General features: G+C 60.9%; 100 protein-coding genes and 8 pseudogenes (1 of these 108 running past the window's edge). 35 read left to right on the top strand and 73 right to left on the bottom strand.

The annotated features are described in order from the left end of the window. On the top strand, window positions 1-1,349 hold the 3' portion of the coding sequence (locus NKI47_RS19865; RefSeq protein WP_352592931.1) for a caspase family protein. 1,201 nt of this gene lie to the left of the window's left edge; only the last 1,349 of its 2,550 coding nucleotides appear in the window; the start codon falls outside the window, past its left edge; it ends in the stop codon at window positions 1,347-1,349. Window positions 1,350-2,377: 1,028 nt separating this feature from the next. Here the strand turns inward: NKI47_RS19865 and NKI47_RS19860 are convergent. From NKI47_RS19860 to NKI47_RS19830, 7 genes are all read right to left on the bottom strand, one after another. After that, window positions 2,378-3,082 carry a GntR family transcriptional regulator gene (locus tag NKI47_RS19860; protein ID WP_352592978.1) on the bottom strand — a complete coding sequence of 235 codons (705 nt, stop codon included), beginning with the start codon at window positions 3,080-3,082 and terminating at the stop codon, window positions 2,378-2,380. Between the two features lie 102 nt (window positions 3,083-3,184). Continuing rightward, on the bottom strand, window positions 3,185-3,925 hold the full coding sequence (locus NKI47_RS19855) for an aspartate/glutamate racemase family protein (protein ID WP_352592928.1): 741 nt from the start codon (window positions 3,923-3,925) through the stop codon (window positions 3,185-3,187). Window positions 3,926-3,933: 8 nt separating this feature from the next. Next, complete coding sequence (locus tag NKI47_RS19850) at window positions 3,934-4,656, bottom strand: ABC transporter ATP-binding protein (protein WP_352592925.1); 723 nt, start codon at window positions 4,654-4,656, stop codon at window positions 3,934-3,936. Between the two features lie 2 nt (window positions 4,657-4,658). After that, window positions 4,659-5,438, bottom strand: a complete 780-nt coding sequence (locus NKI47_RS19845) for an ABC transporter ATP-binding protein (RefSeq protein WP_352592923.1) — start codon at window positions 5,436-5,438, stop codon at window positions 4,659-4,661. 4 nt (window positions 5,439-5,442) lie between these two features. Then, window positions 5,443-6,417 (bottom strand): branched-chain amino acid ABC transporter permease, encoded by a 975-nt coding sequence (locus NKI47_RS19840; RefSeq protein ID WP_352592920.1) that lies wholly within the window; start codon window positions 6,415-6,417, stop codon window positions 5,443-5,445. Between the two features lie 5 nt (window positions 6,418-6,422). Further along, a complete protein-coding gene (locus NKI47_RS19835; RefSeq protein WP_352592917.1) occupies window positions 6,423-7,289 on the bottom strand; it encodes a branched-chain amino acid ABC transporter permease in 867 nt (288 codons plus the stop codon). Between the two features lie 75 nt (window positions 7,290-7,364). Beyond that, window positions 7,365-8,567, bottom strand: a complete 1,203-nt coding sequence (locus NKI47_RS19830; RefSeq protein ID WP_352592914.1) for an ABC transporter substrate-binding protein — start codon at window positions 8,565-8,567, stop codon at window positions 7,365-7,367. A 186-nt stretch (window positions 8,568-8,753) separates the two neighbouring features. On the opposite strand from NKI47_RS19830, the gene NKI47_RS19825 reads away from it, so the two are divergent. Continuing rightward, entirely contained in the window at window positions 8,754-9,128 is a 375-nt protein-coding gene (locus NKI47_RS19825) for an MAPEG family protein (protein ID WP_352592912.1), read from the top strand. Window positions 9,129-9,808: 680 nt separating this feature from the next. On the opposite strand, the gene NKI47_RS19820 is transcribed toward NKI47_RS19825, so the two are convergent. After that, the gene (locus NKI47_RS19820) at window positions 9,809-10,483 is read right to left on the bottom strand and encodes a protein-L-isoaspartate(D-aspartate) O-methyltransferase (protein WP_352592975.1); all 675 of its coding nucleotides are present in this window, start codon (window positions 10,481-10,483) and stop codon (window positions 9,809-9,811) included. A 564-nt stretch (window positions 10,484-11,047) separates the two neighbouring features. On the opposite strand from NKI47_RS19820, the gene NKI47_RS19815 reads away from it, so the two are divergent. Together NKI47_RS19815 and NKI47_RS19810 are read left to right on the top strand one after the other, a co-directional pair. Further along, a complete protein-coding gene (locus NKI47_RS19815) occupies window positions 11,048-11,437 on the top strand; it encodes an MbcA/ParS/Xre antitoxin family protein (RefSeq protein ID WP_352592910.1) in 390 nt (129 codons plus the stop codon). Beyond that, window positions 11,434-11,952 (top strand): RES family NAD+ phosphorylase, encoded by a 519-nt coding sequence (locus NKI47_RS19810; RefSeq protein WP_352592907.1) that lies wholly within the window; start codon window positions 11,434-11,436, stop codon window positions 11,950-11,952. The genes NKI47_RS19815 and NKI47_RS19810 overlap by 4 nt, the downstream gene beginning before the upstream one ends. A gap of 36 nt (window positions 11,953-11,988) precedes the next feature. On the opposite strand, the pseudogene NKI47_RS19805 reads toward NKI47_RS19810, so the two are convergent. The 3 genes and pseudogenes from NKI47_RS19805 to NKI47_RS19795 form a co-directional block, all read right to left on the bottom strand. After that, window positions 11,989-13,081: pseudogene (locus NKI47_RS19805) on the bottom strand (tyrosine-type recombinase/integrase). After that, the gene (locus NKI47_RS19800) at window positions 13,071-13,490 is read right to left on the bottom strand and encodes a type II toxin-antitoxin system VapC family toxin (RefSeq protein WP_502896993.1); all 420 of its coding nucleotides are present in this window, start codon (window positions 13,488-13,490) and stop codon (window positions 13,071-13,073) included. The pseudogene NKI47_RS19805 and the gene NKI47_RS19800 overlap by 11 nt, the downstream one beginning before the upstream one ends. Beyond that, window positions 13,487-13,729 carry a type II toxin-antitoxin system Phd/YefM family antitoxin gene (locus NKI47_RS19795; protein WP_352592901.1) on the bottom strand — a complete coding sequence of 81 codons (243 nt, stop codon included), beginning with the start codon at window positions 13,727-13,729 and terminating at the stop codon, window positions 13,487-13,489. Before NKI47_RS19795 ends, NKI47_RS19800 begins: the two co-directional genes overlap by 4 nt. Before the next feature lie 478 nt (window positions 13,730-14,207). Between NKI47_RS19795 and NKI47_RS19790 the strand changes: the two genes are divergently transcribed. The 3 genes from NKI47_RS19790 (at window position 14,208) to NKI47_RS19780 (ending at window position 15,843) form a co-directional block, all read left to right on the top strand. Then, window positions 14,208-14,441: an AbrB/MazE/SpoVT family DNA-binding domain-containing protein gene (locus NKI47_RS19790; RefSeq protein WP_352592898.1), complete on the top strand. Its 234-nt coding sequence runs from the start codon at window positions 14,208-14,210 to the stop codon at window positions 14,439-14,441. Then, complete coding sequence (locus tag NKI47_RS19785) at window positions 14,438-14,842, top strand: type II toxin-antitoxin system VapC family toxin (RefSeq protein ID WP_352592895.1); 405 nt, start codon at window positions 14,438-14,440, stop codon at window positions 14,840-14,842. Before NKI47_RS19790 ends, NKI47_RS19785 begins: the two co-directional genes overlap by 4 nt. A gap of 731 nt (window positions 14,843-15,573) precedes the next feature. Further along, on the top strand, window positions 15,574-15,843 hold the full coding sequence (locus NKI47_RS19780; RefSeq protein ID WP_352592972.1) for a nucleotidyl transferase AbiEii/AbiGii toxin family protein: 270 nt from the start codon (window positions 15,574-15,576) through the stop codon (window positions 15,841-15,843). Between the two features lie 3 nt (window positions 15,844-15,846). Here NKI47_RS19780 and NKI47_RS19775 read toward each other — a convergent pair whose 3' ends face one another. The 8 genes from NKI47_RS19775 to NKI47_RS19740 form a co-directional block, all read right to left on the bottom strand. Continuing rightward, entirely contained in the window at window positions 15,847-15,999 is a 153-nt protein-coding gene (locus tag NKI47_RS19775) for an XRE family transcriptional regulator (RefSeq protein WP_352592893.1), read from the bottom strand. An 837-nt stretch (window positions 16,000-16,836) separates the two neighbouring features. Next, a complete protein-coding gene (locus NKI47_RS19770) occupies window positions 16,837-17,265 on the bottom strand; it encodes a type II toxin-antitoxin system VapC family toxin (protein WP_352592890.1) in 429 nt (142 codons plus the stop codon). Next, window positions 17,265-17,510, bottom strand: a complete 246-nt coding sequence (locus NKI47_RS19765) for a type II toxin-antitoxin system VapB family antitoxin (RefSeq protein WP_352592888.1) — start codon at window positions 17,508-17,510, stop codon at window positions 17,265-17,267. The genes NKI47_RS19770 and NKI47_RS19765 overlap by 1 nt, the downstream gene beginning before the upstream one ends. 468 nt (window positions 17,511-17,978) lie before the next feature. Further along, complete coding sequence (locus NKI47_RS19760) at window positions 17,979-18,242, bottom strand: ATP-binding protein (protein ID WP_352592885.1); 264 nt, start codon at window positions 18,240-18,242, stop codon at window positions 17,979-17,981. A 32-nt stretch (window positions 18,243-18,274) separates the two neighbouring features. Further along, on the bottom strand, window positions 18,275-18,568 hold the full coding sequence (locus tag NKI47_RS19755) for an SDR family oxidoreductase (protein WP_352592969.1): 294 nt from the start codon (window positions 18,566-18,568) through the stop codon (window positions 18,275-18,277). An 88-nt stretch (window positions 18,569-18,656) separates the two neighbouring features. After that, entirely contained in the window at window positions 18,657-18,827 is a 171-nt protein-coding gene (locus tag NKI47_RS19750) for a porin family protein (protein ID WP_352592882.1), read from the bottom strand. A 364-nt stretch (window positions 18,828-19,191) separates the two neighbouring features. After that, window positions 19,192-19,590: a type II toxin-antitoxin system VapC family toxin gene (locus NKI47_RS19745; RefSeq protein ID WP_352592880.1), complete on the bottom strand. Its 399-nt coding sequence runs from the start codon at window positions 19,588-19,590 to the stop codon at window positions 19,192-19,194. After that, window positions 19,587-19,853, bottom strand: a complete 267-nt coding sequence (locus NKI47_RS19740) for an AbrB/MazE/SpoVT family DNA-binding domain-containing protein (RefSeq protein ID WP_059186960.1) — start codon at window positions 19,851-19,853, stop codon at window positions 19,587-19,589. Before NKI47_RS19740 ends, NKI47_RS19745 begins: the two co-directional genes overlap by 4 nt. Before the next feature lie 125 nt (window positions 19,854-19,978). On the opposite strand from NKI47_RS19740, the gene NKI47_RS19735 reads away from it, so the two are divergent. The 4 genes from NKI47_RS19735 (at window position 19,979) to NKI47_RS19720 (ending at window position 23,490) form a co-directional block, all read left to right on the top strand. Beyond that, window positions 19,979-21,385: a pilus assembly protein TadG-related protein gene (locus NKI47_RS19735; RefSeq protein ID WP_352592877.1), complete on the top strand. Its 1,407-nt coding sequence runs from the start codon at window positions 19,979-19,981 to the stop codon at window positions 21,383-21,385. A 26-nt stretch (window positions 21,386-21,411) separates the two neighbouring features. Further along, the gene (locus tag NKI47_RS19730) at window positions 21,412-21,831 is read left to right on the top strand and encodes a TadE/TadG family type IV pilus assembly protein (protein ID WP_352592874.1); all 420 of its coding nucleotides are present in this window, start codon (window positions 21,412-21,414) and stop codon (window positions 21,829-21,831) included. Beyond that, window positions 21,821-22,225, top strand: coding sequence for a TadE/TadG family type IV pilus assembly protein (locus NKI47_RS19725; protein WP_352592871.1), 405 nt, complete (start codon window positions 21,821-21,823; stop codon window positions 22,223-22,225). Before NKI47_RS19730 ends, NKI47_RS19725 begins: the two co-directional genes overlap by 11 nt. Window positions 22,226-23,202: 977 nt before the next feature. Then, a complete protein-coding gene (locus NKI47_RS19720) occupies window positions 23,203-23,490 on the top strand; it encodes a PilZ domain-containing protein (protein WP_352592868.1) in 288 nt (95 codons plus the stop codon). A gap of 147 nt (window positions 23,491-23,637) precedes the next feature. Here the strand turns inward: NKI47_RS19720 and NKI47_RS19715 are convergent, their stop codons facing one another. The 3 genes and pseudogenes from NKI47_RS19715 to NKI47_RS19705 form a co-directional block, all read right to left on the bottom strand. After that, window positions 23,638-23,883, bottom strand: a complete 246-nt coding sequence (locus NKI47_RS19715) for a hypothetical protein (RefSeq protein WP_352592985.1) — start codon at window positions 23,881-23,883, stop codon at window positions 23,638-23,640. Between the two features lie 143 nt (window positions 23,884-24,026). Beyond that, window positions 24,027-24,322 (bottom strand): annotated as a pseudogene (locus tag NKI47_RS19710) (ISNCY family transposase); the annotation flags it as partial. A gap of 72 nt (window positions 24,323-24,394) precedes the next feature. Then, window positions 24,395-24,499 carry a DUF982 domain-containing protein gene (locus NKI47_RS19705; RefSeq protein WP_352592865.1) on the bottom strand — a complete coding sequence of 35 codons (105 nt, stop codon included), beginning with the start codon at window positions 24,497-24,499 and terminating at the stop codon, window positions 24,395-24,397. A 296-nt stretch (window positions 24,500-24,795) separates the two neighbouring features. On the opposite strand from NKI47_RS19705, the gene ligD reads away from it, so the two are divergent. Further along, window positions 24,796-26,571 (top strand): DNA ligase D, encoded by a 1,776-nt coding sequence (ligD, locus tag NKI47_RS19700; protein ID WP_352592862.1) that lies wholly within the window; start codon window positions 24,796-24,798, stop codon window positions 26,569-26,571. 78 nt (window positions 26,572-26,649) lie between these two features. Here the strand turns inward: ligD and xth are convergent, their stop codons facing one another. Then, a complete protein-coding gene (xth, locus tag NKI47_RS19695; RefSeq protein WP_352592859.1) occupies window positions 26,650-27,441 on the bottom strand; it encodes an exodeoxyribonuclease III in 792 nt (263 codons plus the stop codon). Window positions 27,442-27,900: 459 nt separating this feature from the next. On the opposite strand from xth, the pseudogene NKI47_RS35175 reads away from it, so the two are divergent. Next, window positions 27,901-28,760 (top strand): annotated as a pseudogene (locus tag NKI47_RS35175) (hypothetical protein). Window positions 28,761-29,022: 262 nt separating this feature from the next. Next, window positions 29,023-29,522 (top strand): annotated as a pseudogene (locus NKI47_RS19690) (exodeoxyribonuclease III); the annotation flags it as partial. An 8-nt stretch (window positions 29,523-29,530) separates the two neighbouring features. Here NKI47_RS19690 and NKI47_RS19685 read toward each other — a convergent pair. Together NKI47_RS19685 and NKI47_RS19680 are read right to left on the bottom strand one after the other, a co-directional pair. Further along, on the bottom strand, window positions 29,531-29,857 hold the full coding sequence (locus NKI47_RS19685; RefSeq protein WP_352592856.1) for a hypothetical protein: 327 nt from the start codon (window positions 29,855-29,857) through the stop codon (window positions 29,531-29,533). Window positions 29,858-30,230: 373 nt separating this feature from the next. After that, a pseudogene (locus NKI47_RS19680) lies at window positions 30,231-30,533 on the bottom strand (PilZ domain-containing protein). A gap of 855 nt (window positions 30,534-31,388) precedes the next feature. Here NKI47_RS19680 and NKI47_RS19675 point away from each other — a divergent pair. The 3 genes and pseudogenes from NKI47_RS19675 (at window position 31,389) to NKI47_RS19665 (ending at window position 33,912) form a co-directional block, all read left to right on the top strand. Further along, complete coding sequence (locus NKI47_RS19675) at window positions 31,389-31,958, top strand: hypothetical protein (protein ID WP_352592853.1); 570 nt, start codon at window positions 31,389-31,391, stop codon at window positions 31,956-31,958. Between the two features lie 135 nt (window positions 31,959-32,093). After that, window positions 32,094-32,275, top strand: a pseudogene (locus tag NKI47_RS19670) (IS256 family transposase); the annotation flags it as partial. A 1,211-nt stretch (window positions 32,276-33,486) separates the two neighbouring features. Then, window positions 33,487-33,912, top strand: a complete 426-nt coding sequence (locus tag NKI47_RS19665) for a YidB family protein (RefSeq protein ID WP_352592850.1) — start codon at window positions 33,487-33,489, stop codon at window positions 33,910-33,912. A 749-nt stretch (window positions 33,913-34,661) separates the two neighbouring features. On the opposite strand, the gene NKI47_RS19655 is transcribed toward NKI47_RS19665, so the two are convergent. From NKI47_RS19655 to eglC, 3 genes are all read right to left on the bottom strand, one after another. After that, on the bottom strand, window positions 34,662-35,972 hold the full coding sequence (locus tag NKI47_RS19655) for an HlyD family type I secretion periplasmic adaptor subunit (protein WP_352592847.1): 1,311 nt from the start codon (window positions 35,970-35,972) through the stop codon (window positions 34,662-34,664). Continuing rightward, a complete protein-coding gene (locus NKI47_RS19650; protein ID WP_352592844.1) occupies window positions 35,972-37,717 on the bottom strand; it encodes a type I secretion system permease/ATPase in 1,746 nt (581 codons plus the stop codon). Before NKI47_RS19650 ends, NKI47_RS19655 begins: the two co-directional genes overlap by 1 nt. A gap of 103 nt (window positions 37,718-37,820) precedes the next feature. Next, window positions 37,821-39,212, bottom strand: a complete 1,392-nt coding sequence (gene eglC, locus NKI47_RS19645; protein ID WP_352592841.1) for an endo-1,3-1,4-beta-glycanase EglC — start codon at window positions 39,210-39,212, stop codon at window positions 37,821-37,823. A gap of 337 nt (window positions 39,213-39,549) precedes the next feature. Here eglC and NKI47_RS19640 point away from each other — a divergent pair, with 337 nt between their 5' ends. From NKI47_RS19640 to NKI47_RS19630, 3 genes are all read left to right on the top strand, one after another. Further along, on the top strand, window positions 39,550-40,632 hold the full coding sequence (locus NKI47_RS19640; RefSeq protein WP_352592838.1) for a histidine kinase dimerization/phosphoacceptor domain -containing protein: 1,083 nt from the start codon (window positions 39,550-39,552) through the stop codon (window positions 40,630-40,632). 448 nt (window positions 40,633-41,080) lie between these two features. Next, window positions 41,081-42,190 carry an OmpA family protein gene (locus NKI47_RS19635; protein ID WP_352592835.1) on the top strand — a complete coding sequence of 370 codons (1,110 nt, stop codon included), beginning with the start codon at window positions 41,081-41,083 and terminating at the stop codon, window positions 42,188-42,190. Between the two features lie 10 nt (window positions 42,191-42,200). Beyond that, window positions 42,201-43,454, top strand: coding sequence for a caspase family protein (locus tag NKI47_RS19630; RefSeq protein ID WP_352592832.1), 1,254 nt, complete (start codon window positions 42,201-42,203; stop codon window positions 43,452-43,454). A 73-nt stretch (window positions 43,455-43,527) separates the two neighbouring features. On the opposite strand, the gene NKI47_RS19625 is transcribed toward NKI47_RS19630, so the two are convergent. Next, window positions 43,528-44,121, bottom strand: a complete 594-nt coding sequence (locus tag NKI47_RS19625; RefSeq protein ID WP_352592830.1) for a DUF6931 family protein — start codon at window positions 44,119-44,121, stop codon at window positions 43,528-43,530. A gap of 186 nt (window positions 44,122-44,307) precedes the next feature. On the opposite strand from NKI47_RS19625, the gene NKI47_RS19620 reads away from it, so the two are divergent. Further along, window positions 44,308-44,844 carry an OmpA family protein gene (locus NKI47_RS19620; RefSeq protein WP_352592829.1) on the top strand — a complete coding sequence of 179 codons (537 nt, stop codon included), beginning with the start codon at window positions 44,308-44,310 and terminating at the stop codon, window positions 44,842-44,844. 94 nt (window positions 44,845-44,938) lie between these two features. Here the strand turns inward: NKI47_RS19620 and NKI47_RS35170 are convergent, their stop codons facing one another. After that, window positions 44,939-45,346: a hypothetical protein gene (locus NKI47_RS35170; RefSeq protein ID WP_352904511.1), complete on the bottom strand. Its 408-nt coding sequence runs from the start codon at window positions 45,344-45,346 to the stop codon at window positions 44,939-44,941. On the opposite strand from NKI47_RS35170, the gene NKI47_RS35165 reads away from it, so the two are divergent. Genes NKI47_RS35165 through NKI47_RS19595 form a run of 3 tightly spaced genes read left to right on the top strand, consistent with a single transcriptional unit; the run spans window position 45,230 to window position 46,548 of the window. Further along, on the top strand, window positions 45,230-45,826 hold the full coding sequence (locus NKI47_RS35165) for a cytochrome c biogenesis CcdA family protein (RefSeq protein WP_502898058.1): 597 nt from the start codon (window positions 45,230-45,232) through the stop codon (window positions 45,824-45,826). The two genes, NKI47_RS35170 and NKI47_RS35165, sit on opposite strands and share 117 nt — an antisense overlap. Before the next feature lie 60 nt (window positions 45,827-45,886). Continuing rightward, window positions 45,887-46,114 (top strand): CopG family transcriptional regulator, encoded by a 228-nt coding sequence (locus NKI47_RS19600; RefSeq protein WP_352458399.1) that lies wholly within the window; start codon window positions 45,887-45,889, stop codon window positions 46,112-46,114. Then, complete coding sequence (locus tag NKI47_RS19595; protein WP_352592825.1) at window positions 46,111-46,548, top strand: TA system VapC family ribonuclease toxin; 438 nt, start codon at window positions 46,111-46,113, stop codon at window positions 46,546-46,548. Before NKI47_RS19600 ends, NKI47_RS19595 begins: the two co-directional genes overlap by 4 nt. 41 nt (window positions 46,549-46,589) lie before the next feature. Here the strand turns inward: NKI47_RS19595 and NKI47_RS19590 are convergent. The 8 genes and pseudogenes from NKI47_RS19590 to tagH (NKI47_RS19555) all read right to left on the bottom strand — a co-directional run. After that, a pseudogene (locus NKI47_RS19590) lies at window positions 46,590-46,760 on the bottom strand (HU family DNA-binding protein); the annotation flags it as partial. Window positions 46,761-46,981: 221 nt separating this feature from the next. After that, the gene (locus NKI47_RS19585) at window positions 46,982-49,315 is read right to left on the bottom strand and encodes a M23 family metallopeptidase (protein WP_352592822.1); all 2,334 of its coding nucleotides are present in this window, start codon (window positions 49,313-49,315) and stop codon (window positions 46,982-46,984) included. Beyond that, window positions 49,312-49,722: a DUF1036 domain-containing protein gene (locus tag NKI47_RS19580; RefSeq protein ID WP_352592819.1), complete on the bottom strand. Its 411-nt coding sequence runs from the start codon at window positions 49,720-49,722 to the stop codon at window positions 49,312-49,314. Before NKI47_RS19580 ends, NKI47_RS19585 begins: the two co-directional genes overlap by 4 nt. Window positions 49,723-49,830: 108 nt before the next feature. After that, a complete protein-coding gene (locus NKI47_RS19575) occupies window positions 49,831-52,518 on the bottom strand; it encodes a serine/threonine-protein kinase (RefSeq protein ID WP_352592816.1) in 2,688 nt (895 codons plus the stop codon). Between the two features lie 5 nt (window positions 52,519-52,523). Next, a complete protein-coding gene (locus NKI47_RS19570; RefSeq protein WP_352452799.1) occupies window positions 52,524-53,297 on the bottom strand; it encodes a PP2C family protein-serine/threonine phosphatase in 774 nt (257 codons plus the stop codon). Between the two features lie 172 nt (window positions 53,298-53,469). Beyond that, on the bottom strand, window positions 53,470-57,033 hold the full coding sequence (tssM, locus tag NKI47_RS19565; protein WP_352592812.1) for a type VI secretion system membrane subunit TssM: 3,564 nt from the start codon (window positions 57,031-57,033) through the stop codon (window positions 53,470-53,472). A gap of 22 nt (window positions 57,034-57,055) precedes the next feature. Beyond that, window positions 57,056-58,561 (bottom strand): type VI secretion system protein TssL, long form, encoded by a 1,506-nt coding sequence (tssL, locus tag NKI47_RS19560; RefSeq protein ID WP_352592809.1) that lies wholly within the window; start codon window positions 58,559-58,561, stop codon window positions 57,056-57,058. Window positions 58,562-58,848: 287 nt separating this feature from the next. Further along, complete coding sequence (gene tagH, locus NKI47_RS19555) at window positions 58,849-59,892, bottom strand: type VI secretion system-associated FHA domain protein TagH (RefSeq protein ID WP_352592806.1); 1,044 nt, start codon at window positions 59,890-59,892, stop codon at window positions 58,849-58,851. Window positions 59,893-60,164: 272 nt separating this feature from the next. Between tagH (NKI47_RS19555) and NKI47_RS19550 the strand changes: the two genes are divergently transcribed. The 3 genes from NKI47_RS19550 to NKI47_RS19540 are packed head-to-tail and all read left to right on the top strand — an operon-like array spanning window position 60,165 to window position 64,026. After that, complete coding sequence (locus tag NKI47_RS19550) at window positions 60,165-62,495, top strand: type VI secretion system Vgr family protein (RefSeq protein ID WP_352592803.1); 2,331 nt, start codon at window positions 60,165-60,167, stop codon at window positions 62,493-62,495. A gap of 8 nt (window positions 62,496-62,503) precedes the next feature. Beyond that, window positions 62,504-62,932: a DUF6484 domain-containing protein gene (locus NKI47_RS19545; protein ID WP_352592800.1), complete on the top strand. Its 429-nt coding sequence runs from the start codon at window positions 62,504-62,506 to the stop codon at window positions 62,930-62,932. Next, window positions 62,932-64,026, top strand: a complete 1,095-nt coding sequence (locus NKI47_RS19540; RefSeq protein ID WP_352592797.1) for a HEAT repeat domain-containing protein — start codon at window positions 62,932-62,934, stop codon at window positions 64,024-64,026. Before NKI47_RS19545 ends, NKI47_RS19540 begins: the two co-directional genes overlap by 1 nt. Before the next feature lie 8 nt (window positions 64,027-64,034). Here NKI47_RS19540 and NKI47_RS19535 read toward each other — a convergent pair whose 3' ends face one another. From NKI47_RS19535 to tssA, 18 genes are all read right to left on the bottom strand, one after another. Next, window positions 64,035-64,775 carry a hypothetical protein gene (locus tag NKI47_RS19535; RefSeq protein WP_352592794.1) on the bottom strand — a complete coding sequence of 247 codons (741 nt, stop codon included), beginning with the start codon at window positions 64,773-64,775 and terminating at the stop codon, window positions 64,035-64,037. 11 nt (window positions 64,776-64,786) lie between these two features. Further along, window positions 64,787-65,707 (bottom strand): type VI immunity family protein, encoded by a 921-nt coding sequence (locus NKI47_RS19530; protein WP_352592791.1) that lies wholly within the window; start codon window positions 65,705-65,707, stop codon window positions 64,787-64,789. A gap of 9 nt (window positions 65,708-65,716) precedes the next feature. Continuing rightward, window positions 65,717-66,706: a DUF4150 domain-containing protein gene (locus NKI47_RS19525; protein WP_352592789.1), complete on the bottom strand. Its 990-nt coding sequence runs from the start codon at window positions 66,704-66,706 to the stop codon at window positions 65,717-65,719. After that, window positions 66,706-67,764 (bottom strand): beta-ketoacyl synthase N-terminal-like domain-containing protein, encoded by a 1,059-nt coding sequence (locus NKI47_RS19520; protein ID WP_352592786.1) that lies wholly within the window; start codon window positions 67,762-67,764, stop codon window positions 66,706-66,708. Before NKI47_RS19520 ends, NKI47_RS19525 begins: the two co-directional genes overlap by 1 nt. After that, window positions 67,761-68,819 (bottom strand): DUF2169 family type VI secretion system accessory protein, encoded by a 1,059-nt coding sequence (locus NKI47_RS19515; RefSeq protein WP_352592783.1) that lies wholly within the window; start codon window positions 68,817-68,819, stop codon window positions 67,761-67,763. Before NKI47_RS19515 ends, NKI47_RS19520 begins: the two co-directional genes overlap by 4 nt. Before the next feature lie 120 nt (window positions 68,820-68,939). Beyond that, window positions 68,940-69,482: a type VI secretion system-associated protein TagF gene (gene tagF, locus NKI47_RS19510; RefSeq protein ID WP_352592780.1), complete on the bottom strand. Its 543-nt coding sequence runs from the start codon at window positions 69,480-69,482 to the stop codon at window positions 68,940-68,942. After that, on the bottom strand, window positions 69,464-73,000 hold the full coding sequence (gene tssM, locus NKI47_RS19505) for a type VI secretion system membrane subunit TssM (protein WP_352592777.1): 3,537 nt from the start codon (window positions 72,998-73,000) through the stop codon (window positions 69,464-69,466). Before tssM (NKI47_RS19505) ends, tagF begins: the two co-directional genes overlap by 19 nt. A gap of 1 nt (window position 73,001) precedes the next feature. Next, complete coding sequence (gene icmH, locus NKI47_RS19500; protein ID WP_352592774.1) at window positions 73,002-74,324, bottom strand: type IVB secretion system protein IcmH/DotU; 1,323 nt, start codon at window positions 74,322-74,324, stop codon at window positions 73,002-73,004. A 4-nt stretch (window positions 74,325-74,328) separates the two neighbouring features. Beyond that, entirely contained in the window at window positions 74,329-75,663 is a 1,335-nt protein-coding gene (gene tssK / locus NKI47_RS19495; RefSeq protein ID WP_352592772.1) for a type VI secretion system baseplate subunit TssK, read from the bottom strand. A 39-nt stretch (window positions 75,664-75,702) separates the two neighbouring features. Beyond that, complete coding sequence (gene tssJ, locus NKI47_RS19490) at window positions 75,703-76,158, bottom strand: type VI secretion system lipoprotein TssJ (protein ID WP_352592769.1); 456 nt, start codon at window positions 76,156-76,158, stop codon at window positions 75,703-75,705. Between the two features lie 3 nt (window positions 76,159-76,161). After that, window positions 76,162-77,640, bottom strand: a complete 1,479-nt coding sequence (gene tagH, locus NKI47_RS19485) for a type VI secretion system-associated FHA domain protein TagH (RefSeq protein WP_352592767.1) — start codon at window positions 77,638-77,640, stop codon at window positions 76,162-76,164. Then, on the bottom strand, window positions 77,637-78,698 hold the full coding sequence (gene tssG / locus NKI47_RS19480; protein ID WP_352592765.1) for a type VI secretion system baseplate subunit TssG: 1,062 nt from the start codon (window positions 78,696-78,698) through the stop codon (window positions 77,637-77,639). The genes tagH (NKI47_RS19485) and tssG overlap by 4 nt, the downstream gene beginning before the upstream one ends. Next, a complete protein-coding gene (gene tssF, locus NKI47_RS19475) occupies window positions 78,662-80,536 on the bottom strand; it encodes a type VI secretion system baseplate subunit TssF (RefSeq protein ID WP_352592763.1) in 1,875 nt (624 codons plus the stop codon). Before tssF ends, tssG begins: the two co-directional genes overlap by 37 nt. 1 nt (window position 80,537) lies before the next feature. Continuing rightward, window positions 80,538-81,293 (bottom strand): type VI secretion system baseplate subunit TssE, encoded by a 756-nt coding sequence (tssE, locus tag NKI47_RS19470; protein WP_352592966.1) that lies wholly within the window; start codon window positions 81,291-81,293, stop codon window positions 80,538-80,540. Further along, the gene (locus NKI47_RS19465; RefSeq protein WP_352592760.1) at window positions 81,280-81,741 is read right to left on the bottom strand and encodes an Hcp family type VI secretion system effector; all 462 of its coding nucleotides are present in this window, start codon (window positions 81,739-81,741) and stop codon (window positions 81,280-81,282) included. Before NKI47_RS19465 ends, tssE begins: the two co-directional genes overlap by 14 nt. A 46-nt stretch (window positions 81,742-81,787) precedes the next feature. Continuing rightward, window positions 81,788-83,293, bottom strand: coding sequence for a type VI secretion system contractile sheath large subunit (tssC, locus tag NKI47_RS19460; protein ID WP_352592757.1), 1,506 nt, complete (start codon window positions 83,291-83,293; stop codon window positions 81,788-81,790). A 2-nt stretch (window positions 83,294-83,295) separates the two neighbouring features. Continuing rightward, entirely contained in the window at window positions 83,296-83,835 is a 540-nt protein-coding gene (gene tssB / locus NKI47_RS19455; protein WP_352592754.1) for a type VI secretion system contractile sheath small subunit, read from the bottom strand. A 6-nt stretch (window positions 83,836-83,841) separates the two neighbouring features. Next, complete coding sequence (gene tssA, locus NKI47_RS19450; RefSeq protein WP_352592751.1) at window positions 83,842-85,020, bottom strand: type VI secretion system protein TssA; 1,179 nt, start codon at window positions 85,018-85,020, stop codon at window positions 83,842-83,844. A gap of 338 nt (window positions 85,021-85,358) precedes the next feature. On the opposite strand from tssA, the gene tssH reads away from it, so the two are divergent. From tssH to NKI47_RS19430, 4 genes are all read left to right on the top strand, one after another. Further along, window positions 85,359-88,109: a type VI secretion system ATPase TssH gene (tssH, locus tag NKI47_RS19445; RefSeq protein ID WP_352592748.1), complete on the top strand. Its 2,751-nt coding sequence runs from the start codon at window positions 85,359-85,361 to the stop codon at window positions 88,107-88,109. A gap of 142 nt (window positions 88,110-88,251) precedes the next feature. Further along, window positions 88,252-88,485 carry a type II toxin-antitoxin system VapB family antitoxin gene (locus NKI47_RS19440; protein ID WP_352592963.1) on the top strand — a complete coding sequence of 78 codons (234 nt, stop codon included), beginning with the start codon at window positions 88,252-88,254 and terminating at the stop codon, window positions 88,483-88,485. Then, window positions 88,463-88,876 (top strand): hypothetical protein, encoded by a 414-nt coding sequence (locus NKI47_RS19435; protein ID WP_352592745.1) that lies wholly within the window; start codon window positions 88,463-88,465, stop codon window positions 88,874-88,876. The genes NKI47_RS19440 and NKI47_RS19435 overlap by 23 nt, the downstream gene beginning before the upstream one ends. A 29-nt stretch (window positions 88,877-88,905) precedes the next feature. Beyond that, window positions 88,906-90,003 carry an AI-2E family transporter gene (locus NKI47_RS19430; protein ID WP_352592742.1) on the top strand — a complete coding sequence of 366 codons (1,098 nt, stop codon included), beginning with the start codon at window positions 88,906-88,908 and terminating at the stop codon, window positions 90,001-90,003. A gap of 102 nt (window positions 90,004-90,105) precedes the next feature. Here NKI47_RS19430 and NKI47_RS19425 read toward each other — a convergent pair whose 3' ends face one another. From NKI47_RS19425 to NKI47_RS19350, 16 genes are all read right to left on the bottom strand, one after another. After that, complete coding sequence (locus NKI47_RS19425; protein ID WP_352592960.1) at window positions 90,106-91,095, bottom strand: TIM44-like domain-containing protein; 990 nt, start codon at window positions 91,093-91,095, stop codon at window positions 90,106-90,108. Window positions 91,096-91,479: 384 nt separating this feature from the next. Beyond that, window positions 91,480-92,394 (bottom strand): sugar-binding transcriptional regulator, encoded by a 915-nt coding sequence (locus tag NKI47_RS19420; protein WP_352592739.1) that lies wholly within the window; start codon window positions 92,392-92,394, stop codon window positions 91,480-91,482. Between the two features lie 182 nt (window positions 92,395-92,576). Further along, complete coding sequence (locus tag NKI47_RS19415; RefSeq protein ID WP_352592736.1) at window positions 92,577-93,632, bottom strand: hypothetical protein; 1,056 nt, start codon at window positions 93,630-93,632, stop codon at window positions 92,577-92,579. Then, entirely contained in the window at window positions 93,633-94,715 is a 1,083-nt protein-coding gene (locus tag NKI47_RS19410; RefSeq protein WP_352592733.1) for an ABC transporter ATP-binding protein, read from the bottom strand. A 77-nt stretch (window positions 94,716-94,792) separates the two neighbouring features. Continuing rightward, complete coding sequence (locus NKI47_RS19405; protein ID WP_352592730.1) at window positions 94,793-96,118, bottom strand: iron-containing alcohol dehydrogenase; 1,326 nt, start codon at window positions 96,116-96,118, stop codon at window positions 94,793-94,795. Beyond that, window positions 96,111-97,640: a xylulokinase gene (locus NKI47_RS19400; RefSeq protein ID WP_352592727.1), complete on the bottom strand. Its 1,530-nt coding sequence runs from the start codon at window positions 97,638-97,640 to the stop codon at window positions 96,111-96,113. Before NKI47_RS19400 ends, NKI47_RS19405 begins: the two co-directional genes overlap by 8 nt. Window positions 97,641-97,705: 65 nt before the next feature. Then, on the bottom strand, window positions 97,706-99,235 hold the full coding sequence (locus NKI47_RS19395) for an ABC transporter substrate-binding protein (protein ID WP_352592724.1): 1,530 nt from the start codon (window positions 99,233-99,235) through the stop codon (window positions 97,706-97,708). Between the two features lie 47 nt (window positions 99,236-99,282). Continuing rightward, window positions 99,283-100,182 carry a carbohydrate ABC transporter permease gene (locus NKI47_RS19390; RefSeq protein WP_352592721.1) on the bottom strand — a complete coding sequence of 300 codons (900 nt, stop codon included), beginning with the start codon at window positions 100,180-100,182 and terminating at the stop codon, window positions 99,283-99,285. Next, complete coding sequence (locus NKI47_RS19385) at window positions 100,182-101,093, bottom strand: carbohydrate ABC transporter permease (RefSeq protein WP_292655834.1); 912 nt, start codon at window positions 101,091-101,093, stop codon at window positions 100,182-100,184. The genes NKI47_RS19390 and NKI47_RS19385 overlap by 1 nt, the downstream gene beginning before the upstream one ends. 341 nt (window positions 101,094-101,434) lie before the next feature. Then, a complete protein-coding gene (locus NKI47_RS19380) occupies window positions 101,435-102,481 on the bottom strand; it encodes an NAD(P)-dependent alcohol dehydrogenase (RefSeq protein ID WP_352592718.1) in 1,047 nt (348 codons plus the stop codon). Window positions 102,482-103,027: 546 nt separating this feature from the next. Then, on the bottom strand, window positions 103,028-103,528 hold the full coding sequence (locus NKI47_RS19375) for a GNAT family N-acetyltransferase (protein ID WP_352592715.1): 501 nt from the start codon (window positions 103,526-103,528) through the stop codon (window positions 103,028-103,030). 23 nt (window positions 103,529-103,551) lie between these two features. Continuing rightward, a complete protein-coding gene (locus NKI47_RS19370) occupies window positions 103,552-103,857 on the bottom strand; it encodes a type II toxin-antitoxin system TacA family antitoxin (RefSeq protein WP_352592712.1) in 306 nt (101 codons plus the stop codon). A 197-nt stretch (window positions 103,858-104,054) separates the two neighbouring features. Then, window positions 104,055-105,170: a Fic family protein gene (locus NKI47_RS19365; protein ID WP_352592709.1), complete on the bottom strand. Its 1,116-nt coding sequence runs from the start codon at window positions 105,168-105,170 to the stop codon at window positions 104,055-104,057. A gap of 1,139 nt (window positions 105,171-106,309) precedes the next feature. Next, entirely contained in the window at window positions 106,310-109,735 is a 3,426-nt protein-coding gene (locus NKI47_RS19360) for an acyl-[ACP]--phospholipid O-acyltransferase (protein WP_352592706.1), read from the bottom strand. A gap of 103 nt (window positions 109,736-109,838) precedes the next feature. Continuing rightward, window positions 109,839-110,405, bottom strand: a complete 567-nt coding sequence (locus NKI47_RS19355) for a hypothetical protein (protein WP_352592703.1) — start codon at window positions 110,403-110,405, stop codon at window positions 109,839-109,841. A gap of 470 nt (window positions 110,406-110,875) precedes the next feature. Beyond that, window positions 110,876-111,523, bottom strand: coding sequence for a helix-turn-helix domain-containing protein (locus NKI47_RS19350; RefSeq protein WP_352592700.1), 648 nt, complete (start codon window positions 111,521-111,523; stop codon window positions 110,876-110,878). A 158-nt stretch (window positions 111,524-111,681) separates the two neighbouring features. Here NKI47_RS19350 and NKI47_RS19345 point away from each other — a divergent pair, with 158 nt between their 5' ends. Both NKI47_RS19345 and NKI47_RS19340 read left to right on the top strand, forming a co-directional pair. Then, window positions 111,682-111,975 carry a hypothetical protein gene (locus NKI47_RS19345; RefSeq protein WP_352592697.1) on the top strand — a complete coding sequence of 98 codons (294 nt, stop codon included), beginning with the start codon at window positions 111,682-111,684 and terminating at the stop codon, window positions 111,973-111,975. 397 nt (window positions 111,976-112,372) lie between these two features. Then, window positions 112,373-112,759: a hypothetical protein gene (locus NKI47_RS19340; RefSeq protein WP_352592694.1), complete on the top strand. Its 387-nt coding sequence runs from the start codon at window positions 112,373-112,375 to the stop codon at window positions 112,757-112,759. Between the two features lie 73 nt (window positions 112,760-112,832). Here the strand turns inward: NKI47_RS19340 and NKI47_RS19335 are convergent, their stop codons facing one another. Next, complete coding sequence (locus NKI47_RS19335) at window positions 112,833-113,729, bottom strand: LysR family transcriptional regulator (RefSeq protein WP_352592692.1); 897 nt, start codon at window positions 113,727-113,729, stop codon at window positions 112,833-112,835. Window positions 113,730-113,808: 79 nt separating this feature from the next. On the opposite strand from NKI47_RS19335, the gene NKI47_RS19330 reads away from it, so the two are divergent. Continuing rightward, on the top strand, window positions 113,809-115,023 hold the full coding sequence (locus tag NKI47_RS19330; protein ID WP_352455524.1) for a trans-sulfuration enzyme family protein: 1,215 nt from the start codon (window positions 113,809-113,811) through the stop codon (window positions 115,021-115,023). Between the two features lie 28 nt (window positions 115,024-115,051). Beyond that, window positions 115,052-115,343, top strand: a pseudogene (locus NKI47_RS19325) (transporter substrate-binding domain-containing protein); the annotation flags it as partial.

The raw sequence follows: 115,343 nt of genomic DNA, 5'->3' as shown, positions 1-115,343 counted from the left end.
ACCGAAATTTCAATGTTCCCGTGGGTGTCGGTCCGGTTGCGCTGAACCTTGACTTCCCGACCGATGATCCCGCCGTCAGCCTGAAAGTTTCGGGTTATCCGGCAACGGGAACGCTCTCGCTGCCGGATCGAACCCTGGCGCCCGACTCGAGCCTGAGGTCCGGTGAAGTCGACCGGCTGCGCTACGAACCCCAGATCGGCGCCGAAGCCACGGTCGAGGTTGGCTTCGAAATCCGGGCGGACAGCAGATCATCCAAGCCCGCCACAATGAAACTGTCGCCGACAGTCGATCCGTGCGATACGGCTGCCGGCGAACCTCTCGACCTGCAAGGCGTCGTCCCCGGCTTGCTGCCGAACGAAATAGGCACCAGCGCGGCAGAGCTTTGCGAGGCCGCCGTGAAGGCTTATCCCGCCGTTCCGCGCTTCCGCTATGAACTGGGGCGCGCGCTCCTTGCGGCAGGCAAGGTCGACGAGGGCAGGACAGCCATCGAGGAAGCCGCAAAGAAGGGACACGTCCGTGCCGTGTTCGAGCTCGGCTACATGTATGCGACGGGAACCGGAATGGCCGTCGACCGCGCACAGGCCAACGCGCTTTATGCGGCGGCGTCGGACAAGGGGGATCCCTATGGCATGACGTCGTGGGGTCGCGCCTTGTTCAATGGGTATGGCGTCAAACCTGATACCAGCAAGGGTTTGGACCTGCTGCTCAAGGCAGCGGCGATGGGGCACACCTATGCAATGAACGATCTTGCCGCAATCTTCACCGAGGGCCGCAACGGCGTGACCGCCGATCCGGCCCGCGCCGTTGCGTTTCTGCAGGCCGGCGTCCAGCGGCAGGATATGTATTCGATGAACCTGCTCGGCCGCAATTACTTGTCTGGGCAGGGCGTGGAGAAGGATCCGAAAGAGGCGCTGGCGCTTTTTCAGAAGGCAATCGATCTCGGCCAGCCCTACGCTCCGGGCAGCCTCGCACGCATGTATCGGGACGGTGTCGACGTGGAACGGAACCTAGCGGAAGCGCAAAGATTGTTCGAAATTGGGATCGCGCGGGGCGATCAGTTCGCAGCTTTCGATCGCGCGGCCCTCGAATTGCAAAAGGGCGACAAGGCGGATCAGGCCGTTGCAGTGCGTTTCCTCGCGTTTGCGGCTGCGCTCGACCTGCGCAAGGAACTGCCGGACGTCCAAAGGACGCTGGCAAAATTCGGATCGAAGCCGAAAACGGTGGCGTTGAAGCAGCTGCACCAGGAACTGAAATCGAAGATCCCCGGGTCCGGTTCACTCGACACTCAACTGGTTCGCGCGGCCAGACGAGTCTGGGAAGAAGCCAATCCGCGTCGGGACTTGTTTTGATCAAGGAGGAGGCAATGGTGGAAAGGGCATTGAAGCGAGCAATCATCGGAACAACGCTATCCGGCGTCCTGGCGGGCCTCATGGGCTGCAATTCTCTGACACCCAAATTTGAACCGACGGCGCTGGTCGGCACGCCCCCGCCGAAGGTCGTTCGCAGGGTTCCTCCGCCAAAGGTCGTCAAGCCCGCTCCCAAACCCAGGGCCGCCAAGAAAGTGATTATACCGGTTGAAGAGGAGCCTGTTCCTGCGCCTGTCATCATTCCTCCTTCGGGCGGGAGCGGCGGGAGCGGAGGCGGGGGAGGCGGCTGGGGGGGGTGATCAGGTCAGGTGTGAGGGCCAAAGAAGGATCGCACGACCGTAGCGTTCCGTGGCCTTTGATCGATTCAGGAGGACCAGTAAGGCACCGCCGGACGAAACGGGCGGCAAACAGATATGTTCAACCTACCGCCACCGCGCCACACCTCGACTGTACCAGATGTTCCGGTTCCTGAACCAGGAGGTTGCGCCATTTCCTGACGCCTAAGAAAGAGAGACAAAGTCCGGATCGGCACATATTGTCCTTCGCAATGTCGTCCGCTGGATGCTTGCCCAGCTGACCTCGACTCGCACGTTGCCAAAGCGCTTCTTTCACCTCACATGTCTATTTCCGCGCTGTCGCCGTTATCATGCCCACCTGAAGCGACATGGAGCCGTCCACCACGAACTGCTGCCATTGCGCAGATGTCCCGCTCGAGCGCATCGCGTTTCACCGGGTCGGCTTGAGCGACCAACACGCGCTTTATGATTGCTTCAAGCTCTGATCGGGCGCGTTGCCCGACCGGCTCGTTGTGCGGGAGGGACTGATTTGACTCTATGGCCCAGCAGGAGCAGTGGCAGCCGGAGGGCAGCGCCGCGGGACTCTACGAGCGCTACCATTATGACGGCAGGAACGAAGAAGCAGTAGTAGTCATGGACCGAAGCTATGCCTTCAATCACGCCCAGCATGGCGCGGACATAGGCGAACTCCCGCGAAAGGTTTGACAGCGCAGATCAGCGCAAGATGTCCGACAGGCTCTCGGGCTTCTTCTCGCCAAGCGTCAGATCAAGGCCCGACAGCAGGTCGACGAGATGGCTTCGCATCAGGTCGGACGCGTCTTTTGCGTCGTGTTTTTCGATGGCATCGACAAGGGCGTGATGGGCCTGGCTTTCGCAGGTGGTGTCGCGGCGGCGCCAGTAGAGCGCGATGATCAGCGACGACCGCGACAGCAGGTCTTTGACGAAGCCGGTTAGGATCGAATGGCCGGCGATTTCGGCGATGCCGACATGGAATTTTGCCGACAGCATGATGGCGTCGCTGTCGCGGCCGGCATGCAGGGCCTCGTGCTCTTTTTCGAGATGAAGCCGCAGTTGCGCGATCTCGGCCGGCTTTGCCAGTTCGGCGGCAAGCGCCGCGACCTTGGGCTCGATCAGCGCCCGCGCTTCGAACACCTCGCGCGCTTCCTGCTTGGTCGGCTGGGCGACGAACGCGCCGCGGTTCGGCTCGAGCCGAGCCAAGCGGTCATGCGACAGCGCCTGCAGCGCCGCGCGTATCACCGCGCGGCTCACCGAATAGATCGAGGCGAGTTCGTCCTCGGGTAGTTTTGTGCCCGGTGCGAGGCGGTGGCTGACGATGGCGTCGCGCAGGCCGGCATAGACCGGAAACCAGCGCATCGTCGGCTTGTCGCCATCCCGTGGCTTTGGCCCAAGCAGGTCCATCGTCTCATTGTCCCGGCGGCCGGATCGCATAGCGGCGCGAACACCGCGTTTCCGGCCGGACATCGAACATCCTGTGTGGGAATGTCAACAATTTTGCACGCATCAGGACACACGGCCGGAGGGCGAAAAGGGCGCAAAGATTCCGGCGAAGGATTTTTCGAGTGGAACCTGGTAGCCGCCGCGCTTTGAGGTCGACAGGCCAAGGCCGACGAGGCTCTCGCAGAGTTTTACTGCGCAGGCGACGCCGTCGAGCACGGGAAGGCTATGTTCGCGGCTGAGCGCGGCGGCGAGGTCGGCCATGCCGGCGCATCCCAGCACAATCGCTTCGGCCCGGTCGTCGCGGATGGCGCGCTCGATCTCCTCCGAAATTCGATGGCGGGCGTTGGAGCCGGGCACTTCGAGCTCCAGAACGGGAACGTCGCTTGCCCGCACCCTGGCGCAGCGGCTGGCGAGGCCGTAGCGCACCAAATTGTGCTCGATCGCCGGCACCGAACGCGACAGCGTCGTCACCACGCTAAATTTGCCGGCAATCAGGCTCGCCATGTGAAACGCCGCTTCGCCGATGCCGACCACCGGCATCTCGCCGACGCAGCGTACTGCGTCGAGGCCGGTGTCGTCGAAGCAGGCGATGACGCAGGCGCTCGCCGCCGGATGTCTCTGGATCTCGCCGATCATTCCCGGGATGGCGAAGACCTCGTCGAAATAGCCTTCGACGCTCGGCGGCCCGTCCTTCGGATTGACGGCGATGATCCTGGTGCCGGCCGAAGCCGCGCGGCGCGCCGCCTCGCCGATCTTTTCGGTCATGGACGCGGTGGTGTTGGGATTGACGACGAGTACGTCCATTTGCGCTTTCATATTTCGCCGCCGAGATAGAGTTTCTTGACCCGGTCGTCGCCAAGCAGCTCAGCCGAATGTCCGGCCAGCGCGATCTTTCCGGTCGTCAGTGCGTAGGCGCGCTGCGAGATGCGCAGCGCCATGCGCGAATTCTGCTCGACCAGCAGCACGCTGACCTTTTCGTCGCGGTTGATTGCGACGATCGAGCGGGCGATGTCCTGCACGAGCTTCGGCGCGACGCCGAGCGAGGGTTCGTCGAGCAAGAGCAGCTTCGGCTTGGCCATCAGCGCCCGCCCGATCACCAGCATCTGCTGTTCGCCGCCGCTCATCGTGCCCGCCATCTGCGAATAGCGTTCCTTCAGGCGCGGAAAACGCCCGAGCACCATGTCCAGCGTCCTTGCGATGTCGGCCTTGTCGGTGCGGGTGAATGCGCCCATCATTAGATTGTCGCGCACCGTCATGTAGGAAAAGACGCGCCGCCCCTCCGGCACCATGGCGATGCCCATCCTGACCAGCTCATCCGGCCGCGTTTTGTCGATGCGACGGCCCTGGAAATGGATCTCGCCGCTGCGGACCTTTTTCAGGCCGGTGATGGCGCGCAGGACTGACGATTTGCCCGCACCGTTCGCGCCGATGAGCGCTACCGTCTCGCCCTCGTTGACGTTGAGCGACACACCCTTCAGTGCATAGACATGGTCGTAGTAGAGTTCGACGTCGGAGACTTTCAGCAGTTCGCTCATGGCTAAAATCCGATCGTCTCATCTTCGGCGCCGAGGTAGGCCTCGATGACCTTTTCGTTCTCCTGGATTTCCTTCGGCGTTCCCTCGGCGATTTTCACACCGAAGTTCAGGACGACGATACGGTCGGAAATGTTCATCACGGCAGGCATGTCGTGCTCGACGAGCAGCACGGTTACGCCGCGTTTGCGGACGCCGCGCACCATCTCCACCGTACGCGCGGTTTCGTCGTGGTTCATGCCGGCAAAGGGTTCGTCGAGCAGGAGCACGGTCGGGTTGGTGGCGAGGCCGATGGCAATCCCCAGAGCGCGCAGATGGCCGTGCGGCAGCGTGCTGGCGATCTCATGCCGTTGCGCGCCGAGATCGAGGAAGTCGATGATCTCGTCGGCGGATCGCCCGAATTCAGCCTCGTCGCGCCGCGCTGTAGTCGTGCCGAGATAGAAGCCGGCAAGGGTGGCATTGGAACGCAGGTGATGTGCGATGATGACGTTGTCGCGCACGGTCATGCCCTTGAAGATCGTCGTCTCCTGGAATGTGCGGACGACGCCCTTCCGGGCGACGATATGCGGCGCCAGACCTGAAATCCGCTGTCCGCGAAACAGCACCTCGCCCGAGGTCGGACTGATGAAAGAGGAAATCAGCTTGAACAGCGTCGATTTGCCGGCGCCGTTGGGACCGATCACGGAGAGGATTTCGCGTTCCCGGACGGCGAAGGAAACATTGTTAACCGCGACCAGCCCGCCGAAGCGTTTGGTCACTGCCTTGATCTGGAGAAGCTCGGTCATGGTCCTAGCCCTGCTTCTTGCCGAACAGCCGCAGGCTGAGCAGGCCGTTGGGAAGGAACAGCATCAGCGCGATCAGCACCGACGAGAAGATCAGCAACTGGAACTCGCCGGTCTCGAACAGGAAATCCCAGCCGAAATAGAGCACGAAGGTGCCGATCATCGGCCCGAAGACGTAGCTGAGCCCGCCGAGGAAGCAGTTCAGCATGAAGTTCACCGAGTCGGTGACGGTGAAGCTGGACGGATAGATCGACTGCGAGATGGCGACGAACATCGCCCCGCCGAGACCGCCGAGGAACGAGGAGATGGCGTAGGCGATGACGCGCAGATAGGCGATGTTGACGCCGATCGAGGAGGCCAGTTCCTCGTTCTGCTGCAGCGACCGGCAGAGCTTGCCGATGCGCGAATGGACAAGGCGGTAAAGCCCGGCAAAGCACAGCACCATCAGCACCACCGAGACGAGATAGAACGCCGGGCGTGGATTGGCGAGCGTCGCGAAATCGGGAAGGATGGTCAGGCCGACGATCGAAATGCCGCCGGGGAGCGGAATGCTCACCATGCCCTTGGCGCCGTTGGTGATCGGCAGCGCCAGCGCCAGCAGCCGCGCTACTTCGGTCAAAACCAGCGTGACCATGGCGAAATAGACGCCGCGGAGCCTGAGGATGGGCAGTCCGATCAGCACGCTTGCAGCGGCGCAGAACAGCCCGGCCAGCGGCAGTGTCAGCCAGAACGACACACCATACTGGACGACAAGGATGGCCGAAACATAGCCGCCCATAAGCGCGAAGGCGCCCTGGCCGATATTGATGCGGCCGATGTAGAAGGTCACCCATACGCCGGCGCTGGCGATACTGAGCAGCGCGACCGAGGTCAGCGTATAGTAGAGGTCGAGCCGACCGGTCGCCTCGATCAGCCAGGGCACGCCGATGAGTACGACCAGCAGGAAGACAGCGACGGCGAGGATGTTGCGTGTACGCTTCATGTCCATCACCCCCACGGCTTGCCCATGAGCCCGTTCGGGCGGATGCTGAGGAAGACCATCAGCGCGGCGAAGATGACGAGATAGGTAACGTCGCCATACTGGCGTAGCACTGTCAGGCCGACCGATTCCATCATGCCGAGGATGAAGCCGCCGGCGATTGCTCCGCTGACGACGCCGGCCCCACCGATCATCACCATCAAGAACGCCTTGATCGAGATCGGTCCGCCGATGCCCGAATTGACGCCGGTGATGGCGACCAGCAGCCCGCCGACTGTGCCGGCAAGCATGGCGCCAAGCGCAAAGCCGATCATCGAATAGCGGTCGACCTCGACGCCCATGAGCTGCGCCGCGACCCGGTCCTGCGCCAGCGCCCGCATGGCGCGTCCCGGCTTGCTGTACTGCATGAAAAGCACGAAGGAGGCGATGAACAGTATGGCGAGAGCGCCGACCAGCAGCCGGTCGTAAGGCATTATGAGGCTGTCAGAGACGAAGACGCCGTTGACGATCTTCGGCACGCCGCGCTGCTTTTCACCGAACAGGAGGAGGATCACGGCGTCGAGGAAGAATGCGACCGCCGCCGCAAGAAGCATCGTACTTTCCTCCCGCACGCTTCGTCTAATCACCGTTCTGAAAAGGAATTTCTCGACCAGCGCTCCAATGACCAGCAGCGTGATCCCGGACGCAACGAGCGCGACGACGAAAGGCATGCCGAGCTGGCCATATACGGTGTAGGTGATGAAGCCGCCGAGAACGTACATCTGCCCATGGGCAAAGTTAAGCACGTTCATCAGCGCGAAGATCAGGGTCAGACCGAGCGCGATCAAGGCGTATTGCGCGCCAAGATAGAGCCCGTTGGCGATGACTTGTTCCATCAGGATGGTTCCCCGGCCATTCAGAGGCTCAAGAAATGCAGAGCCTCTGCGGCAATCCGCTTCAGTGCGGTTGCGTCAATCGACTTGAGCGACGAAGAGCGTCTCGAACTTGCCGTCGCGGTATTCCGTGACCACCATCGGGACCGAAAGCTGGCGCTTCTGGCCGAATGACGTCATTCCGACATAGGTCAGCTTGGCATCGTCCTTCAGATAGGGATTGGGCGCCGAGAAAGTGTCGATCGTCTTCTTGAACTCCTCGACTTTGTCGATCGCGGCCGGGTTCGCCTTCAGCGTCTCGATGATGTATTCGAGGGCGTAGACCTTGGTGTTGGACTCGTCATTGTATTCGCCAAACATTTTCGTATAGCGGTCGACGAATTCCTTCATCGTGTCGGACGCGATTTCCGGCGTCGAGGCGCCGCCGACTGAGATGAAGCCGTTGGCCAACTCGCCCGCGCCCTCTTCCAGCACCTTGGCATCCTGCGCCGTTTCGGTGGAGATCAGACCTTCGTAGCCGAGCTCGCGCGCGGCGCGGATCAGCAGCGGCGCATTGCCGGGCGCGACACCCGAAAGCACCAGCAGGTCCGGTTTTTGCAAAACGATCGGCGTCAGTACCGGCGTGAAATCGCGGGTATCGTTTTGGTAGACATCCGTTGCAGCCACAACCTCGAGCCCGAGCGCCTTTGCCGCGGCAACACCGCCATCCCGCTGGCTCAGCGGATCGGATTCGTTGGCGGCGACAAAGGCAACTTTCTTCACGCCCCTGTTTTCCATGAGATATTTGTAGATCGCCGGAGCCGACTGGTAGTTGGCGATCATGCCGAGCACGGCGTTGGACGCCGGCGGGCTGTAGAGTTCCTTCGGGAACGCGTAGGGAAAATAGATGATGCCCTTGGATTCCGCTACGGGACGCACCGCCGCCGCGCCGTCGTCGACATTCGGACCGACGACATAGTGGATGCCCTCCTGGGCCATCTTCTCCATGCCGGCGATTGCCCGCTTCGGGTCCTTCTGGTCGTCGAAGGTGACGATTTTGATGTCGTAGGTCTCGTCACCAATCTTCACACCGCCGGTTTCGTTGATCCAGGCAGCGCGCGTCTGCATCGAGCGGACGTTGGATGTGCCCCACGCAGCGGCCGCGCCACTCGTCACGCCGACAAAGCCGATCTTGAGTTCCTTGTTGGCGGCGTGCACCGTGAGTGTGCCGCCGGCCATGATTGCCAGCGCGGAGACGGCGCCGCGCGCCGCGGATGTGATTATTGAACGCCTGTTGATCATTGTTCTTTCCCCTTTGGAGGCCGCGCATTGTTGCGACAGAACTCGACCGATACGCGGACTTTTGTGAGTGAAGGCTCAAATCAACCACCTGTCAACAAAACTTTTTCCGATTGTTGACAATCTTGTGAGCGGTCGTAGATGAAGAGCGCAAAAATTCGAATCGGCGTCGAATTCGGGTAGCGCTGGTTGGGGCGTATTCATTCATTCGGCTGCCATTTCCCCCTACGGCTGACTACGGCTGGGAAGCACAATGAACATGCCGATGCCGGGAACGTCGGCGGGAGGATAGGGGCGGGAGCGGGCTCCAGCTCTGCGGTTGGCTGCCAATCCGCTTCCGCCCTGGAGACGTTCCCCGTGTTCGTGGCTGGAGTCCTCCTTGTCCATGCGCTCGGTCGTGAGAGCGGCCTCAGCGAATGGGGAGCTAGTCTCTATTTCTCAGTCAGGCTGGTTTATCTCCCGCCCTACGCAGCGGGGGTTCCCCTGTTTCGTTCCCTCGTCTGGAATGTCGCATTCGTTGGAATTGTGCTGCTTTTGCCTGCGTCACTCTGGCCCGAGCTATAGTGCCCGCACCCAGAGCGCCATCACACGGCGAGATTCCCTTCCACCTATTCTCTGAAAGATCGACCGGAAAGGATCGTCAGCGGCCCGCTTGGCGCAACGGCCATCGAAGAAGAGCATCAGACGCGCTGTGGAGAACATCCACTCGCTGACTGACCGAAAAGGGTACATGGGAAGAGACCACATTGTTGGTAGCGAAGGTAAACCGGATGCTGCGCGGATGGGCGAACTAGTTCTCGGTAGGAACCACCAGCAAGGCATACCGGGCCCTCGACAGTTACACTGCAGTGCGGTTGCCCCGGTGGCTGCGTTCCAAACACAAGACCAGACGATGCAAGGGCGGGGCCCATCCAGACTCGCATCTTACGAGCACATCGGGCTCGTACGTCTGACCCGACTTGGACGTGGCGTGTCGTGGGTGAAGGCGTGAGTTTTTGTCCGAGAGCCGGATGCGGGAGATCTGCAGGTCCGGTTCGATGAGCGAGGTGTGGAAACGGAGCCAAGGTTGAATCAATAAGGCAGGGCCAGACGAAGGGGCGGCAAACAGATATGTTCAACCTACCGCCACTGCGCCACACCTCGACTCTACCGTTTCTTCGCGTTCACCAAGGGCGAAGAAACGCGGAAGGCTGGCATCTGATTGACGGTCGGAAAAGCGCGGTCGCGCCAGTTGTCGCACCTCATTAGACCGTTTCGAGCCGGCTGAACCGAACCGGGATGAGTTTGCGAGTCTTCAGTTGCCCTGCCGAATCCTTGTCGATGACCGTCAGCAACTGCACATCTTGAGGTCCCACAGGCAGAACCAGGCGTCCCCCCGGCTTGAGCTGCTCAAGCAAGGCCGGCGGCGCCCGCCCAGCCGCGACGGAGACCAGGATCTTGTCGTATGGGGCGTGCTCGGGCCAGCCGCGCGACCCGTCTCCGACACGAATGCCGACATTGGATAAGCCGAGGCCCTGCAGCAGAGCCTCGGCATGGCTTGCGAATTCCTCGATGATTTCTACGCTCCAAACCTGCCCGGCGAGTTCCGCGAGGATTGCGGTTTGATAGCCCAGGCCAGTGCCGATCTCGAGCACCGCCTCGTGCGGTTGGGGAGCAAGGAGATCGGTCATGAGAGCGACGATGAATGGCTGCGAGACGGTTTTATCGAAGCCGATCGGCAGCGGCATGTCCTGGTAGGCATAAGGTGCAACCGAGGCTGGCACGAAGAGATGCCGCGGCACTCGCCGCATCGCTGCCATCACCCGCTCATCGAGCGCCGCCTTGCCGAGTTCTTCGCTTGCAAGGTCGGTATGGATTGCAATCATCTCGACCATGTGCCTGCGTAGGACCGCGAGGTGCTCTTCGTTCATTGGCTTCATGACGGTGGGGCTTTCCTCAACCAGATTGCTGCCGGTGAGCATTATATCCTGTTCGTCACGGTAGCGCCCGCCATCGTTTCCATTACGGGTGCCCAGGGCAAGCGTGGGTGACCGTCTTGGCAGGCTATCGCCGGCGGCGACCCTGGAGATTCTGGGCGCTATATCGCCATAGCGGTGTGTCCCGTATGCGGCTATCTCGCGCATCAGCTTCGCCAGCACCGGCCGGGAGGGCGAGGCGCCGGAGCCGTGCTCCTGGTGGACGAGGCGGCAGCCAGCCACCTTGACCTCGTCGACTTGGGCGTCGGTCGCCCGATCCTCGGTCGACGCGGGCATCGCCAATGGGCGACCGATCGGGAGAACTGGACGTTGTGCGTGCATTTGGCCGGTTTCGGGGCTTTTGTGGGTTTTTGTGCACACAAGGAATGTGCCAGAACACGAACGTGTGAATGCGTCTGGTGAGGCCTCAACGACGTCTCATCCGCCAACCGAGACTTGTAGTCCGTCGCGCAATGCCATATCTTATGCACAAGAAATGTGTTTCTGAATATGGCAAGGGAGACAGGAATGACCCAAGCGTTGAAAGCTCCAGTTCAGAACGAACCGTTGGTGCTGTCCTATATGGATCGGGCTGGGAAGATCACTGTCGCCCAGGTTGCTGATGGATTCGGTATGTCCAAAGGTCAGCTTGCCGAAACGGCGGGTCTTGCGCGGGAAACCCTCTATAGGGTTGAGCGTAGCCGTGCTGCAAAGACGCAAGGTCGCCTTCGTGAAATGCTTGAGATCATCAGCAGGGTGACCGACTGGGCTGGAGGCAAGGAGCAGGCGATGGCTTGGTATCGGGCGCAGCCGATACCGGCCTTCGGCGGACGGACGGCGGAAGCTCTGGTTAAGGAAGGCAAGGCCAGCGCGGTTCGCGACTACCTGGATCACGTCGCCGTTGGTGGCTTTGCTTGAGGTTTGCCGGAATTTGCTACCGCGCCCATGATCCGCGTTGGTCGTTCCAGCCGATCTCAGGCGACGGAGCGGCTATTCGGGGTGCCAGATTCAACCCGAAAGGTGTGCGTACGCTTTATCTGGCGCTCGACGTCATGACGGCCGTGAAGGAGGCCAATCAGGGTTTTGCACATCGCATTGATCCCTGCGTGCTCTGCTCATACGAGATCGATTGCGATGACATTGTCGATCTGAGGACGGCGCAAGGCCAGGCCGACGCCGGGATCCGGTTCGAAGATATGGCTTGTGCATGGATGGATTTTCTCGCCGATGGCAAACGGCCGCCGTCATGGAGCATCCATGACCGCTTCGTTGCTGAAGGCAAGTTCGGCATTCTCGTGCCCAGCTTCGCGCCAGGTGCCGGTACATCCGATCAGAACCTCGTGCTATGGAGCTGGGGCGAGGTGCTCCCGCACCAGGTCAGGGTGATCGATCCGGGAGGCCGGCTGCCTCGGAACCAATTGTCCTGGAGCTAACGCCGCAAGGGTCGGATCGAATTGCGACTCAGGCGATTATCCGCCCGCCCGCCCGAGTGTGCGTTCCGCGTCATTGTAGTAGTTCGAGGCGCTGCATGGAGCGATGCTGCGACTGCTGGATGGCTTCGGGCAGCGGAATGGCGCGGCGTGCGGTTTCGGTGAGATAGCCGGAGCGCAAGCCATGGGCGGAGAAGGCTTGCGGATCGAGCCCGGCCTCGGCGGTGCGCCGCTTCAGGATCAGATTGACGGCCTGCGGCGTCAGGGCGCGCTTCGAGATTGCCCAGCGGTCGAGGCCGCCAAACACGGCGCCGTCGCTGATCCCGGCGCGCGCCAGCCAGTCCTTCAAAACCAGCACAGGCCGGCCGACGAGCAGCACGAAAGCGTCGCTGTCGGCTTGCGTCGTCTCTTTGCGGCCGAGCCGTATCGACAGGCATGGCAATTTATCGCCGTCGGAAGCGTTGGGATCGGCCGGAACCGGGTCTTCGTCGACCAGCTGTTCGACGCGAAGAGCAGAAATTTCGCTGCGACGCCGGCCGCCGGAGGCGAAGGCGCTGATGAGAATCGCGCGATCCCTGACGTCGACGAGACGGTTGCCGGCGCATGTTTTCAGGGGGGCGGCCAGAATATCGGCGGTCTTGATCGCGCTCTGCAGCCCGGCGCATTGAATTTTCCGACAAGTTCCGCCCCATTTGGTCAAGATTGACCAGCTCGACAGCCGCCGGCGCACGGTGGACGACGCGTGCGGTTTTTTGTCATCCGTAACAGGCCCTGGGCTACCCACCGACGCCGCTACGTCAGCCGGCATGCCCTGCGCCGGGTCGGCCTCGCGTTTCGAAAAATCCCAAACGTAGTGAGCGACGAATTTGAGGAGCAGGGATTCCGGCGCCGGCCAAGGCAGAGGCTGTCCGGTGGCGGCCAGCGACTAGGCGTCGAGATAGCCGAGGTCGGGCGAGCGCGCGGAGGGAGTTTTTGCCGATGCCTTCCTGGGCCAGATGGCGCAGCATCGCGACGTCGTCGTCGGTCAAAAGTTCGCGGCGGTCGAAGGGCAACACCGAATCCAATGCGAGTCGAGCGCCTCGGCGCGTCGAACACCATTGCCCGATGGCCGACCGACGCGGTCAGTTGCCATTCGCGAGCGGTCCGAGAATTCGGATTCCCTGGCCGCGCGCGGCAACTGCGAGCTTGCGATCGAGGGTGGCCAGCGGCAACGCGGTTTCGATTGCCAGCGCAAGGTAGGCGGCGTCATAGGCGCTAAGACCGTGCGCGATGGCAAGCTCGATGATGGCGCCGTCACGCCCTGCGCCCGCATCCTCAAGCGGCAGCCGGCGAAGTCGCGCCATTGCGGAGATCGATTCGCCGGGAACGATCCGCCCGCGCCGTTCGGCCGTCAGGACAATGCTGCGCGCCTCGTGCCAGAACAAGGAAGGGACTGGAGATTGGCCTCTCAGTCCCGCGATTGTTGTTTCGGCCGCCTCACTGTGCTGCTCCGGCAAGAGCCAGGCAGCGGCAAAGGAGGCGTCGAGGACCAAGATCATCAGTAGCGATGCCCTTCGTGACGCCAGGCCAGGATCTCTTCAGTGGTCACGGGCTTCGCCTTGGCGCGCGCGGCGCGAACCTCGTCGATCAAGGCGTCCAGCCGGTTATCCTTGTGGATTCGGGAGAGTTTTGCGATCGGATCGTTGCCACGCGAAATAATCACTTCCTCGCCGGCCTCGACTTTCGCCAGCAGTTCGGAGAGATGGGTCTTGGCCTCGCCGACCTTCACTGTGATGGTCATTTTTCCGTCCTCGTGTGGCGTTGTACGCTGTGGCCTCCTTGTTCCGCCACGGCCACTCTCGTCGCGCTGAGCGCAGCCTTGCACGACAAAGTTTGCGCGACCATAGCGTCGATTCCGTCGGTTGGTCAAGGCTTGGTCAAGTCACCGATAAGAGGTCATTATCGATAGTGTTCTTTGGCCTCACATCATCCTCGGTGACTGTGGCTTTCACTTCCCGATTTCAATTAAAGCCCTAAGCTGAAAAGTCAGACGATGGTTTTTGCCTTCTCGCTTCAATCGAAGGCGAGCGACGGGCCTTTTCCGAGGCTGTTGGCCCCAGTCCAGATGAACTCAAGAGGGTCGCGGCGGTGCCGAGTTCCGAAGGTCAGCGGCAAAGGATCTGCGGACATCGCGGCTAACGGCTCAGGGCAACTCCCGATACTTGAATCCATCGCGCGGAGGTAATACCATATTTCGAGGTGTCCTTACCGAGGCTGCAATGACAACGACCGTAACCGCAAAAGGTCAAGTGACCATTCCCAAGCCCGTGCGCGATCTCTTGGGCATCGCACCGGGCAGCCAAGTGGATTTTCGCCGCGCCGCCGACGGCAGCGTGGTGTTGGTTCGTGCGGACGAAAAACGGCCGGCGAGCCGCTTTGCCAAGCTGCGCGGCCATGCCGGCAAGGGGCTGAGCACCGAGGCGATCATGACCTTGACGCGCGACGAAGCGTGACGCTGGTCGACACCAACGTTCTGCTCGACCTCGTCACCGACGATCAGGACTGGGCGGAGTGGTCGATCGAACAGTTGGAGGCCGCCTCGCTGCGCGGACCGTTGCTGATCAACGACGTCGTCTATACAGAGCTCTCGGTCCGCTACAGCCGGATCGAGGATCTCGACGCCTTTCTTGACGCGGCCGGCCTCGAGATCGTGACGATGCCGCGGCCGGTGCTATTCCTGGCCGGAAAGGTGTTCACCCAGTATCGCAAATCGGGCGGATCGCGCACCGGGGTGCTGCCGGATTTCTTCATCGGCGCCCACGCGGCGGTCGGTAAGCTGCCGCTGCTCACCCGCGACGTCGGCCGTTATCGCACCTATTTTCCATCGCTGATGTTGATCACCCCAGCCTGCTGAGCGCGCCTGGCGAGGCCTCGAACCGCGCCGGCAGGGGAGGGTGCTTTTTAGAGCCCGGACGCTTTGGTCAGGTTGACTCGGTAACGATCGCGGCCGCGTTGGTATTTGCGGGTGTCGGTTTTATTTCCCGATTTCAATTGAAGTCGTAAGCTGAAATGCGGAACCGCCGTTTACACCTTGCGGCTAGCGCGAGGAGGGGACCGTCAGAGCCTTTGGTGAGGTCGACGCGGAACCGTCGCGCGCGGCAGCTCGTAAGGGCGGGACGTGCCGGAGTCATGCTCCGAAGTCAGTTCGCAGCCGGCCGAATGCTGCTCGACCCGCGCGCTTCTGTAGCTCGTCCGTCTACGCGCGCATGACCGCTCAGGCGTCACTGTGGTCGACGGAAGGACGATTGTGAGCCTCGCGAGCCATTTGCAGTGCCCGAGTCTCGCAGCTTGTGCCCATCCACGAATTGACTATTTTGCATGACTATGAGCGAGCATCTGGCCTTGGTTCTGACGACAGTTAACGCGCCCTACAGCGAACAGCTCGACGGGTGGCGCTGGCTCATTGTCTTTCGGATCTAGATCTGGCGAAGCAGTATCCTGGGCAGGTCAGTGCCTTCCTTGCAGAAGTGCCGGTCGAGCAGCAGATGGAGTTCGCCGCCGCGCACCAGATGCGGTCGATAATCCGAAGGCTTTCGCGGCCCATTTCTCTGCCTGGTCCGGCGAGACCTATTAACTCGCTGCTTGATGATCGAGGTCCATAGCCGTCGTCCGTCCAAATGGCGGCGGCTTTTCGCCATTGCTGCCGATCTGATCGACCAGCTCCGGAAGAAGGCCGGAGGTTTTGAATTCGAATGGTCGTTTGGCGGCGGCACGGCGATGATGATCCAGATCAACCATCGCGAAAGCCACGACGTCGATATCTTCCTCGACGACCCTCAGCTACTCGGCTTCATTGACCAAGAGCCAACAGGGAGGGCATTGCCGGTCGCCGGCAGAGCAACTTGGCCATATTAGGCGTTAGGCGGCGACAGTTCCATGTCTCGCCTTCTCGACCGTAACGGTCACCTTTCGGTCAAGCCGGTTCAGCACCCGCACAAGCCGATCGATGGTAAACTTGCCAAGATGGGCGTTGCGGATGTTCGAAATATCCGACGGCCTAACGCCGGTCACCTCCGCCGCAGCTCTGACCGTGAGGTGCCGCCGATTCAGCGCAGCGATGATCTCGGAAGGCCTTCATCTGCTTGGTATCGGCGTCGGGATCCCCCATGTCCGCGTAGACATTGCCGCTGCCTCTGACGATCTCGATTTTTTCTCTGTCATGACTCGATCTTCCGTATTTGCTTCAGCCGCGCCTTGATGAGGTCGATCGCCTCCTTAGGCGTGGCGATGCCCGTGGTCGACTTCTTCTGGAATGCACGCACGACCCAGATCAATCGCCGAGCTGGACGGCATAGATGACCCTGTAGGCGTCGGAGGGGTAGCGCAAGGCGATTTCCATCACGCCTGACCCCGGTGCTTCATCGGCTTTGCCAGATCGGCCTTCTGCCCGAAGCTTGCGACCGCCAGCGCGTCCAACATTCTATCCTGCACGGCTTTTGGCTTGCCGGCCGCAAGGCGGTGAAGCGGCGCTGAGGGCGGCGATGGTGCGGCTGCTCGACAGCCGCCTGAGTGCACCGACGGGGCGCTGACCGTCGCCAACCTGGCGCGCGAGGCCGGCGTCAGCCGGGCTACAGCGAACGCGCCGTCGCACTTCTCGCGGAGTTCCGTGCGGCCGAGGCCCGCCAGCGGTGGTCGTCTCCAAGGCCCTCAAGGAACGCGTCCCTGCACGCCCGGCAGCTCCAGCCCGCCGAGGGCCCCGTCGTGACGGGGTTGATCCGGCCGAAGAAAACCAGTGCTGCAGCGAACGTTCCTCGTAATATTGCGTTTAGCCATGAAAGACGACGATTCGCCCAAAGCATGCAAAAGGGCCCATCGGCTCTCGCGCCGCGATGCAAGGCCTGGAAAGCCTTACGCCAGATCAGTTTGTGAAAAGTCATTGCCCTTGTAAAGCAGGGCAAGCCGGTGAGCCTTCGCGCAAGCATAGGCAAAACAATCGCCGAAATTGAGATCGGCTTTGTGCCCGACTGCTTTGCCGTATTTCATGCTGGCTTCGATCGCCCGGTCGCCGATGTCGCCGGATATCATGATTTCTTTGCCGGCGATCTCGATCAAAAAGGCGTCGACGGTATCACGGGCTTGCGCCAGCATGTCGGCCGTGGGCTTGGCGTTCTTTTTGATGGCTTCGGCCGATGCTCGCGCGAGACCCTGGGCTGCCTCGAACCGGACGAGCGGGGAGATATACAGCGGCTTGGTCGCGGCCGCGAGCCGCTTTTCCAGTTCTTCCGCGCCAGGTTCCTCGTTCAGGATGGCAACGATCACCGAGGCATCGACGAACATCAGTCGTCGCCCCACATTTCGTCGGTGAATTTCTTCATATCGAAATCAGGGTTGGCCGGCCCGATCCGCCGCGCCATTTCCTTGACTTTGGCAAGTCTCTCGCGCAGCGGGACGCTGCCGCGGTTGCGCTCGATCTCATGGCGCAAGGCGGTTCTGACGGCCTCGGTCTTGCTGCGCGCGTTGGTAATCTGCTGCAGCTCGACGGCCATGGCATCGACGTCGGGATCGCGAATGAAGAGCGGCATTTGTATATCTTCCGAGTGATATATGTATATCACATCCGAGATATACTCGCCAGCGAATTCGCGAGCGGCGGTTTTGGTAAGGAGGGGAGGGAGGAATGCAGCTCGCGAAAATCCGTCGGGAGGGTCGGTTCTGGTGCTCAGTCGGGCGGATTGCCAGGACGCCTGACGCAGCCGAACCTTCTTTCGATCTCGTCCGGCCGGTCAGCATGAGCTTTTTGCTGCAGCCTGATATGCAGCTTCGATACACGATCGTGTGCCGAAACATCCCAGACAGCGTGCTGCGGGGAAGGGGCCATTTATGAAAACCTGGATGGTTGATTTTGGGGTCGTACCAAAGGAGTTAGCATTCGCACAAATGCCAAGCCCGCTGCCCCGGGAAGGTGCAGCGGGCCCTTCAAAATAATGGTCCTGCGATGGCTTCAGCCGATCGTCACGGCCACGTCGATCGAGCTCCTCGCTAGACTGAGACTAGGCGTTCTGAGCGCGGAGATGGCGACCATTCCGGATCTCGGCGGGCACACCGGGGCCATTGTCGGCGATCACGATCTGGAGGTCATTGCCTTCAAGCGCCGTTTCGATCTCGATCCGCCGCGGTCCCGGTATCTCCTGCAGGGCGTGTTGCGCGTTGACGATCAGGTTGTAGAACACCTGATGCATCTGGTCAGGGTCAAGTTCCAGAGGCGGCAGGCCCTCGGCGAGCCGGCATTGCACCTCGATGCCTGCCGTGCGCAAACCGTAGCCGGCGATATCGAGAACCGCGCGGATCAGATCGTTGACGTCGATACTGCGGCGCTCCGGCTGGCGTTGTCGCGGGACGCCAGAAACACCACCGCATTGGCAATTTCCTCGGCCGTCCCAAAGCGGCCTGCCGGGACCATCCCGACGACAGCTTTCGCCCGAGCCTTCGTTTCCACCGGACCCAGACCAAGCTTGTCGTTGAGCGGCGTGTCTATCGGGCCCGGGCTGATCACATTGGCGCGGTTGCCGCGCCCTATCAGCTCACCGGAGAGCGTTCGCGCGATAGCAGAATGACGGCGAAGACGCCGAACCGCCGACACGTGAAGCAATCAGCACTTCCGTGGCAGAAGGATCAATCCACGACCAGGAAAAGCACACCGTCAGTATGGAACCTCAGACATGGGCGGCTCAGAAGCGGTATGTTATGCCGAGAACCGGACCGGACAGGGTTGCATCAAACACATAGCCTTCGTCATCGTAGTCGATCGGCAAGTGCTTATAGCCGGCGGAAACCGAGAAGTGGTCGGTAAGCAGGTAATTCACGGTTCCCAGCACCTGCCAGGTGAAATCGGCGCCCACCCCGGGGCCCGCCTATATCCGCCTGCGCCATCACGGAAAGCCTGTCGGTGATGTTGTAGAAGGCGCGCGCCCCGATCACCGGATCGACCCAGCCGAAATCCTCCTCGCGCGACAGGAGAACCCAGCATATTGCACTGTCACATCATTCGAGATGTACCAGACGCGGGCGCCGGCAAGCGCGTCGAACGTGAACTGCGGAGTGTCCAGGACACGATCTGTAAGGAGAACGCAAAGTTCACCGAACCTGCTCATTCTACAGATCAGCAGTTGCTCTCGTTGTGGCTAGCTGTTTAGTCCCGGCATTTAATGGGTTGGATTCCGCCAGGCGCGTCAGGCAATACAATGTCGACACGCCTGAGGACAGCTAGGAAAGAAGCTGAACAGGATGTCCTTGCGCTGACAGCAGTTTAACCGCCTTGCGGTCGAAGGAGAGGAATGTCTCCCCGCCCAGCCAGTCGCCGTCGAAGGCAATCACGCCGTCCGCAAAATCACCGCCGGCCTCAAGCACTGCAAGCCCTGCCACGACAGCTGGCCGGTTGACGACGACATTTGCGGTATTCGCCAAGGCTCGGATTGCCGCCACGATATCTGCGCGTGCGGTTTGATACTGTCGGCCCAAAACCCATGCGAACTCGCACAAGGCCTGAAGGCTAACGGCCACGATGTCTGCCTTCGCCAAGAGATCGACGGCCGCTTCCGCCTGTCGTTCATCGTCGGCGACATAGGCACGCAGCAGAACGTTGGTATCGGCCGTGACTTTCATTCCTTGCTCGATCCCGCTGCAGTACCCGCTTCCGCGATTGCCTCGTTGATCTCTTCAATGCTCAACACCCGGCCATTCGTCTTGCCCTTGAGAAAACCGTAGAGCTCCCGGAATGATCCCTTTGCCCGCGCCGCCTTCAATTCCGCCCGGCCGTCGGGGAGCAGATCAAGTTCGATCTTCTCGCCCGGCCTGATGCCCAGATGCTGCAGAACGTCCTTGCGGAAGGTCACCTGTCCCCGTGCCGTCACCGTCAATGTAGTCATTTTCGCAGCTCCAACTCATCCACACGATTAGATAATGCAAATCTGCATTATCATCAATAGCAAAGGCGCGTTGTCGAGCAGTTGCGCTCTGGCGGGTCCACAATCACAACGGCCGGAGGCATCCTGTGCGCGTAACGAATCGCGACATCGGCATCGCCGGCGCGCAGGTACAGCTATTAGCAGCGTGCTCGCCGAGTGCGGCCGCCGGAGCTCGTGCCGGCCGCCCAAGGAGCGCACCTGTCAAATGGAGTGAAATCCTTAGTCGTTCCTTCATTCATCCTGGCTTAAATATTTCCATGGAATGGGGTGCCCGTATCTTGAGGCGGTTTGTTAGCCGTCTGCGACAAACAGACGAGAGCGGCAACGTTGCTACTATTTTTGCCCTGTCTTTGCCGATTGTCGTCGGCGCAGCGGGTCTCGGTATCGAGACCTCCTACTGGTATTTTAGCAGCCTGAAATTACAGGCGGTGGCGGATGCGGCGGCCTATGCTGGCGCTTTGGAAAAGATTTCGGGATCTGACAAGCCAACGATTGTCTCCGCCGCGACACTGTCAGCGACGACGAACGGCTGGGACCCGTCAACAGGCACAATCGAAATCTTCACGCCTCCGTCTTCCGGCCCGAATGTCGCCCAAAAGGCCGTCGAGGTCATCGTTCATCAGACCCTCGATCGGTTTTTCACATCGATATTCACGCAAAACCCGGTCGGCGCACGGGCAAGAGCGGTGGCTCTTATCACGGATTCTTCAAAGGCCTGCCTTATGGCGCGCAATCCTTCCGCTCCGAAAGCGGCGCTGTTTTCCGGCAGTTCGAACCTCAAACTGACCGGCTGCGTCGTGATGTCGAATTCGATAGCCGCGGACGCCATCAAGCTTCAGGGATCGGCAAACCTTCAGGTCGATTGCCTAATATCGGCAGGCGGTGTTTCGTTGAGCAACCCCGTGACGACCGTCTGCGCCAGTCCGATAACCCAGGCGTTGCCCGCTGCCGATCCTTTTGCCGACTTGCCGGCGCCACCGGCCACGAACCCCTGTCAAAACAGCAATCAGTCGACGTTGCAACCTGGAACATACTGCAGGGGGCTCAGCTTGAGCGGCAATGTGACGCTCTCGCCCGGGGTATACGTCATTCAGGGAGGAGATTTCAAAGCGAACTCGAATGCAAATATTTCAGGCGATGGAGTCATTATCTATCTGGCCGGCAGCTCGGGCGTCAGCATGAACGGCACGGCCATTGTCAAGCTCAGCGCACCGACGTTAGGCACCTATTCGGGGGTGCTGTTTTACGGAGACAAAGCTAACCAGACGGGATCGAACACGTTTAATGGCACGGCAGATTCGCTTTTGACCGGCGCTTTGTATTTTCCAACACAGGATGTCAATTACCTCGGCAATTTCTCGGGCAAAGGTGGTTGCACTCAGGTCGTCGCCAGTACCGTGCAGTGGTCCGGCAATGCGAACGTCAATCAGGATTGCACGAGCCTTGGGATGCGAGACATTCCGGCCACGCAATCGATAAAGCTTGTCGAGTAATCTTCGTGGCACGGTTACCAGCCCGGATGTTCGGGAGCGATTCGGGTATTGCCGCGGTGGAGTTTGCGCTGGTTGTGCCGATCCTTTGCCTGGTACTTCTTGGCATCATTGACGGCTGGTCTTTTGTATCAAGCGCGTTGTCGATGCGTGCGGGCGTGAAAACGGCGGCCAATCTCGTGATGCAAGGCGCAGCCGACGACGCGGCTACCCAGACCGTCGCCCTTTCGAGCTGGGAAAATCATCCCGATGACGCGCAGGTGACGCTGAGCCGGAAACATATGTGCGGGATCATCGTGGTCGATCCATCTGTGCTGTGCGACAGTTTGAAAGCTTCCGCGGTTTTCGTTGAAATACAGGCGACGGCCACCTGGTCCCCGCCCTTCAGTTTCGGCGAGTTTTCCCTCTCGCGCGAGCTCAGCCACAAACAGGTGATACGTGTTCGCTAGAGGGAGAGCCTTCATACGTGAGGCATCAGGCGGAGCCGCACTGGAGTTCGCGCTGATCGCGCCTATTCTGATAATGCTTTTGATCGGCATCTTCGCATTCGGCTGGGCTCTGAATGCCATGTCAAGTGTTCGCTATACTCTGGAAACGTCCTCACGAGCGCTGCAAATGAAGAATTCGCTGACCGAAGCCGAGATAAAAGCGATGGCCACGGCAAAATTGCTGAGTTTGGGATTAACCGATGTCGACATAACAATAGCAATCGACGCCCCCAGCGGCGGCTTTCGAATGGCCCATCTGACCGCCAAATATGCGTTCGCGATCGAGTTTCCGTACTTCGACCGATACTCGATAAATTATGCGACAACTGTCACAGTTCCGTTGGTTGCGTCATGAGCGCACCCAATAGTCTCTTTACGCAACATGCGCAGTGATCGGCTTGTTCTTCTTTGCTTGCGTTCAGGTCTGCTTCACCGCCACCGGCGCAGAACGTAGACTTCGGGCGCGGGCCTTCATCCTGGCTATAGATCGGGGACGGCATGTATGATCACGGCCTTTGCCCCGGCAATGCGCGGCTTGCCGTCCCTCACCTCGGCCGCTATTCCCTGCCTAACGCCATCGCCCGCGCGCTGCACAGCGCGGACCGACGGCAGAGACTCCCTGACGGACATAATGCCGGCCGCCGGCTCCGCGCTCGCTCACGATCTCGCCAGTGCGGAAGTCCATGCACAGCGGGCGCTATCGCTTAACGGCGATCGGCGCCGGCCTGGCGACGAAGAGCACATATTCCGGCAGTTATTCCCTCGCACAGCGCACCTGCGGGTGCCGCGGACAAATTCGCCGATATCATTCAGGCGCCTGTCGAACATCGGGAGGAGCCGCTTGGTCCGGGCACAAGCCTGGACGATCATCTCTCCGAAAAAAACTGGCGACGCCACGCGAGGACAATTTCGAGCATGCCGTTGGCGAGACGCTTCTGGTCGCGATTGCGCGGCGTCTTGAGAAAGCAATCAGACGTGGTGGCTTGGTTGCGAGATTGGTGGAGATGAATTCGCACTGCTGATGTCCGGCCCTGCGATGGGACCGGCGACCTTAGCCTCCCGACGCGGCTCATGAAGAACTTGGCGCAACGGCTGAAGGCGGACGTTGGCACCCCCTCCGGGCGGACCCATCGGCTACCCGGAAGGGTAGTTCAAGAATCCTGACAGGGCGCTGTATCAGGCCGAGGCAAGGGGCCGAGGCATATGGAAACACCCTTTTGACCCGACTGGACAGCGATCGCAGCTCGACGCGGGTAACAACGCTCCGCGATTCAATCCGGCTCGCGCGTGGGCGGTTCTGATATACAAGTGGGGCGCCTAACGGAGGTCACAATGGTTGAAGAAGGCGACAACCGCCGCGAACGGAGACAGCGCGTCCTGAAGGGTGCCGCGATCATTAACGGCATCAACAACTCCGAAATCAGCTGCACCATTCGAAACCAGAACGTCGGCGGAGCCGAACTCAAGGTGCCGGTCGAAGCCCTGGTGCCGGAGCATTTCCTTCTCTACGTGCCGACCGATGGCGTTGCCTATCGGTCTGTGTTGCGCTGGCGCAGGAACGACCGTGTCGGTGTGCAGTTCACCGAAACAGTGCCCAAACCGCGCCTTCACTATGGCTGAAGTTCTCGTCGCACCAGCCGAGCACCACCGGTAGCAACAGTTGGCACTGACCTTCAACACAGCAAGAGAAGCCGCCGCACGGCCATGGGCAAAGGCTCAACTCACACAAGCCGTCGATTGTCTCGTCGACCTTCAGGTTCTGACCGCTCAGCGCGGCATCGCGCCAAAATGTCGCCGCATCACGTTGATCAGGAAGCGGACGATGATTGGAACCGAACTCGCCAGCGCGGCCTCGCGGCGGTAGACGACCGAGAGGCTCTGCCGCCCCAGGATTTCCCCGGTCAACCGCCGCAACCCCGGCTCGCTATCTCCGATGATGCGGGGCAGCACCGCGAGGCCGAGCCCCGCCACGGCCGCCGCGGCCATGTCGGCCATCTCGCGATTGACCAGCACAATGCTGGCCTGCTAGAGGCCGCTTCTCCAGGTGGTTGCGGTTTCCGGTTGATTGGGAAACTCGTCCAACATTGCGAGCATATCTCCGCGGGTATCGCTCTCGGCGTCCGCCATATCAACTTTGACATTTGGGCTCTCGCCCTGGCGGCAGCCATTCCGGCAAGGACCTGTTCACGGCGCGCGATGATCGTAGGGTCTTTCGTGAAATCCGTCTTCTTGCCGGGCTTGCGGCCACGCTTCACATGGCCGTTGCTCTGACTTCCATCGGGAATGCCGAACATGTGGTTCGTCTGACCAGTGTGCGTCGCGGCCCACGCCGGCTCCGCTGAAGGTCGCGGCCAATCTGCAATCTGGGGACCAGTTCCAGGGCGGCATCGAGCCGCTTGTTCTCGATAACCTCCGATCTGTGGACTGAACGCAGCTTGTCGAATGTTCTGTAGGCAGGGTGATGCCGACGATGCTTTTTGTCAGGTTCGTGCCCAACCAAGAGCAGGGCTTTCGGTCGCAAATGCTACGGAGGCAGTAGGTTTCCCTCTTCCTTGGCCGCTTCGAGAAACGCCCTGCGGACCACTTCGGGTTTCACCTGATCGATCATGGCATCCATGCAGAGCTGCACTGCGCTATGCCACTTGGGGCCACGCTTGGTCCACTGCAACAGCTGCTCGGCGGCCCCTTCTCGACGTTGTTGCACTGATAGGCAATGCCAGCGCGGCTGGTCCTTACGGACACTGGCGGGGAGAACCAATGGAGCGACATTCGTACATAAGTGACGGCTTAACTAAGAGTTCCCTCAACCAAGCCCGGTTCGAGCAAGGATCGGGTAAACCGGCTCGGGACCCTACTCCTCCGGCCAGCTCTGTTGCGGAACCTATTCAGCGGCACCAAAGTTGGGGTGGAGGTCAGGAGTGTGCGATGAGTTCCAAAACCGGGGATGGTCGGCTCTCTTTCATTGAGTTTCAGTCGCCCACGCTGGTCGAGAACGCGCCTGAGGGCAGCGACTGGCTTCATGAGATCAAGTACGATGGCTACCGCACCGAACTGATCATTGAGGGCGGCAAAGCGCGAGCCTTCACGCGCCGTGGCTACGACTGGTCGCACCGATACCGACGAATGGTTCAAGCGGCGGCGGGCTTGCCGGTGAAGGCGATCATCGACGGGGAGGCTGTCGTTCTCGGCGACAGCGGCCTGCCGGATTACCAAGCCCTGGAACGGGAGTTGGGCAATCCAAACTCGGCAAGGCTCATCTTCTACGCGTTCGACCTGCTGCACCTCAACGGGCGCGATCTACGACAGCAGCCGCTGGTAAAGCGCAAGGCAGCCCTGGAGAAACTGTTGAAGAACACGGCGCCGACACTGACCTATGCCGAGCATCTGGAGGTGAGCGGCACGGACGTGTTTGAACATGCCTGCCGAATGGGCTTGGAGGGGATTGTGTCTAAGCGCACCGATGCCACGTACCGCTCGGGTATCCAGACGAGTTGGCTCAAGGTGAAGTGCATTAAGAGCGACACTTTCCCCATCGTGGCATTTGTCGAGAAGCTCGGCGCTTACCCGCGCCGCATCGCATCGCTTTACATCGGCCGACGCGAGGGCGACCGACTGCTCTATGCCGGGAAGGCTCGCAGCGGCTATACATTGAGCGCTGCGCAACGGGTTCGAGAGCGGCTTGACCCGCTGATCATCAGCAAGTCACCTTTGTCAGAGCCCATCGTGAAACCGAAGGCGACGTGGGTCAGACCAGAGGTGCTGGCCGAGGTACAGTTCAGCGGCGTCACTGATCGCGGCGTGTTGCGCGAGGCAGTATTCAAGGGTCTGCGAGAAGACCTCGTGGCGATCCCGGCCAAGCCTCCGGCGCCATCAAAGCGACGTGGGCCAGCCCAGGAACATGGCGTTCCCAGCGAGAACATCCTGCAACTGCTGCCCGACGCGGTCTCGCCCTCCAAGGAAGAGCTTGCGCGTTATTGGCAGAGGGTTGCCGATCACGCACTCGTCCATCTCGGCCACCGACCGCTGAAGCTGGTCCGCCATGCTCTCGGGGCAACCTTCTACCACAAAGGCGCGCTGCCGAAGATCCCAGCAGCAGTGCATCAGTTGCGCGTTCAGAAGCGCGGGGGTGGCGAAGGTGTGCGCGTGTGGGTGGACGACCTTGCCGGCTTGCTGGGGCTGGTCGAGATGGATGCGGTAGAGCTGCATCCTTGGAATGCCACCGTTGACGACATCGAGCATGCCGACCGCATCGTTCTGGACCTTGATCCGGGCGAGGGGATCGAGTGGGATAAAGTGATCGAGACCGCGCTAACGCTCCGCGACATCATGGAAGCGGAAGGTCTGGAGAGCTGGCCGAAGGTGACGGGCGGCAAGGGAATTCACCTGATGGCCCCACTTGAGACGAAGATCACGCACGACAATGCCCGGCTCCTTGCCCGATCGTTCGCCAAGCGCCTCGCTGAAGCTCATCCTGATCGCTATCTGCTCTCCGCCGCGCCGGCAGCCCGAAAGGGCCGCATCTTCATCGACTACCTTCGCAATGGGCGCGGTAACACGGCGGTCGGCGCCTTCTCCCCACGGGCGCGACCTGGCTTCCCAATCGCCCGTCCCGTGACCTGGAGCCAGGTTGAGGCAGCCATCCGTCCAGATGCCTTTACCATTGACCGTCCGTTCAGGGCGGCCGCCAGAAAGGCAGCGTGAGCATCAAGGACAGGGGACGAACTTCCCATAAGGCATCTGTTAGCAGTGGGCGAAGACGCCCGCCGAACAATGGATGACTCAACTCGTTGCCGAGAGGTCGAGCTCTATCCAGGCAGGCACATGATCGCTCGGCTTTTCCCAACTTCGCAGGTCAGCGTCCACGCCCGCGTCACGTAACCTGTTCGAAAGTGATGGGCTGACGAGGAGATGATCCATCCGCAGGCCGGAGCTCCGATCATAGCCGCCCCGGTAGGAGAAGTTCCAATACGTGTAGATGCCTTTTTCCGGATGGATGGTACGGACGGCATCCATCCAGCCATTGTCTAGCATTTCGGCGTAGGCCTGCCTGCTCTCCGGAAAGTAGACTGCGTCGCCCGTCCAACGTCTCGGCACCACGGCGTCGAGCGGCGTTGGCACGACGTTGTAGTCGCCGCACAGAACGCTTGTGATCCCCTCCTTGAGCAGTAGCTGGCCGTAGCTGATCAGACGGTCGAACCAGCGGAGCTTATAGTCGAATTTCGGGCCGGGCGCTGGATTGCCGTTGGGCAGGTAGATGCACCCCACCACGATCCCATCCACCTCTGCCTCGATATACCGGCTGTGAGTATCGTCAGGGTCACCCGGCAGGCCGCGTCGACGCTCCAGGGGATCCTTTCCCCGTGCGAGTATAGCTACACCGTTGTAGGACTTTTGCCCGTGCCAGATCGCGCCATAACCGGCGTTCCTGACGGCTTCCGCGGGAAATTTCTCATCCGAAGTCTTCAATTCTTGAAGGCACACGATGTCATAGTCGGTCTGACCCAGCCACTTGATGAGCAAGGGCAGGCGACCGTTCACGCCGTTCAAGTTGAAGGTCGCGATGCGGGTCACTCGGAGTTCTCAACAAACATTTGCCCATTGGCAATGGAAGGCTCAGGTGCTGATCCTCGCATCATGCCGGCAATGGGGGAGTTGTCAGTCGTCTTTGTAGGACTTGGCTGCCTCGCCAATCTTTCGCCAGTCGTTTCCGTACCGACGCACCAATTCCCGCGCCTGAGTTGGCGATAGATCCTGTGTCTCGAGGGCATGTTTCACCTCTGCGTCCGCCCCTTTTATGGAACGCGAACGAGCCTTTTTCGGCCGCACGGCCGCAGCCGCTCTCATCTGATTTAGACATCATTCGTCCTCTCGGCACTCCTTAACCGACGAGTGTGGGGAAAGTTTCACTGCGCGCGTCCTGAGCATTGGGCATCAGGGTTCAGGCGCAATATTCCCGCGGGGCTTGTCCGGCTGGTGAACCTTTAGGGCCGGCGCTGCGTTCAGTGCAGCGAACTCGACTGATGCACTACGATGGAATCCGACGCTCGTCCCCCGCCGCAGAAACGCGAGGCACCTGGTGCCGAAGCCCGCTTTTCGTTCGATCGAATGGCGGTGGAGCGGTTTCAGCAAGCTTTTCCGCGTGCCAGATGGAGCGACGAGCGCAGGAGCTGGTTTGTCCCCGGCAACACAGCAGCCCATCGACCGCTGGCTGGCGAAAGAGGCAGCGTTACGGGCGCCCCATGACGATAGCAAGGGACGCGATGCCTTCGCCTTCGACCCAATTTCGAGCCGGTATCTGGAAATTGCGGACGACCTCCGTATTCGCACGCCGTATTCGAGGACGGTGCTTGAAGAATTGCGTGCGGTTCCGTGGGCGAGTTGGGACGATGAGTTGCGGGCCTGGAGAGTTCCATGCCGCTCATATGAAGAGCTCCGGCGCCGATGGCCAAACATCGAAAGGCTGCGCAGCTTGCCGAACCGGAGGAAAGGAAACTGCGACGTGCGGCTGCCAGGAACACCGAAGCATATAGGCCGCACAAAAGCGGGCTGCTGAACGCCGGCGCCATCGCTACCCGTTACCAGTTCAAGATCTACCTACCCTGGGCCGCGCAGTCGCAACGGAACAGTACGGGATTGTCGTCTTCGATGAAATTTCCGGTTGAGCTATCCGACGCAGCCATCTTCTATCCCCACGCAATGCCTCCGAACGGCGACTTCATTTGGGCAGGTGGCGTTGGGCTACGCTGGCGGAGCTTGTGAGCACATGGCCCGCTCGGGACGGGCCAACCGAACGCTTCAGGGGCTGGTGGAGGCCAACGCTTGCCGAACTTAGAGCTGCCCGTCGAAAAGCCCGCAGTCGGGAGCGTAGTAGGCGAGGTCGCGAGCGATAGATGCGGCGCTAGCCTGTGTGGCAACGCGTTGCTTGGTAAAGTGATTCCCGATCAGCGAGGGGAGTCGGGTGTCGCTTAGAAAACGACTGCATTCTTGCGGTGAACTGCCAAGGTCGAACACAAGCTGGGCAAAAAGTGAGCCTCGGCCGCACAGGATGCCGGCGAAGTTGACGATAGCAAGAGCTGAGGGTTCAGCGCAGGGGGAAACGCCACCCCGCGCTGCGCGCCGACTGCCGCGAATATCTCACGAGGGGGCATGCACATGACTCGCATCGCTACCTTCAATGTGAACGGCGTCAACGGCCGACTGCCTGTGCTCCTGAAGTGGTTAGGCGAAAGCGACTACGACATCGTTTGCCTGCAGGAATTGAAGACGTCGGACGTCAAGTTTCCTATCGATGCGATCAGAGAGGCGGGTTACGGCGCAATCTGGTACGGCCAGAAATCCTACAACGGTGTGGCGATCCTGGCCCGAGGAATGGAACCTGTGGAAGGCCGACGCGGCCCTGCCTGGCGATCCTGACGACACTCAGCCGCTATATCGAGGCCGAGGTGGATGGGGTCGTTGTGGGCTGTCTCTATCTGCCCACCGGCAATCCAGCGCCTGGCCCAAAGTTCGACTACAAGCTGCGCTGGTTCGATCGTCTCATCAACTACGGCCAGCACTTGCTCGAAATTGGGGCACCCAGTGTTCTCTGCGGCGACTATAACGTCGTTCCAACCCAAATCGACGCCGTGGTGCCAAGGCGATGGCTGGGCGATACTAATGATTAAACCGGATTCTCTCGAAATGACAGGCTTGGCGCGCCGTTCCAGACCGGGAAGCTGTTGTCCAGGCGGGCGATGTCGCCTGCACGAGCGAACTCGAAGCGGCGTTTGACGAGTATATTGTACCGAGTCGCGTCGGCGCGCAGCCAGCCTGCCTTCTTAAGCTCCGCCACCTGAACGCCCAGCCGGAACGCCTGACCATCTGCAAACGAGCGCGCGTAGCTCTCGGATGCAAAAGGGACGGTGGTGGTGGTGCCATTGACCGTCACGCGGACCGACCAGTCTTTGTCTCTGACGATTTCAATGGCATGTCGCTCATGCGGAGCCATGCATTCCTCCCAGAATTTGAGGAGGGAGGATAGCGTCGCAACACTCGTTTGCATGCAAATAATCCGACACCGCGATGTCAAAATGTCAAAACAGCGCACAGCTAGGCGAACTTAAGTCGATGTCGTCGCCTTGAGCTATTCAGGTGGTCTCTTGGCGAAGTTAAAAAGTGCGGTGGCAGTCTCTTCAGCCGTCCAGCCTTGCTCGATGCAAGAGGACACCAGAGCCGTGAAAGCGGTTTCAAGGACGGCTGCGCAGTTCACGTCCTGTCCAGGCTGTCCTCGGCAAGAGTGGGCGGTGCAACTTGTGCTGTTTGGGACATGAAAAATAACTGGCAGTGCCAGAAAAAAATTCTGACTTTCATCTTGCCGTCGGTCAGCCGTAGTGAAGTTTCGGTTTTGGCTCGGTGCCGGTGAATTTGACGCCGATGCGGTCGTTGCGACGCCAGCGAACCTCCCATCGATAGGCAACTCCATCGACCGACACGTAGAGCAAGAAGCGATCGGGAACCCTTGGCATCGGGCGCGACCTTCAGCTCAGCGCGCCCCTCATGCTGATTGCGCAAGGTGCAGCTGATCTGGATCCGGTGATGATCGTCCCGCCCTTTAGCACACGTTGGCGGCGCTCGCGCCGATGCTCGTCGGAATTCTCATCAACTGGGTTCGCGGTGTTTGCCATCGATAAAATGTCAGATCAGCTGAATTCGCCCGCTAGGTATACCGAACACAGGCGCGCAGCAATGGATCGGTCATGTTGCCCTATTACGTGACATTACAGGGCATGCTCAGGTGAATCTGTCGGGTCGCGCAGAAAAAAGGCAATCATCTAGCAAAGGTCCCGCGTTTGCCGACATGCCGATCAACACGGTTTCCAAGCTTCTGGTCGACGCCGACCTAAATGCTGACCTTCCGGCAGACAGGCCCAGTAGCCGTCGAACTCCACCTCGTGTATCCAGGCGTCGCCCTCGGGCGGCTTCTCGACCAAGGTCGGCATCAAGGCTCAATGAACTCCAGCCGGCTGGAGCCTGCGCCTGCCCACCTACGCAAGGAACCGAGCCTGGATCGTGAGATCCGGCGGCTAGGGCAACGGAACATAATCAGATTACCAAAATTAGCAATGATGCATGAGATGGCCTATAACTTGCGCAACCGGCGAACGACCCAATTGCCGCCAGTTAGCGCCAGCGGCCGCTGGTCACCCCCCGATTGGCTGCCGTGCCGTTCCTATCAAACCGCTACGCTCGATTGATCGGCTACTCGCGACTATCGAAAGCCACCAACAGGTCAAGGGCCGCAGCGACTTCGAGGATAGCCTCGGTTATATGGTCGTCGCATACTGTCAAATCAGGCGCAGACTGCCGAACCTGGTATAATGCGGCTTTGACCGAGACGGTGTCCCCCCGGTCCGCCCTGTTGAGGATTGCGGCAATCGCCTGTTCTAGAACTGGACCGACCCTTTGGACGATGCTCATCCACCTTCCCCCCCGGGAACGCTAGCGTCAAAACTAACGTGTTCGAGGCCGGAATGCAACCGATGGGCGAAATCGCGACTATTTTTCGGTCTAATCGTTGCGCATCCGCAAAGGAGACCGAAGGCAAACATGCCGCAGCGGAGCCAAGGGCGATGAATCGTCTCAGAAGGCTCATCGTTGTCAGAGTTACAAAAGTTGAACTGCATCGGGGAACACTCTTTCTGTCTGCCTGTTCAATTTGCCAGGCGCATCCCGCGCATTCAGACAGGAGAAAGAAGATGAAACGCATCCTTTTGGCTTCGGCCGTGCTGGCGGTGTCGGCCGGGCCTTCCTTTGCCCAGACGACCAGCGGAACTTCGAGCGGAACCTCAACGAGCGGAACCTCCACCACGACAACCATGCCCAGCACGACGGATCAGGGCACCGGCACGACGAGCAGCGGGACCAACATGTCCGGCGATCAAGGCACCGACACGACCACCACCAGCGGCACCACAAATCCGAACTCGGCCAGAGACTGCGCGCCCGGCCAGCAGACTGGCAGCGCTCAGCAGGCGGCGCCAGGTCAGCAGGACACGGCAGCCAACACCGCCGCGCCAGGCCAGGTGAAAAAGACCGACGAAGGTTGCTGATTGGCACATCGGCACAGGTTGGGATCACCAGTGTGTGGCTGGCCAGCTTCCCCTGACCACCGCCTGAACTCACTCGGCTGGCGAGCAAGTTGCCGCCAGCCGAGCATCAGTCCAGGAACTCTGCGCGTGATTGGGCTCAATGGCGAGATCAAGCGGCGCACCGAGGTCGTCGGCATCTTGCCCGACGCTATCGTCCCTCGTAGGCGCGCTCCTGCTCGAGCAGAACGACGAATGGGCCGTCCAGCGCGCCAGACATGACATTGGAAACCATCAGCCAAATGAGCGATGATCCGCTCATCAGCCTGCCAGCGGTGGCACGCTACTCGTCCCGGCCCCCATGCCGGAGAGCGCGGCGACCAAGCCGTCAGCTACACCACCACATCCTGGGACACGATCTGAGAATGGGTTTAGCCAAAGACTTGTCTCATGTTGCGCTCACATTCAATTGTCCGGATTGCTCCTATCCGGCAGTAAGGAAAGGTTCTACACTAAGAACGATCGCGCACTTCAGATGCCACGGGTGCAACGCCAAGGTGCGGATCACTTATCAGCAGAAGCTAGCAATTTTCGAAAAACACAGGCTATCGGCCGCCCAGGGGGCGTTGCGACAACTCAACTCTGCTTTGCGCTAAGCCTAGGCGGCTTCGCCTAAGGGTCAAGCGCGGCATTAAGCGGTGGCGGATGCGGCGGCCTATGCTGGCGCTTTGGAAAAGGTTTCGGGATCCGACACGCCAAAGATTGTCTCCGCAGCGACAGCGTCAGCGACCACGAACGGCTGGGGACCGTCGGGCGCTGGCAGCTCAAGGAACAAGTCGCTTTGCCAATCATTGGGTTCCAACGGGCCGAACGTAAACAGGTTTTCAACATGGGAGAAGACAAGTTGCGAGCGACTGAAGGAGGGCAGGTCCAAGTTTTAGCCGATGAACCGGCATTGCGCAGGCACAGGCGCGCGAGCTGACCGAAATGATCGCACCGACTATGCATCAAGATCGAGAGCACATACACGACCAGAGCAACGGAACCACGGCTGGTTGGCTGTCGAGGGCGGTGTCAGCTTCTTCCTGTTCCTCCCACATTGTGATGCCCACCCGGCTTTCGTGACCGCTATCGTCTAACCCATTTGCCGTCGGTCTCTCTCTCGAAATCCTTGTCGCCCTGTCTGCTCGGATCACCGGACCCCCGAGCAGGCGGCTCGGAAGCCAGCCAGGACGATTGTGTCGCCATCCTTCTTGTCCATGGCGCCAGCAGTGTTTTCCGCTGCACTCATCTTCCAAGTTTCTAATGCAAGATTTTGAATGAGCGTGTCGCTCACAATCGGTGACGGAATGTAGAAAGCCCGCGCCTCCGGAGAGACGACGCGAGCTGCGAGCTGACTCTGCGGAGGCACGGAAGCTGAAGTCTAGTCAGAACGAGCCGAGAAGCCGCAATCGTCCGGCTAAAAACCGAATCGAATATCGGCCCAGCAGCATAACCATGGAACCTTTCGAAGCCGCATGCCTTGTCCCTTCCTTATAGAAGGAGATGCGAAATGAGCCTTGATATAGGAAAGGTCGCCATAGCGTTGCTTGGCCTGCTTGCCTACAAGAATAGGGACAAGATCGGCGAGTTGATCGCTGGTAGGAAATCGACAGATCCCAACGCTAGCGCTGGCTCCCCTGGCGGCCTCGGCGACATCCTGGACCGTCTCAGAAATGCGGGTGCGGGCGATCAGGTTGATTCGTGGGTAAGTAAAGGATCAAACCGGCCCGTTCAGCGCGATCAGGTTGAGAAAGCAATCGACCCGCAAACATTGAGCGATCTGGCTGAGCAAACCGGATTGTCCCATGACGAACTTCTCGACCGGCTCACAAGAGAATTGCCCGACGCGGTGGACAAGCTTACGCCCGACGGCCAAATGCCCGCGGGCAACGGTCCAGATCTCTTGGACGAGGTACCAGGAGCTGGCCGTACTTAGCGCCATCTGCGACAAAGCAGGCTGAAACTAGGAGACGCCGGCTTCGGGGCCACGACCTGGCAGCAATGTGTGAGGGAGAAGTTGCTGGCCTTCACCGCGGGTTCCAAGGCCTATCGCAAAAAGTCCCGCCGTACATGCCAGGACGGCGGGACCGATCGGAGCGCCTTTGCACCGGGCATGGGGGATACGGGGGCGGAATTGCCCGGTGCGCGCGTACCGTCCAGGAACGTTAGGCTCTCACCGGCAGTGCGTCCACCAACCGACGGTTGGAGCGACAACGAAGAAGATGTCGATAGCCGTTCGTCATCATCTCATCATCCAGCGGGGGCGCAAGATCGGCCCGACTTGGCGCGTCGGCGGGCGCAGTGGACCGGGCCGCCGCCCGATGCTCACAGACGGGCCGATCAATGGCTTCCGGCTCTATGGAAGGTGCTCTTGCCGACCCTCAAGCCGGGCGACATCGTCGTCATGGCCGTCCGGCACGCCGTCAGCAACGCCGGCGCCAAGCTCTTCTTCCTGCCGAAATACTCGCCAGACCTGATCCGATCGAGATGCTCCTCGCCAAACCAAACACGTGCTGAGAACGGCCGCCAGACGCAACACCGACGCCGTCTGCGAGCATCGGGAAAATCCACGACACTCTCACATCAAAGGAATGCGCCAACTCCTTCACCGAGGCCGAGTATGCCGCAACCTAATCATCACGCTCTAAGCACGGCATGGGTTATGGCCGAGTCCGTCACGCGAACTCAATCCTCCCTGAATGCCCGTTGGATTTGATCTGCCAGAGGTTTTACGAGGTAAGACAGCATTGTGCGGCTGCCGGTCGAGAAGAACACCTCGACAGGCATACCGGGCGACAAGGTCAGGCCCTTCAGCCTTGTAAGCTCTGTGCGCGGCAGGCTGACACGCACAGTATAGAAGCTCGCGCCGTTTCGCTCATCGATGCTGAGATCGGGGGAGATCTCACTGACGACACCATTCAGCTCAGGCGTTATCCGCTGGTTGAAGGCCGAAAGTCGCAACGTTGCGCTCTGCCTTGGCATCAGCTGATCGATGTCTTGCGGTGCCACACGCGCCTCGACCGTCAGATCGTCTGTCACAGGGACAATCTGCATGATGAGCTCTCCCGCGGATATGACGCCGCCGACCGTATGCACGCCAAGCTGATGGACCACGCCAGTTTGCGGGCTGCGTATATCGATACGCTTGAGCTGATCTTCGGCCGAGACCTTTTGCTCGACCAACTCGGCGAGCTTTGCCTGGACGTCACGGAGCTCGGTTGCCACCTCGCTGCGCAAATCCTGGCCGATCTGAATGATCTGCAAGCGGATTTCGGATGTATGGCCCTTCGATTGCGCGATTGCGGCAGTCAGCTTCCCATGTTCGCCTTCAAGCCGGACCGCGTCACGCTCAAGTGTCGTTATGCGATCGATTGAAACCAGCTTGCGTTCCCAGAGCTTGCGCATGCCGTCGAGCTCAAGCCCGATCAATTTGATTTCCTGGCTTTTAGCATACCTTTGCTCGCTCAAGCCGGCGACTTCTTCGGCGAGCTGAGCAATGCGCTCTCTCAACTGAGCCTTCTGGCCAGCGCGTGCCTGGCGACGAAATTCGAACAAGGACTGCTCGCCGGCCATCGCACGCCGGATCTCAGGATCGTCCTGCCGCGACGTCAGCGAAGATGGGAAGGCGATGGTGTCCGTGCCATCGCGCTCGGCTTCGAGGCGGGCCAGACGGGCCTCGAATTCGTCCAAGCTCTTGGTGACCATGGCTAAATCGGCCCGGGTCACGGTTTCATCGAGACGGATCAAAACCTGGCCCGCCTTCACGGCGTCGCCTTCTCGCACGAGGATCTGACCGACCACTCCACCCGTTGGATGCTGCACCTTTTTAACGCTGGAATCGACGACCAGCCTTCCCGAAGCAATGACGGCTCCAGAAAGCTCCGTGACCGCGGCCAGGCTTCCGGCCCCGCCAACCAGGAGCATGCAGACCGCGAGGCCGCCGAACAGATAGCGTCGAATGGTCCGGTCGATCGCCGATGCCGCGTGTTGCGTCATCAGTGTGTCGCCTCCTCAGGGCCGGAGACGACCTTCAGGGGAACGCCGCCCGAACGGGTTACCTTGCTCAAGACCTCATTCTTGGGGCCAAACGCCTGGACACGGCCGTTAGCCATGACGAGTACCTGATCCAGGCTTGCAAGCGCGCTCGGCCGATGGGCGACCACGACAGCAATGCCGCCTCGCGCCCGCACGCCCTCAATTGCCGCCGCCAGCGCGGCCTCCCCTTCGGAATCGAGGTTGGAATTGGGCTCGTCCAAGATAACGAGGAACGGATCGCCATAGAGTGCCCGTGCGAGCGCAACCCGCTGTCGCTGGCCCGCCGAAAGCGCCGACCCGGCCTCGCCGATCCGCGTTTCGTAGCCTTCCGGCAGATGGACGACAAGGTCATGAACGCCGGCCGCGCGCGCAGCCGCCAGTATCTTGTCCGAAGAGGCTTGAGGTTCGAAACGTGCGATGTTCTCGGCAATGGTGCCATCGAACAGTTGCACATCCTGCGGCAGATAGCCGACATGGTTGCCCAGCTCTTGCGGCAACCACTGGTCGAGCGTTGCTCCATCCAGCCTGACGGTCCCGCGGGCTGGAAGCCATATCCCGGCTATTGCTCGGACAAGCGATGATTTTCCGGACGCACTCGGTCCGACAATGCCAAGGCCGGCACCCCTTTCTAGCGCGAACCCGACATCCTGCACAACCACACGACGCTCGCCGGGTGGCGTGACACAGATGCTTTCTACCGCAAGAGCAGATACAGGTGCCGACAGCGAGACACTCGTGGCAATTTCAGGAAGCAGGGCCAAAAGCTGGCTCAGCCGGGTCCATGCCTGGCGAGCACTGACGAAACCCTTCCAATGGGCGATAGCCAGTTCGACCGGTGCGAGCGCCCGGCTCATCATAATCGAACTGGCGATCATAATACCGGCTGTCGCTTCTTGATGAATGACCAGATAGGCGCCGATCGCCAGTATACCCGACTGCAGCATCATGCGCAGGATCTTCGAGATCGTGCCGAGCGTCCCAGCCAGATCGCTGGCTCTTGCGTTCGTGTTGAGAAAGTCGGCGTTGACGCTTGACCAGCGCTCGGCGATGCGCGCGCCAAAGCCCATCGCCTGCAGAGCCTCTGCATTGCGACGCGTCGCCTCCGCAAGCGTATTGCGCGCTGCCGCCTGGCTGTTTGCCCTCTTCGCAGGCTCCCTGGTGCGAACTTCGGCAAGCACAGTCAGGCTAGAGAGAATGATAGCGCCTGCCAGCGCCGTCATGCCGATCCAGAGATGGAACAGGAAGCATATTGCCAGATACAGCGGCATCCAGGGCAGGTCGAAAAGCGCAGTCGGACCAGTGCTCGACAGAAACGAACGCACCTGGTCAAGATCCCGCAACGACTGAAGGCCGTCGCCTGGGAGCTTGGTGCGCAGGGGCAAATGCATAAGGGCGGCATAGACTTGCCCGCTCAATCGCGCATCCAAAGCCATCCCGATGCGCACAAGCAACCGCGACCGGATAAGCTCAAGAACGCCTTGGAAAATGAACAGCATGCCGGCAAATACGGCAAGCCCGACAAGCGTCGGCACACTGCGGCCGGGTACGACCCGATCATAGACCTGCAGCATGAAGAACGAGCCGGTCAGCGCCAGAACATTGACGACGCCGCTCATCAGGGCAATTCCAGCGAACGCGCGCCGGAAAGAAGCCAAAACCGCAGCGAGGGTTGTTCGTGGCGGCTCGGACGAATGGGAATGCGACATCGCCTTCACATCGGTTCAAGTTCAGTCCCGGGCGCAAAGATCGTGCCCGCAATCAGGCTTGGTTACGACATCTCCATACCGCAGCCAGCGTCAGGTTTTGCGCCTAGATATGCCAATCGTTCAGCGCGTATGCGTGGATGTAGTCGATCTGCATTTCCGCAGGTGTCGCAAGCCCGTCGGCGGGCGCTCCCGCGAGGCCACCAACCGCCAGATCGACCAGCATATACATGGGGTCGTGCATATCGGAAGGCGTTGCGGCACGAGCAACTTCGACGTCATCGAAATACCAGACGAGTTCGTCTTCTGTCCACAGCACTCCGTAAGTGTGGAACCCTTCGGTATCTGCGGCATAGGCCGTCGAGGACACTGTCGTATGAGTTCCCGTCTCGTTGGAGTGGCTTGTCAGAATGAGCTTGTTTGGATCCTGACCGAGCATTTCCACGACGTCCAGTTCCGGTGGCCAGGAGCCGTCAGCCGGGAGAAGCCAGAAGGCCGGCCATACACCTTGCTTTTCGGGCATGTCAGCCCGAATTTCGAAATAGCCGTAGGTTTGTGCGAAGGACTCATAGGTCGTCAGCAAACCTGACGTGTATTTGTAATCGTTTATGTAGGGCTGGATTGCCGCGGGAGCCCGGGCGGCGGTAATCGAGAGAACACCGTCCTCAACGCTGAACGGGCTGACGGAACGCGTCGGGGCATAGTTGGTATCGATATACCATTGAAGCTCCTTGTTGCTCGTGAGCGAGCTGCCGTTCGCGGCGCCCCACCAGAAGTTCGAGTCCCAGGTGCCGCTCGAGCCATTCCACAGGTCGAGCGTGTTGAACTCGTCCGAGAAGGTGAGTTCCAGATGCGACCTGTCTAGGGCCAGATCGAACTGGCCTGGGTTGAACTGGTCGATGGTCTTATTGGCGAAAACGAGAAACTCGTCATCGGACAGGTTAAGTCTGACGTTCGCCCCCGACTGGACCATGTTGGCGTGCACATCCTCGAAGGAGGTGAAGCCGAAGCTCCCGACGCGCGCGGTATCATCGGCGCCAAAGTCGAGGATCAGGTCACTGCCGTTGCCGGGGGTCACGACGAAAATGTCCGCACCGGATCCGCCCTTGAGAACGTCATCGCCCTGCAATCCGTCGAGCGTCTGTTGGCCGGAGCCGCCGGTAATGATGTTGTTTAGCTCGTTTCCGAAAGCATAGTGTTTGTCGCCGGTGACCGTCAGGTTCTCGAAATTCGCTGGGAGCTTGTAACTCATCCAGGTCGAGATGGTGTCGACACCCTCGTTGGGCAGCTCGACCGCCTTGTTTTTGGAGGAATACAGATAATAGATGTCATCGCCCTTGCCGCCGTACATCGTCACGGTGACGCTACCGTCGGCGTACATTGAGTCGTTGTAGATGCTGCCATAAAGTGTCGGGCCGGAATTCGTCGCCGAATACCACTTTACGGAGGATCCGCTGTAGGGGAGTGGAACACCCTTGGCGTTCAGTACGTTGGCCATTTTGGTCCTTTCTCCTCTTTCTCGCCTCGATATCGGGCCTAACACCTATTGAGAGCAAAAGGAGCCATTACCATTTAGCCTTCGAGTTTGGAGGGTTACCAAAAGCTTAATATTCAGCGGAGCCACTTGCCGCGGGGGCCGGCTCACCCCTTCAAGGGCACAAGGCGTGGCACCCGGCGCCTGCCGCTCTCCTTCGGCCGGTCGCAATCTTAGACGTATGGCCGTTGCGCACGACGCAAGCTTGTTGTCAGGTGCATGACGCGGTGCGTCAAATGCAGCTTTGGCGATGGCGGGCGCGCTGCATTGTTGATATTGTCCGCACGGAACAGGCGCGCAAATGACACCGGATTCAGAAAAGGCCGAGGCGGTCGAGCAGTTGCTTGATACACCTGACCTTGCAACCGCACTGGAAAGCGAACAGTTCAAAAAATTCCTTGACCAGGTGCCGATCGCCATTGCCGTTGCGAACCTGGCCGCTGAGGAGCGCGTAGTCTACGCCAACCCGGAATTCGAGAAACTGTCAGGCCTGACGGCCGCCAGGCTCACACGAGCAAACTGGGCAGCCCTTTTGGGCAAAGGCCTCCACGAGCAGAAGAACCGGCCACTTGCCGAGGCCGTGGTCGAGGAAACCGATTTTGTCGGCACCTACAGGCTGGAACGCAACGAGGATAAGCCGACGATCGTCGACGTTTATTCCAATGTGATCGAGGACGACAACGGCAAGATGTGCTTTCGGCTGGTGGCGCTGGTCGACGTATCGGCCCATGGCGAGGCGGGAGATGAGCGCTCGGTTGAGGAGCTTGTCAGCGAGAAAGACACACTGCTGCGCGAACTGCAGCACCGGGTGAAGAACAACCTACAGATGATCACCGCACTGATCCGGCTGGAAAGCCGCAACGCGACCGAGGCCGACCGGAGACGGTTTGAGCGGCTTGCCGGTCGCGTCGACGCTCTGGCGATCCTCTACCAGACGCTAACGGCCGACGAGCCGAAAGAGGAGGTCGATCTTGGCGTCTATCTCAGCCAGATCGCGTCCGCGGTGATGAGCTCGCATGCAGTCGAGGGGATCCGCCTGGATATGAAGGTGGATACATATCCCGTGTCAATAAACGTCGCCATGCCGGCGGGACTGGTCGTCAACGAATTGCTGACCAATTCACTAAAGCATGCGTTCCGGGGGCGCGACGGCGGCACGATAACACTGCACAGCGTCGTCGATGGCGACGGCTGCCGGGTTATAGTGGCGGACGACGGAATCGGCCTGCCGGAAGGCGAGACGTGGCCCAAGCCAGGCAAGCTCGGAGCGCTGATCGCGCGCTCGCTGACCGAGAACGCCAAGGCGCAGTTCGCAGTCGACTCTAGCGCCAGCAAAGGGACGAAGGTGACCATCATCTTCAAACGATCGGCGGCAGCAAGCTAAACGATTGCCGTCGAACATGGCAGGCTGGCGGCTGGCTTCATGTCGCGGCTTTGGGCAGGTGCCTGCAAATAGGCCCGGACGCGCCTCGCGGCCTGCTTCACATGGTCGAAATCTTCAATCGAAGAGCCGCCAGCTGCATTCCGCGGGAGAAGCAGGATGGAGTAAGCCGGGCGTTTCCCTCGCTTGGCTGGTCCAGCGTGACCGGCTTCAAGACAGCGGCAGGTAGCGCAGCGAATATTCTCCAATCAGCTCCATTGTTCGCCAACAAGACTGCTTGTTCGCGCAACACCATTTTTCCGGACTTACGCAGCCCGGGACCTGAGCGGAATTTACACCATTGCGGTCGATTGGCCGATGCTCGCCAAGCCTTGACAATTGTTCTATGCTCTCCTTGGCACGGCATGGTGGTGATTGCGACACGGAAGGCTGTTGTCCTGTGGGGGGTTCGATGTTCGAAGTCGTCGGAGACTGGCGGAAAACGGGCTCGAGAAGCTGGTTAGCCCTAAACACCCTTGGCTTGATCATCGCGCTGTCGGTGCTGTTTTTACCCGGACTGGAAAGCGCGAATGCACAGACGAACTGGACACTTGATCCAACCGCTTCGGTGCTCACCTACCAGTCGGTCAAGAAGAACACGATCGTTGAAACCAACAAGATCAGGAACATCGCCGGCACCCTTTCCTCGACGGGTGAGGCCAAAATCACATTCGACCTCAATTCAGTCGATACCGGCGTCGACCTTCGAAACGTCCGCATGCGGTTCCTTTTCTTCGAGACATTCAAGTATCCGGCCGCCGAACTGACCGCAAAAGTGGACCCTGCGGCGTTTGCCGATCTTGCGACGAAGCGAAGGATGAAGGCAGTGCTTCCATTCCGACTCAACCTGCACGGGGTCGACAAGGATCTCGAGGCCAATGTCGTCGTGACCTTGATCAGCGACAGCATGGTTTCCGTCGCTTCGGAAGCCCCCGTCGCCGTGCATGTCGAGGACTTCGGACTGCTGCCGAATGTCGACAAGCTGCAGCAGGCCGCCAATGTGGCCAACATTGTTCCGACCGCTTCGGTATCGTTCGATTTCGTGTTCAACGCCGATGGCAGCAAGCCCGCGGCCGTCCAGACCGTCGCGGCAAGCACCGCCGACGTCGGGCCCGTTGCCACCGATGCTGCGAAGGCGAACTTCAGCGACGAGGAGTGCCTCAACCGGTTCGAGGTGCTCTCTCGCACCGGAGCCATCTATTTTCGGCCGGCGAGCGCACGGCTCGACACCCAAAGCCGTCCGCTACTGGAGGAGGTCGTTGGCGTCGTCGGCAAGTGCCCGGGCCTGAAGGTGGAGGTTTCCGGCCACACCGACTCCGATGGGTCGTCCGCCGCCAACAAGCTCCTGTCGGAGCGGAGGGCCCAGGCCGTAGCTGACGCCATTGTTGCCGCAGGTATTGCTCGCACGCAGATCATGGCGATCGGTTATGGCGAGGAGCGGCCGGTTACTGGCAACGACACGCCGAAGAACAAGGCGCTCAATCGGCGGATAGAGTTTTCCGCCACCAAGCTCGTCAACTGAGGAAGGGCCTTTGTTCCGGCGGGGCTTCGATCTGATTGCTTGGTTTATTGGTGTCCTAGGCGCGATCGGGCTGGTGATGCTCTCGCTGTTGTTGACCTTGACGGCGGCCAACGCCGAACGTCGTGCTGCTCTGGTCCTTGGCAACTCCCAGTATCAGCATGCGCCGGCGCTGACCAACCCGGTACACGACGCGCAGGCTGTTGCCGAACGTCTCAAAAGCCTGGATTTTGAAGTCGTCTCCGGGTTCGATCTGACCAAATTGCAGACCCAGACGACCATTGCGCAGTTCGCAAAGCAGGTTCGCGGCGCCGACATTGCCCTTTTCTTTTACGCCGGCCACGGCTTGCAGGTTTCAGGCAGCAACTACCTGCTTCCGGTCGATGCCGCACTGGAAGACGAGACCTCGCTCGACTTCGAAGCGGTGCCGGTGGATTTCGTTTTGCGGCAAATGTCGCGCGAGACCAGCATAAGGCTGATTTTTCTCGACGCCTGTCGCGACAATCCCTTGGCCGAGGTGTTGGCAAAGACCGCAGGCGTCAAGGGAGCGAGAAGTGGCCTTGCCGAAATCCCGATCGAGAATGGCGGCACTGGCACGCTGGTCGCCTTTTCCACCAGTCCCAATCAGGTCGCCTATGACGGATCGAGCGAACACTCGCCGTTCACGTCGGCGCTGCTTGCCCATATCGGGGCCTCGAACGTCTCCATCACCGACGCAATGAACAGGGTTACCGCCGACGTGTTCAAAGCAACGGCCGGCAAACAGCGCCCGTGGATCAATGTCTCGCTCACCACCGAGGTCGTGCTGCACAAGGTGGATCTGAACGCGCCACTGATCGTCGGTGAGGCGACCGCTCCGCAACAACCGCAAGGCGCCTCGGGCGGGCGCAACGCCGCCGCAAATCCGTCTGGGGCTGACGATGCCCAGCTTGCGCTCAATGTGCTGCGTCAGAAAATCCCGAGACTGGCTTCGGACGAGCCGATCTTTTTCGACCAACCTGTCGATTTCGGAGATCCAGCAATCGACGGCAAGAGTATCGCCGAGCTGATCACAGGCAAACCACTCTTCACTCCCGTGGAAGGGCTCGACAAGGCGGTGTGGGAGGGCAAGCACTGCAACGGCTGTCATGAGTGGAATGAGGATCGGCTATGCGAACAGGCGAAAAATTTCGCCGCCAACGATGTCTCCGTTCTACGCCTGCAACATCCGCTTGGGACACGCTTCAAGGTGGCGCTGGCCAAATGGGCGCAAGGCGGCTGCAAGTGAGATCTGGGCCCTTCGGTTCGAAAACCCTGGTCAAACAAGACCATGGAGCTGCGTCTATTGGAATGGTTCGGGTCTAATACGCATCAGCCGATTGGCGCTGCGCCTCGATCTCGGCCAACTGCAGGCCCATTTCGACAAAGGCGGAGAGAACGGCAAAGCGGTCCGCCAGTGCGACGCGCGCCAGCCCTGCTAGAACACCGGCATTGACTGCATGGGCGGCAGGATGTCGCTGGAAGGCCGTTGGCGCGGCTGCGCCGACGACAGATCCGGCAACGCCAAAACCATTGTCACGCCATTCCGCAGCCAAGGCAATCCAGGCGCCCGGCGTAGCCGGCGGGGTTGCCGCAGCCTCGCTTACTGCGGCGCGGTGGCGGGGACTGTCCGGTTCGCTGACCCAGTCGCGAACAAGCGCGAGCAGCTCTTGATCTGTCTTATCGAGCAGCTCGCTCAGATGCCCCAGGCATTCATGGGCCCACCAGACCGCAGCCCGATCAGGAAGCAGGTAGGCACAAAACGTGATCGCCTCTTCGGGAATGGGCCCGGCGAGGAGATCGCGGCAAAACTCGATCGAACGCTGCTCGGTTGGAAGGGCTCTCATGTCTCTGGCGACAGCGGGACAAGCCACAAAAAGATCCCGTGCCGTTTTGAATCGGAGCCCATTGGCCATGACGCCACGCCTTCATCGAGGACCAGTCGGTACTCAAGCCCCCGGCGTGGCGCCGGTCAAGTCTCAACTCGTGGGGACGGGAGATCGGCCGACACAGCCAGGCTCGGCGTTTATTGACAGACAAACGCGTGGGAATGTGGTATATTCACGGTTGGTAATATCGGATGCTCAACAGGAGTAACCGCTATGCGGTGGGCCAGTTCACCCTTGGTGTTGGCGGTCGTGGCTTTCTCGACCCATGTTTCCGCCGACCCTGTCCAGAAATCAGAAGACATCGTCAAGTTTTTTGCTGGCGCGGCCGACCTCGGCAAGTCTCGGGGGATTTGTGTCGGCACGGAGGAGCAGTGTAAGAGCAAGACCAAGGCAAAAGAGGGGCCGGCCGACAAATCCAGTCTCGACATGCTGATCAATTTCGGGCTGGATTCGGCCGAACTCGACTCGACCGCACGCGCTGAACTCGAGGAGTATGCCAAGGCCCTGAAGGACAGCCGGATCAGTACTTTCCACTTCGTCGTCGAAGGCTACACCGACGCTTCCGGTCCGGCGCACTACAATGAGCGGCTGTCGCAGCGACGAGCGCAATCGGTGACGTCCTTCCTCACATCCAGTGGCATCGAGGCTGACCGCATCAACGCGATCGGGTTGGGCGAAGCGCATCCGCGTAGCCCGAATCCATACGACGCCGTCAACCGCCGCGTGGAAATGCGTATAAAGGCCGAGTAGCGTACGGATGCCGCCTGAAACTGTGCAGCAGTGCGTCAGGAACTGAGTGGCAAGCGCAGCGGCAGTCAGGCGAATAGGCTTGGAACGACCCCGGTCAGTTCTTGAGCACGCCGCCCACCACCACACCGGAGCCGAAGAGCAACGCCTTGGTCAGGAAGTCGTTATCCTTGGGCGGCGGAGGATCGTCCCGCCGCCCCACGGTCTTGCGGAAGCGCCGTTTCTGAACGACCTGCTGTTGTTTGCGGGGTTTCTGCGCCACCGGCCGCTGGGTGCGGACCTTCTGCGCAACCTGCTTTTTCGGCTGAGTCGTACGGGCTTCATCGGCAATATATCCGGCACGCACGGCTTCCATCGTCGGATCTGTCCGAACCACGAGGAATGCAAGTTGCTCGCGCGGCAGATAGGTGGTCGGCGGAAGACCATTCTTGGCTTGCCAGATGCCGATCGCCGGGCGGGTCTGCGGACCTATGTTTCCGTCGATGCGGCCAAGTTCGTTGCCCAACCCCTCGATGCGCAGTTGCAGGTCGATGCGGCTTTGGCGGTCAAGACCGTGTCAATTCGGTGCCCGCTGTTTGCTTACCTGGTCCGAAACGCCGACCGATGTGCGCACCGCAGAATCCGAGCTGGCATTCGCCTGGTCCTCATCGCGCGCCGCGATCTGTTAGTTTTGGGCTTTGGGCGTGTTCAACTTATCGATGCTCAGCCGCGCCACAGTGGCGAAGCGACCGTTCGGAAACTGGTCGATAATGAGCATGAACCCAACGATGGGGTGGTGCTGACCAATGCCCGAAATTCGAATATCGGCGGGCTGGCCGCCTTCGCGACGGGCATCGTGTCGTTTCTTTCGCCCTGCATGCTGCCGCTGGTGCCGGGCTATGTTTCGTATGTCGCCGGTCGACGCAAGGGATGCGGCGCCGGTTGGAAGGCCCGCTTATCGGCGGCGGGATCGAGCCTCTATTTCGTGCGCGATTGTACCGCTTGAGTATCCGTCGTCGCTACTCTATATGATGCGTGATGATTGATGCGCACCAAGGAGGGCGATATGAGAACGACACTGGCGATCGATGACGACGTCCTGGTCGCGGCCAAGGCCATGGCCCGGCAGCAGGATCGCAGCCTCGGCGAGGTCATCACCGATCTCGCCCGGCGCTCGCTGCGCCGCCCGCAAGCCGGCGGCGAGCGCAACGGGATACCTCTGCTGTCGCCTCGGCCGGATGCACCTCCTGTCACGCTTGAGACGGTCAATGCCTTGCGTGACGAGTTGCTGTGACCTTCCTGCTCGACGTCAATGTGCTGATCGCGCTGATCGATCCTGGCCATGTCGCCCATGACGACGCCCATGGCTGGTTCGAAGTGACCGGTCATGCCGCATGGGCTACCTGCCCCATTACCGAAAACGGCGTCTTGCGCATCGTCGGAAACCAAAAATATCCTAATTGTCCCGGTTCGCCCGCCGTCGTTGCGCAAATCGTCACCAAGTTGCGAGCCCTGCACGGGCACAGCTTCTGGTCCGACGATGTGAGCCTGGTTGGCTCCGGCGACATCGATGCGGCGAAAATCCTGACCTCGGCACAGGTCACCGATACCTATCTTCTTGCGCTCGCCAAGGCGCATGGCGGCCAACTTGCGAGCTTTGACCGCAAGCTGTCGGGGGCGGCGGTGAAGGCCGGGAAGACTACACTGCACTTGATCCCCACAAGGTAGACCGCGGGGCTCTTTCTGTCAGGGTACATACCGGCAAAGGATCAGCCGTTGGTGGCCTTAGCCGGCGTGAAGGACAGCTTCTTCGAGGCGGAGATCTTGGTGGTCGCGCCCGTCGAGGGGTTGCGGCCCTCGCGTTCAGGTGTTTCCTTCACCTTGAACTTGTCGAAACTGGGCAGGCTCGGCTCAGCACCGCCATCGGCCGCATCAGCGATGAATTCTCTCGGTGCCGGACGCTTCTACTCGAAAATAGCCGGCCATTCTTGCAGAACGTGACGAATACAACCGCCGTGGCGTAAGTGATCTTGGCCACGGTTCGATAGTGCGCAGACCAGAAAAACATCTGCTAACAAGGTCGAAGTATAGCACTCGTTGGACGGAAAACCGTCGTCTGCGTGCACCGAAGCGGTCACGATTTGCCGCGCCATGCACAGGTTCAAAGCGCATTCTGAACAGAACTCAGCATCGCCGTGATCGCCTGTTTGTACTTTGCGAACTCGGGCGACGTCTGCCGGACCTCCGTGGTGGTCGTCGTCTGCTGGCCCGCCGTGGTTGTGGCTGGGCTCAGCTTGCGACCCATCTTTCTTTCGGCCCAGTCCGCGACATAGCTGGCGGTCTTGCCCGTCAGAAAGGGATTGGCCTGAATGACGGCTGACCCGAGCACGGCGCTCAATTGCGCGGAACCCGATGCCGACAGCACCTGATGCGCGCCCTCCATGCCGAGAAAGTGGCAGAGATAGAGCCGGCCGGCTGTGATCTGGTGGCCGCGCGCCCGAAGATAGGCTTCGCCTTCTCGCGCCAGATTGCGAACCATCTCGCGCGAGATCGTGGCGTCATATCGCAGGGCGAGCAGGTCGGCAGTCGAGAGTGTGCGTGCAAGTTCGGGGCGGTAAGTGTTCATCATCCGGATCCAGGTCTTTGTGATGAATTGGCCGGCGCCGGTCGCTGAAGAATTTGGGTTCTTGGCACGGGCGCTGCCGCCACTTTCGACATGAACGATACGGTCGGTGAGCGTTTCCACGGCGGAAAGATCCGAAGCGACCGCGGTAACCGTGCCCAGTGGGTCGATCGCCGCGCCATTCTGATAGAGTTCGAAATGCAAATGCGGTCCGGTCGAAAGGCCGGTGGTGCCGATATAGCCAATGATGTCGCCAGCCTTCACCTTGCTGCCGACGCCGCCCTCGATTGCGAATTTCTGCATATGCGCATAGCGCGTCTCGCGCCCGCTTCCGTGCGAAATCTTGACTAGATTGCCGTAGCCGCCCCCATCGCCCTGGAAGCTGATTTCGCCATCGAAGGCGGCTGCGATCGGCGTGCCGACCGGCGCCGCCCAGTCGACGCCCTTGTGGATGCGAACGGTGCCTAGAATTGGATGCTTGCGCGGCCCGAAGGTCGAGGTCAAGACCCCGTTGACCGGTGTGACCATGCCATTGGTGACCGTCAGCGAACGGACCTGATCGTCGCCTGTCACGCATGCAAATTGGCCATCACCCTGCTGGAAGACGAAACAGTCGAGACTTTTTGTCGTGCCCTGGACACCAACATACAGCACGCGGCCGGCGCCTTCGTCCTTGCCGCGCGGCGTCTGAGAATAGATCAGCACAAGACGCTGGTCCTCGCTTGCAAAGGCATCCAGATCCTGTCCTCTCGACAGATACATGATGGCTTCGCCGATCACGCCGGTTGGAACGCTGTTGCGTGCCGCAGTCGAGTAGATCGCGTCGAGCAGACGATACTGCCTTTTGTGGCCGCCTTCTGCCGGCGCGCCCGAGTAGTTGAACAGGTCTTCGCGTACCCAAGGGTCAACGCCCGATACCAACACGCCCGCGGCATTACGCGTCAGCGTACCGACAAAGACGTTCTTGGCGTAGATCGACACCTGCATGAGGGACATCGTTGTCGTCTCGCGGTTGGGCCGGTATCCACGCATGGCCACGACATAGCCCGGTTCCAGGCCGTCCCGGCCGAAGAGGGCCTTCAGCGCCTCGCCTGCCTGCTTGGCGTCGTCGGCGGAGAAATGTGCATCGAGCGCAACGCTATCCAGACTGCGATCGTTGAGGATCTTCACGAACGTGTCTTCCGTCGCCTCAAACCGCTGATATTCGTTCGTCACAGTTGCGACGCTGGTGTTGTTTTCGATCTGGGTCTTCTGGAATGCGGGAAGGGCTGCGTCGCCTGCATCGATTGTTTCACCCCAGCCGGCTTCGGGATCGTCGGTGTCGGCCTGTTGATCCGAAGCCGGCGCGGGCTCACCCGCGCCAGGAGATGGCTCAAGATCGTTCTGCAGATCGCTGGAGGGCGCGGGGGCGGTCTTTCGTTGCGCCTGGAAGAATGCAAAATCCTCCTGCGTCGACGGTATCGTCGTCATGAATTTTTCGCTGGCGCTAAGCATGACGTCGGACAGGATCTCGATCTGTGGCGAAACCCCTGCCGGGTCGAGTTCTGCCGGACGCGGAATCACGCGGCCTTTCGTTGCTGCGCCGTTATCGGGTGCGAGCGTGATCCACATAGGGTCCCCCGCCAGGCCGATAATCGCAGGCACATAGACAGATGCATCGGCCGGCACATCATCGGCTCCTTCTACCGCGCGCAACTCCTCGTCTTCGTCGCCAAATGACCAATAGTCCGCGGTGAGGTAGAAGCCGACGGCGATCGAACAGAGGAAAATCAAGGCCAAGCCTGCAATGAGCCGGCGCCAAAGTGCGCGCCGGCGAAGGGCGGCGCGCGCCTGCCTTTTCTCCTTGAAGCTGGTGTCGATAGCGTGCGTCACGGACTGCTTCCGGTCAGGAAAAACGTCCACCGCACCTGTTCAAGCGTATCGACTTCAACAAATCGCGCGGCGATATGGCCGCGATGCCAGCATTCGTCGATGCCGCGTATCGAGAAACGTCGCCGCTCAATGCACATTTCGGTCGATCCGGTCAGGATCGCATGGCCGAAAACGTCAGTGGCGTAGAGGTAGATGTAGCGGTTCGTCAGTTCCTCGCGGATGACGTTCACGCACTGATTTGCGCCGATGGTCCACCAGCCATCGGTCTGGTCGGCATTATCGACCTCCTGGCCGACGGCGAGGTTGACGACGTCGAGCGTCTGATTGCACACCGTGAATTCGGCGCGCGCTTCGTTGCATGAGAGCACGGCCAGCAACGCGGCGGCCGAAACGACCGCAAGCCTCATGCGACCCCTCGAGGCAAGCAAGGTCCGAAGCCGACCACGCTGCTTTACGGGCAGGTCAGACGACGAGCGGGGCAGACGCGAGCTACGTGGTTCCATCGGACGCCCATGCTACCCGCCGAGCCGGAAATACTTGGCACTGGCCGAGAACTTGGATCCGTTGGCCTCGATTTCCTCGAGAATTTTGGGCAACAGCTGCGAGGCTGGCATTGGCGTGGAGAACGCAGCCGCCTGGATATCCTGGGGTCCGGTGATCACCATGATGATCTGCGGCACGGCCTTGCCTGCAGCCCTGTCGGCGGCGCCGAGACCGATCGGGATGCTGAAGGTGGCCTTGTCCGATTGAACGACCATGCGGTCATCGAGGTTGAACATCATGCCTTTGTGGTCGATCAGCAGCACGCTGGAAATGAGCCCGCCACGCGTCACCAGCGTACCGCTGATCGGCGTACCATTTGGCACCGATGTTCGATCGAGAACAAGCTGCGGCTTGTCGCCAGCAGCCTGCCCCAGAAAGCGCAGGAAGTTGGTGACTTCGCACTGGCTCGGCTCAATGAGGCGCACGTTGATGTCCGGCTCAACGTGGAACTTTGCCTGGAAATCAGCCAGCATCTGCTCGAATGGCTGGACCGCGGTTCCAAATCCTTCGATGGCAGCGGTCTTATCGGTTATCGACGTCACGGCGGCGTAGAAACAGTCGCCACCGCTGAAGTCGCGAACCCACGAGACACGCTGCGCTATATCGTCGATCACCGGAGGAACTTCCGGCTTGGGCACGTTCAAGGCGACCGTGGCCTGGTCTGGCTGTCTGGCGGCCGGCTGGTCGGCCTGCTGGTCCTTTGCGCTCATCGCATCTGCCTGGCCTGCAGCCGGCTCGGGACAGGGCGCGGCCGATTTCGCCTCCGCCGGCTGGTTTGCCTGTCGTTCAGGCTTTTGGCTCACCGCGACATCGGGCTGGGGGGCCGGCGGCGTTAAAGCTTTTTCGGCTGGTGGAGCGATTGGAGCGATCTTGCCAAGCGGGGGAGGCGTTTTCGGGCTGTCGCCGGCCGCGATGTCGGGCTGAACTGCCGGCGACATTTTTTCGGCCGGCGGCTGTGCCGCGCTTGCTGACGATTTCGGTGTTTCCCTGGCTTGCAGGGGGATCTTGGCGGGCTCTGCCGGCTGCGGCTTTTGGCTGTCGGCGACGTCGGGCTGCGGCGCTGGCGGCGTTGACGTTTTTTCGGCTGGCGTTGGAGCTGGAACGAGCTTGTCAGGCGGCGGAAGCGTTGTCGGGCTGGCGTTGGCAGCGGTATCGGGCTGAATTGCCGGCGCTACGTTTTCGGCCGGCGGCAGCACTGTGCTAGCTGATGGCTTCGGGGCTTCCCCGGTTTGTCGGAGTATCTTGGGCGACTCTGGCGGTTGCGGCTTTTGAGGCGCAGCCGCCTCTGCCTGATTTTTAGTTGGCGATGCGGTGGTCTGCGTTCGCGGCTGCGCGGGTGGAGCTAGCTCTGGCGGCTTAGGAGCGTTCGCAACATTATCCGTCGCGACCGGCTTTGATGCCTCTGGTGCGGGCTCAGATGGTTCTGGGGCGGACAGCGATGTCGTGCCGGCGCTCGGCGTGGTAGGCGTCATAAAACCGCTAATATAGAGGCCGGCACCCGCGGCGAGAGACAGCGTCGCGAAGGCAGAAATCGCGATGGTTCGGGTCTTTGTGGATTTTCCAGGCCCGCCACGTGCGACCGCGCGTGGCGGGCTGGCGACTGCTGAAGGCCGCGGTTCCGACAGCAGCGCAGGACGGACATGTGGGACGAAGCGCTGCCCACCGGAAGCTGCCGTCACAGGCGCGTTGCGCCCCAAATCATAGGAAGGCTGGGCCTTGGGCTCAGGCGCAAGGGTTTGCCCCGCTCGTGGCAAACCCGGCCGATTGCGGGTCGGGATGAACGTTGGTGGCGTTGTGCCTTCGTCCTCGTCACGCGTCATTCTGGCGATTTCCGCCATGCTCGCCGGGCGGTCTCGCGGATCCGGCTGTAGCATGGCTTCAACAATGCCACGAAAATCGTCGTCGATGTCGGACAGGTCGGGCACAGTCCGGCGCTTTTCGATGATCTCGAATTGGGACCCGCTCATGTCGATCGGCTTGCCGCGCAGAACGGCAACCAGCACCAGCCCCAGGCTGTAGATGTCGGATTGCTCGCTGACATCGCCGCTGTACAGCCCAAGCTGTTCGGGCGAAACGTAGTTGTACTTTCCCGCGAATTTTCCGCCGATCAGGGTCCCCCCGCCGACGGTCGCCGATCGCGCAATACCGAAATCGATGATCTTGGCCTGGTCGACCCTACCCCCTGGCAAGATGATGTTATCGGGCGAGAGGTCGCGGTGAATTGCTCCCGCTTGATGCACGGCGCTCAGACCCGACGTGAGGCGATGGCAGAGCTTGCGTACCTCTTCAGTCGGCATCGGGCCACATCGCATGATGTCGTACAGCGACTCGCCGTCGACAAATTCCATGGCAAGGTAGGGACGGCCGATGCCTGGATCGATGGTGAAGACGTGATATCGCACGACCGCATCATGCGACAGGTGATTGAGGATTGACGCTTCCTTGCGGAACAGGGACAAGATCGTCGGGTCGCGGGCAAATTCGGGCAGGACGATCTTGATCGCGACGTGGTCGCCAGTCTGGATGTTGTGGCCACGGTAGACCTCGCCCATGCCACCGAATGCGATCCTCTCGTCAAGTTCGTAGATGCCGCTGAGCTGCGTGCCGACGGCTGTGTTGGCCAGCTGCGGCGATATTCGCGTCTTGTCGTCGGCGCTCATCAGCCTCAACCCTCCGCTCTGGACAGATCAGGGTAGGGGGGGTGTCCGTTGTGCCCGTTTGCGAACTTCACCAGCACAATGGTGACATTGTCTGTTCCGCCCCGCGCCAGCACCATTTGCAGCAGATTTTCGCAAGCCGCCTGAGGCGTCGCAGACACCACCACGGCCCCGATCTCGGCGTCGGTCAAATGCGCCGTCAGCCCATCTGTGCACAACACGAAGATGTCTCCCGGCATAATTTCGCCTTGCTGGAAATCGATGACGATTTCGTCGCTGACGCCGACCGCATGCGTGATGACATTGCGGCGCGGCCAGGTGAGCGCCTCGGCTGCGCTGATCATGCCGCGATCGAGAAGTTCCTGAACTTCGGTGTGGTCCCTCGAGATCTGCGAGATCGAGGCATTACGGACCAGATAAACCCGGCTGTCGCCTGCCCACAGGCAGGCAAATCGCCCATCCATCGCCAACAGGGCGGCAACGGTGGAGCCGATGGTTATGCCGCGAGATTCGGAGATCCTGCGGATCTCGGCGTTGGCGCGGCTCAGCCTGTCTTCGAAGCGCGCACGAAGATCCGGGGCGGAACTGGCAATGCCGATCGTGGCCAGATGATCGACAATGCTGGCTGAAGCGACCTCTCCGGCTTCATGTCCACCCATTCCGTCGGCCACCACCCACAGGCCGGTTCGTGGCTCGACTAGATAGTTGTCTTCATTGTGCTCACGGACACAGCCATTGTGGCTCACGCCGAAGCTTTCAAAGGAAAGGGCGACATCGCTCACCTTGCCACCAAGCGCTTCTTAAAGCGTCCTCTGCGGCGCACCTTCAGGCGCTCGCTGCTGCCACTTTGCCACAGGCTGGAATATTAAAGTATCGAAATTTAGCTTTGAGCCCGTGACGCGGGATCGCAGCAGCTTTGGCGCCCTAGTTGCACCAGGTGAGGCTCAAATCCTCTCAAAACGCCTTCGGGCAGCTGAATGCGGAAAGTGCGGGAAGGAGGAAGGGGCTGGGTCCGGAACCGGTCTGGATCGTATAGCTGACGTCGCGTCCGCCGATTACGAAGCGCGCCTCAACAGAGCCGTCTTTGCTGGTGATCGTCGCCTTGTCCAGCAACCGCTTGAGCGACCACGGCCCTTCGAACCTGATTGCGGATTCACGGCCCGGCATTTCCGGCATCAGCCTCAGACTGACGGATGTCGAGGCCGCACCGGTCGGCCAGGACACAGTGCTTGGCGTGTTACCCGCCTGGTTGCTCTGGACGATCTGGCCGTCGACGTCGAGCACCGCAGTATCTGCATCACCGTTCAGCGAGAACGGGGTAAAGGTCAGGTTGACCGACGGCATTGACCCGCCCGAAGGGAAAAATGCGCCGCGGATTTCCGCAGCCAGCTGAAAGTTTTTCAGCGTCGACTTCGACAGGTCGCGTCCAAAGCGCGCATTCTGTTTCCAGCTCCAGTCCTGGCCGCTCATGTCGATCAAGGAAGCAAGGTTATGTGCGAAGAACCGATCCATCAGGCCGCCCGGAGAGAACAACTTGGCGAAGTCCGCCATCGCAATATCCTTGGCACCATCGCCGGCGAAGGGGTAGCGGCCGTTGACCGCCTCCTCGCAGGGCTGCGTGACGGCCTGGTCGAGCATCTCGTTCAAATTCGTCAACGAAATTTCAGCCGCGTTGCCGTCAAATTCGTCTGCGGTTGCGTTGACTATTCTGCCGAGTTGCTTGGGCAGACGCGATGCATTGGCGCGAAGGGTGGCTATCTGCAGCTGCAGGTTGGCGTTGACATTTTCCGTCTGCGAAGGGACCTCGGTTGCCAGTTGCAGGCTCTGGTGGATATCGCGAAAATTCTGGGTCAGCGCATCGATCGGTCGGTGTCCAAAAGGCCCGCTTACCAGAGCCTGGAAGGACCTGAACTGCGCTTCGATGTTTGCCCCAGGGCTCTGGGTTTGAAATTTCGCGGACCCGGTACCAGCACGGCTTTGCGATTTTGCGGAGCTAATTTGAATGCCGATGCGAGCCAGGCCCTTGGCCATGTCTGCGTCGTCCTGGGACTGGCGCATAACGGTCCCAGCTTGCATCCCAGTGCCCGAGTCTTCGCCGGAGACAGAGTCGCGCGCCAGGGCTGTTTCCTCGGCAATCGCAGTAAAAAGCTGTTCGATCGGCGAGCTTGGTGAGGCAACGGCGGAAAGCGCGACATAGTGCGGCTTGTCGTTCAGCATGGCTTTGAATTTCAAGCCATCGAGAACGCTGTTCCATGCGGCTGCGAACTCCTTGCCGTAGCGGTCGAGAAGTTCGGGGCCGAGTTTGAGCAACTCCTGATCGATGCCGCCTTGCTCGCCGCCACCGCCCAGAACCCACTGGTCGTCGTCGAGTGTCTGCGCAATGCGCGAAAGCTGTCCGAGATAAAAGTTGTTGAATCCGACATGGGTGTAGAGACCGGGAATACGAAGCTTCGACAGATCGCCGCCATCGACGCGCTCGAACACAAGCTGCGCTTCGGTTCCAGCTTTTTGAGAGACAGCAAAATCGTCCAGCGCAGCCGCATACACCGCCGACTTGATCAATGCTGACGCGCGATCCGCAAGGCTCATACGTCCGAGCGAACGCTGAGCGGCTTCGACAAGCGGCTGGTTGAGTTCGAAAACTGGATCATAGGCATCGTCCAACGCAAGCATGGCGCGTAAGTGCTTTTCGAGCTGCGCGCGTCCTTCGCGGTTGCTCTCGCCCGGATACCGGTGCTGTTCCCAATCCTGCTTCATCCAGGAGATGATCAATGGGTCATCGACCTTAGGTGCCTTACCGCCGAGCATCAGGTAAATCTTGAGCGGTTCGTAAAGCGCGGCGGGATCAGCCATCGTCGCCTGGACGGTCCGCTGCGCCTGAACAAGCAGACGCGACCGCAACATTCGTTCCAGTGCTTGCCGGTAGGCCGTTGTCGATGCCGAAAGAAGCCTTTCCCGCTGGCTAAGGTCGACCGTTTCCTCGATCGGTGTCGGTAAGTCACTGGTTTCGAAACCGGCCGGCATGTTGCGCAATTCGTCGAGCGGCCCGATGACGTTTTCAAGGTCGACATCGGTGACCGTCGTGCTTTTGAGCAGGGCGTCCGCTGTCTCGTGATATTGGCTCATCGCCTGCGTCGTGGAGGCGATGAGCGAGCGGTTGGCCATGAAGCTCATTGCGAGCGCGCCAAGGGCCGCTGCAGTGATCAAGGCGATGATGCCAAAGCCGCCATATCTGAGGGCCGCTGCCCGCCTCTCGGTCGCTCGGTCATAGGAAACCCATCCGGATTCGGCGAAAATGACATCAGTCAGGAGGTCGTGCAAAAAGAAGCTCTTGCCGGTCCCGGACAGATGGGGGCGGGAATTGTTGCCGAAACTGCGGCCGATTGCGCCCAACACCTGATCGATCGGCGTTCCCTCTTGGGTCCCCGACGAGAAGTAGAGCCCACGCAAGCTGACATTCACCTGGCTGCGGACCGGATCGAACAGGCTGGTCACGAAACCGGCAATTCGGCCCTTGAGCGCGTAAAACTGGGCCGGAAAGCCAAAGATCGATATGCGCGAGACCGGATCAGGCTCTTCCTGCAGGCGGTCAGCTATCTCGTCCGCCAATCGGTTCGCCAGTGCATCGAATTCGGCCGAAGCCTCACCGGCCATGTTCTTGTTGCGGTCGGTGGTCTGGAATGTTGCGCCCCAGACCTTGCGCCTGCGGGGCTCCTCGAAACTGCCGAAATACTCCATGAAGCCGGCGACGAGATCGGCCTTGGTGAAAAGCAGGTACACCGGAAACTGGATTTTCAGCGTCTCGTGGATCTCCCTCAGGCGACTGCGTATTTCAACGACATGGGCGTCCAGCTGCTGGTCATCGAGGCTGATGAGATCGGCAAGGCTGATGGCCAGGATAACCCCGTTGATCGGTTGTCTGGTGCGGTATTTCTTGAGCAGTGACAAAAACGCAAGCCAGCTCTTGCTGTCGCTTCCAGCATTGGAATCCTGCGTGGTGTAGCGTCCCGCCGTGTCGATCAGCACGGCCTCTTCGGTAAACCACCAGTCGCAGGAGCGGGTGCCGCCAACACCGGCCACCGGCTGGGCGTCTCCTGAACCGGCAAGCGGAAAATTCAGACCCGAATTGACCAGTGCCGTCGTCTTGCCGGCGCCCGGCGGGCCAATGACGATGTACCAGGGAATGTCATAGAGGAAACTGCGCTTGCCGCTCGACCGCTTGAGTGCTGCGATGGCCTCACTCATGCGCGCCTCGAGCACCGGTGAATCGTCATTGCCCCCGTCGTTGCGGGCAACGACCGTCTCGAGCGCTTTTTGTGCCTTTCTCACCTGCCAGACGCGCACTGCGTAAACGAGGGCCGCGGTCGCCACGATCGTGCCGATGATTGTCGCACGCAACCAGACAGGTCCCAGCGGCCGGATATCGGCGAAGCGGATCAAAGGTCCAGCAAACCAGATCGCCGCCGCAAAACCGGCCAACGCGGCCGTGCTGAATATCCGCGGCAGCCAACGCGTCATTGGCGTTTCCCACCGGCGGTGTTCACAGCGTTTCCTCCTTGGGGATCATCACGTCGACACGGCGGTTCTTGGCGCGGCCCTCGGACGTCGCATTGTCGGCAATTGGCTCATCTTCGCCCTTGCCGTCGGCGGTTATTCGCGAGGAATCGCCAAGTTTCGCGGCGATCATTGTTTCAACAGCCTTCGCGCGCGCGACCGAAAGGTCAAAGTTGGATTTGAACGTGCTTGATTTCCGTGGCTTCACATTGTCCGTGTGGCCAACGATCCTGATTGGCCCTGGCTCGTGCTCAAGGGCTGCGGCAATCTGTGCGGCCAGTGGCACAAACTCGGGCTTCACCTCGGTCTTGCCAGGCTGAAACAACAAGAGATTGCTGATCTCCACAACGATGAAGTCGCCCTTTGTGCCGACGGTAAGCCCGCCGCGCTCGACTTGCGTGGCCAGTGCCGAGCGGATGCGGTCGATCTGGCCGGTCACGGCAGGCGAGGCGACTGCCACCGGTTCGGCAAGTGGTGCTACATTGGCGCGCTCGATCGTCACAGGCGTCGGGGGATTGAGCGCCAGCAATTGTCTGGCTGCAGCATCGCCTTCATCGGTCATGAACGCCCGCAACGTGAAGAACGCGGCCGTCAGCAGGGCTGACGCCGCTGCGGCAACACCCCAGAGCGGCAGGCGGGCCGAAGACGGCATCATCGTCGCGGCCACGCTTTGCCAGCGGGGGGAGATGTCCTCTCCGGCGCGGGCCCTGAAGTAGCGAAGCGTCTCGTAGACGTCGCGCCGCACACGTTCGAGACTGGTATCGTCGCGCGCCAGGCCCCGATATTGGCCCTCAAATCCCAGGGACAAGCAGACATGCATCAGCTCCAGCAGGTCTAAGTGTGGCTCCGGATTGGCCAGCACCTTGTTCAGCGCTTCGTAAAAGCCGGCGCCGGTGGGCTCGACGTGAAAGAACCGCGACAACATGCTGTGCTGTGCCCAGGTGTCCTTGCCGGCCCAGGGCAGGTTGCCAACAAGATCGTCGGCGGTTTCGCAAAGGGCAAACTTGGCGATCCGCGCATCCTCTTCGGGAACGCCTGACTTCTCCAGCGTCCAGTCGAACCTCTCGATCGCATCGGCGATATGTTCGGCCAACGGCGGCGCCTGTCTTTCGACCGGCACGAGCCTGAGATGCCCGAACAGGACGAGCAATGGTGCTGAGGCAGCGAGGATCGGATTTGGCGTCGAATACTTGACCGTGTCTGCGGCGCCGAGCAGCACCTCCTGCTGAATGCTCGGCCTTGACCCGGCCGCCCCGGCTCTGGCCGCTGTACCGGACGATGCTCCCTGATAAAGAATGGTTCCGGATGTCCAGTCCGGCGGCATATGCCGACCTATGTCAGGATCGAAAACTGTCGATTCCTTGACATGCGGGGGCGCGACGGTCTTCGCAATCGGTTCGTTTGCGGCTGGTTTCGCATTCTGCCCGCGTCGTGGATTGGTGCGGATGACGGTCTTGCCGACCGGGCCGAAAGGATCGTCCTTCGAGCTCATCGCCGATATGCCGCTGCCGTGCAGTGTCCGCGCTTGCGTGCGAGAGGCGCCAGATATTTCCTGGCTGGATAGGGCAGGCAATGGTCCTTCCGGCAAGGCGGTCCGGAGCTACAAGAAACTATGGCGCCGCAATATGACATTTGCCACAGACCCCAGGTCAATCAGGCTTACCCGCTTGGCGAACTGTCGTATGTGATCGTAGTCCCAGATGTTGTCGATTGGAACATGATGCGGGGCGCCGACGCTCTTTTCTTCGTCAGCTGCAGCGCCGCGGTCCCTTGGATTGTTTATTTTTGCTTGTCGGCTTTGGCATAGGCCTCGCTGAAATAAGCCAGGAATATATCAAGCATACCGTTTTCGTGGGCCTCCTCCATAGTCCGCCATGTCGTGACAAAGGCGTCCCATGCCTGACTTTTCTTGGAGGTAAACGATGATGGCGGGAGCTTTTTGCCGATTGCTTCCGGCGACAGGTCGTCAAGCAATCGCGACAGCGCAGCTTGCATGGCGGCATAAGTCGCAAATTCGTGCGTCTTGAGATCGCGGAACGCGTCTTCGATACTGTTCCTGGCATCGAGATAGCCGGCTCTGCGCCGTGCAAACATGATTTCGAGTATGTCGTCGATTCCCGGCACGAACTTCAGAGGGTTGTTGTCGGCCGAGCTTATCATTGTTCGGTGTGGGCTCTTGGCCAATGTCTTTGCAGCCGCACGTGCCTTCAGCAGCAAGGCCAGTTGCTCGACCACGACCCGAAGGACCGAGCCGATTTCGGCCGCAACTTCGTGCGGGTCCCGCGACTGCAGCAGTTCCGGGGAAATACCCGCTCCAATCGCGATTTCCCGCAGCACCTCGTCTCTCGTCGAAGGAACGGACGCGGGCAGCGACGGTGCTTGTTGCCCGAGCCATCGCTCTGCCGAACTGAAGAAAGGCTCGCCTCCAGAGTCAAGCTGCCGATCGACCACGGCGGGCATGTGTCGTTGCGTCGAACCTTGGTCGCCTTGCGGATGGGTTGGCGTGGCGCGCTCGTCAATCGATACAGAGATGACGTAGCGGCCGACCAGGAGCCTGTCGCCGTGCTCCAGCCGGTGCGGACCGGTGATGCGTTGGCTCGATCCGTTAATGAAAGTGCCATTGCGCGAGATATCGTAAAGCCAAAACGCGCCTGCCTCGTACCGAATCTGGCAATGCCGGCCGGAGATGAACTTGTCAGGGTCGGGTAAGATCCAGTCGCAATTTTCGCGCCCGATTTTGAAGGTGCGATCACGCGATTTGTAGCTGGGGGGTACGCCAGCGGGCAGGGCATCGACATTGCTGATCTGCAGACTGATTAACATGCGAAATCGCCTGTGTGATCGATGGCGGCCTTCTCGGCACGATACTCCATGTTTTTAGCGTCGCTAATCCCAAATTCGCATCGACGCAGCGAGCGAACCCTTGGTAACGCAAGCCCGGGCGGCGCTTCATGGTCCTCTTTGGCCAGCACAACAACATGTGGTACGCTCGAAGGGACTGGCACCCAGCGAGGTTTGGTGTCATTTCGAGTTCCTGGACAGCAGGAGCTTCGAATCCGCCGCGCTGGCGGCCGGGTCCAGGAGGGGCACGACCCATGCCGAGTGAACAACGCGCGACGGCAGTGCAAACGCCAGTTGGCGCCGAGCTGCTGACCTTCACGCATCTTGTCGGGCGCGATGAGATAAGCCGTTGTTATGCCTATACGGTTGGGTTCGTAAGCACCGACCACGACATCGATCCGCTGAAGATGCTGGGTGGGGCTGTCTCGATCGAAGGTGAATCCGATCCGAAACGTTGGTTCGGCGGCCTTGTGTCCGAGTTCAGACTTACCCGGATCGAGGACCGATTGGCATATTACGAAGCGGTCGCCAGACCATGGCTCTGGTTTCTCGGCAACACGACCGATTGCCGTATTTTTCAAAACATGAGCGTCGTCGAAATCGTCGAAGAGGTGTTTTCGAAATACAGCACGGCAAAATTCGAGAAACGCCTGCAAGGGTCCTATCCGCCGCGCGAATATTGCGTGCAATATGACGAGACGGATCTCGATTTCGTGCAGCGGCTGCTCGAGCACGAAGGCATTTTGTATTTCTTCGAGCATGGCGAGGGCAAGCACACCCTTGTGCTGGCCGATGCGATGAGCAAGCTGAAGCCAGCGCCGGGCTATGAAAAAGTGCCTTACCACTTTGAGGGGCAGGGCTCCCGGCGTGATGTCGAATATATCACCGAATGGATCCCGGGCAGTTCGGTGCGGCCGGGCTCCTATGTCCATACCGATTACGATTTCAGGAAACCGGGCGCCGACCTGATGGCCAAATCGGCCCAGCCGTTCAGTCACAAGTTGGCCGCGGGCGAGAATTACCGTCAGCCCGGCGCCCATTTCGAAGTCGGTCGCGGCGATAGCCTGGCGGCGATCCGGCGCGAGGAGATCCAGGCGGTGCACCAGCGCATCGCCGCGGTCGGAACCGTGCGCGGCCTGTATTCAGGCTGCACGTTCAATCTGGATGGCTTTCCGCGCCAGGACCAGAATCAGGAGTATCTGGTCGTAAGTGCCGAATACAGGCTGTTCGATCCTGGCTACAGGCCGCATGCCGACTTCGACAGCGAGAACTTCAAGGTGATCCTTGGTGTGGCACCCACGGCCTTGCCCTATCGTCCGCCGCGGGTCACGACACGGCCGATCATGCGCGGGCCGCAGACGGCGACCGTGGTCGGACCTTCGGGCGAGGAAATATTCACCGACAAATATGCACGGGTGAAGGTCCAGTTCCATTGGGACCGTCTGGGCAAGAAGGACCAGAACAGCTCCTGCTTCGTGCGCGTATCGCAGACCTGGGCCGGCAGCGGCTGGGGTTTCATCCAGATCCCGCGCATCGGCCAGGAGGTGATCGTCGACTTCATCGAAGGCGACCCGGATCTGCCGATCATCACCGGCCGGGTCTACAACGCCTCGCAGATGCCGCCCTACGGACTGCCGGGCAGCGCCACGCAATCCGGCTGGAAATCCGACTCGTCGAAAGGCGGCGGCGGCTACAACGAGCTGATGTTCGAAGACAAGGCCGGCTCCGAACTGGTCAATTTCCAGGCGCAGAAGGACCACAACCTTCTGATCAAGAACGACCGCACCAAGCTGGTGCAGCACGACCAGTCCGACCGCATCGACCACGACGCCAAGCACTCCGTCGGCCACAACCTCGACGAGGACGTCGGCAACAACAAGACAGTCAAGGTCGGTGTCGACCAGACCACAGACATCGGCTCGAACGACACCGAGACGGTGGGGATCAATCGCTCGCTGACGGTGGGCTCGAACGAGACGATAGGCATCGGCTCGAACTCCACCGAGACGATCGGTGCCAACCACACACAGACCGTCGCGCTCGTTCAGACGGTCACCGTTGGTGCGGCTCGTGTGGATTCCGTCGGGGCATCCGAGACCCGAACCGTCGGTGGCCCGCAAGCGAATACAATCGGTGCGACGCGGTCCGTCACTGTAGGCGCGGCGCAGAGCCACGACATTGGTGCCAGCGACAGCTGGAACATCGCGGCCGAGCAAAGCGTCAATGTTGGCGCTGATCAGGCCGTCATTGTTGGCAGTGCCCAGACTTTCAAAGTTGGCGCGGCGCGCAGCGCCAGCATTGCGGCCGACGATTCCACAAGCGTCGGAGGTGCCCATTCGCTGAGTGTCACAAAGGATAGTTCGATCAGCGTCGACAAGAATAGTTCGATAACAGTAAGCAAGAATCTGGTGATAGATGTAGGCGACGAGATTATGATAAAATGCGGCTCGGCCAAAATCATGATGAAGAAAGACGGCACGATCGGCATTGAGGGCAAGGATATTTCGGTCAATGGATCCGGCAAGATCAATATCAAAGCTTCCAGCGATATCACGATGAAGGGCTCGAAGATCAGCGAGAATTGAGGGCAGCGATGAGCGACGTTCGCGAACGCATTGACGGTGTGGTGATCGGCATCCTTCTCGGTTTCGACGACGCCGCGTCGCCGCTGGTGGTATTCCCCGGCAATCCGGAAGAGACAGCCTTGCCGGCGCGCAGCTTGACCGCATTGACGTCCGATATGGTCGGCTCGGAGGTGGCTTTGCTCTTTCAGGAGGGCGATGCCATGAAGCCGCTTATCGTCGGCCGCATCGTCGAGCCAGCGCGCAAGACCGCCGCGCCTCAGGTCGTGCGCGAAGGTGAGCGTATTCTTATTACCGGCGACGAGCGCATCGAACTGCGTTGCGGCAAGGCGACGATCCTCATGGAAAAAGACGGCCGCATCACCATTCGCGGCAGCTATGTCACCAGCCAGGCGAGCGCCGCCAATCGTATCCGTGGCGGATCGATCGACCTCAACTGATGTTGGCCGCAGACCAGAAACCGAATTCGGAAGGCGCGCCGGGGCGGCGAATAGTACCGGATGTCGTCAGACAGCACGCCGAGAAGGGCGCGTTCTTCTGGGCGCAGCGCGACACGCTGATGGAAGATGATCCGCCGGACCTGGATGTGGTCGCTGGCGTTGACCGGCGCCTGGAAGCCAACCTCGATGGCCTGCGTATCGCTGGACCGGCCGCCTGGCCGTTCGTCATCGCGGCGTATGAGGATTTCTCCGAGAAGGGCGAATTGTTCCTCTTCGGATGGATGGCGATCGAACAGAACGATGGTCGCCGCGTCGCCGAAGCGGTCGAGTTCGGCCGTCAAAGCCAGGACGACGCTCGCGGATTGGTCGGCGCGTTGGCGTGGCACCAGCCTGGAACGATCGCCCTGCTGGTGCGGGACTGGATCGGCGCGCCGGACGCGTTCAAGCGATTTCTCGGCGTATCGGCCTGCCTCGGACATGGCGTCGACCCGAAGCAGATGTTGGGGCGACTTGTCCGCGACCCGGATGCGCGCGTTCGCGCTGCCAGCCTGCGCCTCGCCGGAAAGCTGAAACGCGCAGACATCGTCAACGAATTGACAGGGGCCTTGAATGATGCCGACGAACGCGCACGATTTTGGGCTGCCTGGGCGCTGACTGAACTCGGCTCGGGGGACCTGGCCAGTCCTGAGCTACGGAAGGTGGCGGTCGGCGGTGGCGCCGACGCACTCACCGCGCTACGCGCGGCGGTCAAGGCCGCGCCCGACAAGGAGATCCGCGCCTGGATGGGCGGGTTGCTCAAATCGCCTAAAACCGTGCCCTTGGCCGTACGCGGCGCGGGCATGCTGGGCGACCGGACTCTCTTGCACTGGCTGGTTCACCAGATGCGCACGCCGGCTCTAGCGCCGGCGGCCGGCGCGGCATTTTTGGAACTCTTCCCCGAGGCACGCGAGGCGGATCTGTTTACCACCGAGCCAAGCCAGGCCGGCAGGGCCTTCGAGGATCACTTCGGCGACGATGTTGCGAAAGTGCCATTTGCGGACAAAGTGAAGGATTGGGGCGCGGCTCTAGAGTTGTTGTCTGGCGCAGCAGATTGATAGATGCGTTACGGCCCCAGGCTGACGGTTCGAATGGGCGCCACATTTTGATGGACCCATTCTAGCAGGTTTAACAGGCTGTCGAGCGCACTCTCGTCGGTGCGCATTATTTCGATGAACCAGGCTATGTAGTCGGCCTCGACGTTCATGACGTCCGGCCCAAGAAAGATAACGGATTCCTCGGGTTTGAACATCTCATTAGCGAATCCTCCTCGATGAGTCGCGAGCAGCCAGGCCGAAAGCGCATCCACAACTCGGTCCGTTACCGCTTTTGGCTGTGGTGCTGTCAGCTCAATCTCCAGATCGATATCGTCGATCAAATCGCCTATCTCAACGTCGTAGGAATATCGCGGCCATGGACCGGGAAATTGAGGCTCGTCAGTGCTGACCACCCTTTCATTGGCTGGCCACAGGACGCTCACACGCTGCAAGGGAATTTTCTTCTCATGGAGCCAATGCAGCATATTGGCTAGTATGAATAAGCTGGCTGGATCGACGACTATATCCCGAAAGGTTGCGCTTACCGTTTTCTCCCGGAGTTCAGTCGTGCTGACAAGTGCTCGTGCCATGCCTGGATTGTGGGTTTCCCCTGCCAATCCTCCACATTCCGCCAAACCCTGAAAGGCTTTCAACACATCGGCAATTCCAATCAACGCCTGATCGTCGGGTGAGCGTGCCAGTACCAAGTTGACCACCAACTCGCGTTGGTGTGCATTCGGTAGAACCGACAAGGCAAAGGGCCTGTTCATTGGCATTCCGATCAATTCACCGGCGGGTCAAAGCGGTTCGGCCAGCGCGTTGCCAAATCGAGCTCACTTGGCCCCAGCATCTCCAATTCGATCCGGACAGGTTTGGTGATTTCGGCTAACTTTCGCAGACCCTTCACGTCGGCGGCGCCGCGGTTGACATCGCCAACAATCGGCAGGTCTGCAGCACGGATAACCAGAGCCTCCCCTACGTCGAACATCGCAAGTTCACTTGTGCCCTGTTGCCGCAGCTTATCCTTTCCGCCCAACTCAGCCAGGATGCCTGGCCCGAGGACGGTCAGCCACGAAACATTGTAGACGCGACCTCGAGCCCAAATCCTTATTGCATCTTCCGGGACGTCGAAGCCAGTGTATCTCATTGCCTTGCGCGCGATGAATTCGAGCGCCTCGTTCGTAAATGTCATGAACAGGTGCTTGAATGCATAACCGCAATAGCCTGAATCGGGTGCTCGGATTCTGACAATCCGCGCAAAGAACTCGGCAAGCCGCTCGGCTGCTGGTAGCGCGGCAAACTCCATCGGAAATTCCAGATGGAGTATATTTGCCTCCTTGTCGAAGAACTCGTCATCCAGGGGGCCTGCCTTGAAGTGCGCGCCATAGTCGCCAACATTGCCTGCAGGCTCCTGGCCAAAATGAAACTCCGAATAGTTCCCTTCTCCAACGTCCAACAGATTTGCGAAAACCGAGTTGAAGGTCCGTTGGGTCGCCTTTTTCCAGCTGCCGCTATCAGACAGGTAAGTCTGCAATGCACCGTCGGGGATAAATTTAAGGTACTCCTCCAGGATTTTAGCCACATCCGGACCGATCGTATCAGCCGTATCAGCATAGATCAGGCAGATCGACAAGCCAGGACGCACAATCATATAGTCACCGTCTGTCGTATCTATGATAAACGTCAGGTCGCTATTCTTCATCTGGTTAACCTACTTCTTGCAGCGCTTGTTGGTCAAAAGCTCTGGAGGATTCTTTACCTTCGGGTTTTGCTTTGCCCCTAGCTTTATCGTCCGAGTTCTTTGGTCTTGTTTGGTGATCTTACCTTTCTTGTTCTTTTTAGCGGGAGTCCAGCTGGTGTCCGCTGTCCCCTGCGACGGCTTCTTCCTCTTTCCGCCTTTGGTCTTTCCCGTCGGCGTTCCCGCGGGGCATCGGAACTTGTATTCCACAAACCTGTTGATCGAACCGTCCGGGTTGAGCATGGCGGCATCAGGAAAGATCTTTCCGGAGATGCCTGCGAAATAATCTGTCGCTTCCATCCCGGAAGGCCACTCCCGAGATGCGCTAGGGTCGTGCTTCCCGGTCTTCTCGTCATAACCCTTCTCTGGATCAAACTTGGGCTCTCCGCCGACCTTCTTTACAGCGTCATCACAGCATTTATGTTTGGCATCTCCAAGCTCCTTGCAATTCATCATCTTTTGGTTTGACGCCTTGAGCTGCGCCTGCTTGGCGTCCACTTGGCGGTTGCATTCACAAAGGATGTCTTTCAGCTTTTGAATGCCACGCGCAGCGACAGCAGGGTCGAGGTCTCCCGCCAAATTAACGGTGTTCTTGTCATTGTGGAACTTCTTGTCAGTGTGGCGGCAGGCATTCTTGCCATCCATCTTCACGTCGAACGAATAGGTGATCCAGTCCGTTGCCTTCTTGAAGACGTTCGACTTGACGCCGCCGACCGTGCCGGGTTCGTCGCCGGTGCTCATGCCGTATTGCGAGCCCTTGATGGCGATCATCTTGCCGCCCTTGGCAAAGACGGTCGTCGTTCCGTCCTTCAGCGTTCCCTGGTTTGCGAAGTTGGGATAAGGCAATGGCACGGGGCCGCCAGGGGTCGGCGTCTTGCAGACGTCGGGTATCGTCGCGATCGACACGCCTATCGTTCCCTTGTAGGTCAAGCCGAGGCTGTTGACGACGATGTGTGTGGGCATCAGGCGGCTCTCCTCGGTCCGCCCAGCAGCACGGCAGCGCGGGAGCCATTTTCGGAACCTGCCCAGATCAGCGACAGCGGCGCGTTCTGGTAGTTGCGCGCTTCGGCCTCGGTGATCAAGCTCACGAACAGAGGGCCAGACGCCGCGCCGACATCACCCCAACAGTCGGCTGGCGTCTCGAAGTCCGCCGCATCCTTGAAGCGGCCCGGATTGCGGATCACGGCGAAGCCGTATTCGTTGCCGCGATAGCGTTCGCCATTCATGTCGCAAATGATTCGACCAACCGGATCGATCGGCGCATCCTCGAACAGAAAGCGGAAGGCCGCGCCCAGCCCTTCGCCGAGCACAACCGTCTCGGTCTTGATCCTGTTCTCTTCGCTCGCCGTGGAAGCGCTAACGACCTCAAGGAGAAGTTGCAGCCCATACGTCCGTGCCGTGGTCAACTTCGCCAGTAGACAGAAACCTGCCGCCTCCCCAGGACAGAAGCCGTAGATATTGCCTTCGGAATGGAGCTGTTCATTCTCGTCTAGCCACTCCAGGGTTTCCGGCTCAAGATAGGTATCGACCCCGCCTGCCAGGCAGAATTCGGCTTTGCCATCACGCAGTGTTTTGCAGGCATGGTAAATGGCGAGCAGTCCTCCGGCGTGACCGCCTGCGGTCGACCCACCACCTTCGAGGACGACGTGCTGGGCCAGTCGGCTGCGCAATTTGGCGTTAACCTGCGCGGCGAAACTCTCCGGCTGTCCCGGTCGGGCCTCACCAGTTGAGAGGATGAGCGAAACCCCGGTTGCCTGCCGCGCAGCTTGCAAGGGCCGCAACGCGTCCAGTGCCGGCGAGACTGCGATTTCCACCGCACGATCCGGGCCTGTAAGGGTCACGTCGACGCCGATGTCACGAGTGACCTTCATCCGCTCGCCGAACCGATCGATCATGTAGGGATGATCCTGAATGGCGGAGATTCCAGCGCGGACTGCCGCAGCACTTGAGGCCGCGTCGAAACCCAGCGGCGTACGCGCCCCCACACCGACGACGACAATCGTATCTGCCTTGGCCATCATTCGTCTTCGTCCGCCAGCCAGACGCCGGTCGCCGCGATTGTTGGTGAAATGCCGGTACGCGCGCGGACGCTAAGGGTCGTCATCTTCAGGCGCTCCTCGTCGTAAGGCACTGCCAGGGTCGACATCCACGTGATCGAGAACTGCCTGAGATCGGGCTTGATGCGCAGCGTGTGAATGACGGCTTCGCCGTTTTTGCGATCCGGGCGGTTGTAGAACTCGGTGGTCATGTCGAAGGTGATGCGCGGTAGCAGAAACTGCAGGAAGCCATCCGCAGTGAAATTGCCGAGCCGCACATCTTCGTACCCGATGAGCGTAGTCTTGGTTTGCTGGTCCTCCGGCGCGCACTGGTAATACATGCGGCTGAAATCGCGGGGCAAAAGCGGATCGCGCGTTTTCTCCCAGTCATCACCATAAGTACCGGCATATTTCATACGCGGCTGCCAGTGTCGTGCCACTGGCCCAAAACCTGCCGGTTTACCACTTCTGTGGTCGCGATAGGGAGCATCTGGATACTCAAAGTTGGGCCCGGTCTTGCTGATCAGCCGCTGTGGATCGACAGCAAAGCCGGTGCCGACCGGATTGCGCTGGTCCCAGTTCGGCGTCGATGCTTCCATATCCGTGCCGCCGTAGGTCCGGCGCCAGCTGATAGGCATTTTCGTGAATGGTTCCGCCCGGCTCATCCGCACCGACACCGCGCCCGGCATGAACACACGGTCGCCCACAACATTGACGGTCTTGTCCACGTCGCCGATTTTTATGCGCGCCGCGCTCTCGATGTTGGGACCGCCGCCGGGCGCATAGACGTGTCCCTCGACCAAAATGTCGGTGTGCTTTTTCTCCAGGTTGAGGTCCGTCTCGTCGAGAAGCTCATTCGGGTCCGATCCGTATACGGGCGCCAGGTTCACCGGCGTTTGGTCCTTCAAGAGCCGCTGCTTGCCGTCGGGATCGATCTCGAAGGACGCCTTGATCGCGATCAGCCAGACCTCATGTCCGCGCTCATCACGCGTCCAGCTTTCCTGGGCGGCAAATGGCGTCTCGTTGGACAGTATCCACATTTGGAACCACGCATCCTTACGCGATGGTGAAACGGCGAGCCTTCAACTGTCTTGGAAATAACTTGCCGACGCGGCCTCCGCGTCCGTACCAGCTATTAGATGTCGTCAAATTCGCCTGCATCAGCTGGTCTCCCAGCTGGCGGCAAGGATTTGCTCCAGCATCGCTTGCGGAGATTGCGGATCGATATCGAAAACGTCGGAGTGCGCCGTCCACATCACCATATCGCTGATGACCTCTTCGCCCGGCTCGACCGGCGGCACCGGCAGTACGGCCAAAGCGATATCCAGTTCGTCAGGCGTCAACTCGCCGTGCTGGGCGCCGATGGCAGCCTCTTCGATCTTGGAAAACCACGCATCGGCGCGAGCCAACTGAATGGACGCGTCAGGAAGCTGCGCGACGACAGTCAGCGGAAACTGCCTGCCTACCCGGTCGGCGCTCTGCAAGATGATGCCTGCCGATGCGCCGAAGGAAGCCGGGCCGGCCAGGAAGCGCAGCGCGGTGCTGCGCGGCCAAGATTCCGAGCCGATCAGCGGCACGACATGCTGCGCCAGCCAGCGGTCCCAGACGCGAACAAAATCCCCCGGCAATCGCCGCGTGACGAAATCGCCGGTGGCGGGCATTTTGCCGTAGAAGCCGGGCAGGATCATATCTGCGGCGGACATGAGAATTTCTTGAACATTTGCAGGTTGTAAGGGTTTTCGACGCTGGCGGCCTTGAGTTGGAAATCGGCGTACATGCCTTTGGTGCCCAGACGCAGGCTGTAGACGTCCGACAGCGAGGTGCCGGTGAAGCGACCGCTGCGCAACATTCTCAGCCACGCCCAGCTGCCGGTCTCGTTGAGCAAGATCTCGGGCGAGCCATCGATCGGCTGGAAGGCAAGCGAGATGACGCCCGTGCCGTCCTTGCCGGGCCACGTCATCGGCTGCGGCCTCGTTGCGTTGTTATAATAGACGAGGTTCTGGCCATCCAGATTGAGCGTCACGCGCGCGACGTTGGGCGACAAATCCTTCGGCTCGAGTGTGAAGCTCATCAGCGGGCCTGTACCACCGGGAAAGAGATCATCGCGGATCCGCCTTGCCTGTTCGAACGCGGCCAGTGCCGACGGGTCGAGGCCGAAATCGGCGCGCCATTCCCATGGCTGCGCTGACGTGTCGACATAGCTGATCAGATGGTCGTTGATGAAGGTGTCGATCAGCCCTGCCGGTCCGAACAGACGGGCGAAGTCGCGGACATTGACGTCGACGGCGCTGTCAGGGCTGAAAGGATAGCGGTTGTTGAGTGCTGCCTGGCAGAACGGCAGGATATCGGCTCGCCAGATGGCATTGAGCTCCGAGGTGACCGCCTTCTGCGTCAGGCCGCTGGTATCGCCGGCAATACCGCCCAACCAATCATCGATTGGGTCGGGCAGGATCTGCGCCTGCCTGGCAACCGCTCCAGTCAGTTCGGCGAGGCCGCCCTGCTTCTTGATGGCGTCCTGAGGATCGGGATTGGCCGTCACCGTCTGCAGCACGTTGGACAGTGCGGTGAGCGCGACAATGGCGGCGTCGAGCGCCGGCGGCTGGCCGTCGACCTCGGCGATGGCACCCTTGAGCGGCTTGAAATGCTCGGCCACCAGACTGCCGGTAAGATCCACCTCGTCGGCGGAGCCGGCGCGCGGCAAAAGCTTTGCTCCGGTTTTTACGATCTTGCCAAGCTTGCCCAGCTTGCCAAGCAGTTTCGAGCCACCTGCCGCCGCTGCCTTGTCGTTTCCCGGCGCTTCATCGGATCGCGTAAGCTCGGTCTCCTGGACCACCGCGGTGACCAGGCGCTTCAGCGCGGAGTCGGCACTTGAAAGATCCTTGAGGTTCTCACTGGCGACGTTGAGATCGGTCAATGGCGCAAGCCTCATGTCGCGCAGGAAGCTGTCCCATTGCGCGATGTAGTCGTCGTAATAAAGCTTCAGAATATCTTCTGACAGCGCTGACACCGAGGTTTCGGAATTTTCCGAGCAACCGCCGGCGAACACCGCCCGGTCAAGTGCTGCCTGGGCGGCGACATCCTCGACCCGGTCGAGAATGGCGTCATGGAAGCCGGCATAGGTAAACGCTCCCGAAATGCCGACCCGAAGCGTCTTGTCGGAACGCCGCGCAAAGACCTTGGCGCCGTTGGGGCCGGCGAAGTTGGCAGGAATCCATTCCTTGAGCGCAGCCACCGCCGGGTCGGCCAGCAGCTGCTTGTAGGCACGCGCCGGCAAGGAAATCGTGCAGACGGTTTTCAGGGCCTCTGCAACCAGTGCCTGGTCCGGGGCGATATAACTGGCGTCAACCGCCATGCGACGGATCGCGGCAAGCTGGTGCTCTTCGGCGTCAGCTGTCGGAAAGGGGGCAGCCGCGGCGAATTCGGGCAGACTGTTCACCCACCAGCCCTGGGCGAAGTCCGGATCCATCTGAGAAAGGCCGGTCATCATGCGATAGGTCTTCAGCGCGCCAAGCATGAAGTCCGGATCGCGGATCTGCCGCCACATCGTCGCTTCGAGCAGCGCCACCATGTGCGGCTCGAGAACGTTACGCAAAGCATGGTCGTAAGTGTCGGTCTGTGCCCGCACCAGTTCCGCCGAGGCTGATGGCCCCAGCAAATCCTGTGCTGCGCCAGGCGGCGGGGTGCGGGCATTTGCGACCTCATCCATCGCACCGAGGGCGACATCGATGGCAGGCTGTTCTACCGATGCCGGGTTTGCCGCGGCCGAGGTCAGTGGCGTTTGCAGCGCCTCGAACTGGCTTGCCTGGGCCGTGATCGCGTTGCGGTTGTCGTAGTAGGACCAGGTGAATAGGCCGCTGACCAGCAGGGCGGCTGCGGCACATGCGGCGGCCGCGCCACGCCAGATCCAGGCGCGGCGGCGTTGCGCCAGCGGATCGAAGGTGCCGAGGCCCGCTTCCTTGAAGATGACTTCGGTAAGCAGATTCTTTAGGAAGAAGCTGCGTTTTTCGACACGCGGCGCGGCCAACGCCCGGCGCGGCGGAAGACCGAAGGAGGCAGACAGCGCCGCGGTCAGCCGGTCGATGGGCGCCCCTTCCTGGGTCGCCGACGTCAGATAAAGGCCACGCAGCCAGGCGGCCTCCTCATACCGGCTTTCGCCAAACATCGCCTCGATCAGTACCTGGATCGGCTCGGACAGGCTGGCGAGTTGGGCGGGAAACCTGAAGATTTCGGCGCGGGCAGCAAGCTTGTCTTCGTCCTCCAGCCGGGGCACCAGCCGTCGCTCGAGCTCGGTTGCTAACGTCGCGATTTCCCGCTCGATGGTCTTTGCATCGACATGCGCATCGAGTGCGAACGTGGTCCCCCAGACCTGCTCGCGCGCAGCCGTCGACAAACCGCCGAAGAATGCCTCGAACCCCTTGATCAGGTCGGCTTTGGTCAGCATCAGATAGACCGGAAGGCGGATTTCGAGGCGATCGTTGAGCTCGGCCAGCCGACGGCGGATCTTGCGGCCATGCGCCTTGATGGCGTCGTCGCCCTCCGAAAGCACATCGATCGAAAGCGCGACGATCACACCGTTGAGCGCGCGACGGCCCCGGTGCTTCTTCAAAAGGTCGAGGAAGCCCAGCCACTCCTCCGCGTCGACATCGGGTTGGCTCTCCTGTTGGACATAGCGGCCCGCAGTGTCGATCAGAACGGCGCTCTCCGAAAAGAACCAGTCGCAATTGCGCGTCCCGCCGACCCCTTGCAGGTCGTCGGTCAGGTCGATCGGAAAATTCAACCCCGACTGGCGCAAGGCTGTGGTCTTGCCGGTGGCCGGCGGCCCGACGATAACGTACCAGGGCATCTCGCGCAGGAACTTGCGACCGCCCAGTTTGCGGCGCTTCAACTCGGCCATGACCTCGGCGAACTTGGCACCGACGGCTGCGACATTCTCTTCGCCGGGGCTGAGTGGCTTCTCTACCGCTGGCGCGGCGATTTCGGCGACGAACATCCGGTTGGCACGGATCGCGCGACGCTGGGCAGCGATCAGCCAAACCAGCCAGAAGATGACCAGCAGCGCGATGATGACGATGCGCACATTGTCCGAGGCGAAAGGGTCGTAGGCTCCGACCCTGACGATCGGCCCGAATACCCAGATCACCAAGGAAAGCAGCGTGATGCCAATCAGTGTCCACAGCCAGCGCGATGTCAGGACCGCCCAGAGGAAGCGCAGGATGAACATCTCACAGCCTCTTTTCGACCAGCACCTCAACGCGCCGGTTTAGGGCCCGGCCCTCGCGCGTGCCGTCGTCGGCCACTGGATCCGTGGCTGCCCGGCCCTCGGAATGGACGCGTTCCTGCGGCACTCCGTTTTGTACCAGCATGTCGGCAATGGTCTGGGCGCGAGCCTCTGACAGTCGCTGGTTGGTCGACAGCGGATTGGTTCTTTGCAGAGGAACGCTGTCCGTATGTCCGACCACAGTGATGTTGCCGATCAGGTCACGATTGGCGAGGATCACCTTGGCGATCGAGCCGATCAGCGGCTCGAATCCTTCCGTCAGTGTTGGCCGCGACGACTGGAACAGTTCGGGGTTGGAGGCCTGGATGACCAGCTTGGCCAGTGAAACGCTCTCCGTGCCGCTGAGAGCCGATCTGAGATTGCCCGGCGCCCCGGCCTCAAATTCGGGCAGCAGCGCAAAATCCACACTCTCCGGCGGCGGAACATCGACCGTTGGCGACACGCGGCTGATGTCGCCACGGGTCGGCGGCGGCAAGGCGCGGACCAGCGCTGAAAGCTCCACCGCCTGGCTGCTTAGTCCCATCGAGAGCCCGACATAGGTCGCGGTGGCGATGACCGCCGCGGCCAAGGCCATCACCCAGATCGGAACGATGAAGCGCTGCGGCTCGTCGGATGCGATGACGCCTTTCCAGTTCGGCGACAGCGGTCCATTCTCGGCGTCGGCATCGCGCAGGAAACGTGCCGCGGCCACACGAACGGCATTGAGCGAGCGATCGCCCGACCGGCCGGGCACGCGATACTTGCCGCGAAAACCGAGTGCCAGGCAGTCATACTGAAGTTCCAGCAATTCGCGATCGCGGTTCGGATGGCGTTCCAGTTCGTCGAGCCGTGTGAAGAACTGCGTGCCGGCGTCGACGTCGCCGCGCAACATGACCACAAGCGGCTGACGCGGCCATGCGCTGGCCCCGCCCCAGGGCGTGTTCAGGGCCAGATCGTCGAGCAAGGCCGCCACCACCCATGCTGCCTGATCGGCCCGCTCCATCGATGACCCCGCCGCCATTGCCGTGTCGCGTGCCCGAACCAGTTCTTCGAGCAGCCGTGTGCGTAACACTTCCGGAATCTCTGGTGGCAGCGCGCTTTCAAGCTCAGGCGCAAACTCGAGCAGGGGCGCAAAGGCGTTGACAAGGCCGTTCGGGTGGGTGCGCGAGCGTTTAACCGGCCCGCCCGGCAAGGATGCCGCCATCGGTCGCGGCATCGGCGTGCCGGTCAGCCTGATGCGAGTGCGTTCGCGATCCTCCGACAGTCCGAAAGGATCATCCCGGCTCATGGTTTCACCTGTTCACCGAATAGCAGTCCACCTGCGGTTCGCTCGGCAGTACACCCGAAACGCCAATAACGAAGCCTGGGGCACCGAGCAGCGATGCCCAGTGCTCGCTTTTCTGGTCGAGCTCAAGGCACAGCCGATCGCCGTCGTAAGGAATCTCGCGCGGTTGCGAATGAAGCGGTTTCAGCGGGATGCCGGGCAGGCGGGACTTCCACAGGCCCTCGAACTCATCGGCCGAGCCCACGGTCGCCTGGTTGACGAATATCTTGCGTAGCGCGTCCTCCGACAGTTCCGAACCGACCCGGATGACGATCCGGCTGGCCACCAGCAGCTTCGGATTGTCGATGCGGATTTTCCAAACATTGGTCGAATGGCGCATGACGGGCAGCGCACGCGATTTCGGCTCGATGTAACGCAGGCTCAGGATCAGTGAGCGCAATGCATCCGCCAGCGCCGAAAACGGTGGGCCGGGCGCCATGTGATCGTAAGCCGGCAGCTCGCCCAGTCGCCGCGCGCTCGAGCCGTAGGTCGCCATCGAGCCGGCAAGCCCGGCCAGTTCGAGGTAAAGTTCGGCCGGATGGAAAACATCCTGCGCCAGCATATGGGCCAGTCGCGGACGCGCCGCGTTGGCGAGGTTGAGCATCAACAGGTCTTCGACGCTGCGCCCTGGCCCGCCCATGACCATCTTGCCATGCGCCTCGGCGATCTGGTCGAGGCCTGTGACGACTTCCAGAAGCAGTTGCCGGTACCAGGCCACTGCACCGGTAACCAATGCCGGTGGCAGGAACGTCTCGTCCAGCGAAACGCCGCCATCGGCACGAACCGCCTTGATGTCGGCTATTGGCAGGGCGGTATAGCCGCCGACCGATTTGCCGGGTGCAAGCAACAGCGATTGCGGCCGGGCGATTTCGATTTCTTCGGGGTCTGAACCGCCCTGGACGGCATCGCGCACCGAAACGATCCGTCCATGATAGCGCGCACCGCTGGGCGGCGCATGCGCCGGATCGAAGCCAACGCCGCCGGCCGGCTCGAGCGGCAAGGCGACCAGCACCGGGCCGGCGCCTGTATCCAGGGTGACCGGCAGCGGACGCGGCTGGTCCATCAGATCCGGAATGGAGAAGGGGGTTCCGTCCGGGAAAATGCCTCGTGCAGACAGTATCGAGATCTGGCCGGCATCGAGCAATGCCTTATCCAGGGTCAATTGCTGAAAGCCGAACGTATGCAGCTGGCCGGCCCGCAACGCGCCGCGCACCGTCCCTTCGAAGAAACGATCCTGCTGCTGGAAATGCTGGGTCCGCAGGAAAAGGCCCTCGGACCACAGCACCCTGTTTGCATCGCTCATCCGGCTACTCTCTCAGTCGAGCTCCCCTTGCCTTGGCCGTCAGGCGGAAATGCCGCCGCTGCCGAGTGTGACATTGATCGTAAAGTTTGATCCGGGCGAAACCGATTTGGTCGTCCGCCAGTTTCGCCCGCCAGGCTCACGGATGAGCGCAACGAAGCCCAGGGCCGCCGCATCCGGTTCAACCGTAATGGTCTTGGTCGCGGTTTTTCCAGGCCCGACGGCAATCTGGTCGGATCCGATGAGATCACCCGCCAGTGCCGAGCCGGCATCCCCCTGCAAGGCAAAGTAGTCGGCGGAGTTGAACTTACCGGTGCTGCGCAGCCGCATGACCAGCACCGTCACTGGCCGGTCGCCGCCGCCTGGTCCAGGGTTCATGCCGCCCGCCCCTGTCAGTTTCACGGTGATGACCGACGGTTTTGGCGGCCCGGCGCTTTGACAGGCCGTAAGCAGCCCGGTCGCACCCAAGGCAACGATAAATTCCCGTCGATCCATCATGTGTTACTCCTCCTCATATGCATCCCGAAAATCGGCGCCGATTTCGCCGAGAAAGCTCTTTTCCGCGCTCTCGGCGATTTCACGATGGCGTTTCTGGTACAGCTCCCACAGCTTGGCGCCGCGCCCGCCCGACAACAGCGTGCCGATCGCGGAACTCGATTTCAGCTCTTCTTCGATGGCTGCCGGCTCAAAACGGTCGACCATCCGCCGCAAGGCGGCCTGCACGCCGCGCCAGGCGCGCACGTGATGCTGTGCCAGATCGCGAACCGCATCCGCGATAGCCGCTTCGCCGGCCAGAAATCCGGGGCTGCGTTCGGCGATAAGCGTCACGATAGCGTCGTCGACGGTCGGCAGAAACTTGAGTGGATTGACCTCGGAGGCTCCGACCATTGTCTGGGCAACGCGAGCATTTCCCTTTTCTTCGGCACGCTTGCGCAGCAGCTGCATCAGTCCTTCCATCATAAGCCGGTATTCGCGGCCGAACTTTTCCATCTCAGCGACGGCGTCGCGCCCGGGAAAATCGGCTTCCGCGACGCCCATGCCGCGCAGGAATGCGGTGCGAAGCGCCATGTCGGCGTGCTGCCTCGCAGGCGGCTGGCGGGCGGGGCTGGCGGCTGCGCCTGCCCGCATTGGGGGATGGGCATTTGCCGCTCCCACGGGCACTTCCAAGGGATTGCCCGATTGCAGTGGGTGGGCGTCGCGCTCGCGCTGACCGGTCGAGCCCGCATCTCTTCCCGGGCTGGGCGCCGCGGCTGGACCAAAACCGAAGTCGTCATTGAATTCCGGCAGCTTTGCCGTCGCGGGCTCCGTTGCGCCTTTAGGGGACGACATAGGGTCGAGGCCGAATGGGTCCGCGTGGCTGGGGGTGCTGTCTGGTTCCAGGTAGGCGTCGGCGCTTTTTGACAGGGGCGTTGAAACCGGATCGAGGCTGAACGGGTCGTCGAAAGCAGGCGAGCTTCGCTGTCTGGAATTGGCGCGTTCAAACGCACCCGGGATCGGCTGCTCGAACGGGTTAGGCAGCTCGGCTGGACGTGGCCGCTGCGGCTCTTCTTCCATGGCGGCTGAAAAGAAATCGTCCCGGCCGATGCTGACCGGTGCCCGAGACGCCGGCCGCGAGCGCTCCGGAACTGACGCTGCGGCTGCTGCAGATGTGGCTTGAGGGCTCGACGTCTGCAGATCGACATACACGATGTAGTCGCCCAGTCTCAGCCGCATTCCATTGCGAAGGCGCGTCGACTTGCCGGCACCGAGCGGCCTGTCGGAGTCGTCTATGAACAATCCGCTGCTCGAGGTATCGGTGACGAAATATCCGTCGCGCCCACCAGTGATCCTGCAATGGGCGCGTGAAACGAACATGTCGGGATCGTCGATCTGCCAGCCGGCGTCCGCGCTGCGGCCGATCACCAGTTCCCCCTCGTCAAGCCGGGCCTGCCGTACCGCCTGGGTGCGTGGCCCTTGCTCCAGCGTCAGCAGCAGACTCATGCCGCGACCTCCGCCCCTTCCTGCCGCCAGCCGACTAATGTCCGCAGCCGCATGTCGTCAGCATCGCCCCTTTCAGCGGGCCGCGCAAGCCACGCGGTCCGGGCGAGTTGCACGGCTCCAATACGCGGCGGCGGAACGGCATCGCGCGCCAGCACGATGCGCAGATCGACGTCGAGCGATTCGCCAACCATGTCGCCAACGGCTTGCTTCAACAATTTGAGGCGTTGACCGCCCGGCAGGAACGCCTTGAAGTCCTCATAGCCCAGTGGGCCGACGCGGAGCTCGAGCCTGCTTTGACGGTTGAAGACGCGCGGACCGATCGTCGCTCCCCGACCAAGCCCCGCGTAGGCTTTGCCAAGGCGGGTCTGAAGCGCGGCTGGTATGGTTATCCAGGCAGCGATGAACTCCCTGATCTGGACCGGCACCTTGAACGCCTCTGCCAGAAATAGCGTCAGCCGCTCAGGGCCGTCGACCTGATTGGCAAGCGAAGCGGCCTGGCGCAGCTTCACGGCATCCAGATCGGCGTTCTGGGTGCCGGGAAGCCCTATTCCCGCCATGGCTTCAAGCATGGCGCGAACGCGCCCACCGACCGCGCGCTCGACCTGAACCGCCGGATGCGCATCCGCCCACGCCCTATAATACAGCGCAATCATGCGGTTCTGAAGAATGTTGACGAAGTCGATGAACGTCGTGTCGCTGGTCTGCTGCGCATCGGCGCCGGTGAACCAGCGTTGCGACAGGCGATCGAGCACCCAGCGCGTCAAATGCAGGGGCATCGGACCTTCAGGTCCCATCAGACCAATGTTTGCGACCGTAACCCGAGCGGGCGCTTGGTCAGTCGCTTCGCGGAATTCTGCCAAGTCCTTGGCGGAAAAGCTGAGACGGACATGCTGCCCGAGCCGCGAGGGTTCGCGCTCCGGCGGGCCGGAATAGCCGAACAGCCCGCCTCTCCGTTCGAGCCGGCGCAACAGCTCGAAGAAGTCGAACGCATCCGACAGCTCTTCGGACCGACCAGGCTTATTTAGATCAGGTAGCGATTGCCGGGCGTCATCGGCCATGGCACATCCTCCTGCTTCTGCAGCAGCCATGTGCGGGTTCGCACAAAGCCGTTTATTCCGGCATGACGGGCAAACAGCCGTGCCAGCAGGGCCGAAAGCAGCAAGGTGCTCTGCCCCGCCAGGACCGATTGATCGACATGCAATGTCACCTCCGTGCCTCGTCCGAAGCACATCGGCCCATCGATCTGCAGTCGTTCGATGACCGACCGGGAATCGATGCGCACGATCGAGTGCACATTGCGGGCGAGGCTCGGGTCTCCCCTGTCGGCGTATAGCTCAAGCAGCGCATGCAGCGGATCGACGCCGCGACCTTCCTTTGCAAGGCTTAAGAAGTTGAGCGCGAGTTGCGATACAAGCCGCCAGGCGAGATTGTCGGCTCGCGATTCACCCGCCGCGCCCGACGGCAACGCTGCGGGGATGGCTGGGCGAGGCGGGCGCAATGCGCCGAGAAGCCGGATTGTTTCGACCGGATCGCCGGCTTCCAGCGTCAAGGTAGGGTTGTCGTCAAGGATCGGCAGATCGCGGTTGGTGCAGAGCGCCACGATGTCGACGCGCTTCAGCGGCCGGTTCGGCGGACTTTCCGCGGGGCGTGAAATCGCCAGGAAAACGTCGTCGCCCGTGTATGAAGTGCGGGTGAGGCCGTCGCGCCGTTCCTCCTCCGTCGGGCGGCGTGGGCGCCGTTCGGTGGAATAAACCCAACCGCTGCCGCGGTTCTGTCCCAGGCTGAAGAGCTCCGGGATTGCGGCGTCGCTCCCCTCACTGTCGGCGTCCTCGACGCGGATAACCCGATAGATTTCGAAGTCCCGCGCTCGCGTGCGGTCGGCATGCAGCACCTGCCGCGTCTTGCGCGGATCGAGCTCGACGACGTTGCACTCACGCTCGAACAGATTGATGATCGGCGTTGCGAAAAGTTCAAAATCGGCCGCCGTCAGATCGGCAAGTTCAGGCACCGGACGCCTGAAGATGAAGATGATCTCGAGCTCGGCTGTGCATCTGCGCACAATGGGCTGCAACCCCGAAATCCGAGCATAGTGAAAGCGCTCCGGCATCATGAAGTATTCGCGCAGAAGACGGTATCCTTCGAACGTCGGACGTGTACGAGGCATCAGCGCCTCGTCATCGCTGATGCCGACCATTTCAGGTACCGGCAACGCCGATATCGGGTTGGCCTTGCCTTCCGGTCGTGTACCAACGGCCGAGCAGGCGCCGAAAATCGCGTCGAAAAGCAGTGGTGCCTTGGTGCGCGCGGCAAAATAGAGATCAAGCCGGTCGAGCGACAGTTCGTCGAGCTTGCCTTTTCCGGTACGAGCCAGCGTGATGCGAAGCGCCGCCTCGCCATCCACACCGCCGATCCGCGTGATGCCGGCTGCCGCCAAGGCGCTGCGATCCTGAAAATAGCCGACCGACGTGATCGCAATCGGCCACAGCGTCATGTCCTGGGCGGTGGTGAACGTGGAACGCGTCGACAGGCCAGGCTGGAGGCTGGAAACCAGACGCGTATTGCGCTTGACGACATGACCCCCAATCATTGTCTGGACCTGCTGGCCGGGTTTGAGCACCACCATGGCCGTTGCCGGCGCCGGCGTGACAAGATCGGGATAGAGAACATCAAGGACGGCGCGCGAGAAACGCGAGCGTTCCGCATCGACCTTGAGCCGGGTCCGCGCGGCCAAGAAAGCAACGCCGTCAAGCAGCCGCTCGACGTAGGGGTCCGGACAGGGGACCGTATCGAGTGAAAGGTTGCGCGCCACCGCCGGATGCATGTCGGCAAATTCTGCCGCGAGCGCACGGATATGGGTCAGTTCCTCCTCGTAATATTCTACGAAGACCCGGTCCATCTCAGGCTTCCCTAAATTCGGTCCGAGCCAAGCCGTTATCGAGATTGATCGTGGTGCGCAGGCGCATGCGTTCGGGCGTCGGCGTCATGATCAACACCGCATCTATCTCGATCTTCAGGCCCACGGTTTTGTCGCCAAGGGTTACCGTAACTTTTGTTGCACTGTCCTTGAGACGCGGCTCGAAGGTGGCAAGCACCGAGCGGATCTCGCGCGCAAGGGCCTCGCGATCAAAGTCGCGGGAAGAACGGCCCGAGAAGGAAGGCACGCCGTAATTGACGACGCTGCGACGCACCTCCGGAAAATCGGCGAGCGACGGCGGGTTGTCCGCGGCCTGTTCGCTTTCAAGATCGGAAAGAAGCGGAACGGCCTCGAAGCGCTCTGTGTTGAACAAAGCCTCGACATCGCGCCGCACGGCTTCCTTGAGCACACGAGCCGACACCACCACGCCGCGGCTTTCGATTTCAGCGCGGTGCTGGCTCTGAAAGGCCAGGCGATGCAGACGCCGCTTCTGGTCGGCCGTCAACTCCGCGTCCGCGTCGATGAGCCGCGCACTGGCCGCAACCAGATTGTCCAGCCGCTCCGCGCCAAGCTCGTCCTGCAAGGCCTGGCGCAGCCCGTCTATCTCGGAAGTCATACCCGGCAGATCGTTTACGAGGCGGTCCCATAGAGAGGGCTGGACTGCTTCGCGCTTTGCTCGCGAACTGCCGCTAGCCAGCGACTTGTCCGCGCCGGGCCGCCGGGCCTCACTTGCCGACATAGACATCCATTTCGATTTCGTCGTTGTCGTCGTAGACGAACTTTATCTTCTTGTAGGCAAAGCTGACCTCTTCCTCGATCAGGTCCTCCTCATCCTCGGCCTGCGACATGTCGTATTCCATGATCGAGGCGTCGGTGAGTGTGACGACCAGGTAATCCTTGGTCTCGCCATCAATGGTCCGCCGTGCCGAAAACACGACTTCGTCCAGGGCCTTGTTTTCGAACAGCGCCTTTTTCAGGTAGGGCGAAGCCTTGTCATAGTGCTTGGTGAACTTGATCATACCCAAGGACACACGACCGCGACGCGAGAGCGAATTTGGATCATAGGGTGCGATCATCTTGTAATCGACGCCATGGATTTCGATTTCATCCTCATGGCCATCTCGAGTGCTTGGACCCTTGATATCCGGAACCTTCAGAAAGCCATCAATCTTCGTATTTGTGGGCATTGTCTTTCTCCACCGCTTTCAAAAACCAAGATGTTGTTGCTGCAAATCAAGTCTTTACCGACGGAAGTTCCGAAACCAGTCGGAGCGAGGCATTGATACCCTCCAGCTGATAATGCGGGCGCAGATAGAAGCGGGCATTGTAGTAGCCGGGGCGCCCTTCCACGCTGTCCACCTGAACCTCGGCGGCGGCGAGCGGGCGCTTGGCGCGCGCCTTGTCGTCGGCAAAGGCCGGGTTGGCCAGCACATACCGGTTGATCCATTCGGTCAGCCAGATCTGCATGTCGGAGCGCTCCTTGAACGAACCGACCTTGTCGCGCGCGATCGCCTTGAGGTAGTGGGCAAAGCGCGAGACCGGGAAAAGGTAGGGCAGGTTGGCGCTCAGCCGCTCGTTGGCCTGCGCATCGGGGTCGACCAGCCGTCCCGCCCTTGTCTCGTCGTCCTGCAGCGAATGGGCGCCAATGAAGGCGGCGAGATCGGTGTTCTTTCGATGCAGGATGGGCATCAGGCCGAGCTTGGCCAGCTCCGCCTCGCGCCGGTCGTCGATGGCGACCTCCGTTGGACATTTCATCGCTATGGAGCCATCATCGGTCGGGAAGCTGTGCACCGGCAGGTTGAGGACCGTGCCGCCATTTTCGACGCCGCGGATCTGCGTGCCCCAGCCATAGAGCTTGTGGCTGCGGTTGATATTCACGCCCATCGGGAAGGCTGCATTCATCCAGACATATTTGTTGTGATCGCCCTGCACTTCCTCCTCGAAGGTGAAGCTCTTCACCGGAACGGTATCTGTCCCATACGGCAGCCTTGCCAGAACGCGAGGCATGGTCAGGCCGATGTAGCGCGCGTCTTCGCTCTCGCGCAGTGACTGCCACGAGGCATAGGCCGGGTTTGAGACGATCTGCTGCAGGTCTTGCGGGTTCGGCAATTCCTGCCAGCTGTCCATACGGAACAGGCGCGGCGAGGCAGCTGCGATGAACGGCGTGTGTGCAGAGGCGCAGATCCCGGAGATGTTGCGCAAAAGACCGACATCGCGCGGGTGGTTGGAGAATTCGTAGGCGCCAATCACACAGCCGATAGGCTCGCCGCCAAGCATCGAATACTCGTCCGTATAGAGTTTCTTGAAGATCGGGCTCTGATCCCACATCTGGCCCTCATAATCTTCGAGCGTGTCGGCCAGCTGCTGCTTGGAAATGTTCATCACCCGGATCTTCAGCTTCTGATCCGTCTCGGTATTGTTGACGAGATACCACAGGCCGCGCCATGTGCCCTCGATTTCGCGCACTTCCGGCGCGTGCAGGATCTCATTGACCTGTTCCGACAGCATCTTGTCGATCCCGGCGATCAGCGACTTGATCGACTTGATCGCATTGGACGAGATGGTGGTGGTATCGGACCGCGATTGCGCCGCAAGCGCGAGATTGCGCACGAGCTGCTGCAGCTTCTCGCTGTCGTCTTTCTTGACCTTGAAATCCTTCTCGAGGAGGTCGCTGAATTCGCCAAGGTCGATGGCTTCGGCCGCGGCGGTGACGGCGGCAGTCTTTTGCTGTTCGGCCATGGTCATTCCCCTGCCTTATCGTCGTCGGCCAGTGCCTGGCTGGCGATCCTGCCAAGAAGCGGCTCGTTATTGAGAAGTTGCGCAATGCGCTTTTCGGCGTCGACGCGACCGTCCATGAAGCCGAGAAGTTCCTCGAGCTGGCGACGCATTTTGAGGATTTCGGCCAATTGCGGAACTTGCTCGGCGATCTTGTCTGGTGCGAAATCGCCCATCTTGGTGAAGGTAAGATCAAGCGCCAGTTCCTCGTCCCGCTCGGCGCCCTCAGCCTGGGGCAGCGTATTCTTCACGCGGGCTTTCACGCGCGGTCCGAGCGCTTCCATGAAACGTGGGAACCGGTTCGCGTCGGTTTCGACAAAGGAGCGGTCCAGCACCGACTTCATCGCTTCCTTGGTCTGCGAAGCGCCCGAAAGGTCGGCCATCACGGCCATGACGAACGGCAGTTCGATTGTCGTCGGACTGCCGTAGGTTTCCACATCATAGGCGATCTGCACCCGCGGCGCTCGATTGCGTTCGATGACCTTCGCTTTGCTTTCGGCTGGCATGGCTTGCTACCTTTCATCCTTCTGGACCGTCTTCTTGGCATCGGGAACGCCGGCAAGAAGCCGGAATTCCTTCAATCCCGACGGGGCGAGATCTTCCATCAGTTCAACAAAATCCATATGCACCATCCGGCGTACACGGCGGGCGAGGTGCGGAATCGGACTGGACGGTTCGGTGCGGTCATAAAAGGCGACCACGAGGTCCAGGCATTTCACCACGTCGTCGCGCGAAGTAATCCGGTCGGGAAGTGCGGTGCTCGAGTCAGCGTAGCTAGCCACACTTGCCATAGTATCGGCTCCATGACCGTTTCGGGCAGGCATTACCGGTTCTGCAGGCGAAGCGGACGGGTTTACTGGGCCATTTGCCATCGCGCCGGCAGCCGAGTTGCGCTCGAGGATTGTTAGCAAACGCTGCAGGAACCGTTTCAATTCCGGGATAGTGGTGCCGCCGCTGCCCTCAAGGTGAGCGTTGAGGGCTGTCTCGACGGCTTCCAGTGCCGCGACCGCTGCCCGCGCATTGGTAATGAGCGAATGCATTTCCTCATTGGCTTGGTCCGCCTGTGCCGCGCACCCGGCACGGACCCGGTTCAACAGTTGTCCGTGCGCACTGACAAGCGCTGCTTTTTCGGCCGCATTCAACCCTGACGCTGCTTCTTGCAGCATGACACGATCGTCGAGCGCAGCTTGTTCCAGGTCGCGTCCGCTGATCGGCCCGATCGAGCGTGGCGCAAAGAAAGTCATTTGCCGCAGGTTGGCCAGCAGCCCGTCCTGACCATTTTGAACGTCGAGCAGCGCGTTGATGCGGCGCAAGGCCGCTTCGCGAGGCGGCGTGTTGGGCCGCAGCGACGGGTGCATGGTTTCCCAATGCTGGTCGAATGTCCGCCCAATAAGCGTCAGACCCTGCGCCAACCCGGCCAGTCCCTGCTCGTTGGCCAGTGCGCGTGTGACAATGACAATCAGGCGCAGGTCGCGGCCACGCGCGCGCAATTCCTCGGCCTTGGTGAGTACTGCTGGCCAGTCGACGGGAATGGTGCTTTGCGAGACTGGCTTGTTGTTGCCATCATGGACAACCTTGACCTGAGGCTCTGTCAGGCGCTCCAGTTCATGAAACATCGGATCGTTGCGCAAATCTTCGCCGGACGGATTTTCACCGTCGAGCGGAGCAAGCCAGAGTGCGATATCTATCACACCGATCCCCCAGTGACTGGCCCTGAGGCCATGCCTGCCCTTACGTTATCACACGGCTGCACCTCACCACAATTCAGCGATCGCTGAAAAATTAACGAAAGCTAACTTAGCCGACTCTTGAGTGCTGAAATCGCTGGCGTAACTGCCGAACTCAGCATCTGAAAGCCATCGCATCGGGCCTGCCGGTCGCGTGGTTGTTTGTAGTCGGTGAGGCGAGACCTTTCACAAATGGCAGGACCCGGCGAAATCGGGCACCAAAGCCTTCGTTCATCACCGACTTTGTCAAGCGGCTGCTTATGTGGCAGGTTATCAACTTGCAGAATGCAGGAGCACGTTCGATGGAACAGCGCCGGTCATCGCAGAGCTTCAAGCGCAAGGAACTGGTCGGCAAGCTCAATCCTGTAGGCTTGCGGGCCTTCAAGGCTGCGGCAGACAGCGCCAAGCTGCGCGGCAACCCCTACGTCGAACTCGTCCACTTCATCGAACAACTTGTGCTCTCCGACCGCTCGGATGTGCAGATGATGATCGCCGATGCGGGAGTGGATGCGAGCCGGCTCGCGGCCGATATGACGCGCGCGGTGGACAAGCTGCCTTATGGCGCAACTTCGATCGAAGAGTTTTCCGACCATATCTTCCACGCCATCCAGGAGGCCTGGAATCTGGCAACACTGGAATTCGGACTGGAGGAGGTCCGCAGCGCACATGTTCTGCTTGCTTGCCTGAAGACACCGGTGCTGGAAGGCCTGCTGTCGAAGATCAGCGGCGAGTTCGACAAGATCGACGCCGACGCCGTCGTGGCGCGCTTCGCCGATGTCACGGAGGGCTCACTCGAAGCCGGCGCTGCGCCAACGGTCACCGCGACAGAGGCGCCGCGGCGGGCTCCGGGCGGGGATTCGGCACTGGCCAAATACGCCACCGACCTGACCCAGCGCGCCCGCGATGGAAAGATCGACCCGGTCGTCGGCCGCGATCCGGAGATCAGGCAGATTGTCGACATATTGATGCGACGCCGGCAGAACAATCCGATCCTGACCGGCGAGGCGGGCGTCGGCAAGACTGCAGTCGTGGAGGGTTTTGCTCTGCGCATCGCCAAAGGCGATGTGCCGCCCCCACTGCAGGGAGTGAGCGTGCGCATGCTCGACGTCGGATTGATGCAGGCAGGCGCTAGCGTAAAGGGTGAATTCGAAAAACGGCTGAAGGCCGTAATCGACGAAGTCCAATCCTCTGAAGCGCCGGTCATCCTCTTCATCGATGAGGCCCACACCCTGATCGGCGCCGGTGGTGCTGCCGGAACCGGCGACGCTGCCAATCTGCTCAAGCCGGCGCTGGCACGCGGCGAGCTTCGCACGATAGCGGCCACGACCTGGGCGGAATACAAGCAGCACATCGAGAAAGACCCGGCACTGACCCGCCGCTTCCAGGTGGTAAAGATCGACGAGCCTTCGGAACCGGTAGCCATCCTCATGTTGCGCGGCGTGGCCGGCGTCCTCGAACAGCACCACAAGGTTCAGATATTGGATGAGGCGATCGACGCGGCGGTCGGCCTGTCACATCGCTACATCCCGGCGCGGCAGCTGCCGGACAAGGCGGTCAGCCTTCTCGACACAGCCTGCGCGCGTGTCGCGGTATCGCAGCACGCCACGCCGGCCGAGGTCGAGGACATCATGCGCCGCCGCCAGGCGCTGGAGGTCGAGCGCGGCATTATCGGCCGCGAGGCTGCAATCGGCATCGAAGTGGCCGAGCGACAGGCACGAGTCGAGGCCGGGCTTGCCGAGACCGAACGCACGCTCGCAGCCGCGCAGCAGCGCTGGGAGCGCGAAAAGGCGCTGGTGGCCGAGATACTCGAATTGCGTGCCAGGCTCCGCGGCGACGGCGTCCCGCTCGATGCCGTGGAAGGGCAGGAGGCCGCCACGGAGACAGAGAGCGGGGAGGTGCCGGAGACCGAACTGTCCAATGCCGGGACGAAGGTTCCGGCGGCAGGTGGTCCTCCGCCTCCCGATCCGGCTGCCGATCTCGCTCGGCTGCGCGAACTGATGAGCGAACTGGCCGAGGCGCAAGGCGAAACACCGCTGATCCTGCCATCGGCCGACCGCAACGCCGTGGCGGCCGTGGTTCAGGACTGGACGGGCATCCCGACGGGGCGGATGCTGTCGAGTCAGACGGAGAAGGCGCTGCGGCTCGCGGTCACTCTGTCCGAGCGCGTTGTCGGACAGGATCACGCCATGGAGATGATCGCCAAGCGCGTGCAGACCAGCCGCGCCGGTCTCGGCGCTCCGGAAAAGCCAGTGGGTGTATTCCTGCTTTGCGGCCCCTCGGGCGTCGGCAAGACCGAAACCGCTTTGGCACTGGCCGAAACGCTTTACGGCGGAGAGCAGAACCTGATCTCGATCAACATGTCCGAATTCCAGGAGGCGCATACGGTCTCTACCTTGAAGGGCGCGCCGCCCGGATATGTCGGCTATGGCAAAGGCGGAATTCTCACCGAGGCGGTACGGCGCAAGCCCTATTCGGTGATCCTGCTCGACGAAGTCGAGAAGGCGCATCCGGACGTGCACGAAATCTTCTTCCAGGTCTTCGATAAAGGGATGATGGACGACAGTGAAGGTCGACGGATCGATTTCAAGAACACGCTGATCCTTCTCACGTCGAATGTCGGCTCCGAAGTCATCATGGACCGGACAAGGAATGGCGCGGTACGGGCAGGGCTCGACGAACTGGACACTGCGTTACGCAGCCCGTTGCTGAAGGTCTTCCCAGCGGCCTTTCTCGGCCGGGTGGTGACCATCCCTTACTTTCCGCTTTCCGATTCGATGATCGAAGCGATCACCCGTCATCAATTTGCTAGGATTGCTCGCCGGCTGCGTGCAACCAACGACGCGGAATTGGTAATCGGCGACGGTGTCATGGATCTGGTCAAGACCCGCTGCACGGAAATTGAATCGGGCGGCAGGATGATTGACGCAATTCTGACCAACACGCTCCTCCCGGAGTTGAGCCGCGGCGTGCTGAACCGGTCGCTCGCTGGTGAAAAGATGACAAAGGTCACGGTTGGCGCCTCAGGCCAAGGGTTTACCTATTCCTTCGAATAGGAGCGCGAATATTATGGCGGCTCCTTCCTCAGCTGTGGCGTTAATCGCTCGTGCGGCAGCAGGCCAACACCAGCCATCTTTGCTGGCAAGCGAAGTGGGTCTAAATGAAGTCGGTCTAAATAATGCCGCGAAGGGATCCGATATGGCCGATCCACAGCTCTCAGTCCGTAGGGGCAAGGCGCGTGATCTTGCGCGCCGGCTGGCTCGCCGTGAAAACCGCACGATTACGGATGTGGTCGAGCGCGCGCTCGAATTCTACGACCTCCGCGAGGCCGGTCGTGAGCCTGCTTCGGCCTTCTATCGGCGTCTTTCAGCGCAATCTGGTACAGACATTCATCTTGAAGCAGTGATTCATGAGACCGGATCAGCCCGCTGAACGGCTGGAGCAAGGTTGCCCGACCGGCGCAGGCGTTTCGCAAACCGCATCTCTGACTGAAGAAGCTGCTCTGGCTTGCCGAGACATTATACGTGCAGAGTTTGAAGCCTCTGGAACGCCGGTAAGCAGGGCAGGGGCTGTTCTTCCCTTTTGCATGGCTGGGCCTCAGTCCGGCAATATTCCTCGTCATCTCGGCCGGATCGTGGCTCCTAGGCGAGAAATTCCCAATGCACCTGGTGGCGCGCTCATCAACGCCGGCGTCAGCGCGAAAGCCGATTTTCATCGTCAATCCTTTGAGCTGACCCGCCTCGGTGATCACGCCAAGCGCTCCTTGCGGCTTCACCGCAGGGCGCCGCGGCCGACGCTGCCCTTTTTTCAAGAAACCAATTAGGCTCGCTGGGCTTGCGAGACAGCGAAAGGTTGCCTGATCTGAAACAGATACCCGACGTGAAACAATTGAGACTGCTCGGCGTACTCGCAGCGGCGGTGATCGGTCTATATGTCTGCTATCTGCTGGCGTGGCCTTTTTTGCCGGCACTGACCTGGGCGCTCGTCCTGGCAATCATCCTGGCTCCGGCTCATCGATGGGTTGAGAGACGGGTCGGGAATCGAAACCTGGCCGCATTGATATCTGTAAGCGTTGCTGCGATTGCCGTCGGCCTGCCGCTGGTACTCGTCGCCCAACAGCTCGTTCGCGAAGCGGTAAACGGAGCCAATTATCTGGAGGAGGTCGTCCGTGGTTGGGACGCAGACGGCTTCATGTCTGACTATCCCACGCTTTCGACCATTGCCCAATGGATTGAGAACCAATTCGATCCGGCCGGTTCGGTCGCGGCATTCGTACAATGGCTGACGGGACAAAGCACATCGCTGTTGCGTGGGTCCATCTATCAGGTCGCGATGTTCGGCCTGACGTTTTATCTGCTGTTCTATTTTCTGCGGGATCGCCAACACGGCCTGCAAGCCGTCGCGGGGCTTTCGCCCCTGCGCGCTCCCGAGACAGCGCACATCTTGTCCCGCTTTGCAGAGACCGTTCATGCGACACTGCTCGGCACCGTGTTCGTCGCCGCCGTCCAGGGAACATTAGGTGGCCTGATGTTCTGGTGGCTCGGTCTGCCCACGCCGGTATTTTGGGGCCTTGTCATGGGACTTCTTGCCATCGTGCCTGTGCTCGGGGCATTCGTGATCTGGGTGCCCGCGGCGGTCTATCTCGCTCTGGAGGGGGCTTGGGCCAGCGCGGCGATATTGACCGTCTGGGGCGGCGTCATTGTCGGGGGCATCGACAATCTGCTCTATCCGATGCTTGTCGGGAACAGGTTGCGCCTCCACACCGTGGTGGCCTTTATCGGCTCGGTCGGCGGCATTGTCTTGTTCGGAGCATCCGGCCTTGTTCTCGGCCCCGCGGTGATCGCCATCACCGTAAGCCTCATTGATGTGCTGAAGAATCGATTGACAGACCCGCCCAAGGCGACGCCGGCGCGCCCTGCTGAGCTACCGCATCAGTCCGGGACGGATTGAAGACGAAGACAAGATCAAGCGCGCGGAAAGGGCGCTGGCCTTCGAGTGGTAGCACGAAACCTGAACAACCTCTGGGCAGACATTTTAATCACGGCAAGCAAATCAGCCAGGCTGCTGGATCGCGGCGAGCTTCCAGTCCCCGCCGTTCTGGCGCATGAAGGTCCACAGTTCGGTCGTCTCCGTCGGCTGATCGGCCTGGCCCTCAACGATCTTGCCGCTTATGCGATCGCGGGTCACGTCGCGAGATTCATATCGCAAAGCAGCCGTCGCGAAGTTGCGATCACCCTCCCGCCAACTTTCCGCAATATCGGCCTCCAGCAGGCCCACATCCGATACCTCGTTCCTGAGGCCCTTTTTGGCGTTATCGGCAAGTTCCTCGAACAGATAGGAGACCATTTCTGGCGTTGCCAACCGGCGCAAGGCGGCATGGTCCTCGCGCCCGAATGCTTCCTGAACTTCCGTCAGCCGTTGCTGGAACGTGTCGAGGTCGGTTTTGGTGAGTGTGATCTCATCGGAAGCGGTGGCTTGGCTCGTTCCGCCAAATCCTGACCCGATGCCTGGAATAGGGAAAGCTGTGGCGTTGCTCGGCTCGGGTCGGGCTGCTGCGTTTCGCCCAAAACTCCCTGTGCCCCCCGAGGCACGAGCCGTAGTGGGCGCTGGATTGTACGCCGATTGCGAGCGGAAAAAGCGGATGGCCAGCATGATCACGCCGCCGATCAGCAGTACTTGAAGCAGAAGACCCAACATGCCGGCCAAGCCGCCGAAACCATGGCCCAAAAGAACGCCGATCAAACCACCGAGAAGCAGCCCCCGCATCATCGGCCCGCTGAGGCCGTTGAAGACGCCTGGGCGCTGGAATGCCTGCGGCTGGCGGGCCGCATTGTTGGTTGCGGTATTGGGCGTCATCGAACGCTCGACCGGTGCGGCCGGCTGTGGTGCCGTTCTGGTCGGCGGGATCGACTGGAAAGTGCGCGTGCCGCGGCTGCCAAAGCTGCCGCCTCGGCGCGCATCGGCATGATCCACAGCGACCATGAAAAACGCCAGGAACAACCCTACGAGCAAAACTGCAAACCGTCCCGAACGCGAAATCAACATAGGCAAATCCTTACGACACTCTTTCCGCTCATATGGGGTGCGCCGATCGAAATATCACTGACCGGCACCTTGCACTTCAACGGGCGACATGCTGCCTATGCTCAGGCGCGTTTTTCGCCGGGCGAGGCTTGCGCCTTGGCGCGCGATACTCTCGACACGCAGGACCTAGTCGAAGTCGGCCGCGACCACCGGCCCCAGATTGACCGTCAGCGTCCCGTCTTCAAGGCGATCCGTGGCGATGGTCTTCCGGCAGATGACGCGATGCGTATCGGCGCTAATAGGTAGTGAGTGTATCCGTTCTGCGCAGGCACTGCAGATGTCGCGCGGCCCAGCTTGGCACCATTCAGGTGCGAGACAATTCCTCGCCCCGACCCGTCTGCGCTACGGCTTTTCCGCAAGGATCGCCTCAGCGGTTTTCTCGTCGGTGATCAGCACATCGACCACTCCCAGACGCAACACGGCGCGCAGGACCGGAACCTTGTCGAGGCCGCCGGAGGGCAGGATCACAGTGTCGACGTCGCGCAGATGTTCGGGGGCGAGGCCGATGACACGGCTGTTTAGCGGGTGATCGACGAGTTGTCCGTCGGCGCCGATCCAGTGGCCGCAAATATCGCCGACCGCCCCGGCTTCGCGGAGCGATCTGAGATCATCGTCTCCTACCAGTCCGATCCGAAAGATGGTGGCGTCCTTGTGCACCGCGCCCACCGAAACGAAAGCGGCGTCAACGTCGCGGGCATGGGTGAAGGCGTCTTCCAGAATGGACTGGCGCATAAGCAGATCGCGCGTGGCCTCCGTATCCGTGAACACCGGTGCCGCGATGTAGAAGCATTCCGCATCGAAAAGCGCCGCGAGCCGCGACGCGATTTCATAGATGTTGATCGCCGATCCACGCGTGAGCCCGCCGAGCAGGGAAACGACCGACATCCCTCTGACGGGGCGTACGGTCACTGACCGCAGACTAAGCTGGAGCGTCCGTCCCCATCCCACGCCCACCGATATGCCGTCACGGATTCTATGCGACAGGGCTTCACCGGCAGCGGCTGCGATGACCTGTGGCACCAGGGCAGGATCAGGCGGTGTCGGAACCACGATTGGGTCGGAAACGCCATAGGCGTCCCGCAGCCGGTTCTCCAGCTCGATGCAGTTCGCCACCTTGGAATTGATGCGAATCTGAACGATCCCCCGCTGACGGGCATGCGCCAGCATCCGGTTGACGCGAAGGCGTGTCAGGCCAAGAGACTTGGCGATTTGCGCCTGGGTGAGGTCACCGACATAAGCAAGCCAGGCGGCGCGCACGAGCAGCCCTTCCTCGCGATCGGACGTGACGGAACTCGTTACGGCATGGCGGCCGTCGCGTTTCTTTCGTGCTGGTTTCTCCATCAGATCATCCTGTCCACTCCGCGGCAGCGGGTCCAGAGCGGGCTCGGCGGAGCCATGTGCTCATGGATATGAGGCATCAATCGAGTTTCCCGGCTCCGCTAGCCTCGATGATAGCGGTCGAAGGACAAAACCAGCGGAGCATCATGGCAAATTGCGTCGATGATGGCAGTCGTCAGCGGCAGGCGATCGTGGGGAAGTACACCCCGGGCCATCATATTCTTCAAAGTCGGACCAAGGTCCAGCGCCAGTTGCGCGCCCTCGACCGTGTCCGAACTCATATGTTCGCGCTTCGCCACGGAATAAGGCAGGCCGCGGCCGAGCAGGCGCCCCATGCGACCGTTACGGCCCGCCTGGCAGGTCACATAAAGATCGCCGGAGCCGGCCAGCCCCAGCACTGTTTCGACCTTTCCACCCAGAGCTTCGACCAGAATCGCCATCTCTGCGAGGGACTGCGAGAAAAGTGACGAGGCCAGGTTGTGCATGAGTGCGCCGTTGGGCGCCTTGCCGTCGCGCTCGAGCAGCCCGACGGGAGCACCAACGGCGAGTGTGTAGAAATTCTTGAAAGCGGCGCAGATCTCGACGCCGACGAGATCGGATGACGATCGCGTATGATAGAAGGGCGCGCGCAGAATGCGGGACGCCGCGGCGACCTGGTCGGGATCGTGCCCGGCCACGATCACAGAGGTGTCGCGCTGTGCCGCCAGTTCGCCGGCAATGCACGGTCCGCCGACGGCCATCACAGGGACCGAGAAGCCAGTGCGTTGCTCGATCTCGCGGGCAAGCAGATGTGGCAGGATTTCCACGCCTTCGTCGCTTGCTGCAAGTCCTTTCGTAATCATCAGTATCGGCACGGGCGACTTGATGCTTTCTGCAATGCGGTCGATCGCCCAAGGAATGCCGGCCGACGAGACGCCGAGTACAAGCAGATCGGGTCCATCGTTCATCGCCGCCCCGAATTCGGTCCAGGAACAGGCGGTTACCACATCAGGCAGAGTGATGTTGAGGCGTGGGTGATGACTTGTGCTGGCCACCGAGCCGACGATCTCCTCATCGAGATGGGTCCCGACAAGAGTGATGCGGTTACCAGCGTGAGCGGCCGGAAGCGTCATGGCAGAGCCCATGACGCCGGCGCCGAGGGTGATGATCCGCGCCATTCAACTTCTTCCCTTGTCCAGCCGCTCGCCGCTACCTTGGTCGAACAGGTGGATTCGCTCAGGCGCCGGCTCCAGATGGATCACAGCTCCAGGAGAGAGCTCCATGCGGTCATGCAGCACCGAGCAGATCGCGGTGTTGCCCATGCTGGCAAAGATGTGAATTTCGGGGCCAGTCGGCTCGACAACCGTAATCCTCGCCGGAATGCCGCGCCCGTCGGCCACTGGTCGAAGATGTTCGGGGCGAATGCCGTAGATCACCTTTTGGCCGGGCCGGACCGCAGCCCCTGGCGGGAGCGGGAGGGATAGCTCGTCGGTCCGCACCACCCAGGCGTCGCGCTCGGAAGCCACCTCGCCATGGAACATGTTCATTGCGGGCGAGCCGATGAAAGAGGCGACGAAGAGGTTTGCCGGGCGATCGTAGACATCGAGCGGGCGCCCGATCTGCTCGATATGGCCGTCGCGCATGATGACGATGACATCGGCCATGGTCATGGCCTCGATCTGGTCATGCGTGACATAGACGGTGGTGGTCTTCAGCCGCTGGTGGAGTTCCTTGATTTCGGTGCGCATCTGCACCCGCAGCTTGGCATCGAGATTGGACAGCGGTTCGTCGAACAGGAACACAGTTGGGTCCCGCACGATGGCGCGGCCCATGGCGACGCGCTGCCGCTGACCGCCCGAAAGCTGGCGAGGGTACCGTTCCAGATAGGGGGTCAGATTGAGGATCGCCGCCGCCCATCCGACCTTCTGTTTGATTTCTTCGGTTGGGCGTTTCTTCAACTGCATGGAAAAGGCCATGTTGTCGAAGACGGTCATGTGCGCATAAAGCGCGTAATTCTGGAAGACCATCGCGATATTGCGGTCTTTGGGATGGAGCGTGTTGACGACCCTGTCGCCTATGGCGATATTACCGGATGTGATGGGCTCGAGACCGGCTATCATGCGTAACAGCGTGGACTTGCCGCAGCCGGACGGCCCCAACAGAACGACGAACTGGCCATCCTCGATCGAGAGATCGAGTCCATCGATAATCGAGAGAGCGCCATAGTCCTTCTTTATGTTGCTGATGGTGACGGACGCCATAAATTGCTACCCTTCGATTGCCCTTGCCGGTTGGATCGCATTTTCGCTATGCGAGCTATTGGCGATCGGATGCGCTCTCACCATTCGCTCTCCAGAAACTCTTCCAAGAGTCCCGCATCGGCGGCCAGATTGATGAAGGACCATCGACCGCGGATTTCCCGCGAATAGTGAATGGCGTCGTGCCAAAGCGCTCGCGGCAGGCCTAGTTCCGCGCCGGTGACCGGCCCTCCCGCAGCCTTGAGTGCTGCCTCCATGCGGGCGACCGGCATTGCCATGGGCCGAACCTCCTGGCGCAGCGCCGGCCAGATTTCCGCAAGCCTGCGGTTGAAGATTTCCGTCTGGCTGGCGTCGAGTGCCGTCTTCTTCGTCTCGGCAATGCAAAGTGGTCCAAGCTGCGCGCCATAGCGGGCCAGCATCGCCGCTTCGTCGATGGCGGTCGGCTTCACCTGCGGCGGCTCTTTCATGTCCAGCAGCCGCGCTTGCAGACGCGCCATGACCAGCGAGGCAACCCCAACCTGCTGACCATGCGTGGTGCCGGGATGACGCTCTCCCGCGAACATGTCGACCCAATGGGAAATCTGGTGCTCTCCCATGGACCCGGGATGGGAAACGCCGGCAAAGCACACGCCCATCGAGCACAGCGTCAGGACGCGCTGGAGATGCCCGACAGCGGTGACGTCATGCCTGGCAAGGCCAGGCGCATGGGCCAGCATCGGCTCCTCATCGCCCGCCTGCAGCAGGTAGGGCACCTCAGAATAGTAAGTGTCGAACAGCCGATGCGAAGCCCACCAGTCGATCTGGGCCGTGGAGCGGCAGAGGCTGTCGCCAAGCCCGGCGGCGCTGAGCCAGGCGGGCGCTGCGGCCGACACGCCAAGGTCCAGGAAGATGCCCCGCGGAGCATGCGAGGGCAGCGAGATCTTGAGCCCGGAGGCCAAGGTCACCGACGCTGTCGAGGCGCCGTAGCCATTCATCGAGGCGGCCGTACCGAAGACGGCATAGGGCCGCTCGTCGAGAAAGGTTGCATGCTTGCAGCCGTCGTTGAGGACGCCCGACCCGACGGCCACGACCCCGTCGGCGTGACGCGTCTTCTCCCTGACCATCTGGATCATTGCCTCATCGCAGTCGAGGCCGTCAGGCAGCACGATTTCATCGATGTCGGCGATGGCACGCAGCGCCTTCGCGACGCGCGTGCCCATCACATCGACGGTGTTGATATCCGACACAACAGCGATGCGGCTGCCTAGCGCCAGGGGCGCAACGAGATCCGCCTCGCGGCCCTCCGTCGTCTCCAGCAGTTCGATCGTCTGGAACGGCAGGTCCGCTGCCGCGCCGGTCTTGGGATCTGTCCAGCGTCCCGCGACAACGTCCTCGATCAAGGCGTTCCAGTTGGTCGTTTCAGCCATGATCGGCCTCCATGAAGGCCGCGAGGCGCTGGTTCCAGGCTGAAAGCGTTGGCCAAAGATCGGCATGGATCGCAAGAAGTTCGGCGTAGAGCGCGGCCCGTTTCGTGTCCGGTTCGAAGGTTTTGGCCGGCTCGCTGGCCATTGCGAGCGACGCTTCGGCGATGGTGGAAAACCAGCCCACCCCCTTTGCCGCCGCCATCGCCGCCCCAAGCGAGGAGGCTTCGACGGTCGTCGAACGCTTTATGGGACGATTGAGTGCATCCGCCAGAATTTGCATCCACAGGTCGGACTTCGCTCCTCCGCCGATCGCTATGAACTGGTCGATGGTCTGGGCGGCAGCCGCAGCCGCCCGCTGACTTGTCGCGGCCTGATGCAGCGCTATGCCTTCCAGCACGGCGCGATAGATGTCGCCGCGGCGGCTCGAGCCCGAAAGCCCGGCAATCACACCACGGGCCGCACTATCCCAGTGTGGGTCCATGACGCCCTGCCAGTAGGGCAGGAGCATTATGCCGCCTGCGCCGATCGGGCTGGTAGCGGCTTCGGCCTCGAGCGCCTCCAGGGCATCATTTGCGCCATGCAGATCGACGCCAAGCATCTCGCGCGCCATCCAGTCGACAAGAAAAGTGCCGGCGCGAAGGCACGTCTCGTAGATATAGCCATCATCGGCGACCGCCGTTTCGGTGCGGAAGGCCTGGTCGTGGACGTAGTCCGTGCCGAAGCTGCCGGAGACGACCGCCGTGCCGAGGTTGATGTAAGCGCATCGCGGCTGCAACACACCCGCGCCCGTGCCGGCGCATTGACCATCGCCGCCGCCGGCGACGATCGGCGTGCCCTCGCGCAGGCCCGTCGAAATGGCCGCTTCCGAAGTCAGTTGACCCAGAACGGTGCCGGGCCGCGCCAGATCCGGCATCATGCGCCGGGCGACGCCCGCTGCCTCCAGTATATCGTTCGACCAGTCCACAGCGCGCATATCGAGTATGCCCATCGGGTCCGCGGATGCGGTGGACGTCACCCACCGGCCGCTCAAGCGAAAGACCAGATAGCCGTGGACTTCGGCCATCCGCTCCACCCGGGCAAAAATCTCGGGCTCTTGCTCGCGGAACCAGATCATGCGGTAAAGGCAAGGAATGACGTCCAGCGGCTTGCCGGATATTGCGTGGACGCGTGCCGCGCCGAAGCTCTCGCCGAAGCGGCGTGCCTTCCGCCGGGCGCGCTCATCGAGCCAGAGCGTCGCGGGCCCGACCGCTTCGCCTTGCTCGTCGAAAAGTCCGAAGCTTTCGCGCTGGTTGGCAATCGCAAGGGCGGCAATGCGTGCCGGCGAAACCGTTGACGTCACGGCGCGCAGCGCTGCGACCGTCGAGGTCCACCACTCGGCCGGATCCTGCTCGAAATAGCCCGAACGCGGGTTGGACATTGCAAGCGGTGCACGACCTTCGGCCACGGCCAGACCATTGCGGTCCCAGGCGATCGCCTTGGTTGCCGAGGTCGAGGAATCAATGCCGATGACGAGATCAGGAACCATTGCCGCCACATTACCAAACGGCGAGGGCGGCCGAAGCCGCCTTCGCCCAAATCACCGACTAGCCGCTAAAGACCGGCGTCCTTGACTTTGCCGTCGACAATGCCGGCAATGGCATCCAGGCATGCCTTGGCATCGCCGCCATAGTCTTGGCCCGTAAGCAACTTGCCGAGCTCAACCGGAATGTCGTTGTTCGACAGATCCGCCCAGATCGGCATGTCCGGCTCAGATCCCATCTGATTGTCGATAGTGTATTTGATCGCGTCGAAATGGCGTGTCGTTCCGGGGCCGACAACGGCCTTCGCCTTGACCCGAGGATCTGTAAAAGAGGAATTGCGCATCGGCGAGGCGCCGCCGCCGAGCGTCGATACCCGCGCCATCACATCCTTCGAGCAGACCCACTGCATGAACAGCCATGCTGCTTCCTTGTTCTTGGAATATTGCGACAGCGAAATCGTCGAGCCACCTTGGTGACCAACGGCCGGGATTTCGTTGAAGCCGCAATCGGCGGCGGCGCGACGGCCAGGAACCTCCTTGGGCGCGGGCAGGGCCTCGAACAGGCCTTTGACCTTGGAATCGTTCGCGTCGAAGCCGGGGAAATCTTCGCCCCAGGTGATTGCCATAGCGGCCTGACCCTGTGTCAGTGCCTGTCCCTGCCCGTCCCAGGTCCAAGTCGTCGCGGAGGGCGGCGAGTTCTTGACCAGCTCCTGATAGAATTGCAGCCCGGCCACGCCGCGCTCGTCATTGCCGACAAACTTCTTGTCTTTGTTGAAGATCGAACCGCCATGGCCCCACAATGCGAAGGTCCAGTCGCATTCCAGCGAATAATGGCCGGACTTCGCCTGGCATGCTGTGCCGAAGATGCCGTTGCTTTTTTCTGCCTCTGTGAGCGCCTGCACGGCCTTGAGGTAGGCGTCGAGGTCTGTCGGCAGCGCAATGTTGTGTTTGTCGAAAAGATCCTTGCGGTACATCAGGATGAAGATCGGAATATCGAATGGAATTCCGCACTGTTTGCCGTTGTACATGGCGATGCCGTCGACCAGCGGCTTGGAGAAATCGTCCCAGTCGAAGTTGGGCATCGCCAGTTCTTTGTTCTGGTCATAATACTCGCGTGGATCGACGACATCCTGGGCAAATGTCGCCATCCAGGACTGGTCGAGATAGTAGACGTCGTAGGTGCCAAGTTGGCCCTGTACGTCTTGCGTCGCCTTGGCGAGAACCTGCTCCAGCGGCACGATCTCGACTTCCACCTCAATGCCGGTTGCCTTGGTGAATTCACCCGCGACAAGCTGGTTGGCAACGATCGTTGGCGGCGTCGCTTCCGAAGTGTAGCGGATTTTGGTGCCGGCATATGGTTTGCCGACGTCGGCCAGCCACTTCAGCATATCGGCGTCCTGGGCGCGGGCTTCTTCAACCCCGAGGCCCAGCATCCCCCGACTGGTGCGGCCACCACCTAGCATGGCTGATCCGAAGGCGGAAAAGCCGACACCAGCGAGCGCCATCTTCCTCATGAAGTCGCGTTTGCTTATTCGGCGCGCCGTAAAGTCATTGCAGGTATCGGCGACGAATGTCTTCTTGTCGTGTTCACTGAAGCTCATGATCGTTCCTCCATTGCGTTTTTGTCGTCGTTCTTCTCGTCTGCGCCTCACTCTTTCAGCGATCCGAGGGTGAGGCCGCGGACCAGATGTCGTTGAACCAGCAGGATAAAGATGAAGCTGGGTATGATCGCGGACGTGCCGAGCGCTGTGATGTAGCCCCACTCGGTCGCGGTCGAGGTGACAAAGGTCGAGATCTTCACCGGCACAGTGCGGATCGACGTTGTCAGGAACAGTGAGAGCAGGAACTCGGTCCACGAAAAGATGAAACACAGCACGGCCGTCGCAGCGATGCCGCCCTTGACCATGGGAAGGACGACGCGTCGAAACGTCTGCCAGCGCGTCGCGCCGTCAATCAGCGCCGCCTCATCAATCTCGCGCGGAACATCGTCGAAGAACGACTTCAAAAGCAAAACCGCCAGCGGCAGGTTAATCAAACTGTGAACGAGGATGAGCCCCGTATAAGTATCGCGCAAGCCGAGATCGCGGAACATGAAAACGATCGGAATGACGATCGCGATTGGCGGCATGAAGCGTTGCGAGAGAATCCAGAACAGGAAGGACTGCTGGCCGCTGAACTGCATTCGCGACAGGCAATAGGCGGCCAGCGTTGCCAGCAGCAGCGTCAGCGCCGTCGATCCGACGGCTATGATGGCGCTATCGAGCAACGACTGACGGGAATCATAGGAACTGGCGCCACCCTTGATGACCCCGGCCGCCTCGCCGCCCTGTTCCATGCCGATGTCGACGCGCGAAACGCCAAGCAACGTCACACGGTAATTGTCCGGCGTTGGCGTGAAACCGGTGTAGACCGGTCCGCTGCGGTCGAAGATCGCCGAATAGGGTTTGATGGACGACAGGGCCCACCACGCGATCGGGAACATAAAGATCGCCACCACCAGGACGGCGAGGACATCACGGCCGATCGTTTGGGCGCGCGACGACTCCATCAGAACCTCACCTTGAACAGCCTGACGAACAGGTTCGACACGACGATCAAGACGACGAGCACGATCAGCGACAGGGTCGCGGCATAGGGAAAGTCTCCGGTGAAGTAGATACGGCCAGCGTAGAATGAAAGCGTCTCGGTGGCCGTGCCAGGCCCGCCGGCGGTGATGATGTAGACGTAGTCGTAGATGCGAAAGAGATCGACGCCGCGGATCAGCACCGCGACCGCTATCACCTTGCGCAGCATCGGCAATGTGAGGCGCAAGAACGTCTGGATGCCGTTGGCACCGTCGATCGCGGCGGCTTCGAAAGGTTCCTTCGGCAGCGCCCTGAGCCCTGCCAGGATGATGAGCACCATGAACGGCGTCCACTGCCATATGTCTGCCAGCAGGATCGCCGCCAGTGCGGTTCCGGGCTGCGTCAGGATCGGCTGTGCCGGCGAGATCAGGTCGAGGGCATAGAGGTAGAACGACAGGACACCGAAAGAACCGTCCTGCATCAGCAGGAACATCATTCCGGTCACCGCCGGCGGCACCACCAGCGGCAGTGTCATCAGCGCCCGCAGCACCCCGTAACCTTTGCGATCGGTGTCAAGCAGAAGCGCGATGAGGATGCCGAGCGCAAGCTGAACCGCAAGCGCGACGAAGGTGTAGATCAGCGTGGTTTCCAGCGAATGCCACATACGCGCATCCGAGAAGGCGCGCGTCCATTGGTGGAGCCCGGCGAAGTCAAGCTGACGGGAAACGACATTGCGTTTGTGAAACGACAGCCAGACTGAATAGGCGAGGGGATAGATGCCGAAAACGAGAAGCATCACCGTGATCGGCGCGAGCCAGGGAAAAGGATGCTCGGCCGTCATGAACCGGGGTAGGGCCCACCTGGAAGTCGGCCGCGTGAGGATAGCGCTGCTCACGTGCAAATCTCCGCTCGGTCACAGAGACGCATCGGCCTTCTCCCTATCGGCCAGATTGTGCCAACTTGAACTTTTGTAAGTTTGTTGTGCCTTTTGTTAAGAACGTGTCGGACGGCCGCCGATTTGTCAAGTGTCGGGTCCGTCAGCGCTCAAGGGATTTGCTCGTGGTAGATCCCGTCATCGCCGGGTATGAAGTTGTTTTTGGAGGGATCGCCGCCGGTAAATGCGGTGGACCAGCATCAAAAGCACTCAGGGCCGCCGCCAACTTTGGCAGCCCAACGAAAGCTACGGAAAGCATCGAGGAGATCGGGAGGACAGCCCGGGGGCTTTTGGAACTCCCCTTAATCCGGCAACAGGATCTGAAGCTTTACGTCCGCGGGCCGGGCTTCGACTGCGCGGTCGAAAGCGGTGATGGAATCTTCGAAGGGGAAGGTCGCCGAAATGAGTGGCTTTAGGTCGACCCGGCCCGACCCCATCAGCGCGATTGCCCGCTCATATTGGTGGGCATATCGGAACACAGTCTCGATGCGGACTTCCTTGGTCGAGGCGGTGGCAATGTCGAGCGCTACAGGCGCCACCGGCAGGCCGACCACCACCACCGCGCCGCCGGGCCGCGGCAGATCGAGCAGGCTCTCCCATGCCTTGGACGAGCCCGAGCATTCGAAAACGACATCGGCGCCCCAGCCATCGGTCAGGAGCTTTACCTCCGCCGCCAGGTTCTTGTCGCGGATGTTGACCGGGATCACGCCTTGATAGCCGCTGGCGATGTCGAGCTTGGGTTGGGCGAAATCTGCAACAATGGCGCGGGCGCACCCGCCGGCGAGTGCCGCGATCGCCACCATCGTCCCGATCGGCCCGGCGCCAATCACCACCGCCGTGTCACCAGGCGCGATCTTTGCTTTGGCAGCCGCCTGCATGCCGACAGCGAAGGGCTCCACCATGGCGCCTTCGGCGAAGCTGACATCGTCGGGCAGTTTGAATGTGTAGTTGGCGGGGTGGACGACATAGGGCGTCAACACACCGTGGATCGGCGGCGTTGCCCAGAATCTGACAGCTGGGTCAATGTTGTAGAGACCGAGCCGGCTCGCCCGCGAATTGGGATCGGGAATACCCGGCTCCATGCAGACGCGGTCGCCGACCTTCAGATGCTCGACGCCTTCCCCTGTTTCGACGACGGTGCCGGCGGCTTCGTGGCCCAAGACCATCGGCGCTTCGACCACGAACGGGCCGATGCGGCCATGCGTGTAGTAGTGCACGTCCGAGCCGCAGATGCCCACCGTATGGATCTTGATGCGAACTTCGCCCGCGCCGACGGTCTGTGGCAGATCGATCCCACGCAGCTTGAGTTCGTGCTGGCGTTCAAGGACAAGGGCGCGAACGTTCGTCATCGACGTAGTCTCCTCTAAAGCCGACTGTTCGAGGCCTCCGCGACCTTGCTTGCATTCGGCACGTTCATCATAGCCGCTCATTCACGGCTTCAAAATCCAGTTCGGAAACGGGTGTTGCAAGATTCCGACTATCCGTACCAACTTCCCGGCCAAGGGACTTTGAAGGCCGACCATGCCGCTGCCGAATTTCGTTTGGATCATTCAGGGTGCTCTGAGGTATCAAGTGATAGATTCGGCATCAGGATAGGAACCAGTGTTTAGAGGGCGACGTGCACACTCGCTGCACACAAAGTTCTCCCTTCTTTCGGTTCTGTTTTGTCGAAGAGGCAACAGGGCATGCTGTGACGCGATGTTTGAGAAATTGTCGCCCGGCTTCGGCTGCCCGGGCGACAGAGCACCTGACAGGGCGCCGTAGCACGACGAAAGAGGGTCTCTTTACTGGGTGTGCGAGATGCTTCTGAGGGCTTCGGCAAAGCACAGGGTGGCCGAACCCGTCGCGGTCCGACGGCGAAGGCTCCGCGTTAGGCGATGTAGGTGCTGCGTCGATCATGGCTCCACCAGTTGCTGGATTGCGTGCATCGGTAGGACGAGCCGGAGGTAGTCCGGCAGCCGCACGAAGCCGTTTCCCTTATAGAAGGCAGCGGCGCGCTCGCTGATGGCATCCACCACCAGCATCGAAGAACCGACTGTGGCCGCGCTCGCATAGGCGCGCCGCACGGCGTCGGCGAGAAGCATCGCACCCAGGCGTTCGCCCTGACGGGCTTCCGAGACCGCCAGCCGTCCGATCAGCGTGGCGCTGACCAGCGGATAGCGCGGGATGTGCTTGCGCGCGGCGGCCGGCACGTCGCCCTGTGCAAGGCTGGTTGCGCAAAGCGTATAATAGCCCAGCATGACATCCGGTTTATCAGGCTCCACTAGAATGAAGACCCCATTCGCCTTGCGCCGCACATCTTGGCTTGCCTGCGTCCGGAGATAACGGTCGAGTCTGTCGACGCCGCAGACAAAGCCGTCCCGGTCGTGATGCGACGCGAGCGCCTCGATCTTCAAATCTGGCCGAGACGCCGCCATGCTCAGGACGCGACCCGGCGCTTGTGCTCGGCCAAGGCGCGGACCAGCCGCTCACTCGGCTCTGGCGGATTGACCAGCGCGTCGAAGAATGCCGCGCGGTCGCGATCGGACAGCACCAACGTCTCATGCTCGGCGATCGTGCGGCGCGCGGTGTCAGTGAGCGCAGTGACGCAGAAGTCGCTGACTTTGCGTCGTGACAGATGCGCTGCCCGCTCGATAAGATCCTTAGTCTCTTCATCCAACCGGAATCCGAGGCGTTCGACGCGGTTGGGCGTCTCTCGTTCGATCTGGGGCTGTTTGCGCGCCATTGGGATCACTCCTGTCGTGGTCTATGTTTCGCAGACAATGTACGTCACATAGACGAACAAATCAAACCGATTTCTGCCCTTCATCCACGCGCTGGTGGTCGAACATCAGCTTCGTCCGCTGTTCGGCTTCTACTGGGTGCTGACGGTCCAGGCAGGCAGGCTCTTCGACAGCCCGCTTCTTCTGTCCCTGTTGTGGTTTACGCTCGGCCAGCAAGAGTGTTCAATGCGTAACGTGTGTATCGTCGTTCGCCAGTTCTAATCAGTGCACCCTTGGCAACGAGGTCCTGCAAATCTCTTGTCGCTGACGCGCGAGATGCCTGAGTGATGGCGATGTAATTCTCGGCGCTGAGACCGCCCTTGAAACCATCTATACCTTCGCGGAACATCCGGGTGATGGCCTTTTCCTGTCGCTCGTTGAAGTGACCGTGGTAGCGTTCGTAAAACTTGGCCTTGGCGACGGAGAATTCGACACGGGCAAGCGTTACGCGCTGCGCCTCAAGGATCGTTTTAGCGAAGTAGAGCAGCCAATCCGTAATCGCGTTGCTCTTGTTGCTGGCCTCGAGATTGTCGTAGTAGGCCTTGCGGTGGCGTTCAATCGTGTACGCCAAAGCGATGAGACTGGGCTCACCCAGCCTTTGCGCCAACGCCTTTTCGCAGAGGGCACGCCCTATGCGCCCGTTGCCATCCTCGAACGGGTGAATGCTCTCGAAATAAAGGTGCGCGATTCCGGCACGCGTCAACGCCGGAATCGGTGTCTTGCCTTTGGGCGCGGTTACGTTGAACCAAGCCGCGAAGGCGTCCATTTCGGTCTTCACCCGGGCCGACGGGGGCGCTTCGAAATGCACTTTGGGCTTATCCAGCCTATTGGAAACGATTTGCATAGCATCGGCATGCTGGCGGTAGCTGCCGATGGTCCCGATACCCCGCTCACCCGACATCGCCATCTTGTGCCAAGCGTAGAGGGTGCGGTGCGAGAGTGTATCGGCGAAATGCAAGTAAACATCGGCCATCATTTCAGCGATGCCGCGCTCGGCCGGCGGAATGTGCCTGATCTCGCTTCCCAGGCCAAGTTGCTGGCGTAAGGATGATTGCAGACTCTCGCGGTTGAGGTATTCCCCTTCAATCGCGGATGTCTTCAAGGCCTCTTCGCTGATAAGGTCGATGCGGATCTGGTCGCGATCGTTGGCACCCACATGACGAAAGACGCCCAGGAACTCGCCCGATCGCAACAGGAACTCGCTTTCCAGCGGTTCCAATACCTTCTTATCGTAGGTAAAATGCGGCCAGTCAGCCTGCTCCCAATTCCATACCATGAGTTATAGAGCACCTTTCTATAACTCATGATGCCACGACAGGTGAGCTATAGCAATCCTCGCTATGCCTCAGGGTCTTCTCGGATACGTCAACAATTGGCGAACGTGTTCGGGGTTCGAGTTGTAGACCGCTATATCGCAAGACCGACTGTTGAGGAGGCGTTCTTGCGGTCGCGCCAATCTGTTTGATTGCAGTTCGAGCTGATCGATCAACCCCCGGGCGGCACCGCGGACTTTCCTGATTGCGCCGGAGTTGATCCAGCCCAGGTCGGCTCTGAAAGGGCCGCTGGACACGTTGAAGGACATAGCTTGAGGCGCCCCGAGAACCGGTCTTTGCACAGCTCCCCTCACGCAGGTATCAAGGGCCGACACGTGTAGCGTCATTATGGAAATCAGCGGCGGTTCCTACCTCACAGGCGTGCGCGGCTTTGCCTGTTCAAGATGTGGGCACGGCTCGGATCTGAACCGGTAGGCTGGAGCACGGAGCCGGCCCCGACGGGCCCTCGGGCTGGGCTCCGGGAACTGTCCTGTCCCTTGGCACTGGAACCCTGATTTCGGGCCAGTCCAACTGGCGGTTGCTAGACGTATAGCAACTCATGCGCCTAAGTTTGCCTACGGCCCGCGCGCACCTGGCAAGCCCGCCCACCCTAGTCCCCCGCTTGGTGCAACAGCGCCCGTCCCGCCCCGCCGCACCTAACCGTGCGGCGGGCTTTTTTTCACGCGGTGGAACACCGGCGCGCAGGGAAGTTCGGGGCATGCCGCATACCCTTCGCCTCACAGTATTGCTGCCGGATCGCTTGCCCTGATCGGCCCACGTCGTCGATCGACAAAGGTTCATTATGGAGCGACAACGCTCGCTAGGGCTTCCCGATGATGGGAGTCATGCTCGGTCCTTTCTCGGCAGGGAGCGGGCAACAAGCCGAAGGCGTTCATAAAGAGTCCAGAACTGCTCGTGCTGAGTTCGGCGATCGTCATAGTTATATGTTTAAGATTCCAAAGGTCAGACAGAGACGGCTGCCGCGCATCCGGTGATTTTCGGGACCTAATGAAGTATCGGCGTTACCTACGCGGGCGGCAACTGGATGGGACTGCGCGGGAGAGCGGGCCAGCTTGGTTCGTCGGCCGTTGGTAGGACGTGCTCAAGCGGCCTTAATCTTCATCTCTGCGCCGAGCACCATCTTTGTCACGGCGGCGAAGTCGAGCTTCCCGGAGCCGAGGACGGGCACTTTCGCAACGACGCGCACTCCGGCGGGCACCATCAGGTCCATGGCGCCGTTGGCCTTAGCGAAGGCCAGGAATTCGGCACGCGTGGCGTTGACGGCCTCGGTGATGAGGATCAGCTTTTCGCCCTTGCGCGCATCTGGCACGGCGGCGACCGCCGAGAGCGAGCCTTTCCACAATTCGCCCGCCAGCGCCTCGACGGCGGCCATCGAGATCATCTCGCCACCGATCTTGGCAAAGCGCTTGGCGCGGCCTCGAATGGTGATGAAGCCGACATCGTCGACGGCGACGACGTCGCCGGTGTCATGCCAGCCGTCTTCGAGCGGTTCGAGCACGCCCGGCTTTTCGGCGCGCAGATAGCCTGCCATGACGTTGGGCCCACGCACGAACAGCCGTCCGCCATCCTCGACGCCAGGCACCGGATCCAGGCGATACTCCATACCCGGCATGATTTTGCCGACGCTGCCGGACCGGTTGTACATCGGCGTGTTGATGGAGATCACCGGCGCGGTTTCGGTCACGCCGTAGCCTTCGAGGATGCGCAGGCCGAACTTTTCCATATAGATCGCGCGCGTCGAAGGCTTGACCGGTTCCGCGCCGGCAAAGCAGTAGCGCACTGACCGGAAGTCGTAGGGGTGTGCGGTGCGGGCATAGCCGGCAAGGAACGTATCGGTGCCGAAGATGATCGTTGCGTTCGAGGCGTAAAGCAACTCCGGCACGATCCGGTAGTGCAGCGGCGAGGGGTAGAAATAGACCGGCACGCCCGAGATCAGCGGCAGCACCGTGCCCGCCGTCATGCCGAAGGAATGGAAGATCGGCAGCACATTGAAGACCTTGTCGCCCGAGTGGAAGTCGATACGCGAGGCGGCCTGGGCGGCATTGGCCAGGATGTTGCGGTGGGTGAGCAGCACGCCCTTGGGCGTGCCTTCGGACCCCGAGGTGAACAGGATCACCGCCGGATCTTCAGACTTGCGGGCGACCCGGGGTGCGCTCTTGCGCAGAAGGCCGAGCAGCTTGTGCCTGAGGCCAATGGTGGCCCGCAGATCATCGAGCCAGACGATGTCGACCGATCGGCCGAGTTCCTCGACCACGGCGCCGAGTTTCGCTTGTTCGACAAAGGCGCGCGAGGTCAGCACGGTGCGCACCTCGGCGGCTTTGCAAGCGGAGAGGATGTTAGCTGCACCGGCAGTGAAGTTCATCATCGCCGGAACCTTGCCGGCCGACATAACGCCGAGCAGCGTCGCACAGGCGCCATTAGCGTTGGGCAGCATGATGCCGAGCGTCTGCTGGCCGGCATAGAGTTTCTTGAATTTCTCGCCAAGCACGGCGGCGGCTGTCAGCAGCTTGCCGTAACTCAGCGAACCGGTGACCGGGTCCTGAACGGCCAGTTGCTTCATGCCGCGTTCGTTCGCCGTCTGGATGATCTTCTCCAGCACAGTCTTGTCGATGTCCTGGGTGCGGAAGACGAGGTCCGACATGACCTGGTAGAGGGCAGCGCCCGCCGCGGCGCGGCGCTTCCGGCCCTTCAGATCCTGCAGTACTTCAAGTTTGACGGGCTCCAGAATGGTCACCTTGACCTTCGGGAACAGCCGGCGGCGAATATGCAGCGAGGTCAGCCGCGAAAAATAGCTCTTCTCCAGCCCGTCGATGCGCACGGGCACGACCATCGAGCCGGTCTTGTCGGCCACCATGGCGGCGCCGTCATAGACCTTCATGAGGCCGCCGGTGACGGTGATCCGCCCTTCGGGGAAGATGACCAGCGGATCGCCGCCTTGCACGATCTTGATCAGCGTGCGGGTCGACATCGGCTTGGCTGGATTGAGCGGCAGCGCACGGGCGAGCTTGAGGAAAGGCTTCATCCACCAGGCCTGGGCGATAGTGTGGTCGATGGCAAAGACGGGCTCTTCCTCGGTCAGCGTCAGGGCCAGCGGACCGTCGAGGAAACTGGCATGGTTGAGCGCCAGGATGGGTGCCGGGCCGGCCGCCTTGAGGTTTTCCAGCCCCTCCACCTCCAGACGATGGAAGGCTCGGAACAGAATGGAAACGAAATCGCGGAAGGCGTTTGTCGGAAGGTATCTCAGCATCAGCCAGGCGGCGACCACGTTGAGTGCGGCGAGGCCGAACAGGATACCTCCAGTGGAGACGCCCGCTGCTTGAATCGCGGCGACAAGTATGCCGCCCACCGTCATGAAGCCTGCATTGACGATGCTCACGGCGGCGACGACGCGAGCGCGGCTGGCTTCGGGCGCCCAGGCTTGCACTGCGGCGAAGGTCGGCACGACAAGAAAGGCGCTGGCAATAGCCATGCCGGCAAGGTCGATCGCAACATGGACCGTGTTTGGCCCGGCGAAGAATATTGCGAGCGTTTCGGCCCTGGGCGAGGGCTGCATGCTCCAGATGATCCAGGCCAGGTCCAAGCCGAATAGTGCCATCAACGCCGTGCCAACCGGGGCTGGCAAGAGCACGATGCGGCCCTGCGACATCCATGCGGCTATGGCAGAGCCAATCGCGATCGAGACGGCGAACACCGCGAGATAGGCGGTGACAGCGATTTCTCCGCCACCGAGCGAATCCTTGACCAACGTAGGCAGGATCGAAAGGACAATGGCCCCGATAAGCCAGAACCACGACGTCATCAGTCCGGCGCGCCAGATCCGCTTGTCGGCACGCAAGCCGTTGACCTGTCGCCACGTCGAGCGAAAGATGTTCCGGTCTATAACGAGGTCGGGTGCAGCAGAACCGGTTGACGGAATGTATCGGCTGACAAACCAGCAACCGATGGCGAGGATCATCATCATCGGCCCGAAGACCGAGACGCCTATGCCATCGGCCGAGACGACGCCTCCGGCGATAGTGCCGCCGAGGATGGCGGCGAAGGTTGCCGATTCGATCCAGGCATTGGCGCGGGGCAATTCCTTGCGCTCGAGATGATCCGGCAGGATGCCGTACTTGATCGGTCCGAACAGTGCCGAGATGATGCCGAACATGAGCAACGCCATCATCAGCACCGGGATCGACGACAGCGCGATCCCAACGACAGCGACAGCCGCAGCGGCGATCTCGGTGAATTTCAGCCGACGGGCGATGAGCGCCTTGTCGAACCGGTCGGCGATCTCGCCACCAAGGGCGGACAGGAGCAGGAAAGGAGCCATGAAGACGGCACCCGCCAGGGTGATCAGTGATGCCGCCTTGTCCGCCGCCAGGGTGAACAGAATAAGGAAAACCAGCGTGTTCTTGAGGAAATTGTCGTTGAAGGCGGACAGGAACTGCGTCCAGAAGAGAGGCGCAAAACGCCGTGAAGTCATCAGATGACTGTTCGTGGGGTTGTTCGTGACGATTTCCATAGCGGCGACTTCCATTGGGCAGACCGTTGAAGATCCTGGTCGGATCGATCCGCGGTCTTGCGCGGTTTGAGCCTTTTTGTAGTGGGAACCCGATTACGCTTCGTTACTGCGGCTCACATTGATCAGCAGCTTTCGGTGTTGCCGGTTGATGAAGCGGCTTGCCTCTTCCGCGTCTCGCGGTGTCTTGGTGATGGTTGAGGTATCCACGAGCCTGGTCGCGGCCATCGGGCAGAACCCCTTGGCGGCTATGCTTGCCCCATGAAATTGATGCCGCCGTCATCATCCAGGCGGCGATAGCGAAAGTGGGCGTGGTCAACGTTTGCAGGCGCTTGAACCTTTGGGAGCATAGCTGTTGGAGGTCATCGATATTGTCTTTTGGTTTCAGGGTGAGGTTGCGCCGGCGTTGGTCTGTTTCCGGGTTCGATACATCAGCCGGTCTTGCGACAGTCTTTCGCAGCCGGTCGAGGACGGCGTCAGTGAGCCGGCTCGCTTCATCGGCATGAGCGGTGACGGCATACGTCATCAAAGCAATAAGACTGCCCGCATCCTCACCCCGTCGTTTGGTCGAAAGTAAGGTGGGACAATCAGAGTGCGCAAACTTGTCATTACTGATACTGCGCTTCACCCCAGCTTTTAGCGTGCGCCCTTCGGCATATGCGTGGTTCACCATTCCTTCACTTTATTAGCGCACGTTCATATGCGGACATGTTGGTGTAGCTTGTACGTGCCCAAAGCCCCGGCGCATCGACCCAGCGCTGGGGCTTTTTTGTCCGCCTGGTAATCCGCGTGTTCGCCAGACAGGGGCGTGAACTGCGCAGTCGCCCTTGAAGGTGAGTTCGCCGCTGTGGTGTCCTCTTGCATCGACCAAGCTCAAGGCAACGCCATCGACTTGAGCCTAGCTGTGCGTGTTTCGACATTTCGACGTCGCGGTGTCGGATGCTTTTACATCTGAGAGCTACGCGCGTTCGTTTGCAGACGGTCAGGCGTTCCGACTGGGCGTTCAGGTCGCGGAGATGAAGAAGGCGGCCTAGCTGCGCGCTTGGCCAAGGCCGCATGGCGATTGAAGCCCGAGTGACCAAAGTCGGTCGAAAAAGCGGCAACGCTTACGATCTGCCACGCGCGGCAAGTGACCAAGTAGCCTCACTCGCTCATCGCATGAAGCACGTCGTGCTTGATGATCTCGATGCTGCGCAGATTGAGCAGGCGGATGACGCCTTTGTCCTTCAGCCGGGTGAAAACCCGCGACACGGTTTCGATGGTGAGGCCGAGATAATCGCCAATATCCATGCGCGACATCGGCAGTTCGACCTGTCGCAAGCCGCCCTGCCGCTCCGCCATGTCGACCAGGAACGCGGCGACGCGTTCGATGGCATTCTGACGGCCGAGAACCAAGAGATGTTCCTGCGCTCTCGTCAGGCCCTTGAGAGCCAACGGCAGCAGCTGACGGGAGAGATCCGCACCAGTGGCAAAGCGGAAGACGCGGACACCCACGGCGTTGATGGCTTCGGCGAAAAAATGATGGGTGGTGCCGGCTTCGAAACCGAATGTCTCTCCGGCCAGATGGAAGGCACTTATCTGCCTGCGACCGTCCGCAAGCAGGCGGTAAACACGCACGGCGCCAAACTCGACCTGATAGAAGGCTCCGGCCTTTTCACCTTGCGCATAGATTTCCGAACCGCAGCGAAAGAAGCTGACCGGCTGTAGCAGTGTCGGATCGAATGCCGTAGGCAGGCTCGACTGTAAGCCGTGCGACGGCAGTGAAATTCTGGAGCTCGATTGGGCGTGCATGGCTGTTTCCCGGTTGATCCGTAGCACAGCAATCGCGCGAATCAGCAGGTCGCGAAATTCGGTTCTATCCCTACGGGAAACTACCTAGTGCTTGGCTGGCAAAGCGGTGAAGGCCGGCAGCGTGCGTACGCGGCGCTCGCCTTCTCGGGAACTTGCGCATGCTTCTGCCGACTTGTGCCGCATTGAAATTGTCGGAGCACGCAATCATCAGCGTCGGTCGACAGTCATACTGGCAGACTGGCAACGGAAACGCGGTTTCGACAGGTCGGCAACCGGGCCGAAATCCGCCGCCTGCAATCGCGACTGAAATCACTGGTGAGGATGCAGGAGTGGGCAACGAAAGCCAGATTGCCAAGATCGGAATCAGAGCCGTCGACATCATCGACGTCGACATGGCTCGCATTCAGATGATCTTCCCGGCTAAGCCCGACGAGGCGACCGGTGGGCGCTGAAGGTAACGGCTTTCGCTTGGTCGCCGTCGTCGCAAGGCACTTGGCAGGGCCATCTTAACGAGGCCCGGACGATGGTGGACGAACGGGTGATGAAAGCCATCACCGCCGAGGACGCCTCGTGAGCCGCGCCGAAAGGGATCGCAATTCTTCGAAGTTATGGAGTTTTCGGGAATGGCGATCCTTTCTTTGGTGGCGAGGCCGAGGGACAATTGATTGAACAGTTCGCGAGATGCCGATTCGCGCAGTCGCGCCAGCTATGTCCTGGCTGCAACGCATCCAACGTTACTATCCATCCTGACATGAACGCGCCGGCAGTCATGCTACTGTGGAAGCGCAGCTGGCCGATCCTACGACATCGTTCTGGCAGCCTGCCATGAAGTGAAGAGGAGAGTTCACCATGTCCAGGATGAATCGCCGCGCCTTGCTTCTCAACGCCGCCAGCGCCGTTGTCGCCTCGACGGTTGCGGCATCGGCTTTCGCCACAAAGCCGCGACGGGAGGACCGGGAACCGTCCCGCGATCTGCGGGCGCTGATCAATGCGCACAAGGCAGCGTACGCGGCATTCGGCAAGGCGATCCACGAAATGGGCGGCAGTAACCGCGACCACGACAGAGCCAGCCGGGCTGAGGAAAGGTCGCTGCTGGCTGTATGCGCCTATCCTGCGGTCAGGGAAGGTGATCGCCGGTCCAAGGCCCGATATCTTTTGAAGATCGAGGCGCGCGGTGAGCTCGACTTGGCAGAGCATATGCAAGCTCTTCTCCGCTCGACGATGGGGGAGGGATAGGACCGGGATTGCGTGTCCTGCTTTTCGTCGATGGCATTCGTGTGCAGCTAGAACCAGGCGTCGAGCCAGTTGCCTATGCCTCGCTCGATAGCATATTGCGAGCGGCATAGAGTTCGCCAATGAAGTCGGTGATCAAGGTCGAATTGATGCCGTCCGGCGGGCGCAGGAGTAGCGCGCGGAAATTGACGGCTGGCTCGAATGGCCTGGCCAAAATACCGCCGATCATGCCGTCCGCAATGACGGAGGGATTGACCAAGCCGATTCCCATGCCCTTCGCTGCAAGGATAGCGATGGTCAGGCCGTAGGGCGTTTCGATCAGGATGCGCGGCCGTACCCCATGCGCGGCCAGGATCTTGTCCATCGCGAGCCGAGCCGTATCTTCCGGCGACAATGCCAGGAAGGCCTCGTCGGCGAGATCGGCCGGCGTGATTATCTGCTTCCGCGCCAGCCGGTGGTTCGTCGGCATTACACAGACGGCGCGCGGCGTGGTGAAGATGCTGTGCAGCACGCCGCTGGTATCGACCTCGTCGGCCGCGAGCCCGATATCGAAACTGCCAGAGGCCACCAGGTCGCGCACGATATTGGAGGTGCGGACCTGATAGCTGATTCGCACCTGCGGATGCCGGCGTGAGAACGCTACGATGGCGCGCGGCACCAGCCCATGCCCGAGTGCCGACAGGCAGGCGACGCGGATGGTACCGGTTCCGACCTCCTTGATCTGGGCCGCCCGCAGCTTGAGCCGGTCGAGCCCGACCAGGTTGGCCTTTACCTCGGCATGGAACAACTCCCCTTCGCGTGTCGGCACCAGCCTGCCACGAATGCGGTCGAAAAGCCTGAAGCCGAGTTCGGCCTCTAGCTTGGCTAGCGAACGGCTGATGGCCGGCTGCGAGGTATCCAGCAGCGCGGCCGCCGCGCCGGCACCGCGCGTGATCATGATCGCGTTGAAGACATCGATGTCGCGCAGGTTCATAGTCAGCCCATATCAAAAGCGAATTAACTTTATCGCTGCGGTCATAGATGGCAATGGGTGAGCCGGCTAAGCTGCGCCTATGAACCGACGCGATGACACTTCACATGTCCATCCTCCCAAGCGCTCGGAGGAACCGTTCCAGGCGGTGGCGATGCCGGTCGAGCGAGCCTCGACCGTGGTCTTTGACGATCTGGAATCGTTCGAGCTTCGCGTCGAGCGTCTGTACGACGGGTTCAGCTACGGACTTTACGGCACACCGACCAGCCGGCAGCTCGAAGATCATATCGCCGTGTTGGAATGCGGATCGCGGGCTCTCGTCGTCCCGTCGGGCATGGCGGCCATGACGCTGGCGACCATGGCTGTCTGCCGTGGCGGCGAAAGCGTTCTGATCCCGGAGACGCTCTATGGCCCGGCGCGCGACATGGCCGAGCGTTTTCTCGGCCCACTCGGGATCGAGGCGGTTTCCTACGATCCACGGCTGGACGCAAGTATCGCGGCCATGATCGACGGCAGAACGCGGCTGGTCTGGGCAGAATCGCCTGGCTCAGCCACCTTCGAAGTTCAGGATGTGCCAGCCATCACGGCCGCGGCCCACAAGGCCGGCGCGCTCGTTGCGGCCGACAACACCTGGGCCTCGCATCTGCTGTTCAAGCCGCTCGCTCATGGCGTCGACATCTCGATGCAGGCGCTTTCCAAACACGCCGGCGGCCACGGCGACCTCTTGATGGGCTCGCTCGCAGTGCATGACCATGCCCTGTTCCGGCGCCTGAAGGATACAGCGCGTTTCCTTGGCTATGGCGTCTCGCCCGAGGATTGCGCGCTGTGCGAGCGCGGCCTGATGACGATGCCGGTGCGCATGCGCCACGCCGACGGTACAGCGCGCAAGATTGTCGCCTGGCTGTCGGGGCGCCCGGAAGTCGCGCAGATCTTGCATCCTGCGGAGCCTGGCCATCCCGGCCACGCGGTCTGGAAGCGTGACTTCGCCGGATCGGCGGGCGTGTTCTCCTTCGTGCTGCGGCCGGAACTGGCGCCACTGCAATCCGATGTTCTGCGCAGCCTGCGGCTGTTCAGGCTCGGCGCAAGCTGGGGCGGCGTGCATTCGCTGATTGCCGTCAGCGATCCCCGCAAGGGCCGCGCCAGCCTCGACTGGCTGAAGCCCGGCCCGGTCTGGCGCCTGTCGATCGGCCTTGAGGCGCTCGAAGATCTTCTGGCTGACCTTTCTCAGGCCTTCGAACTTTTTGCTGAAGCCCGGCGCAACGGAACCGCCGCGGCCGACGTCAACGCCGCAGAATGACGACAACTCAACGACAAGGGGAATGATTATGAAACATCAAGGTCTGAAATGGCTCACGGGTCTGGCGATAGGATTGGCCAGCCTGACTACGGGCGCCGTGGACGCCAGCGCGCAGGCGGTAATCAACAAGATCAAGGAGCGCGGCTATGTCAGCTGCGGCGCCAGCCAGGGCGTGCCCGGTCTATCCCGGCCGGACGAGAAGGGGTATTATCGCGGGTTCGATTCCGACATCTGCCGCACTTTCGCGGTCGCCATCCTCGGCGACAGAGACAAGATCCGTTACGTGCCCCTTAACGCAGGCCAGCGTTTTGCTGCGCTAC

Source organism: Mesorhizobium sp. M0633, assembly GCF_040320645.1.
GTDB lineage: Bacteria > Pseudomonadota > Alphaproteobacteria > Rhizobiales > Rhizobiaceae > Mesorhizobium.
This window is presented reverse-complemented; position numbering and strand designations above follow the sequence as displayed.

Coding starts and splice junctions, on each gene's coding strand:
- NKI47_RS19860 (WP_352592978.1), bottom strand. CDS start 3,082: ATGGACCTGCTTGGGCCAAAGCCACGGGATGGCGACAAGCCGACGATG.
- NKI47_RS19855 (WP_352592928.1), bottom strand. CDS start 3,925: ATGGACGTACTCGTCGTCAATCCCAACACCACCGCGTCCATGACCGAA.
- NKI47_RS19850 (WP_352592925.1), bottom strand. CDS start 4,656: ATGAGCGAACTGCTGAAAGTCTCCGACGTCGAACTCTACTACGACCAT.
- NKI47_RS19845 (WP_352592923.1), bottom strand. CDS start 5,438: ATGACCGAGCTTCTCCAGATCAAGGCAGTGACCAAACGCTTCGGCGGG.
- NKI47_RS19840 (WP_352592920.1), bottom strand. CDS start 6,417: ATGAAGCGTACACGCAACATCCTCGCCGTCGCTGTCTTCCTGCTGGTC.
- NKI47_RS19835 (WP_352592917.1), bottom strand. CDS start 7,289: ATGGAACAAGTCATCGCCAACGGGCTCTATCTTGGCGCGCAATACGCC.
- NKI47_RS19830 (WP_352592914.1), bottom strand. CDS start 8,567: ATGATCAACAGGCGTTCAATAATCACATCCGCGGCGCGCGGCGCCGTC.
- NKI47_RS19820 (WP_352592975.1), bottom strand. CDS start 10,483: ATGAAGCCAATGAACGAAGAGCACCTCGCGGTCCTACGCAGGCACATG.
- NKI47_RS19815 (WP_352592910.1), top strand. CDS start 11,048: ATGACCCAAGCGTTGAAAGCTCCAGTTCAGAACGAACCGTTGGTGCTG.
- NKI47_RS19795 (WP_352592901.1), bottom strand. CDS start 13,729: ATGACCATCACAGTGAAGGTCGGCGAGGCCAAGACCCATCTCTCCGAA.
- NKI47_RS19790 (WP_352592898.1), top strand. CDS start 14,208: ATGACAACGACCGTAACCGCAAAAGGTCAAGTGACCATTCCCAAGCCC.
- NKI47_RS19780 (WP_352592972.1), top strand. CDS start 15,574: ATGATCGAGGTCCATAGCCGTCGTCCGTCCAAATGGCGGCGGCTTTTC.
- NKI47_RS19770 (WP_352592890.1), bottom strand. CDS start 17,265: ATGTTCGTCGATGCCTCGGTGATCGTTGCCATCCTGAACGAGGAACCT.
- NKI47_RS19765 (WP_352592888.1), bottom strand. CDS start 17,510: ATGCCGCTCTTCATTCGCGATCCCGACGTCGATGCCATGGCCGTCGAG.
- NKI47_RS19745 (WP_352592880.1), bottom strand. CDS start 19,590: ATGAAAGTCACGGCCGATACCAACGTTCTGCTGCGTGCCTATGTCGCC.
- NKI47_RS19740 (WP_059186960.1), bottom strand. CDS start 19,853: ATGACTACATTGACGGTGACGGCACGGGGACAGGTGACCTTCCGCAAG.
- NKI47_RS19730 (WP_352592874.1), top strand. CDS start 21,412: ATGTTCGGGAGCGATTCGGGTATTGCCGCGGTGGAGTTTGCGCTGGTT.
- NKI47_RS19720 (WP_352592868.1), top strand. CDS start 23,203: ATGGTTGAAGAAGGCGACAACCGCCGCGAACGGAGACAGCGCGTCCTG.
- ligD (WP_352592862.1), top strand. CDS start 24,796: ATGAGTTCCAAAACCGGGGATGGTCGGCTCTCTTTCATTGAGTTTCAG.
- NKI47_RS19685 (WP_352592856.1), bottom strand. CDS start 29,857: ATGGCTCCGCATGAGCGACATGCCATTGAAATCGTCAGAGACAAAGAC.
- NKI47_RS19675 (WP_352592853.1), top strand. CDS start 31,389: ATGGGCGAAATCGCGACTATTTTTCGGTCTAATCGTTGCGCATCCGCA.
- NKI47_RS19665 (WP_352592850.1), top strand. CDS start 33,487: ATGAGCCTTGATATAGGAAAGGTCGCCATAGCGTTGCTTGGCCTGCTT.
- NKI47_RS19655 (WP_352592847.1), bottom strand. CDS start 35,972: ATGACGCAACACGCGGCATCGGCGATCGACCGGACCATTCGACGCTAT.
- NKI47_RS19650 (WP_352592844.1), bottom strand. CDS start 37,717: ATGTCGCATTCCCATTCGTCCGAGCCGCCACGAACAACCCTCGCTGCG.
- eglC (WP_352592841.1), bottom strand. CDS start 39,212: ATGGCCAACGTACTGAACGCCAAGGGTGTTCCACTCCCCTACAGCGGA.
- NKI47_RS19640 (WP_352592838.1), top strand. CDS start 39,550: ATGACACCGGATTCAGAAAAGGCCGAGGCGGTCGAGCAGTTGCTTGAT.
- NKI47_RS19635 (WP_352592835.1), top strand. CDS start 41,081: ATGTTCGAAGTCGTCGGAGACTGGCGGAAAACGGGCTCGAGAAGCTGG.
- NKI47_RS19625 (WP_352592830.1), bottom strand. CDS start 44,121: ATGGCCAATGGGCTCCGATTCAAAACGGCACGGGATCTTTTTGTGGCT.
- NKI47_RS19620 (WP_352592829.1), top strand. CDS start 44,308: ATGCGGTGGGCCAGTTCACCCTTGGTGTTGGCGGTCGTGGCTTTCTCG.
- NKI47_RS19600 (WP_352458399.1), top strand. CDS start 45,887: ATGAGAACGACACTGGCGATCGATGACGACGTCCTGGTCGCGGCCAAG.
- NKI47_RS19580 (WP_352592819.1), bottom strand. CDS start 49,722: ATGAGGCTTGCGGTCGTTTCGGCCGCCGCGTTGCTGGCCGTGCTCTCA.
- NKI47_RS19575 (WP_352592816.1), bottom strand. CDS start 52,518: ATGAGCGCCGACGACAAGACGCGAATATCGCCGCAGCTGGCCAACACA.
- tssM (WP_352592812.1), bottom strand. CDS start 57,033: ATGACGCGTTGGCTGCCGCGGATATTCAGCACGGCCGCGTTGGCCGGT.
- tssL (WP_352592809.1), bottom strand. CDS start 58,561: ATGAGCTCGAAGGACGATCCTTTCGGCCCGGTCGGCAAGACCGTCATC.
- tagH (WP_352592806.1), bottom strand. CDS start 59,892: ATGTTAATCAGTCTGCAGATCAGCAATGTCGATGCCCTGCCCGCTGGC.
- NKI47_RS19550 (WP_352592803.1), top strand. CDS start 60,165: ATGCCGAGTGAACAACGCGCGACGGCAGTGCAAACGCCAGTTGGCGCC.
- NKI47_RS19545 (WP_352592800.1), top strand. CDS start 62,504: ATGAGCGACGTTCGCGAACGCATTGACGGTGTGGTGATCGGCATCCTT.
- NKI47_RS19540 (WP_352592797.1), top strand. CDS start 62,932: ATGTTGGCCGCAGACCAGAAACCGAATTCGGAAGGCGCGCCGGGGCGG.
- NKI47_RS19535 (WP_352592794.1), bottom strand. CDS start 64,775: ATGAACAGGCCCTTTGCCTTGTCGGTTCTACCGAATGCACACCAACGC.
- NKI47_RS19530 (WP_352592791.1), bottom strand. CDS start 65,707: ATGAAGAATAGCGACCTGACGTTTATCATAGATACGACAGACGGTGAC.
- NKI47_RS19525 (WP_352592789.1), bottom strand. CDS start 66,706: ATGCCCACACACATCGTCGTCAACAGCCTCGGCTTGACCTACAAGGGA.
- NKI47_RS19520 (WP_352592786.1), bottom strand. CDS start 67,764: ATGATGGCCAAGGCAGATACGATTGTCGTCGTCGGTGTGGGGGCGCGT.
- NKI47_RS19515 (WP_352592783.1), bottom strand. CDS start 68,819: ATGTGGATACTGTCCAACGAGACGCCATTTGCCGCCCAGGAAAGCTGG.
- tagF (WP_352592780.1), bottom strand. CDS start 69,482: ATGTCCGCCGCAGATATGATCCTGCCCGGCTTCTACGGCAAAATGCCC.
- tssM (WP_352592777.1), bottom strand. CDS start 73,000: ATGTTCATCCTGCGCTTCCTCTGGGCGGTCCTGACATCGCGCTGGCTG.
- icmH (WP_352592774.1), bottom strand. CDS start 74,324: ATGAGCCGGGATGATCCTTTCGGACTGTCGGAGGATCGCGAACGCACT.
- tssK (WP_352592772.1), bottom strand. CDS start 75,663: ATGAGCGATGCAAACAGGGTGCTGTGGTCCGAGGGCCTTTTCCTGCGG.
- tssJ (WP_352592769.1), bottom strand. CDS start 76,158: ATGATGGATCGACGGGAATTTATCGTTGCCTTGGGTGCGACCGGGCTG.
- tagH (WP_352592767.1), bottom strand. CDS start 77,640: ATGAGTCTGCTGCTGACGCTGGAGCAAGGGCCACGCACCCAGGCGGTA.
- tssG (WP_352592765.1), bottom strand. CDS start 78,698: ATGGCCGATGACGCCCGGCAATCGCTACCTGATCTAAATAAGCCTGGT.
- tssF (WP_352592763.1), bottom strand. CDS start 80,536: ATGGACCGGGTCTTCGTAGAATATTACGAGGAGGAACTGACCCATATC.
- tssE (WP_352592966.1), bottom strand. CDS start 81,293: ATGTCGGCAAGTGAGGCCCGGCGGCCCGGCGCGGACAAGTCGCTGGCT.
- NKI47_RS19465 (WP_352592760.1), bottom strand. CDS start 81,741: ATGCCCACAAATACGAAGATTGATGGCTTTCTGAAGGTTCCGGATATC.
- tssC (WP_352592757.1), bottom strand. CDS start 83,293: ATGGCCGAACAGCAAAAGACTGCCGCCGTCACCGCCGCGGCCGAAGCC.
- tssB (WP_352592754.1), bottom strand. CDS start 83,835: ATGCCAGCCGAAAGCAAAGCGAAGGTCATCGAACGCAATCGAGCGCCG.
- tssH (WP_352592748.1), top strand. CDS start 85,359: ATGGAACAGCGCCGGTCATCGCAGAGCTTCAAGCGCAAGGAACTGGTC.
- NKI47_RS19440 (WP_352592963.1), top strand. CDS start 88,252: ATGGCCGATCCACAGCTCTCAGTCCGTAGGGGCAAGGCGCGTGATCTT.
- NKI47_RS19435 (WP_352592745.1), top strand. CDS start 88,463: ATGAGACCGGATCAGCCCGCTGAACGGCTGGAGCAAGGTTGCCCGACC.
- NKI47_RS19415 (WP_352592736.1), bottom strand. CDS start 93,632: ATGGCGCGGATCATCACCCTCGGCGCCGGCGTCATGGGCTCTGCCATG.
- NKI47_RS19410 (WP_352592733.1), bottom strand. CDS start 94,715: ATGGCGTCCGTCACCATCAGCAACATAAAGAAGGACTATGGCGCTCTC.
- NKI47_RS19405 (WP_352592730.1), bottom strand. CDS start 96,118: ATGGCTGAAACGACCAACTGGAACGCCTTGATCGAGGACGTTGTCGCG.
- NKI47_RS19400 (WP_352592727.1), bottom strand. CDS start 97,640: ATGGTTCCTGATCTCGTCATCGGCATTGATTCCTCGACCTCGGCAACC.
- NKI47_RS19395 (WP_352592724.1), bottom strand. CDS start 99,235: ATGAGCTTCAGTGAACACGACAAGAAGACATTCGTCGCCGATACCTGC.
- NKI47_RS19390 (WP_352592721.1), bottom strand. CDS start 100,182: ATGGAGTCGTCGCGCGCCCAAACGATCGGCCGTGATGTCCTCGCCGTC.
- NKI47_RS19380 (WP_352592718.1), bottom strand. CDS start 102,481: ATGACGAACGTTCGCGCCCTTGTCCTTGAACGCCAGCACGAACTCAAG.
- NKI47_RS19370 (WP_352592712.1), bottom strand. CDS start 103,857: ATGGCGCGCAAACAGCCCCAGATCGAACGAGAGACGCCCAACCGCGTC.
- NKI47_RS19365 (WP_352592709.1), bottom strand. CDS start 105,170: ATGGTATGGAATTGGGAGCAGGCTGACTGGCCGCATTTTACCTACGAT.
- NKI47_RS19360 (WP_352592706.1), bottom strand. CDS start 109,735: ATGGAAATCGTCACGAACAACCCCACGAACAGTCATCTGATGACTTCA.
- NKI47_RS19355 (WP_352592703.1), bottom strand. CDS start 110,405: ATGGTGAACCACGCATATGCCGAAGGGCGCACGCTAAAAGCTGGGGTG.
- NKI47_RS19350 (WP_352592700.1), bottom strand. CDS start 111,523: ATGCACGCCCAATCGAGCTCCAGAATTTCACTGCCGTCGCACGGCTTA.
- NKI47_RS19345 (WP_352592697.1), top strand. CDS start 111,682: ATGCTTCTGCCGACTTGTGCCGCATTGAAATTGTCGGAGCACGCAATC.
- NKI47_RS19340 (WP_352592694.1), top strand. CDS start 112,373: ATGTCCAGGATGAATCGCCGCGCCTTGCTTCTCAACGCCGCCAGCGCC.
- NKI47_RS19335 (WP_352592692.1), bottom strand. CDS start 113,729: ATGAACCTGCGCGACATCGATGTCTTCAACGCGATCATGATCACGCGC.
- NKI47_RS19330 (WP_352455524.1), top strand. CDS start 113,809: ATGAACCGACGCGATGACACTTCACATGTCCATCCTCCCAAGCGCTCG.